Here is a 115,343-nt window from a genome sequence, read left to right on the forward strand (position 1 = left end):
GTACGCGCTCGTTTCGGCGGTCGTCCGTCTTCGCGGATACGGTCCGTCGATGCGCAGCGCGATGCAGTGCAGCGTGCTGTTCTACAACAGCGCAAACTACGGGATCCCGCTTAACCAGCTGGCGTTCCACAACAACCCGTATACGTTGTCCGTACAGGTGCTGATCATGATGATGCAGTCCCTCATTCCAAATACATACGGCGTTTACAGCGTCAATGCGCACAAGTCGGATTGGCGCCAGATTCGCCGGGTCATTCTGTCGATGCCGGTCATCTACGTGATTCCCGTGGCGCTGCTGATGCGCTACCTCTCGGTGCCGCTGCCGGACTCCGTCGTGACCTCCGTCGATTATTTATCCAATGCCTTCATCGGCACGGCGCTGATCACGCTCGGCGTGCAGCTGGGGAGCATGGCTTGGCGCATCAGCCGCCAGCTGTTGTCGGACATCGGGTTATCCCTGGTGCTGCGCTTGGCAGCCGGTCCGCTGCTTGCATGGGGCGCTTGCGAAATCATAGGCGCGCACGGCTTGCTGGCAAGCGCTTTGATCGTCTCGTCCGCCGTTCCCACCTCGCTAAGCAGCGTACTGCTCGCCGTCGAATTCGACAACGAACCCGAGTTTGCCTCGCAGACGGTTTTCGCCTCGACTGCGGTCAGCACCGTGACGGTGGCGGCGGTTATCGCGATACTGGGCGTGTAACGACTGTTTTGTACAGGTGCATGGTCATGGGGACTGGGCGCGGTGTACATAGGTTACCCCTGGTATATTGTGCGCCCCATGCAACTTCTCCTGATCTGGAAGCGTCTGGATGTTAGACGGATACAGATCGGGGGAATATGGATGAAAAAATATGCGGTATATTGGATCCTAGGCGCGCTGCTGATCTTGCAGGGCTGCGGAGCTCGCGAGGTTTTTACGGGAGCGGAGACCGGAGGAGAGCTGCCGAAGTCTCCTTCGGCACCCGCTTCGTCCGTGCAGTTGCCCGCGCCTTCCGCAGACTCTTATAAGATGCCGGATGTCGTGCCGCATCTTGAGGTGTCCGTTGGCGGCACGACCTTCGAGGCACAGACCGGCAGCTTCTGCTGGAGCGACAACAAAAAAGGCATCGGCGTGTGCGCGGATGCCGCAGCGATGCCGCCTAGCTTCGAGGACGTCAAGGTCAAGCCGTTCGCGAACGCAGGCGACGAGATCGCGCTTGCCTGGTCGGGGGATCCGCCGGACAGCGTTCACAGTATTGCGTACTTCCCCGGGACGGAGCGGCCCGTCGAGGCCATTGAGCTGCGGGATGGGAAGCTTCGAGTCGCAGCAGGCAAAGGCGATCAATTGTACGAGGTGACGGCAACCTGGCCGCAAGGTACGGTTCCTTTCTTTTTCGGTATTCGCGCCGACGCCGAAGAAAATGCAGCGAACGCAGAAGAAGCTGACTCCGCTCTGCGCAAGCTTGCCTGGGAGGCAATGCCTGAGAGCGACAGGGCATCCGTCGTCGGCGATTGGTGGGAGGCCGAGATTGACGTGCCGGGATTTCATCCGGCCGGCCTCTCTGCCGTCGATGGCGAGGGTGAGGTGATCGAACTTCCTTCGGCCGACCCCGAGCAGTTGAGAAAGGTGACCTTTCATACGAAAAATGAACCCAAGCTCGGACCGATGGTCGCGGTGATCGATCGCGAATCCCGCGATCTGCTCGGCTGGCTGCTCCGTGATTAAACTTAAAAATGGCTTGTGCGATCGGCCGTTCCCGCCGGATGACGGGGCGGCTTTTTTTAAATGTAAAGATAAATTACACAGTTGACAGCCGCCCGATATTACTCTATATTTAGGATATGTTACTTAACTTAATAAAGCATGTTCCTAAATGTTAGTTAATTATGAGGAGGAAAATAAAATGGCAAAATCCGCTTGGGGTATTGACGCATCGCACAGCTCGATCGATTTCTCGATCCGCCACTTGATGATCTCGAAGGTAAAGGGCACGTTCCACACGTTCGAAGCGAACGTAAACGCGGATGCAGACGACCTGACGACGGCCGACATCGAGCTGTCCATCGACCTGTCCAGCATCGACACGCGCAATGCCGACCGCGACGCGCACCTGCGCAACGCCGATTTCTTTGATGTCGAGAACCATCCGAAGCTGATCTTCAAGGCGACCAACATCGTCAAGACCGGCGCAGGCGAATACGACGTCACAGGCGACGTGACGCTGCATGGCGTTACGAAGCAAGAAACGTTCGAAGTGACGTACGAAGGCGCATCGAAGGATCCGTGGGGCAACCAGCGCGCGGGCTTCAGCGCGAAGGGCAAGATCAAGCGCAGCGACTATGGACTGACGTACAACGCAGCACTGGAAACGGGCGGCGTCATGCTGGGCGACGATGTGGCCATCTCGCTCGAACTGGAAGCCGTTAAGGCGTAAGCTGGCACTAATTATGGATAAGAAGGGCTGTTCCTCAGTCATGAAAATGACCGAGGGGCGGTCCTTCGTTTTTTTTGTTGCCGAACATCCCTGTCGCAGGTATATTAGCGCTAAAAGCGACGGGCCGCTATCGGCGCGATCGCAAGGAGAATCGAGATGCTCGAGATGTTCAGCTTCGACGCCGCAGTGCCGCTTCATCTGTTCGAATACAGCCTGAAAACGGAGCGTACAGAGCAGCATTGGCACTCCTTTTTCGAGATCGGCTACTGCCTCGAGGGTCGCGGCACTTTTTTTATCGGGGAGGAGACAGTGACTGTCGAGCCGGGCGCGCTGATGCTGTTCCCGCCTTACGAGCCTCACATCGCCATGGCCGAGGCAGCGGGTTGCCGGTTCGCGTTCGTATATTTCAGCGAGTCTTTATTTGCCCCCGAGGATCGGTATTTGCTGCGGCCGTTCGCGCGCGCGGCGACCTGGAACGAGCCTGAATGGCGCTTGCATCGGCCTGCGGCGTCCGAACAACCCGGGCCGTTGCTGGCTGCCATGCTGGGCGAGTATGAAGCGAAGCGGTCGTCGTACGGTCCGCTTCTGCGATCGTCGATGCTGACGCTCGCCGTCTGGCTGTACCGAGCCGAAGAAGCGCGATACGGACGCAGGGAATGGCGGGAGCGAAGCGATGCGCTCGAGCGTTTGCGCCCTGCGCTGGATGCGGTAGCCCAGAGATTCAGGGAGCCGTTCGGGCTGCGAGAGGCGGCGAAGACGCTGTCGCTGAGCGAGTCTCGTACGCGTCATCTTTTTGTCGAGGGCGTGGGCAAGCGGTTTAAGGAGTACCTGACGTTCGTGAGGGTGCAGGAGGCCAAGCGTTTGCTGGCGACGAGCGATTTGTCGGTGACGGACGTGTACCTTGCCTGCGGTTTTCAGAGCGCGGCTCCGTTTTACCGTTCGTTTCGGCAGTTGGTAGGATTGAATCCACAGCAATACCGCGAAAGATACACGGTCGGAGGATAGCCGTTTTTAAGAATGGAATCGGGTCAAAAAGAGATGAAAGCGCATCCCCTACAAGTTAAGGTGAGAGTAGGAAAATTACCGATACCGAAGGGGTGCGTGAACGATGGCTGGATGGGAAAAGTTGAGCGAGCTCATGCGCAGGGAAATCATTCAACGGAACGAGGAAGGTTGTGTCGTAGACGGATTCGAGAGCCGGCTGGCACAGTGCGGGGAAGACGAGGAGCAGCTTATGGCGTTGTACCGAGAGTTAAGCGCGCTCGAGCCGAGCCCGGACTTTCCGTTTGTGGAGCCGTCGGATCTGGCGGGTATTCGTGCGCTGCGTCCCGATGCGAGCCGCAGCCGGGGCGGCAGCGTCCCTGAGCTGAGCGAAGCGGCTTGGCGCGACAAGTTTCTCGGCGCCTGGTCGGGCAGGCTGAGCGGCTGCGCGCTCGGCAAACCGCTGGAGTCATGGCCGATGATGGGCGGCTCGAACGGCAACCCGGGCTGGCGCAACGTGCAGCTCTGGTTCGAGGGCGCCGATGCCTGGCCGATCCGCGGTTATACGCCTGAGCGGTCGCGCGCGGAGTCCGAACACATTTTCATTTCAGATTGGTGCATGAAGAGCACGCGCGAGCGGATCCGCTTCATGGAGAGCGACGACGACGTCCGGTACACGGTGCTCGGACTTCTGATGCTGGAAGAGAAAGGTCTGGACTGGGATGCGTGGGATATCGGCAAGCTCTGGCACAGCCGTTTGACCTACCAGCAGGTGTGTACGGCGGAGACGCAGGCATACTTAAACTTCGCGCAGGTAACCTCCCATATGAAACGGGATAAGCCGGCGGACTGGACGTTCAAGCAGGAATGGGTGCGCACGCACCTGAATCCGTATCGCGAATGGATTGGCGCGCAGATCCGGGCGGACGGCTTCGCTTACGGCGCTGCGGGCAATCCGGAGCTGGCGGCCGAGCTGGCTTGGCGGGACGCATCCTTTTCCCACGTAAAGAACGGCATCTACGGGGAAATGTTCGCGGCCGCGATGATTGCGGCAGCCTTTACGGAAACGGATCCGGAGCGGATCGTCGAAGCGGGCCTGCGCGAGATCCCTGGCACTTCCCGGCTCGCGTGCGACATCGCACAGGCGGTAGACATCGCGAAGGACGCGAAGGACCAGCTCGAGCTCGTGGATCGCATCTGGGAGGCGTTCAAACACTACGATGCGGTTCATACGAACAACAACGCGGCCTTGGTGGCGGCGGCGCTCATTTATTCGGGCGGCGACTTTGAAAAAGGAATCACGACCGCGGTGCTCGGCGGCTGGGATACGGACTGCAACGGCGCGACCGTCGGTTCGATTCTGGGGGCCTGCCTCGGCGCGTCGGCTTTGCCGACATCGTGGATCGAGCCGCTGAACGATACGTTTTACGCGGATCTGACCGGATTTGACCCGATTTCTATTTCCGCTTGCGCGGAACGCAGCTACCAGGTCTTTCTGCGAATTCGCGATCAAGCGGCCGCGTTGGCGGGAAGATAAGCGAACGCCGATCTATTTTGCGGCTTCCCGACATAAGCATGAAGAGAGTTCGTCCTGAATTCGGCATGCTTAGGGAAGGGATGTGAAGTCCCGGATGCGTAGAAAATGGGGACGCTGGCCGCCGGCCAGCAGAAGCTGGAGCCTGAGATTGCCTGCCTCGCGAGGCTGGAGGAACGCGAGAAGCGCGCCGTTCCGAGCGAGGGCGTCGTCGGGTTTTGGCAGAAGCAGGGGCTTCGTCGCCAGACCCGCCAGGAGCAAGCCTGCCGTATCGGCCCGCGCTTATTCCCACCGGCCCCGCATGGCCGGCAGCCGGGCGGGCAGGACGCCGCGCCTTCCGCGCAAATACTTTTTTTTCGCGCTGCTTGCGATCGCGCTTTTCGCCGCCGTTCAGTCCTTTATCTACTTGGACCGTTATCTGAGAGAGCCGCTCATGTTCCTTGCCAAGCAGCGAATTACCGAGATGGCCGTCCAGGCGATCAATTCGGCCATTACCGAGAATATCGCGGCAGGCGCGGACGGCAGCAAGATGGTGCAATGGAAAACGAACGCGGACGGGAAGACGGCCGGCATCGAGATCGATTACAAGGAACAAATGCGAATCACCGCGCAGACGATCACGGTCGTCGAGGCCGCGTTGAAGGAGCAGGAGGCGCTGCACGAGCGTATCCCGATCGGCCATGCCGTCGACAGTCCGTTCCTGTCGTCGCTCGGCCCGAGCGTGGCGGTCAGGCTGCATCCGATCAGCACGGTGCAGGCGGAGGTGCGGACCCGCCAGACGAGCGCGGGCATCAACAACGTTCTCGTCGAGGTGTACATTCACGTCGCGACCGAGATCGCGATCGTCATTCCGTTCGACCGGGAGCCGAATAGGATCGAGACGGACATCCCGCTCTCTTATGTGATGGTGGCGGGAGACACGCCGCTGTACTATTACGACGGCAGCGGCAATCCCGTCGGCAGCGGCGCTGCTCAGGCGCCGGTGCTGAGCCTGCCGGAGCCGGCGATGTCTGCAAGCCGCTGACCGCCGGCTTGTTCCCTTCGAAGCCGGACTGCTATAATACAGGCAGCTAGCATCGAGAATGGAGGGTCGGCGACATGGAGCTTCGCATATCGAAGGCCGCTGCGGCCTGCTTCCTGGAGGAATGGGAATACAGGCGGGGCGACAAGGTCCGCGTCTACGTCCGTTATATCAGCGGAGGCAGCGAGCCCTACGGCTTCGGCATCATGCTGGACGATCCGGTGGATCCTGCCGCAGAAGCGGATGCGGACGGTCTTCATTTTTATATGGAAAGCAAGGACGTCTGGTTCATCGAGCACGGCACGCTCACGATCGACCGCGACGAGGGCGGCATCGCCTTCAAGGTCGGTTAAAGCGGGAGTGAGGCTGCGTCAGGAGCAGTATGGGCCGTCACCGGGTCGTGCGATACGACGGCGGGACGGTCTTTTTTGCTGCAACTTCATTTGCCGGGAGAGCTGTTAGGCTGCCGCGCGCGCCGACAACGAATTGACAAACGGGCGGACGTCCGGGAAAATGACAAGCATACACTGATATCGCCGGGGGTTGAAGACTTGAGCAAGATCGCAGTCATTGGCAGCATTAATATGGATATCGTGAATCAGGTCGAACAATTCCCGCAGCCGGGCGAGACGATCCACGGTCGCGGAACCGCTTACCAGCCGGGCGGCAAAGGCGCTAATCAGGCCGTTGCGGCCGCATTGGCGGGAGACGGTGCGGTAATGATCGGCGCCGTGGGCGACGACGCGTTCGGCAGCGTGCTGACAGACTCGCTGCGGTCGCGCAGCGTAAATACCGCCTACGTATCGGTGAAGGCAGGCTCTTCGGGGCTCGCGTTCATCACCGTCTCCGAGAGCGGAGAAAATACGATCGTGTTGTCCGCGGGCAGCAACGGCAAGCTGACGGAGACGGACGTCTCGGGCAGCGCGTTGGCTGGCGTAGAGATCGCGCTGCTGCAGAACGAGATTCCGCCCGAGGTCAACCTGCATGCGCTGAAGCTGTGCGCGCAGCTGGGGATCAAGGCTTGCTACAATCCGGCGCCTGCGGCGAAGATTCCCGCGGAGGCGCTGCCGCTCATCGATACGATGGTCGTCAACGAGACCGAGGCGGAAGTCGTGAGCGGCTTGCCGGTGAACGGCCTGGAAGACGCCGAGCGAGCGGCGCGCGAGCTGCAGGCCGGAGGCGTCGGGCGAGTCATCGTGACGCTGGGCGGCAAAGGCGCGCTCGCGCTTGATCGGGACGGCGCTGCGCTGCGCGTGCCGGCCTTCAAGGTCGAGCCTGCGGACACGACCGCCGCGGGCGACACCTTTATCGGCGCCTACGCGGCGGCGACGGCGGCTGGCCTGGCGCTGAAGGAGGCGCTTCGCTACGCGGCGGCCGCGGCGGCGATCTCGGTTACGCGTCATGGCGCGCAGAGCTCGATTCCGGCGAAGGAAGAGATCGAGCGGTTTTTGCGGGAACGGGCGTAATGAAGCAGTGTCGCGCAGAGGAGGCCGCGTAGGAGGCCTAACTCTTGCGGATTAAACAAACAAACGGCGCATAGAGCGCCGTTTTTGTTTTTGCCGGAGATGCAGGAGAGCAAATGTGTTACAAGGACCTGAGCGGCAGGGAGCGCGAGCGTTGCACAGGTTTTCCGTGTAACTGTGCCGGGCCGAGCGCTGATAAGCCGGAGATGCATTGTTTTACCGTGTAACTGCCCCGGAAACACGGCGAAGTGCCGGAGATGCACGGTTTTACCGTGTAACTGTCCCGGAAACACGGCGGTGTGCCGGAGATGCATGGTTTTACCGTGTAACTGCCCCTCGGCCCCGCGATGTTGCGTTATCCGCCGCCTCCGCCACGGTTTTGAAGCGCCTTGCGCTCAGACCGCTCCCAGCTGTGAAGCATCGGATAAGGGTCGAATGCCCATTCCACCAATCCGCGGTCCCGGTAAACGCCATAATGCAGATGCGGCGGGAATTTACCCTGCGTGCCCGGTCTTCCGTAACCCGAGCTGCCGACCCATCCGATCACGCGGCCGGGCTCGACGACATCCCCGGTCCTGATGCTTTTATCGAATCCCGACAGGTGCGCGTAGTAATGATACAGGTTGTCGATATCCCTGATGCCGATGCGCCAACCGCCGAATTTGTTCCAGCCTTTAACCTCCACTACGCCGTAGCAGGTACTGCGTACAGGTACTCCCTGGCCGGCGAAAATGTCCGTCCCTTCGTGGATTCTCACGCCTCCCCATCCGCGCCTGTTGCCCCAGGTGCTACGGTAGGAATAGACGCTGTTCAGCGGCAGCGGAAATACGTGCTTGGACAAGTTCAGCGTACCGAACGACGAGTAGAGCTTGTCGAATTGCTGCACTCTTTGTACAGCTCTCGAGCTCTGGTAGTACTCCCACAGCCCGATCGCCATATTGTCGGCGCCCGGCCCCTGGAGCATGGTCTGCCGCACGACCGTATAGAGCCTGTCTACGTCGTTGTTCCTGTCGGCTTTGCCGTCGCCGGACCCATCGCGGCCGATGCCGCCGAACAAAGCGATCGAGAGCGGCGAGCGGTCCTCCGGGTCTGGATTGAGCGCGCCGGCCCATCGCTCGGGCGCGACGTAAGCCCCACTGACCGCATGCTCGCCGAGCGGGCGCTCCTTGGGCCGTAGACGCGACATCGAGCGCTCGTATTGATCGACGGCGGCCACCTTTTGCCAGGTCATTCCCGTGATCGCCGCGACATGGTCGTACAGCTCACGCCGCGCTTTGTCCTCGGCGCCCGGCTCCTGGCCGTGAACTTGAGATGCCAACGCAAAGCCCAAGGCAAATGCCGCCGCCACCCGTAGCGGACACCGGAGGCAGCTTGCCTGCCGTCTTAACCGTTCTAACATGATGCCACCTCGCATCGACTCCCCTTTCCCAAGTATCCGTAGCCTTTGCAGAACGTTGGTTTTTATGTGAATCATGCTATAATAAAGGACAGAAAGCGGGGGAATGGCATGAAGAACGGCGAGAAGACGCCCAAGCCCGACTGGCTGCGCATCAAGCTGACGACAGGCGACAATTACCAGGAAATCAAGCAGATGATGAGGACCAAGACGCTCCACACGGTCTGCGAAGAAGCACGTTGTCCCAATATATACGAATGCTGGGCGAACCGCACGGCAACCTTTATGATACTTGGCGATATTTGCACGAGAGCGTGCCGCTTCTGCGCGGTGAAGACGGGACTTCCGACGGAGCTCGACTTGCAGGAGCCGGAGCGTGTGGCCGAGGCCGCAGAGCAGATGAATCTGCAGCACTGCGTCGTCACCTCGGTGGCGCGGGACGACCTCAAGGACGGCGGGGCATCCATATTTGCGGCTACGATCAAGGCGATTCGGCGCAAGCTGCCGCTTTGCAGCGTCGAGGTGTTGATCCCTGACTTCCAGGGGGACCTCGAGTCTCTGCGTATCGTCATGGACGCGAAGCCGGACATTCTGAACCATAACATCGAGACGGTAGCGCGGATGTCGAACCGCGTGCGCGCGAAGGCCAAGTATCCGCGCTCGCTCGAGCTGCTGCGCAGAGCCAAGGAACTCGCGCCGAATATTCCGACCAAGTCGAGCATCATGCTCGGCGTCGGCGAGACCTACGAGGAAGTGCTGGCCGCGATGGACGATCTTCGCGCGAACGACGTGGACATTCTGACGCTCGGTCAGTATCTCCAGCCGAGTCCGGCGCATATGGCGATCGCGCGCTACGTCCATCCGGACGAATTCAAGCAGCTCAAGGCCGAAGGCCTGGCGCGCGGATTCTCGCACGTGGAGTCCGCGCCGCTCGTGCGCAGCTCCTATCATGCGCACTCGCAGGTGAAGTCCGCGGCGGCGACCGCGTCCGCCGTTCAAGCGACGCCCGAGACTGTACCGGCCACGGCGGCATCGGGCGGCTGACGGCTATCGCGCCGGCGGCCATGAATACCTTATTCGAGCGCGGCCCCTGCGGCCGGTGCACGGGAGACGGAAGGAGAGCCTTGCGTGATCTATCTGACCGGGAACAACGCCTATTCGGTTGTTCACGACCATAAGAACGGGTGGAATCCCGAAGCGTTCCGGGAAAGATTCAGCGAAGTGCTGGAGCGATACGATTATGTCGTGGGCGATTGGGGCTACAGCCAGCTGCGGCTGCGCGGCTTTTTCCGCGAGCCGCAGCCGAAGACGCCCAAAGAATCGGTCATTTCGCACCTGTATGAATATATACACGAGTACTGCAACTTCGGCTGCGCTTACTTCGTGATCGAGAAGCTCGATCCTGCCGCCGTGCCTGAAGGCGCAGGCGTCCGCCTGGAGGAGCTGCCGACCGGTGCGCCTGCCGAGGAGCAAGCCGCCGGCGACGTCGACGGCGGCCAAGAAGGCGAGCCGGCCGCTCAGGTTCCGGCAGCCGCAATCTCGCTGCCGACCGGCGGCATGCTTATGCGCTGGCCGCTCAAGGAACGGCCGGGCGGCCGGGTGCCTGGCACGAGCCCGTCCGCGGTCGCTCGCGCCGTGTCCGAGGGCGCGGAGCGCCGGGCCGCCGCAGCGCAGACTGCGGCAGCGAGCGCACGCGACGAGATGTACGGGCGCGGCAGCCCCTTCGACGGCGTCCGCCAGGATCGCGGCGGCGACGGCCGGGACCGCAAGCCGGGAGGCGGCGGTTACCGCGGCGCTTCGAGCGGCGGCGGATATGAGCGGCGGACCCAGGGCGGCGGCTACAACAAGCAGGAGCATCGCCAGCATCCGAGAGACGGGGGCGAGCGCGCGACGACTTCCGGCGCCGAGGGCGGCGGCGGTTATCGCGGCGGCGGACACAAATCCGGCGGTGCGCCGGACGGCGGTCATCGCAGCGGCGGCGCGCCCGGCAAGTGGCAGAATAAGAATCGGCGCCGAGGACCGCAAGGCGGCGGGCAGCCGGGAGTCCCGTTTCCGGGCGGCGGCTCGCAATCGCGGTATTCGTCAGGCGGGCAGCAGGGCCAGCCTCCCGGCAAGCCTCGGCATGACGGGGGCCAACGGCCCGAGCAAGGACAGCGGGGCGAACGGGCCGATCGGGCGGCCGATCACGGTCCCCGGGCGGACCACGGCCAGCGCGGCGAACGGCCGGGCGGCGGCGCCTCCAGATCGGGCGGCGCACCGCGTGGCGATGGCGGGGGCAGACCCGATCGGGGAGCGCCTGCGGGCGAATAAGCTTGACATGCAAGACCGGCAGTGCGGCGGAATGGAGGCCGCGTTGCCGGTCTTTTGTGCGCTTGGCAGCGCAACCGACTAACGGGTGAAAGTCCCGCGTACGCCGCGAGGTGGCGGAAGTACATAGCAGAGGCGTAGTGCCGGGGCCCGCAAGGGACGGTGCGGAGGATGCCAAGGCAAAACCCGGAACAGGCGGCATACACCAAGTTGGCTGACGGAGCCGGATAACCCTGCAAAAGAAGGGTAGTCCTATACCATCCATAGGCTCCGTAAGTTAAGAGGACTGGATTCGGGGGAAAGCCGGTTGACGTGACCCAAGGAGAGCCCATCGTCTCCGCGCAGAAAGTTTTTTTTGTAGCGGTATCAGAGTTCAAGATCGTGAGGATCAAGAAGGAAGGTACGGACGGTGGGCAGTCAGAAGAAGGGATAGTAGCGAGAAAGCCTGCCGGAAAGGCCGCAAAGGTAGGTGAATCGGCGTCAGGTCGCCGATGCGTGCCCCGACTCAAAAGGCGGGGACACGTGTGAAGCCCGGAACCGTGAAAGAAGCGTGAATGAGGGAAACCATGCGCCAGGCAGGAGCCGGGGAGCTAAGATGTGCGTAGATCCGGGGAATGAACAAAAGGAGAAGCCGTCTGGGGCGAGTACCGACCGGGACACGGAGATTGCCGCAAGGCTACGAGCCGAGGAACGGGAAGGGAAGGAGAACGAGCATGGAGGGACCAAGGCAAGACAAACACGCACACGTAGGAGCTGAAGTGCCAAGCAAACGCAAATGGTACAGCCTCATCGACAAGATTTGGGCGAAGCCAAACCTGGAGGAAGCGTTCCGGGAGGTCAAGCGAAACCGCGGAGCGGCAGGGATCGATCGCGTGACCGTAAAGGCATACGAATCGAAGCTGGAGCCTAATCTAGAGGGGCTTCAGCTGGCGCTGCGAAACAAGACTTACCGGTCTAAGCCGGTAAAACGCGTGTATATCCCGAAAGCTGACGGGACGCAAAGACCGCTGGGCATTCCTACCGTGGAAGACCGAGTCGTGCAAGCGGCGGCAAGGCGTATCATAGAACCCCTATTCGAAGCGCAGTTCAAGGACTGCAGCTATGGATTCCGGCCGGGAAGAAGCGCGCATATGGCGCTGGCCAACATCCGCAAGGATCTGGAAGCAGGCTACCGGTACGTGATCGACGCCGACCTGAAGTCATACTTTGACACCATCCCGCATGAGAAGCTCATTGAAAAGGTGAGAGAGACCATCGTGGACGGCAGTGTACTGCGGTTGCTGGAGAGCTTCCTGAAGGCCGGGATCATGGAAGGCGGCAGCTTCCACCTGAACGAGACGGGGACGCCGCAGGGCGGGGTGATTAGTCCGCTTTTAGCGAACATCTATCTGCATCCGCTGGACGAAGCGATGACGGCGCGCGGACACCGAATGACGCGATATGCAGACGACTTCGTCATCTGTTGCAAAACGGCAAAAGGCGCTGAGCGTGTACTGAATTCGGTCGTGGGACTGCTGGAACGCGAGATGGGACTTATCATACACCCGGAGAAAACGAAAATCGTAAACAGCTACAAGGAAACATTCGTATTCCTGGGTCATGCGTTCAAGCCGGGAAAACGGATGGTGCCGTCGGAAAAAGCGATGAAGCGATTCAAAGAACGGGTGAAGGAGATCACGCGAAGAAACCAGACGGTGAAGGTCGAGCAGATCGTGAAGAAGCGACTAAACCCATACTTGCGGGGATGGGGGAACTACTTTGGGACGGGAGATGTGTTGAGCCGATTCCGAGGACTGGATGCCTGGATTCGAAGACGAATACGGGCCGTGCAACTAAGGAGTTGGAAGAAAATTCGCAAACTCCACCGGGAAATGAGGAGACGGGGATGGGACAATAAAGATATGCCCGGACTCCGAATGACGGCCTGGCGGAGCTCGCATTCCACCTATGCCCAATACGCAATGCCAAACGAATGGTTTGCCGAAATCGGACTATGCAGTTTGCTTGAGCGAAGCCAAGAACTGCGTCCCCAACGGGGATAAGCACGGAGGAGCCGGATGCGTCGACCCGCATGTCCGGATCTGTGAGAGGCCCATGCAATTGCGCATGGGCCTACTCGATTTGTGGTTTATTAGATGGACGCTTAAGGACTGCGGAGCTATTCGGATGTTTGGCGATTCGAAAAACCTGCGATTTTACATGTATTTTTTACCGACCAAAGGCTCTAAATGAAATACCTGCAATTATGCAGATAAATGAACAGCACAAGCCGGAAATCCGGCTGATGGTGGAAAATAACTGCGTTTTTGCATCTTTCCTGTCCATAACGGGCGACAGTGGCGAAAATAGATGTATATTTGCAGGCATTGCAGCGAACGCGCGGACGTACGACTATTAGCTGGCCCATGGGACCGGCTGCCTGGTAAGCGTCGATAGGCGTTCCGCAACAATCCAGCTTGAATATTTTTCTTTTTTTATCACGAAAAAGCCCGCTGCTTCCGCCGCCGCACCGTGGAGCGACAGAGAAGCGAGGGGGCTATGCGGCAGGTCGTTCAACCTATGCCGGGCTTATTTGTTTTCTTGCTCGTTCTTGTTTTCGTTTTCGTCCAGGCTGCTGAACTTTTTGCGAGGGAAATTTTGGCTCAAAATCTCCTTGGGCGATCCGATAAACGCGTTGCGTACCCGGTTCCAGAACGGATGCGGCCGATAGCGGGCGAAATGGATCTTCTCCTCCGCGACTCTGCAAATAATCGAACGAACGCCTTGGAAACGCAAGGTCAGGTGATCGACGAGCAGCGAAAGGTCATCGGACGGATCGGTCACGATGTCGCAATGATGATGCTTCGGAAGAATGACGGACGACCCGAGCGTACGGTATATCCGGTTGTTAATGGACGCCAGCTCCGCGATCTGCAGCGCCTCGAGCGACGGATGGAGGATGGCGCCGTGCACGCTCTTGTTATAACCCGTACTTCCCGAAGGCGTGGATACGACGATGCCGTCGCCGCGGAACATCTCGAAAGGCTCGTCGTTAATATTAAGCTGGGCGACGAGCGTGCCGCCCGGCCGTTTGAGCGTGAATTCGTTGAGGGCGAGATAGGACTTGGTCTCCGTATCCGTGACGACCTGAATGTTCAGCAGCGGATAGCTGACCTTCTGCGGCTCGGTGGACGCGATCAGCGTGACCAGCTCCTCGAGCTCGTTCTTTTTCCAATCCGCGTAAAATCCCAGGTGGCCCGTGTGCACGCCGACGAAGGCCACGTCCTCGATGTGGTCCGCAAAGGAATGAAAGGCTTGCAGCAGCGTACCGTCGCCTCCGATCGAGACGATCAGATCCGGACTGCCGGGGTTGGACGTCAGCCCGCGTTCGCGCGCAAGCTTGTGGAACGTCTCCGCAAGTTCGCGGGACAGCGAATCGCCCCGGTCGAGCAGCGCATATTTCAATGGAATGCTCCTTCCCAGCTTAAGCGCTCAATCGTTGTCTGACATAGATGATAAACAATATCCGCGCTTAAGACAATGCCGGCGCGGCGCTCAGCCTCCGTAAAGCCAGGGCCAGAGCAAGTAGACGAGCGCGACGCTCATTCCCGCGTGCAGCAGGCGCGAACGCGCGAACGGGCCGTACCGCCAGCCTGTGCGTCCCATCAGTCCGGCGACCTGCGCGTGTACGGACAGGCCGGCCCAGGAGAGGACAAACGCGGCGGCGGCAACGCGGTCGATCAAGGCGGCGGGGATGCCGTCCGGCGCAGCGCCGGCTGCCGCCGCTGCATTGCCCAGCGTCACCTCGAACGCGCCCTGCACGAAGGCGCCGGCGAGGCCGGGCTCGAGCCCGAACATTCGCAACACCAGGACGATGGCGTGCTTCAACGGCAGCAGCAATCCGCTGTGCAGGAGCAGCTGGAGCGTAGCCGAAAAGCAGACGACCAGTCCGCCGACGACGATCATGAGGGCAAGCGAGGACTTTACGGCCTGGTTGAGCACGATGCCGAACGGCCGTCCGTCCGCCATTCGCGCCCGGTGCATCGCCAGGATCGCCTGCTTGATTCTGCCTAGTCCGAGCTTTGAAGGCTGCGGCGGGTAGCCGTCGGCGGAAGGAGGCGTTTTCGGAACCTTCCGCGACCGTTCCTCCAGCGCCGGCTCAGGCTCGGGCACGTCCTTGCGCCACCGCAGCAGCAGTCCGAGCAGCATCGCTCCGCCGTAGTGCGCCGCGGCCAGCACCGGCACAATGTCGAGTCGTCCGAAAAATCCCAGACAGACCGCGCCGATGAGGAAAATCGGGTCGCTGGTCGTCGTCATCGCCACCAGTCGCTCGCCTTCGCCGCGGCTGAGCAGGTTTTGCTCCATGAGCTGAGAGGTCAGACGCGCGCCGATCGGGTAGCCGGCACCGAAGCTCAGCGCCAGCACGAAGCCGCCGGCTCCCGGGATGCGGAACAGCGGACGCATGAGCGGATCGAGCAGCGTGGCGGCCAGATGGACGATGCCGAAGCCGAGCAGTACTTCGGACAGGACGAAGAAGGGGAACAAAGCGGGAAACAGCACTTCCCACCAAACGGACAAGCCCTTGAGCGAAGCTTCGAGCGCGACGCCGGGCATGAGCAGCGCGAGCAGCCCGACGAGCAGGACGCAGGCGCCCGCCGCGGTCGCCGCCGCCAGTCGCAGCCCTCTACGGACGAACAAGCCGCCGCCTTTTCTCGACAAGATGAAGTCGGTCACGAGCGCACTTCCTTCCTGGACCAAGCTAACCTCTTGTCCGAGTATATGCGAGGCTCGACGGGAAAATTTCATGACGCGCAATTGCGTTTCTCCGGACCGAGGTTGCTTAATGGGAGCCGCTGCTATATATTGCAAGCGTAAGCCTATCGACGCGGCTTGCCGCACGGGCTTTTTTCGAAAACGATTCGAGAGTAAGGAGGCTGAGGCGATTGAGCGGCGAGAACGTGCAATCCAGACTTTACGGGGGCGAGTGTCCCGTTATCCCATACTTCGAGGCGTTGTCCGCCATACCGCGGAGCTCCGGCCACGAACAGGCTGCGAGCGACTATGTGGCAGCCTTTGCAAGGGCGCGGGGCTACGAAGCCGTGCAGGACGCCTCATGGAATCTGGTCATTCGCAAGCCTGCCTCTCAGGGCTACGAGCAAGCGCCGCCGGTCATCGTACAAGGCCATCTGGATATGGTCGGCGAAAAAAACGAGGGCGTCGCGCACGACTTTCTCAAGGATCCGATCCGGCTGAGGCTGGACGGCGACTTCATGACGGCCGAAGGCACCACGCTTGGCGGGGACAATGGTCTGGGCGTGGCCTACGCGATGGCGCTGCTCGACTCTCGCGAAGCCGAGCATCCCGCGCTCGAGATCGTGCTCACGACGGAGGAAGAGACGTCGATGAAAGGCGCGCGGAAGCTGGATACCGGTCTGCTGCGCGGTCGTATGCTGATCAACCTGGATTCCGACAGGGAAGGCATCCTTTACGTCAGCAGCGCCGGTGGCGCGCGGGCCTATCATACGGTGCCGGTCGCCCGGACGGTGGCGAGCGACGCGGGACGCCCGGCGCGGCTGCGCGTATCGGGACTCGTGGGCGGCCATTCGGGCGACGATATCGTGCACGAACGCGCCAACGCTTGCGAGCTGCTCGGACGGGTGCTGGACGGCTTGCGCAAGCGGCTGCCCTACGGCATTGCGGATGTGCGGGGCGGCTTGGCGTCCAATGCGATTCCGCGGGAAGCCGAAGCAGCCTTGTATGTGCCGGCGGAACAGTGGGCAGAGGCCGAAGTGACCGTGCGGGAGTGGGAGGCGCATTTCAAGGCGGAGTATGCGGTCTCCGACCCGGGCGTGAGCGTCTCCCTCGAAGCGGTCGCTTACGGCACCGTTGCGGCCGAAGGCAAGGCGCAGGTTTTTTCCGAAGCGTCCAAAAGCATGCTCGTCGATTCGCTGCTGCTTATCCCGAACGGCGTCCTCCGGATGGACAAGGCGATCCCGGGATTGCCGCGCACGTCGACCAACGTCGGAATCGTGAAAATGACGGCCGAAGGCGTGCGGTTCGAAAGTCTGTTGCGGAGCTCGCTCAGATCGGAGCTCGACGCGGCCATGAGCAGGATGGAGGCGCTCGCCCGCGTGATAGGCTGTGTTTTCGAGGCGGGCGATTATTATCCCGGCTGGCCTTATCGGATGGCGTCCCGGCTGCGCGAGGTATTTCTGGATGTCTATGAGCGCGAATACGGCAAACCGATGGAGGTCAAGGCCGTGCATGCCGGCATCGAATGCGGCATTCTCGCGGACCGGATACCCGATCTGGATGCCGTATCGTACGGACCGGATCTATTCGACATCCACACTCCCGAAGAGCGGTTCCGCATCTCCTCCGTCGAGCGGACCTGGCATTATTTGCTGAAGGTGCTGCGGGCGCTCAAGGAGTCGACCGTCTGAGAAGGCGAAGAGACCTGTCCGAACAAGGACGGTCTCTTTTTTCTTGTCGCAAGCCTACTGAGGCAGACTGCAAATAAAGAGCATGTTCCGCCCGCCAGCATTTTTGTAAGCGATTGCAAAAAAGTAATGTCGCTGTTACATTCGTGTGGTACAATAGAACCAAGCTTTCGAGATTGCTTCAGGGAGTGATGAACATGGCAGGAATCGTTGCAGGGCTCCTCATGTGCGCGTTCGTGTATGTCATTCGGGAGTCGCTCAGCGGTCCCGAGGAAGAGATTTAACTTCCGGGTTCACCGGTTTTCTTATCTTATTAGATCGCCCGACGAGGGCGATTTTTGTTTTGTGCAAAAACAGTAAAATTAGGATAGAAGTCTTAAATGTTTATGGTATAATCAAGGGACATCAGGAAGTAAGTCCCGATACCGGCAAGCGAATCGGGAGGAGATTGCAACCTATGAACTACGGAAGCGTGTACGAAGCGATCGGCGGAGCGGATACCGTCCGCAAAATGGTCGAAGGATTTTACCCGAAGGTGCTGCAGCATCCGCTGCTCGCACCGCTGTTTCCGGAAGACATCACGCCTGTCATGGACAAGCAGTACATGTTTCTTACGCAGTTCTTCGGGGGACCTACTTTATATTCAGACGCCTATGGGCATCCGATGATGCGGGGCAGGCATTTGCCTTTTCCGATCACGCCAGCGAGAGCCGAAGCATGGCTGGATTGCATGCGGAGATCGCTCGACGAGACCGAGTTGTCCGAGGAGCTCAAGGCCTTCGTGCTGGAACGGCTGTCAGGTCCGGCGCATCATTTTGTTAACACCGAAGAGTAACTGACCGTCTCGCGCGTTCGCCGGGACGCGTCCCACATGGAGGGATTGGGATGGAACCCCTGTACCAGACCAAGGTTGCATGCGTATGCTGCGAAGCCGAATTCGTGACCTCCCGGGTAAGGCCGAGCCTGAAGCGAGCGATTCGATCGGATACGGACTTTTGTTCTTATTTCAAATCGGTGAATCCCGATTATTATGTCGTGCGCGTGTGCCCGTATTGCGGGTATGCTTCGACGGAGAATTCAAGCCAGCGCCTTGTGGACTGGCAGCGGAGCGCCTATCTAGAGCGCATCGGCAAGCATTGGAAGATGCACGACTACGGCGGGGAGCGCAGCGCGGCGGACGCGTTGGCCTGCTACAAGCTCGCGCTTCTGACAGGACAGACGATCAAGGAAAAGGATCGCGTCGTGGCGGGCATTCTGCATCATATCGCGTGGCTGTACCGCTATGAGGGCAATGGCGAGCAAGAGCGCAGGTTCCTGCAGTACGCGCTTGAAGCTTATATCAAGACGTACCAGTCCGAGCGCGAGCTGATGAATAACGCCCGTCTGCTGTACCTAATCGGCGAACTAAACCGGAGGCTCGGCCATTTCCACGAGGCGGTCAGATGGTTCAGCCGGGTTATCCACGACAAGAGCATCCTGGATTCGGCGATGATACGCGCCTCGCGCGAAGGCTGGCAAGCTGTCCGCGACGAGATGTCGGGCAGGGGTGCCGAGCTGCCCGAAGAAATGCAGCGAATCGGCAGTTGAGCGCGGTTACGTACGAAGCGGCTTGTTCGCGAGCAAGTAGTCGCTGTCGGCGTCCACGAGCTGCAGCCTCGACCGGCAGCAGGGCATTACGACCATGCGCTTCATGAGGCCGCCGCGGAGTTGTTCAAGCTCCGCGGGCTTGAGCGGCAGTCTAACGTGGGATTGGCCGCAGAACGGGCATTCGGAGGCGTAAACCTCGTTCATCTGGATGTCGTAAGGCAGGCTGTTGCGAAATGGAATCATGATCTTCCCCGCTCCTCTCTGGCAAAACCGTGTCCATTAACGATACAATAGATGGGACGGGCTGACAATGTCCGGGTGCCATAGGCGATCGGTTCGCCGGTCGCCGGCAACGCAGGAGAGGACGGGATTGAATATGACGGACAGCTACTCCCTCATCTGGGATCTGGACAAAATTTTCTCCGGGGGTTCCGAATCCCCGGATTTTGCCGCGTTTGCGGAGGCGCTTGAAAAAGATACGGGCGCGCTGCTAGCGGAGCTTCAAGCCGCCGGCGAGGACGGGGGCGCGGGAGACGATGCGTTGAACGATTGGACATCCAGGCTTCAGGACCTAATGGCCAGACTGCGAGAGGCATTCTCCTATGTCGGTTGTCTGTCGGCGCAAAATATGGAGGACCGGAAGGCGACCGCCTGGACGGAGAAGCTCCAGACATTGTCAGCAAAGCTTGGCCAGTCGCTCGATCTGTACGATGCGGCGCTGGCGCTGGTGCCGGAGGGACGGCTTGAGGCTTGGATCGCCGGGGGATCCGTCTCCGAGATCGCATTCGTCATCCGCGAACGCAGGGACTTCGTCAAGGAAAAGCTGACGCCTGCGCTGGAGGCGCTCGCCGGCGAGTTGGCCGTCGACGGTTATCACGGCTGGGGCGAGAACTATCAGACGATCGTCAGCCGAATCGCGATTCCGTGGGAAGAAGAAGGAACGGTCAAGACGTTGTCGGCGGGGCAGGCCTTTAACAAGCTGTCGCACCCGAGCCAGCAGGTGCGCGACGAGATGGGTGCCAAGTGGGAATCGGCCTGGGCCGGGCAGGCGGATCTGGCGGCGGACGCGCTGAACCGCCTAGCGGGTTTCCGCCTCAAGCTGTACCAGGCGCGACGCTGGCAAGACCCACTTAAGGAGCCGCTGCTTATTAACCGGATGAGCCGGGATACGCTCGATGCGATGTGGGAAGGCGTCTCGGGCGGTATGGAGCCGCTTAAGCGCTATATGGCGGCCAAAGCCCGTCTGCTCGGCAAGGAACGGCTCGACTGGCACGACGTATCGGCGCCGGTGGGCGCGGAAGGCGGCGCGATCGGTTACGACGATGCGGCGGCATTGATCAAGAATGCATTCGGCAGCTTCTCGCCCGCGCAAGCCAAGCTGGCAGAGCGCGCCTTCAGCGGGCGCTGGATCGAGGCCGAGGATCGTGCGGGCAAGCGGCCGGGCGGCTTCTGCACGGACTTCCCGCTGACCGGGGAGACGCGCATTTTCATGACCTACTCCGGAACGCCCGACAACGTCTCGACGCTGGCGCACGAGCTTGGGCATGCTTATCACGACGTATGCGTCGACGGATTGCCGCAGTTCGGACGCAACTATGCGATGAACGTCGCCGAGACGGCATCCACGTTCGCCGAAGGCCTCGTTAGCGACGCATTGCTGCGGGCGGCAGGCAGCGACGCGGCGCGGCTGTCGCTGCTGGACGAGCGGTTGCAGCGGGCTTCGGCGTTCTGCAACAACATCAGGGCGAGGTTCCTGTTCGAGACGAGATTTTACGAAGCGCGCAAGAGCGGGATGCTCGACGTCGAGGCGCTGAACGAGCTGATGGTGGCGGCGCAGAAGGAAGCGTTCGGGGACGCGCTGTCGTCCTGGCATCCGCATTTCTGGGCGGCCAAGCTGCACTTTTATGCGACCGACGTGCCGTTTTACAATTTCCCGTACACGTTCGGGTACTTGTTCAGCACAGGTATCGCAGCCGTCGCCGAAGCCGAGGGCGCGGGCTTCCACGAACGTTACGACCGGCTGCTGCGCGATACCGGCCTGATGACGGTCGAGGAGCTCGGCCGGCGCCATCTGGGCGTCGAGCTCGACAAGCCGGCGTTCTGGCAGGCTGCCGTGCGCCGCGCGACGGCCGATGTCGATGCGTTTGAAGCGCTGTGCGCGCGTTGAACGGTCGAGAATGGTAGCGGATATAGGCGTTCGGCTGATATAATGGAGACATAGGCATTAACGGTAGGCATGATTTCGCTGGAGCTTCTGCGAATGATGCTGGAAAAAATGAGATGGTAGCGGAAGAACCGCACACATGAGGTGTGCGGTTCTTTGCGTTGTTCGGGATCTGCGTTGTTCGGGATCTGAGATGGCCGTGCGGCAGGCGGAAAAAGGGCTTATTGCCTGCTGAATAGAAGGCGATGGCAGGGCGGCAGGCAGGCTGGCGCGGCGCCTTGTTAAACGAACGCGTCGGCCGATTGGATAGGCCTTTAATCGACTTCTAAACTATATATATAATGTGATATAGCTTCATAAAAAGAAAAAAATGCATCTTTTAGTCGAATATTCTAAATTTTTTGTTGAAATATTTAAGGTGTATGCCCTATAATGATTCTTAAGTCGTAGGCAATACATGGCGACAATAGGTGGTATATCCCAAATCAGAGGAGGAGAATTATGGTTTATGAGTTTGAAGTCCCGCTCGCGAGGCAAGTGGATATGGCTTTTCGGCAGATGGAAGGCGAACTGAAGGGCATGACGGCCGGTACGATCGTTCTGCAAGTGCGCAACGATACGGTAGGAAAGTTCGGCATTCGTCATCTGCCGGTGGATCTGGCGGAACGCCGGACAACGGGAGATGCCAAGCCGGATGGGCTGACGGATGACTCGATCGGCGAGCTTCGCAATGCGGCAGTGGCGTCGATCAAGGGCAAGAAGAGCTGGACGCATGGCGAAGTTACATATGATTTTGTGATTAAACAAGGCAAGCTATACTTAAGCGTTATGTTCGAATCGAACTATAATATGGCAAATGTATTATTTCATGTAAATCATAAAAAATTGGGCAAGCGAGACCGGTCCGGCGAGCATTAAGCGGCGGCGTTCACGATAGAGGAGGCAAGCGCCGCGGCGCTTGCCTCCTCTTTGAATGCTTTTAATTCAACCACTGCAGCCGTTCCACCGCAACCGAGCCGACCAGTACGAGCGCGAAGACGAGCAGCGCGAAGCGGATTACGAACCCTTTTCGGAAGACGGACAGCATGACGGTTAATCCCTTGAGATCGATCATCGGTCCGAAAACGAGGAAGGCCAGAATGGCGCCGGGATGAAATAAACCGTCCAGCGGAGCTGCGACGAAGGCGTCGGACGTGGAGCAAAGAGAGAGCAGGAATGCGAAGCCCATCAGGAAAATATGGGACATCCAGCTATGACCCGCCGCTGCCTCCAACGTCTGCGCACGCAGCACGGTTTGAACGAGTGCGGTCAATGCGGCGCCGATCAACAAATACTTGCCCATATCGCGAAGGTCGAACATCGCATGGGAGAATATCGACGTAACGGCGCCTGTCACGCGTGTCCGTAAACCGGCTCCCTCGAGCCCCTCGTGTCCGTGCCCGTGCCCGTGCCCATGCCCATGCCCATGCCCATGCCCATGCCCGTGCCCATGCCCATGCCCGTGCCCATGCCCATGATCGTGCCCGTGCACATGCTCATGCTTATGCCCATGCTTATGCCCATGCTCATGCTCATGCCCGTGTCCATGCTCGTGCCCGTGCCCATGGTCGTGCGAGCGCCTCTCAGCGCTGTCGTCTTCTCTGAGCGGGTTGCGCCGCAGGAAGAGCAGCAGGGCCGTTCCGGCGGCTAGCGCGACGGCCAGGGCGAGCAGCACGCGCGCGAAAGCCATCGACGGGTCGCCTTCGAAGGCGGCGACGGTGGACGCGAAGACGATCGGATTGACGACGGGACCTGCGATGATGTAGACGATGCCGACATAAGCGGGCAGTCCTTTGCGGATCAGGCGGCGGGCGACGGGAATCATTCCGCATTCGCAGAGCGGGAGCGCGAGGCCGAGCAGGCTGCCGAACAGCACGCCGCCCAATCGGCTTTTGGGCGCCGCAGCGCGGACGAGCTTGTCGCTGACGAAGGTTTCGAGCGCAGCGGAGACAAGCGCGCCCAGCAGGAGAAAGGGAAACGCGTCGAGCAGAACGGAAAAGAAGGAACGAAAAAAGACCGACGACCAATTCGGATTTAATTTCCAAACGACATATAAGCATCCTGCGGCAGCCGCCCAGGTCGCGCCTCGCAGTGCGGTTAAGGTCATGGCCGTGCACGCTCCTTTCCGTTCGGACGTGAGCGCGATATCGTCTCTTGCAAAGCCGGAGAGCTGCGCCAGCGCCAACGATTACAAATATGCGCGTCTTGTCCCGTTCCAGAACCGCAAATTGACAAGCCCTTCGCAAACGCGGCCCCGCCGAGCTATAAAATAAACCCTCACGGCTGCCCGGTTGACATCTATCGCACCTCGCGTATAATGGACGATAACATACGAGGCGATGATGAGAACAAGTAAGCGTGGCAAGGAACTTCAGAGAGCCGGTGGCTGCTGCGAACCGGCGTTCCTCCAAGCCGAATGGATCTCGGAGCCGACTGGGAAACGAACCATTGCTTTACTCGGGCCAGCTTGCGGGCTTGATGTGCAGGGCTTCCCATCCAGTCCGTCCGTTCCCCGTTACCGGAACCAAAGGCTCACGTACGGCACGCCGTTTTCCATCGGCGCTGCGATCGGCGCGAGCGAATTAAGGGTGGCACCACGACCTCTTCGTCCCTTTGACGAAAGAGGTCTTTTTGCGTTCGACGCGAGCTTGCAAGGCAGGCTCCGAATCCTGCGAATCGAAGGAGCAATGGACAATGAGCGAAGCAAACGGTAAAAAGCGCGTCCTTTCGGGCATTCAGCCGAGCGGCCAGCTGACGCTCGGCAATTACATCGGCGCAATGAAAAATTATGTCTCGCTGCAGCACGAATGCGACAGCTACTTTATGATCGTCGATTTGCACGCGATCACTGTACCGCAAGAACCGGCGGCGCTGCGCGAAAATACCGAGTCGGTAGCCGCGCTATACCTTGCCGCGGGCATCGATCCTGCCAAGGCTGCGATTTTTGTGCAGTCCCACGTGCACGAGCATGCCGAGCTGGGCTGGATGATGACGACGCTCTCTTACATGGGCGAGCTGGAGCGGATGACGCAATTCAAGGACAAATCGGCTGGCAAAGAAGCGGTCGGCGCGGGATTGTTCGTCTATCCGCCGCTGATGAGCGCGGACATTCTGCTCTACAAAGCGGATCTGGTGCCGGTCGGCGACGATCAGAAGCAGCATTTGGAGCTCACGCGCGATCTCGCCGGCCGCTTCAATCACCGTTTCGGCGAGACGCTTGTCGTGCCGGAGCCGTTTATCCCGAAGGTGGGGGCGCGCATCATGTCGCTTGACGACGCCTCCAAGAAGATGAGCAAGAGCAACCCGAATGCGGGCAGCTACATCGCGCTGCTCGATCCCCCGGACGTGATCCGGAAAAAGCTGTCCCGCGCGAAAACCGACCTTGGCCGAGAGGTCGTCTACGATCCGCAGAACAAGCCGGAGATCAGCAATCTGCTCAGCGTCTACGCGAACTGCTCGGGAGAGTCGATCGAAGACATTCAAGCCAGGTACGAAGGCAGAGGCTACGGGGATTTCAAAAAAGATCTGGCTGAGCAGGTCGTCGGCGTGCTCGAGCCGCTGCAGCGCCGTTACGCCGAGATCCGATCCTCCGGCGAGATTCACCGCATCCTCCGGCAGGGCGCCGAGCAGGCGAGCGCCGTCGCCGCGAATACGCTGTCGGAGGTCAAAGCGGCGATGGGCTTCCTGCCTCCGCTAAAATAAATCAAAAAGCCTGCAAAGCACTCCGAAGAGGCTTGCAGGCTTTTTTCGTACGATTAACGCTGCTGAATCTCCTGGCGCTTCGCGATCTTCGCCTTGAGCGTGAAGCCCCAGCCGATGAAGGCAAACGCCAGCACGGCAAGGCCTGACGCGAGCCATCCGCTATAGTCGATCGATATCGCCGTACCCAGCAATAGCAGCATCGAGACGACCGCAAACAAAAGTCCCAAAGGTTTGTTCAAAATGTGTTCACCTCCGAGTATAGTTTTCTTCAAGCATAGCATAATAACAACGCAAGCTTGCAACCAACACCACTCTAAGCAGGACGAAAGGAGAAATATCAATCATGGCAAGCAATAGCTCCGGTTCCCGTAATCAAGTTCTGGTCCCGCAAGCCCGCCAAGCCCTGGAAAACATGAAGATGGAGGCCGCTCAATCCCTGGGCGTGCAAATCCCTTCCGACGGCTACTATGGCAACGTAACGTCCCGCGACGCAGGCTCCCTTGGCGGTTACATCACCAAGAAGCTGGTTCAAATCGCTGAGCAACAACTTTCCGGTGGCAGCCGCTAACATCCGTTAGCTCACCGAAAGCCCGAGGCAACCCCTCGGGCTTTTATTGTGCGCTTATCCGGCGCCGAGGTCAACCGTTGCACGCAAAAAATTGAGCTTAAACATAAAAAAAGACGGCGTCCAGCCGTCTCCTTTGCGTTCGAGCGTGCTATATTTTTTGGTCAATAAGCGTTCATGCGCAGCCTCTTCTCCAGGCGATCGTCGCTTAGCCAACCGACATAGGATTGAAAAACCTTATAGGAAGCATCCATCATAACCGTCGCGACGAAAGGATATTGCTTGCGGTGGCGATACCGGATATCGATCCAGCGTACCTCGTAGCCCCATGGCTGCTCCCGGACCTGCGCGCATGGGAAGGGCGTGACATTCAGCAGCGCTTGCACGTCTTTGTTCTTTTTAGAGGCTTCGACAGCCGGGTGGATGTCGCACTTCGTATGATCGATCCATTGCACGGCGCCTTTGTCCCACTCGCCGATGGCGAACGTGCAGTCCGTGGACTGGCGCACCAGATTCCACCGGTGCAAATTCAGCGTGGGCAGCAGCGTATACTGATCGCCTTCGCGCCGTTCCGGATCTAACTCGGGGATGCGTGCCGACAAACGGCGATGAACGACGCTGCGCCAGCCATAATAAACGGCCAGCAAGGCGTACAGCACGGGAAAGACGACGGTGGGACGCGCCAAGCCGGTCAGCCAGAGCAGAATGGCGACCAGATGCGCGCCGAAGATGAACGGGTCGAAAATATGGATGATATTCCAGGCGATCCATTTGCGCGTCACGGGCCGAAACGCTTGCGTGCCATAAGAGTTGAACAGGTCGCTCAGCACATGGACCATGACGGCGAGCAGTACCCACAGGCCGATATGCCACCACGATACGCTGCGGAAAATAAGGGAGAGTACCAGCGTGATCAGCACGGTCCAACCGGCGATGGCGGGAAAAGAGTGGGACATGCCCCTGTGGTTTTTGATATAATCGGCATTGCTCTTGAAGCGCAGCACGGTGTCGAAATCTGGGGCCTGGGAGCCAACGATGGTGCCGATCAGCACGGCGACGGGGCCGTACGGCTCTGAGGCGACGACGGGATCGATCAAGGCGAGTCCGCCCAGTCCGAGCCCGAATACAAGATGCGTCCCGGAATCCATGAGAATGATCTCCTTTGCCGGCGAATTGGCCGCTTGGCGCGGCATCGGTTTATTATGGGCGCCGCACGATTGAAATATGAGGGGAGAGATGCCGAATGTCCATAATCCTGTTTTGCGAATACAGCATTCCTGACGCGCATCGGGACCGTTTCCTGACCTGGGTGCGCGAGGCGCCGTCAAGATGGATAGGAGCGGAGCTCGCCGAAAACCGGGAGCAGCCCGGCGTATTTGTGGAGCTGCGCAGGCCTGCGGACGAGAGGGAAGCGTCCGAAATGAAAAAAGAACGCCTCGAAGGGCGTTCCTGGACGGAAATGGAGAACTGGGTCAAAGGCGGACGCGGCGGTCTGCGCGTATGGACCTTCGTCCCGTTGCTGCCTTAACGGAAGATTAACGGCGGGTGACCGGATTGCCCGCAGTGCCGAAGGGCAAATTATAATTAAGCGGTTCGTCGAACGTAATGTAATCGAGGTTCAGCGTGAGCAGCAGGTAGCGCATGCCGGTCGCGGGGTCGCTGATGATGATATGATCGCGCCCTGCAGCCTCGAGTACGCCCTTGAAGATTTTGGCGTTCCACTCGCTGTTGTTCTCGTAAGTCATGTAAAGAGTGGCCACTTTGCCGAGGTTCATCCGCAGGATATTCTCGACGTAGGATTCCTCGCGGCCGGAGGTCGGGAGGAACGTGGTGACCGGCAGCGCGGCCGGCGGAGTCATATTCATCGGCATCATGTTCGCCGGCATCGTACCGTTCGGAACGGAGACCATGCCGGAAGGCATTGCGGGCATTGCGCCCATGTTCGGCTGGACGCCGGTCGTTGCGTTCATGGGCATTTGCTGCATGCTGCCTTGGGGCCAAGCCATACGATTGTACAATGGATATCCTCCTTTAATTAGGGGCGCCTTAGCGCGGGTTAATAAACGAGCGGGCAATCGGACCGGAGCGGGACGTAGAATCCTTGTGTTTTGAACCGCGGCGTTCCGCTGCGAATTCTCTCCTGCCCGGTCGCCTGGGCGAATGTCTCCATACAATGTATTGCACCCCTGGGCAAAGTGTGACAGAAGGCGACAGTACTTTTTGACGCTTTGAGGGCGGACGAATGTCAGGCGGATGGCGCGCAGGTGGCGATTTGATGAACAGCCCCGCGCGAACATTGTCAAGGTGTGCAGATTTGGTTATCATCTAATAGAAGGAAATAGATAAACGTTTCGGCCGTTCGCGGCTTTTTATGTTTGAAGGAGGCTCATCGTGTTCAAAGATCTTGTGGCCCTGACCAAGCCGCGCATCATTCGTCTTAACCTCGTCGCGGCATTTGGCGGGTTCTGGGTCGCATCAAGGTGGCAAGTCCAGAGCTGGGACTTCTGGCTGGACCTGATCTGGATGCTGATCGGCACCACGCTGACGATGGCCGCGGCTTGCGTCTTCAACAATTATTGGGACCGGGACTTCGACACCAAGATGTCCCGCACGAGCGATCGCGCGCTCCCGCAGGGACGATTATCCCCAGGCTTCGTTCTGGGCTATTCGATCGTGCTGGGCGTGCTTGGAATCGCAATGCTCTTTCTCCTCGTCAATCCGCTCTGCGGCTGGCTGGGACTGCTTGGCATGTTTGTTTACGGCATCGTCTACACGATCTGGCTGAAGCGCACCTCCACCTGGAGTACGTCGATCGGCGGAATCTCCGGCGCGATGCCGCCCGTGATCGGGTACTGCGCGGTGACCGGCGAAGTGGACGCAGGCGCATGGATTTTGTTCGCGCTCCTGTTCCTCTGGCAGCCGCCGCACTTCTGGTCGCTGACGATCCGCCGCGTGGAGGAGTACAGAGCCGCAGGCTTCCCCGTACTGCCGGTCGTGAAGGGCATTCTTCGCACCAAGTGGCAGATGATTCCGTATATCCTGCTGCTGCTGGTTGCTTCGATTTTGCTGTATACGTACGATTATGTCGGCATTTATTATCTCGTCCTGTCGGTCGTCATCGTCGGTGCCTGGCTCATCCACGCCATATCCGGACTTGTGGCGAAGGATACCGAGAAGTGGGCGAAAATGGACTTTCTGTTTTCCGTCAATTACCTGATGATTATGTTTCTTGTGATGATACTCGATACGAACGGAGTGTAGCTTAATCATGTCCCAAGAGTTCGAAGGACCCGGCGTATCCGGGAATCAAGATCGGCCCGGCGCGGGTCCGGGAGCCGTGAACGTCAATCCGAACGGTACCGTTCAGGTCAAGCCGGCGAAGCCTTGGTATGTGCGCTACGGTTTCTCGCTGGCGCTGTTCGCGCTCCTGCTTGTGCTGATCGCCTGGCTACTGATCCGTCAGCAGCAGGCGGACAAGCTTCCCGACCTTGGTGCCGCACCCGACTTTACTTACCAGGATATCGACGGCAAGGACGTCAGCATGAGCTCGCTCGACGGCAAGGTTCGCCTGGTGTACTTCTTCTTCACCAACTGCCCGGACGTGTGCCCGCCGACGACGTTCATGCTCTCGCAGGTGCAGAAGAAGTTCCAGGTCGAAGGCGAATTCGGCAAGAGCGTCGACATCGTCTCGGTCACCATCGACCCGGTCCGCGATACGCCCGAGGCGCTCCGCAAGTTCGGGGACAAGTTCGAAGCCGACTATACAGGCTGGAAGTTCTTGCGCGGCGACGAAGCCGAGACCGCGGATCTGGCGTACAAGTACGGCTTGCTTGCGGTCAAAGATGCGGACGGATTTTTCTCCCACGCCAACCTGATCGTCCTCGTCGACAAGAAGGGACGCATGCGCGAGCAGATCTTGCCCGAATCTTCGCAGGTTCCGAATTCGGCGACGGCCGACGATGTGTACGCAAAGGTCAAAAAGCTGTTATAAAACCGAAAAGGCACCCCTTAGCGCGTCGTTCGCGGCGCTGAGGGGTGCTTTGTTTTTGCCAAGGCTGTCTGTTATGGCCTGCAAGCTGTCACTATGGGCTATTCCCGCCACTTGTCCGTCTCGGGGGGCGGATACAGGATAAAGTCTTCGAGCCCCGCTTTTTCCAATTGCTGAATCAAATACTCTTCGGGCGTGCCCTCTACGCCGGCATAACCACGTCTGGTATAGATATGGTCTGCATCGGGAAAGACGTCGCGGAGGACGCCACGGATGCGCCGGCCGGAAGAATCGTTGTCCATGTAGAGGTACACATGCCGGCGGCCGATTGCCTTGCGCAGCGCTTCGATGCGACTCGTGCTGAGCGTGCCGAACGTGCAGTGAATCGGCACTTCCGGGTCCAGAACGCGCGCGAGCCGGCTTCGGTCGTTTTTGCCTTCGACGATGATAGCGATGTCCAAACGCGCTGGTGCCTCCTCGTGCTGCGAAGAACCGTGTCCGCATCGGTTCCCGCCGTCAGTATTGGTTTTATTGTACCACAGGGACCGGGTATTCTAAGCGTAGGGTGGGACAGACGTGTTTGAGACCGCTGTCAAAAAGTTTTAGAATAGGGCCTATACGAAAGGACCATCTCTCACCGGGAAGTGATGCAGGTTGAAGCCCAAGCGAATGCTCAGGGATTATATCAAGTCGAAATGGCATGTATACGGCTTCGCGATCCTGCTCATCGCGGCGGGCAATGCGATCCAATCTTACTATCCGAGACTGCTCGGAAGCTTCACGGACCGGCTGCAGCAGGGAAGCCTGTCGCATGGGACGATCGTCGACTACAGCCTGCGGCTGCTGGCCGTCGGCGTCGCGTTCGGCGTGTTGGCCGGGGCAGGCCAATATGTCGTCATGCGGCTGGGCAGATTGTACGAGTTCGACATGCGCAAAAAGCTATTCGCCCACTTCACCACGCTGAGCGAGCGCTTTTATTCGAAGAACGGCGTGGGCAAGCTGCTCAGCTACGTGATGAACGACGTGACCGCCGTCCGGGAATCGATCTCTATGGGCATCAACCAGACGACCAACGCGACGATCCTGATCCTGTCGGCGATCGTCATGATGACGCTCAGCGACATCCCGCTGTATCTCGTATTCGTCTGCGTGCTGCCGCTGCTGTTGATTCCCTGGATCGTCACGCGGTTCGGTCCGGTCATCCGCAAGCGTTCCCTAAGCGTCCAGGACTCACTCGGCAAAATGACCGAGTCGGCTGAGGAACAGTTCGGCGGTATTCGCGTGACCAAAAAATTCGCGGCCGAGGAGACGATGAACCGACGCTTCGGGGAGGCGGTCGATCGTATTCGCGACAGCCAGCTGCGGCTCGTTCGCGTCTCCTCGCTGTTTCAGGCGATTATACCTTTTCTTGGCGCGCTATCCATGATCGTGACGATCGCCTACGGCGGCTATCTGACGATCCGGCATACGATCACGCTGGGGAACTTTGTCGAGCTCACGCTGTATATCCGCCTGATGGTCGCGCCACTGCAGCAGATCGGCAACGTTATCAATACGATGCAGCGTTCGCGCGCTTCGCTGGAGCGGATCGGCGACCTGATGGCGGTTGAGCCGGATATCCGGGAGTCGGACGGGGCTCGCCATCGCAGTCTCGATCAGGCTGCGGTCAGCATCCGGCATCTCAGCTTCGCATATCCCGACGCCGAGCGGTCTTCGCTGCGCGATATCAGCCTCGACATCCCTCCGGGCCGGACGCTCGGCATCCTGGGCAAGACGGGCAGCGGCAAGACGACGCTCGTCAAGCTGCTGCTGCGCGCGTACGATCCGCCGCCGGGAACGATCCGCCTCGCAGGTGCGGACATTCGGGATCTCACGCTCGAGAGCCTGCGGGATCAGATCGCGTACGTTCCTCAGGAAGGTTTCCTTTTCAGCACGACGATTCGCGACAATATCGCTTTTTACAAACGGGATACGGCGCTGCCCACGGTCGAAAAAGCCGCCAAGCAGGCGCAGATCTACGGTTCGATCGCCGAGCTGCCGGAGAGCTTCGACACGAGATTGGGCGAACGGGGCGTCACGCTCTCCGGCGGACAGCGGCAGCGGACCGGACTCGCCCGCGGCCTGATCAAGGACGCGCCGGTGCTCATCATGGACGACAGCGTCAGCGCCGTCGACGCGGTCACGGAGAAGCGGATCATCGACGGCATCCGCAAGGCCCGCAAGGGCAAGACGACGATTATTATCGCGCACCGGATCAGCGCGCTCAAGCATGCGGACGAAATCGTCGTGATGGACGAAGGACGCATCGTGCAGCGTGGCACGCACCTGGAGCTGCTGGCGCAAACGGGCTTGTACGCGACCTTGCATGCCATTCAGGAGGAGGGAGGACGCGAAGATGCAGAGCCGACCGCCCGCTGACAAGAGACCGTCTGCCGATCGGGGACAGTTTGCGGACCAGAGACAGTCGACAGACCAGAGACATTCCACAGACCAGTCCGCAGATAAAAGACCGCCCGCTGACCGGAAGCTGCCCGCTGACAGGAAGGCCCCTGTAGACCAGAAGGCCGCATTCCGCGCTTTTTTCGGTTACGTTCGCCCGCACCGGTTTTCGTTTCTACTCGTTTTCTGCTGTACGGTACTGGCCATTGCGGCCGATCTGGCACAGCCGTATCTCGTCAAAATCGCCATCGACGACAACATTTTGAAGGGACGCGACGACTTCGGGACGCTGCTCGTGATCTGCGCGATCTACCTGGGACTTGCGCTGTCCGGCTTCCTGTTTACGTATTTGCAGAACAATCTGCTGCAGTATCTCGGGCAGAACATCATAGGGCGCATCCGCAAGGATCTGTTCGCGCATATCGGCAAGCAGTCGATGTCGTTTTTTGACCGAATGCCCGCAGGCAGCCTGATTACGAACGTGTCGAGCGACACGGAGACGCTGAATCAGTTTTTCTCGCAGGTGCTGCTCTCTCTCGTGCGCGACGGACTGACGCTTATTTTTATTATCGCGATCATGTTCCGGCTCGACGTCACGCTCACGCTCTATTGTCTCATCCTGCTGCCCGTCATCGCGTGTATCGCGATCGGCTTCCGGACTTATATGAGAAAAACGTATCAGATCTCCCGTGCGGCGCTGTCGCGTCTGATCGCCTTCGCGGCGGAAAATCTGGCGGGGATGAACCTCATCCAGGCGTTCCACCAGGAGAGGGAGCAGCAGAATCGGTTTACCGACAACAATCGGACGTACCTGCGGGCCAATTTGCGCGAGATTCGCACCAACGTGCTGTTCAACCGGTCGTTCGACATCCTGGGCAGCCTGTCCATCGCGCTTGTGACCTGGCTGGGCGGCGTGGCGGTATTTAACAGCGCGATCGAGTTTGGCGTGCTGTACGCGTTTATCACGTATATCCGCCAGTTTTTCCAACCGATCAGTACGATTACGTCGCAGTGGAACACGCTGCAGTCGACTACCGTCTCCGTCGGCCGAATCTGGAGTCTGTTCGCCGTCAAGCCGGAGATCGAGGATGCGGAGGAGGCGCGGGCGCTGGCGCACGATCAGGTGACCGGGCGAATCGACTTTAATCATGTCAGGTTCGGCTATCAAACGGGCACGCCCGTCCTTCACGATCTCGATCTGCACATCGCGCCCGGCGAGATGATCGGCATCGTCGGTACGACCGGCGCGGGCAAGAGTTCGCTCATCAGTCTGTTGTGCCGCTTCTATGACGTGTGGGAAGGCGACATTCGCATCGACGGCACGGACATCCGGGCGCTCCCGCAATCGTCGCTGCACCGGCTGGTCGGGCTCGTGCAGCAGGAGCCGTACTTGTATTCGGGCAGCATCGTCGACAACATCCGCATGTTCGACGAGGAGATCGAGCGCGAGGAAGTCATCCGCGCTTGCCGGTTCGTCGGCGCGGACGATCTGATCGGCAGGCTCAAGGACGGCTACGACACGATGCTGTCGGAGCGCGGGAGCGGGCTGTCCGCGGGCGAGCGGCAGATGATCTCGTTTGCGCGGATCATCGTGTTCAAGCCGAAGATCCTCATCCTCGACGAAGCGACGGCGAACCTGGATTCGTACACCGAGCACCTGATCCAGCGCGCGCTGCGTGTCGTGTCGCGGGAGCGGACCACGCTCGTCATCGCGCATCGGCTGTCGACGGTCATGCGGGCGAACCGCATCATCGTCATGAGCGGCGGCCGGATCGTAGAATCGGGCAGTCACGCGGAGCTGCTTGAGCAGCATGGGTACTACGAAGAGTTATATTTGCATTCGCAGGGCAAGGAGGAGCGGGGGACGGGGTAAACGGCGTGCGATGGATGATGTCTGATGGCAGGCTGGCGCAGACGGAGGAGAATAAGGATGCGGCACATCGCTATATCGAGGTCGCGCCCCGTATGATGTGAAATAAAGATGCGGCACATCGCTATATCGCGGTCGCGCCCCTACTCAAACCGACTGCCGCACCCGTATCGGATGCGGCAGTCGGTTTTTCGGCTTCAAGCGTGAGGCACCGCAGGCTGCGGATGCCAGCCTTCTCGGTAGGCAGGCTTTGGAGCCAGCGCGAGCAGCGCGATCATGAGAATGGCGAAGGACAGGAAAAAAGGCGACAAATGTCCGCGGAAGGCGCCCGCCGCCACCGGGCCGAGGAAGGCGCCGATGGAAGAGGCGATCGCCATCATCGAAAATGTCCGGCCGTACCGCGCGGGTCCGCTGAGCTGCAGCAGGAACGATGTCATTGCCGGAAATACGACGCCTTTGGCCATGCCGACGACGAACAGGAGCGCCATCATGGGAACCGGCCAATCCGAGGCAAGCCCGTAATAAGCGAGCGCGAGCAGCAGCACGCCGATGATGCAGCGCGAATAGGGCAGGTACCGCTGCAAAAACAGCAGGCCAAGCGTGGCAAGCGCGCCAAGGCTGACGACGGAAAAAAGGATGCCCGTCTTCAGGACGCCGCCGTCCTCTGCGGAGATCGCCCTCAGCGGCAGCTCGAAGGATAGGATGCCTTGCGCGAATGCCATGGCCACGGGCAACAAGAATACCGCCCAGGGAAACCTGCGCGGCGCAGCCCCGGGCGAGGCCCCTTCCGCTTCTTCGGCCGGCACAGGCGCGCCGACCGAAGCCTGCTCCGCCAGCGCGGCTTCGCTTGCGACCGCAGCTGCGCCATCGGCAGTCGCGTCAGCCGTAGGCACGTCTGCATCTGCGTCTCGCTTCGGATCCCGCACGAACCAAAGCGACAGCAAGCCGGTCGCGAGCAGCCCCCAACCAAGAAGCGCGAACGACTGGGCGAAGCCGACCTTGGCTGCGAGATAGGCGCCTGCGGCGGGAGACACGACGGATGCGATCGTATGGACGAGCCCGTTGCCTGCCATCAGTTTGCCGCGCTTAATATGGTCCCTCGTAAGCTTCGCCAGCAGCGACAGGCATGCCGGGGACAAGAAAGCGAGCACGAAGCCGCTCACTGAGCGGACGTAGAGCAGATGCCAGGGATCGGTGACCCTGGATTGCAGCAGGAGCAGCACGCCGGCGCCGACGAGGCTGGCCGAGATAAAAAATCGGCTTCCGTACCGGTCCACGCCGTAGCCGGCGAGCAGATTGCCCGGCAGGTGCGTGAGCGAGTACATCCCCATCACCAGTCCGATGAACGAGGGCGCTGCGCCAAGCGATACGGCGAACGGCGTGAGCATCGGGTACTGGGCGTGAAGATCGAAGAACGCGACGAATAGAAACAAATACAGCCATACGGCCATTCTCACCGGCGTTCGCCTCCATTTGCAAAGACGCAGGACGGGCGTCTTAAACGTTATTTCTACTTGTACGCCCAGTGGGACGAGGATATGACCTTTTCGCGGGAAAGCGTGACTTGAAGTGTATGGCGGTGCGTGGTACACTATGCTCAAAGTGTATGGTGTGTAACCAAACACTTCATACAATGGAAGCGGGGTGTGACCATGCCGCCGATCCGCCTATGGAAGCCGGAGGATTTCCGACTCGATCCCTCCAGACCGCTGTACGAACAGTTCGTGGAGCAGATACGCGCGATGATCGCCAGAGGCGAGCTCGAGCCCGGTACGCGTCTGCCATCCGTCCGCGAGGCGGCGTCCAGCCTGCGCGTCAATCCGACGACAATCATGAAGACGTACCAGGAGCTGGAGCGCCCGGGATTAATCGTGACTTACAGGGGGCAGGGGACGTTCGTGACGGAGGATGAAGCGGCGATAGGGATCTCGCGCAGAGAGCTGGCTCGGGAAGCAGTCGCGAGGCTCGAGGAGACGGCCCGCTCGATCGGATTGACTCTCGATCAATTATTGGCGTTAGCCCGTGAAAAGGAGTGATCTTCATGACGGATACGCGTTATTCGGAGTCGAAGTTCTCTGTGCCCGCCGGAGCCAAGGCGCCGGCCATTCGCTGCGTGGATGTATCGCTTCGCGTGAAAAAGAAAATCGTGCTCGACGGCGTATCCTTCGAGATACCGGCTGGCAGCCTGGCAGGACTGCTCGGTCCGAACGGCGCGGGCAAGTCGTCGCTCATGCGAATTCTGACGGGCATGTTCCCGCCGGACAGTGGGCGGGCGGAGCTTTTCGGCGCCCCTGCCGGGCCCGAGCGGCTCGGCGTCCTGTCTTTCCTGCCGGACCGGGGACAGCTGCCGCCGTATCTCGGCGCGGGAGAGTGGCTGCGGCTCGCGGCCGGGCTTTATCCGGATTGGAGTCAAGCGCGGATGGAGGATCTGGCCGTGAAGCTGGACGTGAATCGCGGTCAGCGGATCGGAGCGATGTCCCGCGGCCAGGAAGCGCGGCTTCAACTGCTCACCTGCCTGTCGCGGCAGGCCCCGATCATTATTCTCGACGAGCCGTTCGCGGGCGTCGACATGGTCTCGCGCGAGTCGATCGCCCAGGCGGTGGTCGGAGAGTTGGCGGACGGAGAGCGCACATTCCTGATCGCTACGCACGATATCCGCGAGATGGAAAACCTTTTTGACCGGATCGTGCTCATCGGCGAAGGGCGCATGCTCGGCTGCCATGACGTGGAGGCGCTCCGTGCCGGCGGACGCTCTGTCGAATCGTGTTATCGGGACGTGTTCGCATGAGCGCGCGCGATCGGATCCGCAATCGGTTCCTTCCGGAGCCGCAAGAAGTTACGCTGCTGACGCTCGAATGGCGGGCTTATCGTTCGATGCTGCCGAGGGACGCCGCATCGCTGGCTTACTGGGCATTGGCCCTGGCCGCGCTGCTCGTCGCTTCGCTCCTTTTTTTCGGAGACGGTTTTTCGGCCGAATCGGTCTTCGCGCTTGGCGCGCTGCTTGTCTTGCTGATCTCGTTATACACGGGGGGCGGCATGGCCATGACGGTATGGGAAAACGGATTTCGAGAATGGTGGCTAAGTGTGCCCGTCTCGCGGCACAGTCTGGTCAAGGCCAAGCTGATTGCCGCTTGCGGAATTCAGTACGTCTCGGCTGCCGGCATTTGGCTCGTATGCTTAGGCCACGGCGCTGTCGGATTCGCGGGACAAGCGGAGGCCGGGACGACGCTCGCCGGAGACGAATTCGCAAGCCTCGCGCTCGCTCACGCGCTGTTGTATGCCGCGCTCGTTCCGATTGGCACATTCGCCGGGTACAGCTTGCTCGGTATGTATTACGGCTGGCGAAGATGGCTCCTCATTCCATGGATCGCGATATTGATCCTGCCGTTCAGCTTGTTCGGACTCGTCTCCAATCTCCAAACGGACGCGACGCCATACCTGGGCGCCGGTCCTGTCGTCTTGTACGCGATCGTCGGCCTTATGCTTGCCGCGCTGGCCTATCGCGCCTGCTTATGGCTCGCAGTCCATTATGGAATGCGCGATCTCGCCCGTCATCGCCCTGGCAGCTTCGCGGGCATGGGCGGGAAGCGGGGGCGGCAGGATGCCGCCGTCAAGAGCGGGCGCGTCGGTACCGGGTTCTCCGCGCTATACGCACTGGAGCGTTCGCGGTATGCCTATTGGTCTTCGATCAAGCCCGTGCGGCTGATTTACGCAGGGTTCCTCCTGCTGGCAGGCGTCGGCGGCTATTTCGGGGCCAGGGATCCCATGGGTCTGTTGAGCGCTCTGCGGGCAATGCTGGTCATCCCTTGCATCTTTCCGTTGCTGGCGATTACGATTCAGATGTCCCACGAGGGGAACAAGCGCAGGCTGGAGTGGTGGCTTGGGCTCCCATATCCGCGGCATCGCCTGCTGCTGGCCAGATTTATCGCCTTATGGGCGTTCGTGCTGCGAGCCGCGGGAGGCTTGCTGGCCATCTTGTTCGCGGGCGTCGCGCTGAGCGGAAGAGAGGGGCTTGCCTACTTTTCGCATGTCGATCGGATCGGGAGCATATTTTATTTACTGACCGCTTATTTACTATGCGGGCTGATCGTCAGCGCGCTTGCGTTCGTGCAGGCTAGCACGCTGCGCAGTTCTATTTTCGGATGGCTGTACATGCCTGTTTGGCTTACGATCTATTTTTTGCCGGGGACATTGATGCTCTGGGCCGTTCCGGAGACGCTGCTGGCCGCAAGGATCGGTCTCATTTATTGGATTCGGTTGGGCGCGGGGGCTGCGCTGATGCTGGCCGTCGTCCCGCTGGCGATCCGGATCGGTGCCAAGTGGACCCATCTTTACGTCTACAATACGATCGAAGACCGCCAGCGCCGGCGGGGCGAGCAAGCGTTCAAATTCCGGTCCTAAGTCCGGGGTTTTACGCGGGGCAAATCTGTAAAGTATAATAGAGTACAGATTTATAGCTATGGAGGAGATCCTATGAGCTTCGAACCCGAGGCCTGGAAGCAGTTCGTCACCGATCATTGGGTGTTGATCCTGATCGCGGTCGTCGCGCTGCTGGTCATATTGAACGTGGTCAAAACCGTGTTAAAGTGGGTGCTGGCCGCTGCGATCATCGTGGGTGTTGTCGTTTATGGCGGCTATACGGTGAACGATCTGAAGGAGATCGGCGGGCAGGTCGTGGAGACCGCTACGTCCGCCGTCAAGGACGAGGCAGCCAAGGCGATGGCCGACGAGGCCAAAAAAGCGACTTATACGTTGAACCCGGACGGCACCTATCTCGTCAAATCTCCGAATCTGGAATTGACGGGCACCCCCAACTCCGGCGAGGTGGACGTGAAGTTCCGGAGCGTATCGCTGGGCACGTGGAAAATGGAAGGGCCCGTTCGCGACTTCGTGACGACGGCGCTGCAAGCATCGAAATGAGTTGGCTGGACGGGAACTTCGTCACTATCGCGCTGCTCGCGCTCGTAGCGGTGTCCCTGCTCCAAGGCATGAGGCGGGGCGCCAAAGGCTCCGCCAAGCAGTTGTTTCTGTTTCTGTCCGGCGCGATCTTGACGCTGCTCGCGATGGGAGCCGCCGCCTGGTGCGCGTCGGCGGCGTCGCCCGCGGTCCAGCGCTGGCTCGCGGATCGCGAATGGGCGCAGCCCGCCGCGGACGCGTCGACGTGGCGCCAGCTTGGCTACACCGCCTATTCAGGCGTGCGGGATCTCCCGCTGCTGCGTTTTGCCGTTTTGTTCTTGATCGCCTACTTGCTGCTCCGGTATGTGCTTGGCACGGTCTCCTCGCTGCTCATTCGCGTGGGCGCCGCGCCTTTTGTTCTTGTACCGGGCGGCGGGCCGGTCAGCCGGACCGTCGGTGGCCTCATCGGCGCGGCGCTGGGCGGCGGACGGGCGATCCTCGTGACCGCCGTCCTGTTCGCTTATTGCGCGCTGTCGCCGCAGAGCGTTTTCGCCCAGTATATCGAGCAGTCCGCGCTTTATCGCGAGGCGGCTGCGCAGATTATCCGGCCTGCTGCCGGCGACTTGCTGACCGAGCGGCTGCCGGTGCTCGCCGCTTCGATGCAGGGCGAGATGGATAAGCTATGGCAGAAGCGCTACGACATCATCGACGCCGACCTGCCGACGGATATCGTGAGCGCGGCGAAGGAAGTGACGGCGCAATCCGACGGCGACGAGGCGAAGGCGAGGGCGCTGTACGATTGGGTCGGCACGCGCGTCGCCTACGACAACGGAAAAGCCGAGGCGTACGAGCAGCGCGGGGAGTGGCGCGAGCAGTCGCCGGAGGATACGTTCCGCACGCGCGAGGGCGTGTGCATCGACTATGCTCGATTGTACGCGGCGATGGCGCGTTCGGTCGGTCTCAACGTGCGCGTCGTGACCGGCCAGGGCTACAACGGGCAGGGCGGCTACGGCCCGCATGCCTGGAACGAGGTGCTGCTCGGCGACCGGGGCGAGTGGATTCCGCTCGATTCGACGTGGGCGAAGACGGGGGACTGGTTCAACCCGCCGCGTTTCGACGACACGCACATTCGCTCGGCGTAGGCGGGCGCAGGAAAAAGTGCCGCTAATGGCAGATAACATGGGTTCAGCGCCTATAGCGGCAAAGACTGCCGCTATAGTGTCAAGCAGCACTTGTTTTGGGCCGATAGCGGCAAACGATGCCGTAATTCCATCTGACAACGTGTGCGGTGAAAGCGATAGCGGCAAACCGTGCCGCTAAGCGCCGCGAAGTGTGGGTTATGCGGCTGATAGCGGCAAACCGTGCCGCTATGCGCCGGAAGTGTGGGTTATGCAGCCGATAGCGGCAAATCGTGCCGCTAAGCGCCGGAAATTGTGGGGTATGCAGCCGATAGCGGCAAACCGTGCCGCTAAGCGCCGCGAAGTGTGGGTTATGCAGCCGATAGCGGCAAACCGTGCCGCTATGCGCCGGAAGTGTGGGTTATGCAGCCAATAGCGGCAAACCGTGCCGCTATTGCGCCAGGTAACTTTTGTTCTGCGCCGATAGGCATTGCCGCTATCGCAGCGCCGCCATTCAGACAGTGGCCCAAAGCACGGCCGCTTCGGCAAGATGGCTCGCTTGCGGGCCAAGCCTTTACAGGAGGAACTGACTTATGAGCGACAAGCTGACGGAAGAGGCGGAGCGGAGAGGGATACGCAACCGCCGTCACTTCAGCATTCGTCTGAACTTTTTCTTTTTTACCGTTTTCGGATTGTTTTCCGTTTTGATTATTCGTCTTGCTTATCTGCAATTCGTAGAAGGTCCCAGCCTGAAAGAGCAAGAGCATCAGATGGCGACCAAGGACGTGTCGATTCCGCCGATCCGCGGCAACATTTACGATTCGACGGGGTTTCCGATCGCGTATTCCACGTCGACGCAGTCGCTTTACTTCACGCTGGAGCCGGGCACCAAGAAGGCGGCAGGTCTCGCGCTGGCCGCAAACATTGAGGCGGTGTTCAAGCAGTACGGCGATAAGACGAAGGAACCGCTCACGGCGTCCGAGATTTACGACGATATGGACTTCGAGGGCAAAGTCCATTATCCGTTTCAGCAGCGCCGGATCAAGTCGGGGCTGACGAAGGAAGAGATCGCCTACTTCAGCGAGCACCGCGACGAGTTCAAGGGCATTGATATCGTCGAGGAAAGCATCCGCCAATACAGCACGGAGCGCGTCGCGACGCAGCTCGTCGGCTATATGAAGCAGCTGTCGGGCGCGACCTCGCTGGATTTTTACAAAAATATCAACAAGGATCAAGACGACCCTACGCTTAAATACCTGGACACGGAGGACGTCGGATTCGACGGTCTCGAGCTCATGTATCAGTCCGAGCTGCGCGGCCGCAACGGGCTGAAAACTTATCCGGTCAACAACCAGAGCCAGATTATCGGTCCTATGGAGCTGACCAAGCCGGTTAAGGGAGACAACCTGTATCTGACGATTAACAAGGATGTCCAGCTGGCCACCCAGAACGCGATTACCGAGCATCTGCAAAAAATTCGCACGTCAAACAACAAGCAGGAGCGCGCGCCGAACGCCAAGACCGGATACGCGGTGGCGATGGAGGTCAAGACGGGCAAGGTCGTCGCGATGGCGAGTATGCCCAATTACGACGCGAACGTATGGCAGGGCGGCATCAGCGCGAAAAATTACGAGCAGTTTCAGTTTTACCTAAGCAACGGCGCGATCCGCGAGGTTCAAGCGCCATACGAAGACGAGAAGGAACGCAAGAAGCACCCGTCCTCGCTCGTCAACCTGGGGTCTACGCAGAAGCCGCTCACCATCTTGCTCGGCCTGAACGAAGGTTTGATCAATACCGGCTCCCCGATGTCCGATCCGGGCTACTTCGAGTTCGGCGCCGAAGGCCACAAGACGAAGGTCCGCAACGCGGGCAGCGCCGCCAACGGCACGCTGACGCCGTCGTCGGCGATCGCCCACTCGTCCAACGCCTACATGGCCAAAATGGTCGGCAATGCGCTTTATTTGCGCGATGGAACCAAAGGACTGGACGTCTGGGACAGTTATATGAAGGAGTTCGGTCTCGGCGTCAAGACGGAGAGCGGACTGCCGGGCGAATCCAAAGGATCGGTCAACTATTATATCGAGTCCAAGCGGGGCAGCGCGCAGTCCGCGCTCATCTATTCCTCGTTCGGCCAACAGGGCCGTTATACGGCGCTGCAGCTGGCGCAGTACGCGACGACCCTCGCGAGCCGCGGCACGCGACTCAAACCGCAATTCGTCGACCGCATCGAAGATACGGACGGCAACGTCGTGCAAGACTACGAGGCTGAAGTGCTCAATAAGATCGAATTTCCGAAGAGCTACTGGCAGACGATCGAGAGCGGCATGTCGCAGGTCAAGGTGCAGGGCTTCGAGGACTTCAAGTACTCGTTTCGGCGCAAGACCGGTACGTCGGAGCAGGACGTCGGCGGCGGACGCGTCGAGAACGCGGTGTTCATCGCCTACGCGCCTGCCAACGATCCCAAGCTCGCGGTTGCGGTCGTCGTCCCTGAGGGCGGCTACGGCGGCTGGGGCGCGGCGCCGATCGCGCGCAAGATTTTCGACGCTTACGATGCAGCGGTCGGCTTGACGGATGCGGGACCTGCGAAGTCCGCGACGAACACGTCAGCAGGGCAGTGAGAAACAAATGAACCAGAGTGATTAGAAGTATCGATTATTGCTCCGTCTGCACGACCGTGTTCTCCCGCGAGAGCCGATCTGCGGGCGGGGCTTTTTTAAATGAAAGGAAATTGGGGAATTTATCCTTATCTTTTAATAACGGAGGACCCGCCCATGCACGAAAAAGTGATGGTGATCGAAGACGAGCGGAAAATTGCCGACGCCATCGCCTACGCCTTGAAGCGTGAAGGCTATGAGGTCGAGACGGTCTACGACGGCGGCAAGGCGTTGGCGAGACTGAGCGTCTACCAGCCGGAAGCCATTGTCCTGGACGTAATGCTGCCGGGCATGGACGGTTATGACATTCTCAAGAAGCTGCAGAACAAAGGACGTATCGGCGTCATTATGCTGACGGCCAAGGAGGATATCGTCAACAAAATTCTCGGGCTGGAGCTTGGCGCCGACGATTATATGACCAAGCCGTTCGATATGCGGGAGCTGCTGGCGCGTCTCCGGTCGCTGCTGCGGAGAATGCAGGCGGCCGGGGGTAAAGAGGAAGCGGCCGAGATCGAGTTGGAAGGCGTCTCGCTGCATATCGGCAAAAGGCGGGCGGAGGCGGGTGGGAGACAGCTTGACCTGACGCCCAAGGAGTTCGACCTGCTGGCGCAGCTGGCAGCACGGCCCGGCCTGGTATACACAAGGGAGCAGCTGCTGGACCTGGTGTGGGGTATGGATTTTGCAGGAGGTACGAGGACCGTTGATATCCATGTGCAGCGGCTGAGAAAAAAACTGGGCGAGCCGTACAGCGAGGTTATTCAGACCGTGCACGGGATCGGTTATAAAGCCGCGGGAGGCGGGCGCGTTGAGAATTAGCATCAAGCTCAAGACAAGCGCTTTTTTGGCCGCGCTTCTGCTGTTGACGGTTATCGTGCTGAGTCTGCTCGTGCTCCAGGGCATTCAGAAAAATCAGCGGGTGCAGGTCGAGCAGTTCTTGGCCCAGCAGGCTGCGACGGCGAATACGTACTTGCGCCAGTCGCTGACGGCCCAGTTGAACAAAGTACCCGAGACTTACCTCGCTTCCAAGGGAGCGGAATTCGGCAAGCAGCTGGAAATGATCAGCGGTCAGGCGATCGAATTGTACGACGCCGACGGGAAGGCTATCTATAAAAACAAATCCGGCGCCTTGTCTGCGGGCATCGGCCAGACGTTGACTTATGCCCTTCAGCAAAAAACGGCTTACCTGGTCGAAGGTGATTCTCTTTACTACCTTTCTCCCTTGAAAGTCGCCAACGAGCAGGTAGGCGTCGTGCAGTTTTATTACGACCTGGCTGCGAACGACGTTTTTTACCACGAGATCAGGCAGCTTTTCGTATATATCGGCGCCGGTACGTTTTTGCTCAGCTTTATTTTGGCTTATTTTTATTTTAACGCGCTCTCCGGCAGCATTATCAAGCTGAATCGGACGGTGAACCGGATCAGGGAAGGCAGCTACGAGACGGCCGGCGTGAAGCGCAGGGACGAGATCGGCGAGCTTGGCGAAGGCATTCGCATGATGAGCGAGCGCATCAGGCAGACGATCCGGGACAAGGACGACGAGCGGGAAAAGCTGAAGCTGGCGGTCGACAAGCTGTCCCAGCTGGATCAACAGCAGAAGGAGTTTATCGGCAATGTCACGCATGAATTCAAAACGCCCTTAACTTCGATTAAAGCCTATCTCGATCTCATGGATATGTATCCGGACGACGAGGAGCTGCTGCAGACGGCCAAGACGAACATCGCCGGCGACACGCAACGCTTGTACGAAATGGTCGAGAAGGTGCTGAGGCTATCCGCGCTGGAGAAATACGATTTTGAATTTTCCAAGGAAAAGGTGGATGTGCGTCAGACGACCGAGTCGGTGCTCGGCAGTCTGCAGGGCAAGATGGAGAAGTTCGGCCTCCGTCTGGAGACGAACCTGTCGGAAGCCAGCGCGGACGCGGACCGCGACAGCTTGACGATTGTGCTGATGAATCTGCTGGACAACGCGATCAAGTATAACAAGGCCAAAGGCAGCATCAGCGTCAGCTGCGCGGAGCGGGCCGGTCAAGTCGTCATCGAGATTGCCGATACGGGCATCGGCATTCCGCAAGCGGTCGTGCACAAAATTTTCGAGCCTTTTTATACGGTGGATAAGAACCGGTCGCGGGAAAACGGCGGCGCCGGCCTGGGACTTGCGTTGGCTAAAAAGTATGCGGAAATGCAAGGCGGCTCCATCGCGCTCCTGCGGTCGGATGCGGAGGGGACGACGTTCAGCGTCGCGTATCCGGCGTGGAGCGGCGGAGAATCCTCGTAATTGTGGCGTAAATTCGATATGTTTGTTTACATTTTCGAAACATTCGGTCGTACTTTATCAACATTCGGCTGTTAAATTGAAGGGCAAGGAGGGGATAACAATGAAAGCAAACGTATTGAAATTCGCAGTGGCCGTTCCGGCGCTGCTCATGACGCTCGCCGCATGCAGCGACAATCAGGCCGGCAACCGCGAGGTGATCAAGGAGCCCGGCAAAACGATAACGGTCATCGACGATGCCGGCAAGGAAGCGGGCACGCCCGATATAACACTGGGTAAAATCGAACCTCACGAGCATGTCGCGATTACCGGCTGGCTTGACGAAGAGACTACGGTCGCGATTAAAGCCAATGAAGCGCTGGGCAAGATGAGTCTGGAAGAGCTGGCCGATTCCTACCCGAGGAGTCTTTACCGCTACAATCTCGGAACCAAGAAGTTCGAACCGCTGAAGGAACAGAAAAACGTGAATTTGGGCGACGGGGAGCTGTCGCCTGATAAAAAGCATCTGCTCTACAGCGAGTTTTCGATGGGCGATCCAATCTACCGCGTGCTGGACCTTGCGACGATGGATTCGTTCCCGATTACCGGCGGACCGACGGCCGGCGCGATGAGCGCGCATTGGACGGACGACGGCAAGGTAATCGGCGCCGCATACAGCGGTGGAGCCTATACGGCGAGTACCGACGGCAAGATCGAGGCTGTCAAAGGGGTTCCGGCGGAAGGTCTGATCATCGTGAGGCAGATGAACGGCAAGATTTATTACAATAGCAATGCGGACGAGACGCTGCATATGGCAGACCCGGCCACAGGTACGCAGACCAATCTGAATCTGGCGCGCGTAGCCGATCTGGTGCCGTCCCCGGACGGTAAGCAGATGCTTGTGCTGCAGTACGCCGATTCCAAAAAGACGTTGACGATGTACGATGCCGACGGGAAAAATCCGAAAGTCATCGCGGAGGGCACGGAGCTTGACGGCGTTTCCTGGTCGCCGGATCAGCGGCTGATCGCATACGGTCTCAAAGGCGCCGCGTCGGGAACGAATGTGATGGGACTTTACGTGTACGATCTGCTGGCCGACAAGTCGACCAGCATCGCGGTGGACGTCGAGAATCCGCAGACCGTCTGGAGTCCTTCCGGGCAAGCCTTTGCTTATACCGTATGGGACGGCAAGGAATTTAACAGCAGCGTCGTTCATCTGACGTTGGGGATGAAATAACGCTTGGATACGAGGATCGTCACCATGCCCGAAGCACTTCGCGCCGGGCGGCTGACGATCTTTTTTTGTCGTTATGGCGCTTGCCGATGATGTTAAGCACCTGTTAAGCCCTCAATGATAATTTGGGCTAGATAGGTCAACGAATTAACGATGAACCTAACTTTCAGACAGAGGTGCAAGATGCGAACTCATCCGGCTATGCGTGTGCTTAACTTGATCGTATTAGGCATCCTCATTCTGACGGCCGCCAATCCGGGCGGCGCGGCTTATGCCAATATCGATCCGGAGAACCCGTCGACGGGTCTGATCTACAATCAGGACGGCTTCGGCTACAGCGGGCAGATCGCTCCCCATCCGCTTGGCTCGGTTGTTGAGATGAAGGCCTACAGCAATTGGCCTGCGGGATTAAACAAAGGGACGTTTGCGTTCTCGGGCGGCGTATTCGACGGGCAAAACGTATGGATGATTCCATACCAGGCCGACGGCGTCTTAAAGATCGACAAAGATTCTGCGGCGATGTCCGTATACAAGGACTGGCCGAGCGGTTTTGTTAAAACGCCGCCAACGGGCACGATCGCGTTTTCTTCGGGCGTATTCGACGGACAATCGATCTGGATGATTCCTTATAGCGCGGACCGGGTCATCAAAGTGGACAAGGATACGGGCGTTATGACGGGGTATAACAATTGGCCCGCCGGTACCACTTCGATCGGCATTACCGCGTTCAGCGGCGGCGTGTATGACGGGCATAACATTTGGCTCGTGCCCGCGGCCGTGAATAAGGTGGTCAAGCTGGACCCGACAACAGGCGCGATGACGGGATATGACTCATGGCCAACCGGTTTTAATGGCGCAGGCGGCTTTAGGGGCGGTCTTTTCGACGGCCGGTATGTGTGGCTGATTCCAAGCAGCGCCAATCAGGTCGTCAGGCTGGATCCCGCTACGGGCGCGATGGTCGGCTACAGCGTTTGGCCTGGAGGTTTTGATAAGTCGAAGAATAGCTTTAGCGGCGGCGTGCTGGCAGGGCAGTACCTGTGGATGTTCCCCGCTAGCGGAAACGGGACGAACGAAACGGTCAAGCTGAAGACGTCATCTGGCGAGATGACTGCATACAGCGACTGGCCGTCCGATCTGGCGTCAGCGTCATACTACCGAAGATTCAGCGGCGGCACATTCGATGGACAAAGCATCTGGATGGCGCCAAGTACCCAGCAAGGGAAAACTGTTCTGCGAATCGACAAGGACAGCGGCGCAATGACAGGCTATTCCGATTGGCCTTCAAGCTTCGTTCCTTCTGGAACCAATATGTTCAGCGGCGGCGTCTTCGACGGCAAGCGGATCTGGCTGGTGCCGATGCAGGCCACTCAGGTCATCGTGCTGCAGACGAAATCGTATGCCGTTACTTACGCGGCAGGGGCGCACGGCAGCATCTCCGGCGACGCCAATCAGTCGGTCGCGCACGGCGAGTCCAGCACATCGGTTACAGCCATTGCGGATGACGGATACCAATTCGTCGATTGGAGCGACGGCAATCCGCAGGCAACCCGGTCGGACGCGAATATAACGGCTGCACTGAGCGTGACGGCCAACTTCATCGAGCAGCAGGGCCCGACGCAGGTAACCCTAGAATCGGCGGTGGCCGACGGGGTGTCCAGGGCAGCGACTTCCACCAAAATCGCGTTTACGTTCGATAAAGATATCGCGGGACTGACGGCGAACGATATCTCGATCATTGACGACACAGGCTCCGTCGTAGCGGGATCGCTCACGGGTTCGGGACGGAATTGGAGCGTGGCGTTGTCATCCGTCGTTTCTGAAGGCAACGTGAAGCTGTCCGTGAATTCGCCCGAAGGTTATGTCGTCGAGGGATTGCCTGCGACCGTTGCGGTCTACAAGGCGGCCGTGCCTGCCGCGGGCCTGACAGTGACGTCGACCGATCCGACCGGCGCGGTCAACGATGGCAAAACCAAGCTTGAGGCCGCAGAAATTCAGCCGAGCGGCAACAAGCTGATGTATCGCAATTTCGCAACCGACGCGGTCGTCGTGCCGAACGTCGGCGACACCCTGACGGGCTACACGGACCTGCCGAGCGGCGGTCTGATCGCAGCCGCGAACGGCGACAAGATTGGCGTTGCGGAAGTCGATGCCGACGGCAAAGTCGCACGCTATGGCAGTACGACGGCCGTATCGGCGAACGAGCCGGTCGTTGAGACGCCGTACGTTAATCCGACGGCTCCGGTTGAATCGTCGGTCGAGGTGCTCGTCAACGGCAAGGTCGAGAACGCCGGCAAAGCAACGACAACGGAAGTAAACGGCGTTAAAACGATGAGCATTTCTATTGACGCCGCCAAGCTTCAGGCGAAACTGGATGCCGAAGGCAACGGGGCGATCGTCATGATTCCGGTCAAGTCGGAATCGAGCGTTATCGTCGGCGAGCTCACGGGCCAGATGGTCAAAAACATGGCGAACCGGGCGGCAACGCTAGAGCTGAAGACGGACAAGGCCATCTATACGCTGCCGGCGCAGCAAATCAATATCGATGCGATGTCCGCGCAGTTTGGTGCGGACGTGAAGCTTGAAGATATCAAGATTAAGATTACGATTGCACAGACGCCGGCTTCGACGTCGCAGGTCGTCGAGAATGCGGCAACGGAAGGCGGGTTCTCCCTCCTCGTGCCGTCGATCGACTTCACGGTGACCGGTACTTATAACGGTAAAACAATCGAAGTTTCCAAGTTCAACGCTTATGTGGCGCGCACGATTGCGCTGCCTGACGGTATCGATCCCGACAAGATCACGACGGGTATCGTGGTCGATCCGGACGGTACGCTTCGCCATGTGCCGACGAAAATTACCTTGATCGACGGCAAGTACTACGCCGAGATTCACAGCCTGACGAATAGCACGTATTCAATCGTCTGGCATCCGCAGACGTTCGCGGACGTGGAAACCCATTGGGCGAAGGATGCAGTGAACGACATGGGCTCTCGCTTCGTCATCAACGGCGTAAGCGATACGACGTTTAGTCCGAACATGAGTATCACGCGGGCGGAATTCGCTGCAATCGTCGTGCGCGGGCTGGGCCTGAAGCTTGGAGAAGTCGACAATACATTCGCCGACGTGGCGGCCGATGCCTGGTATGCGAGCGCGGTTCGGGCGGCCGTCGCAAACGGCTTGATCGCGGGCTTTGAGGACGGCACGTTCCGTCCGGACGCCAAGATCACGCGCGAGCAAGCGATGTCGGTCGTCGCCAAAGCGATGAAGCTGACGGGACTGGCCGACAAAGTAGGCACGGTCGACGTATCTGCGGCATTGGCCGAATTTCCGGACAGCGCGAGCGCAGGCGGCTGGGCGAAGGATAGCATCGCGCTGGCGGCCAAGGCCGGCTTAATCAGCGGTCGCAGCGGCGGCAAGCTGGAGCCCAAAGCAGACGTGACGCGTGCAGAGGTAGCGACGCTGATCGAGCGGCTGCTCAAACAATCGGATTTGATTTAAGATCTGCCACCGGTCCCGCTTTCAAAAGCGGAACCGGTTCTTTTTTAGTCATAATTGTATTCAGTTGTTAAGTGATTGTTTAGTTTTTAGTGATAAATTGGAAATATGTCGACAAAAGTCGAGTAATCGGATTTATTCTCGGGGGAGGATTCATCTTGTACAAACGTAAAACGCAAAGACTAATGGCAATGCTTTTATTTTTCGCGATCATAGCGGGATTGCTGCCTGTCGGAGCCGTCAACGCCGGCATGCCGGCAAGCGGCGATCCGGTTTATATCTACTACTTATCGTCCGACGGCAGCAGTTCAACTGCAGGCGCTAACGACGCGCTGGTTCGCATCGGTACCGATGGCTCGAACGAGACTACGATCGCGACCGAAGTTGCTTTTATTCCAAGCGATCTGACTTTGAATATTGCCGACGAGAAGGCTTACTACTTCGCGGGAAATACTGCATCCGGGGCTGAAAAGTCCATTCAAAGCACAAGCCTGACGGCAGATTTAAAAAGCAAGGTAAAGGTTCTGGCGCAAAACCCGGCGTATAACGGTATGTTCTACGACGCTGCTAACGGCTATCTCTACTATGTATCCAATGATGGCACGGTATCTACGCCAACGGGGGGCTCGCTTAGAAGAATGAGTCCGGATGGAACGAATGACACAGTCATTAAAGACGGACTCGCTACATCGCTGGGTGATCTGGCAATGGATGTCGTCGGCGGCGTAGTTTATTACTTCGATAACACCGCAAAGCAGATCAAGAGTATTGATATCGTCTCCGGGACGACCGGTACTGTAGGACCGACGTTGGCGTCCTCTCCGGCTTATTCCGGTATGGTGTTTAACCCGGTTGACGGCTACCTTTATTATTTAACGGCGGACAGTGATTCTAGTAACGTTGGCGTCGGTGATGCATTGTTGAAAATCAAGCCCGGCGAACTAACCGGTACAACCATCAAAACGGAAGTCGCCGCAAATCCGGGCGATTTGGCAATCGATTTTGCAAGCGGTACGGCTTATTTTTTTGATACAAAAACTACAGGGTCGGCTATCAAAAAGCTGGATCTGGCTAACGGCGAAATATCTACGTTTAAGTCGCAGACTACAATGTCATACGCCGGCATGTACGTCACCTCCGGACGGCAGATCGGCTTCGACCGGGCGGCGTCAAGCCCGGCGGACGATGCGACGGCCGTAGACCCGGCTGCCGATCTGTCGCTTAAATTCAGCGGTAAAGTTCTGAAGGGAATTGCCGGCAATTTCGTTATTAAGGACCTGACGAGCAATACCGTGCTGGAGACGATTGCGAACGGCAGCTCGCAAATCACCGGTTGGGGTTCGAACATGCTGACGGTTAATCCGTCGAGTGATCTGCCGGCAGGCCATGAGATCGCGGTCACTTGGCAGAAGGCGGTCGTACAGGACTACTACAACAGCTTTATTTCGGACAATAGTTCGGATTCGTATTATAACTTTACTGTTGCCGGAACTGCCGGCGGCGGCAGCACGTTCACCGTCGTCAACACGAACGACAGCGGTGAAGGCTCGCTGCGCTGGGCGATCGCGCAGGCGGGCGCCGTAGCCGACGGCAAGGTCGTATTCGATCCGGCGCTGGCAGGGCAGACGATCACGCTGGCGTCGGATCTGACAGGCTGGGACGAATTGGCTAGTGAAGGTACGACAATCGGAAACGATTCGACGAACTTTATGCTGACCGGTCTTAAGGATGCGTCCGGCTTGCCGGCCATCACGGTGGATGGCAACGGACACGCGGGTATTCGGGCTACGGGTTCCGGTACGTTCAGCCTGTCCGATATTCGGTTTACGGGCTTCGAGCTTAACGATTCGACTGGCGTCTACAATGGATCCGGGGCCGTGCTCGCGGTCTCCGGAAGCGACTATAGCAGCGTTACGATCAGCAATGTACGCTTCGACCACAACAGAATGACATCCGAGAATAACACTTCGATCGTTGCGCTTAGCAATGATGCGCATATCGATCGGGTCGTTTTTGCGGACAATGAACTGAACGCCTTCAGGGCGGACGGACCAGCTTATCAGGCAACTTTATTATTTATGGAAACACAGAACGGCGAGATCACAAACTCCCTGTTCTTTAATAACAGCACTAGCAGTCATACAAGCGGAGATGCATACGGCGGCACGATCGGCAATTTCATGGATTTTAATTTGAAAGTAGTAAACAACACTTTCTACGGCAACAGTGTGTCCAATACGGGGACGGGTCAGGCATTGGGACCGGTCGGCTATGCCATTGAGTCCAACGTCAGTTCCGTTGAATTCTATAACAACTTAATGATTGATAACATAGCGCAAGGTCAAACGGTTTCGGCATTCGGAACGGTCTTTTATGATGATGGCGGCAAAGTTACGACACCAAACGGAAATAATGTGTACGCAGGCTTCCCTTTTATTGACGCCATAGGGGGAGACTTCCGTCTGGCAAGCTCTGCGACGGGAGCGATCGATCAGGGCGACGACAGCAAGTCCGTCGGCAGCTTTGATCTGAGCGGCAAGGCGCGCAAGGTCGGCAGCGCTGTCGATATCGGCGCATTCGAGTACGTGCCGGGACCCGTGAGCAACGATGCGTCGCTGACGAGCATCCTCGGCAAAACGGACGCTGCGCCGGGAGGCGGAGCCGGGACATACAGTGATCCGATTACATGGTCGATCAACGTGGCGAACAACGTGACGAAGCTGGACAAGGCCGATATCGTACCTGCCGACAGCAACGCGATCGTCTGGTTCTACGACAATTCGGATTTTACAAGCGGCAGCGTTTATGGCGTTCGATCGTTGAATCTGCCGGCGGGCGGATCGGCGACCGCATACATTCAGATCGATAGCGGCAGCGCAACTCGATACTACGCCGTTACCGTTAACAGAGCTGCGGCCGCAGCACCCGCCTATACAATTAACGGTACCTCGCAGCCTTGGCAAGACGCCACGCTGGCTGCGGACGGCGACGTGCTGGAGATCACGACGGACGATTCTCCCGCTTCGGCGACGCGCATTCACGTGACCGCCCCTGCGGGCTCGACCGTTACGCTGAAGGGCAAAGCAGGCAAAATCTATGACAACGTGCATGTGCTGGTCGACGAGCCGATTACGTTGAAGCTTGAAAACTTCAATATCGCGGCGCCCGCCGGCGACACCTACAACGGCATAGGCTTCGTCAAGCATAACAGTCCCGGCGATATCGTGCTTGAAACGGCGGGGAGCAATACGATCGAGGGCTTCAACGGCATTTTTTCGGATTCCAACCATCAGCTTACGATTAACGGTACGGGCACGCTAACGGCGAAGGGACGCGCTGCCGCGGATCCTGCCGCAGATAGCGGCAACGGCATCTACCTGTTGTCGGACAACACTAGCGGCAATACGAATCCCGTGGCTTCGCTGACGGTGGACGGCAGCGTCATGGTCAAGGCATACGGCGGGGATTCGGTTGGTGCCTCGGGCGGCAACGGCATTGCGCTTAATTGGGGCAATCTGCTCATAAAGAGCGGCGACGTAGAGGCGTACGGCGGCAGGACAAACGGTGATCGTACCGACCTTCCGGCCGGTTCCAGCGTCACTCACCGGGGAGGGGCGGGCGTCTATCTGGAGGAGTTCGGCTCCCAGGGCGAGGCAGGCAAGCTGAGCGTCGAAGGCGGTTCGCTGAAGGCCGTCGGCGGCGAGGCGCTGGCGGACAATGTCCGGGGCGATTTTTACGAAGGCGGCAGAGGCATTCGGGCTTACCATAGCGTGGCCGTCAGCGGCGGCACGGTGCAGAGCACCGGCGGGACCAGCGTTACGGAAAAGGGCGGCGACGGCATTTTTACGCTGAAACTCGATATTACGGGCGCTGCAGCGTCGGTTACGGCAAACGGCGGAACGAGCTTGTCCGGCTTTGAAGCGGGCACCGGACTGTACGTGACTAACGACATCGTTATCGACGGCGGTCTTGTATCGGCATCGGGCGGCAATGGCATGGCGAGTGAATACGGCATTTATTCGCCGAGCGGCAGCCTGATGATCAAGGGCGGGGCGGACGTGACCGCTTCCGGCGGCAGCGGGGCTGCTGCTGGAGCCTCGGGTGGCCCGGCGGTTTACGTGCAAGGCAATATCGTCGTCACCGATTCGTCGCGGATCAGGGCGACCGGCGGCGCCGGGCAAGTCAATGGCTCTCACGGGTTGTTTACCTATACGGGTCAAATATCGATTGATGACAACTCGTTCGTTACGGCAAGAGGCGGTAACGGCGCTACCGGAGTTGGCGGCGTAGGTCTGCGTGCCTTTGGCAACGGCAGCGGCAGCACGGTCGTGATCGCTAACGACGCAGGAGACGTCTATGTGCGTGGCGGCCAAGGCGCGTCTGTGACGCGGCCTGCTGTCATCGCGAAGGATGTGCGGATCGCGGCCGGCAACGTGGGGCCGATCGCCATGGAGGGCACGGGCAATCCTCGCTTGATCAAAAATAAATCCGGCGGCGACGATGTCTACCTGGTGACTGTCACGACGAATCCGGCCGCGGCGACATCGGTATTTTCGCAAGTGAGCGGAACGCTGGCCGGCAATTATACGTATGAGGCGCCTACGCTGGCGGACGGTCTCGCTTATATGTGGCTCCCTTCGGGAACGCAGACGGTTGGGGCGGCAGGTTATCAAAATAAAACGCCGGACGTCGTGACAGACGATACGGCATCAACCGAATTAACGCCGCTTCCAGTCATCGCCCACCTGAAGCATGGCAGTACGACGACCGATTTTACAAGCATTCAGGCTGCGCTTGACGCATCCGTGGACGGCGATACGGTTACGATTGAGGCAGGCACATATCGGGACCAATTATCAGTGACGAAAAACATCACGCTGCAAGGCGCGGGAATCGGTCAGACGATCATTGAATCTCCGAATTCCAACGAATTGGTTGCAGCCAACTGGAAGACGCTTAAAAATCAAACCTTGTATCCTGTCATCGGCGTCAAGACCTCGACGACCGGAGAAGTCGTCATTAAGGACCTGACAATAGACGGGCGCAAACAGGGCTATATTGCCGCACATGCTGGAGACGCAAACGTCTATACGTTCAACGGCATCGCAGTTCGCGATACTTCGGCGACGATCGACCAGGTAAAGGTCATCGATGTGCGGGACGTTTATTCGGATTACAGCGGAAGCCCGGTCGCTCCGCTGCCAGTCGATTATTTGCCGCAAGATCAACCTTCCGGCGCGAACCATAACGAGAGCATTCTGCTAGAAGGCGCGGCCGGCACAGGCGCGCACAAGGTGACGGTACAGAACTCGGAAATTGTTCGTTTCCACAAGACAGGCATACTTGCATGGGGACCGGCGCTTGAGGTCGACATTCATGACAACAAGTTGCAGGGACACGGCAAGACGCTTTACAGCACGGGCAACGGTATCCAAATCTCATCCTCGGATTGGAGCGTGAACGGCGGAGGCGACCGCCGAGGCACGACCGGGATCGTGAAGGACAACGAGATCTATGACATCGGCCTGGTCATTCCGGAGCCTGGAGAGACTGGCTCTTACTTGAATCTCGGGCTGGGCGGACCGACGGGAATTCTGCTGTATCAAGCGGGTGACGGCTTTGTCATCGAAGGCAACACCATTACGGGCCCATCGGTTCCGTCTTGGCATAACAGCACGACGTCCAATGACGGCGGCTATTCGAACGACGGCATCGGATTCAGCAGCAGCAAAGACCTGACGATCAGAAACAATACGATTACGGGCTTCGGTACAGGGATCGCCGAAGGCGGAGCTGTGGCCGGCTCGACGATCGAAGACAACACGTTCAGCGCGAACGAGTTGGATATCTGGACGTTGTCGGGGAACGACACGATCACGCTTGGCGCCGGCGCCGAGACGATTGCTTACAACCAGACGGGCAACGGCATCGATACGATTGACGGCTTTGGCGCAGGCGACCGTCTGAACGTCATCGGCTTCGTAGACGGATCGGTGAACGGAGAGATCGGGACGCCCGTTAATGCGGAATACGTGACGGAGACAGGCGGTACGCTAGTAATTAACGGCTACACAGACGCGCTTCCGGTCGTCGATTTCACCGGCGGCAGCGTGACGGCCGGGGACGGCACGAACGTGGCGGCTCGCTCCGTGGAAGTCTCCGTAGCGGACGGCGTGACGACGCTGTATATCGACACGGAGGGAGACGACGACGCGGCGGAGCTTGTGATCAAGCTCGCTGGTGTGTATGCGCCTGGCAATTTCAAGTTGAATGGCGGATATATTTCTTATATAACGCTGGTTCAGGCAACGGGGCTGACGGTAACGTCGACGGATCCGGCCGGCTCGAGCAATGACGGCAAGACGAAGATTGAAGCGACGCCGATACCGGCAACCGGCCACAAGCTGGTGTACTTCAACTTCGGCACGGGCACGGTGACGATCCCGAACGTCGGCGATACGCTGCCAACTTACGAGAATCTGCCAAATGATGGTCTGGTGACCGCCGCAAACGGCGACAATATCGGTGTCGCCGAAGTGGACGCAAACGGCAAGGTCGTGCACTTTGGCCAGACGACGGCGAACGTGACGGCGGAGCCGACGCCGACGCAGGCCACAGGCCTGACGGTCACGTCGACGGACCCGACCGGCGCAAGCAACGACAACAAGACGAAGCTTGAAGCGACGCCGGCACCGGCAACCGGCCACAAGCTGGTGTACTTCAATTTCGGCACGGGCACGGTGACGATCCCGAACGTTGGCGATACGCTGCCAACTTACGAGAATCTGCCAAGCGACGGCCTCGTATCCGCAGCGAACGGCGACAACATCGGCGTGGCGGAAGTGGACGCAAACGGCAAGGTCGTGCACTTTGGCCAGACGACGGCGAACGTGACGGCGGAGCCGACGCCGACGCAGGCCACGGGCCTGACGGTAACGTCGACGGACCCAGCCGGCGCGAACAATGACGGCAAGACGAAGCTTGAAGCGACGCCGGCACCTGCAACAGGCCACAAGCTGGTGTACTACAACTTCAGCACGGGCACGGTGACGATTCCAAACGTTGGCGATACGCTGCCGACTTACGAGAACCTGCCAAGCGACGGCCTCGTATCCGCAGCGAACGGCGACAACATCGGCGTGGCGGAAGTGGACGAAGATGGCAAGGTCGTGCACTTCGGCCAGACGCCGGCGAGTGTATCGAATACACCGGGCACAACGCCGGAAGCGATACCGACTGCCGCGATCAGCTACAGTGATGAGGTACTGACGGGCCTGACGCCGGGAGCGGAATATCTCATCGGCGGCGTGACTAAGACGGCGGGTATCGACGGTAAAATTGCGATCGAAGCCGGCTGGCTCGGCACATCGCTCTCGATCGTGAAGGTCGGCAACGGCACGTCGACGACGAACTCGGCGCCACAGACGCTGGTTGTGCCATCGCGTCCAACCGCGCCGACCGGTGTCGGTAAGACGGACGAAACTTCGGCCGGGAATGACGGCACGATAACCGGCGTCAACAGCACACTGGAGTACAAGAAGGGCGCGGCAGGTGCGTGGACGCCAATCACTGGCGTGACGGTAACAGGCCTTGCACCGGATACCTACTATGTGCGTACGGCTGCGACTGCAACGGCGTTTGCGTCGGAAGCGACGTCGGTAACGGTAGGGGCGTTCACGTCTACGCCGGAGACGACGCCGAATGCGGCGATCAGCTACAGCGATGAGGTACTGACGGGCCTGACGCCGGGAGCGGAATATCTCATCGGCGGCGTGACTAAGACGGCGGGTAACGACGGTAAAATTGCGATCGAAGCCGGCTGGATCGGCTCATCGCTGTCGATCGAGAAGGTCGGCAACGGTACGTCAACGACGAACTCGGCACCGCAGACGCTGGTTGTGCCATCGCGTCCAACCACGCCGACCGGCGTAGGCAAGACGGACGAGACATCGGCCGGCGGAAACAACGGTACGATCACTGGCGTCAACAGCACACTGGAGTACAAGAAGGGCGCGTCAGGTGCGTGGACGCCAATCACTGGCGAGACGGTAACAGGCCTTGCACCGGACACCTACTATGTGCGAACGGCGGCAACGGCAACAACGTTTGCATCAGAGGCGACCTCGGTGACGGTAGGGGCGTTCACGGCGACGCCGGAAGCGATACCGACTGCCGCGATCAGCTACAGCGACGAAGTGCTGACCGGTCTGACGCCGGGCGCTACCTATCTGATCGGCGGCGTGAACAAGACAGCCGACGGCAGCGGCAAGCTCACAATCGAAGCCGGCTGGCTCGGCACATCGCTGTCGATCGTTAAGGTCGGCAACGGCGCATCGACGACCGACTCGGCGGCACAGTCGCTGAGCATTCCGTCCCGTCCGGTCGCGCCGGTCGTGACAGCCAACGATGCCGCCAACACCATTGCCGGACTCGCCCTCGGCATGGAGTACGCGGTCGACGGCGGCTCCTATGTGAAATACAACGGCACCAACGCACCTGACCTGTCCGGCACGAATACCGTTCAAGTTCGCACGTCAGCTACCGAAACCGCACTGGCTGGTACGGCGGCGACGCTGCAGTTCACGCCGAATGCGCCGGCGGCGCCAAATGTATCGGCGAACGACACATTAAATACGATTGTCGGCGCAGATGCGACGATGGAGTACGCGATCGACGAAGGCAGCTGGGTGACCTTCGATCCGGCGCATCCGCCGGTCTTGAGCGGCGATCACACGGTGAAGGTTCGCGTAAAAGCGAAAGGCAGCATCCCGGCGGGCGTTGAAAAGACGATCGTTTTCACAGCCAACGGCACGTATAGCGTCCTTGGCACAGTAGTGGACGACGCGCCGGACGCCAACTTCATTACCGGTGCGGCGGTCAAGGTGATGAAGGGCAACGTCCAGATCGGCTCCACCGCATTGACCGATGCGAACGGGCACTTCAAGGTCACCGGCGTGCCAAACGGTACCTACAACCTTGTCGTTACCAAGGAAGAACAGATCATTACGATCGCCGTTACGGTAAAAGATCAGGATTACGATTTCAGTCCGCGATTTATTGTGCTGCCGAGGGGCAATAAGAACAGCGCGCTGGAGATTAAAGGAGACACGCCAAGCGTCGTCGTAGACGGGCTGAACGATCTGTTCGCAGATACGCAGCACGCCTATACGGCGGACGACCAGCAGCTTGTCGCCGACGGCGGATCGGTCAAGATCACGCTAGGCGTGGAGAAGCAGGACGCAGCCGCAGCGACGGGCGCTTCCGATCTGCTGAATCTGGCAGGCGGACAAAGCATCGACCTGTATCTGGACATGACGCTGACTAAAACGAGGATCGATACGTCCAACCAGACGACCACGACCGCACTGTCTACGGTAGGCAGTCTGCTTAAGATTATCGTGCCGTACGATCTCTCGGGTAAAACCAACGTCACGCTTTATCGCTTCCATGACGGCGTGGCGCAAAAGATGACAAAGCTGGCTCTTTCCACTGAGACGCCATCTACGGAAGGCTATATGATCGACACAATAGCCAACCATATTATTATCTGGGCGCAGAACTTCTCGACCTATGCGGTCGCCTACGGCGAGATCGTCTCCACGCCAGGCACCGTATCCGTCGGAAGCCTGACGATCGCGGCGAGCGCGGACGCAGGCGGCAGCATCAGCCCGGCAGGCAATGTCGCGGTGTCCCGCGGAGGCAGCCAGACCTTTACGATCACGCCGGATGCGGGCTATGCGATCTCGGATGTGACGGTAGACGGCAAGAGCGTAGGCAAGGTCGGCAGCTATACGTTCGCTAATGTCACGGAGGCGCATACGATTAAGGCGGTATTTGCAAAAGCGAAAGTCTCGGGACTGCCGTTCTACTATAATGGAGACGCCAAGGTGTTCATCGGTTTCTCTAGCGAAGCTTCCGGAGAAATGAAGTATATCGCGCCTGCCGGCAAGACGATCGAGTTCCAGGCTAATCCCAAGGCGTTTGGCGACATCGCAAACCATTGGGGCAAGTCTTACATCGACTTCGTCGCCGAGCGCGAGCTCTTCGTCGGCGTTAGCGACCGCACCTTTGCGCCAAACACGGGCATGACCCGCGCCATGCTGGCGACCGTCATCGGCCGCCTGTACGAGAGAAGCTACGGCCCATTGGCCGCGACCGGACAGCATGCGTTCACGGACGTGAATTACGACAGCTGGTACGGCGCGTACTTGGATTGGGCTGCGAGCAGCGGCATCGTTCAGGGCGTCGGCGGCACACGGTTCGATCCGGACCGTCAGGTGACGCGGCAGGAGCTGGCCGCGATGCTCTATCGCTTTGCGCAGTTCCTCAAGGCGGATACGAGCGCTGCGGCAGGTACGAAACTAAACTATTCCGACGCATCGGCAATCGACGCTTGGGCTGAGCAAGCGGTATTGTACGGCCAGGACAACGGTTTGATTAACGGCAGAGAGAACGGCGCCTTCGCGCCGAAGGAATCGGCGACGAGAGCGGAAGTTTCGGCGATTCTGAAGCGATTTATCGAGACCATCGTTTAAATCCACCGATATGCACCGGCCACGCTCCCCAAGAGCGGCGGCCGGTGTTTTTTTCGGACAAGGCCTCAAGATGCCAAAGATACGGGCGCCTGCTCCGCAGCCTCATTTATGCTAGAATGATAGAGAGTCCGAGCCGGGAGGGAAGCTTCGCGATGAACGCCGAAGTCAAGACAGAAGAGCAGAAAAAAAAGGAAGTACGCAACCGCCGCCACTTCAGCATCCGGCTGAACGTTTTTTTCATGCTCACCTTTCTTCTATTTTCCATGCTGATCGTGCGGTTGGCGTATCTCCAGTTCGTTGAAGGCCCGAGCCTTAAGGAACGCCAGACGAGCTTGATCACCAAGGGCGTCTCCATTCCGCCGATCCGCGGCAATATTTACGATTCCAAAGGCCAGCCGATCGCCTATTCGATCTCCACGCAATCCCTTTACTTTACGCTCAAGACGGGCATGAAGCAGGAGACGGCGGAGGCGCTGGCAGCGAAGCTCGTCAAGCTGTTCGACGAAAAAGGCGACAAGAACGCCGAGCCGATTACGGCCGAGGACGTCGTCAAGGCTATGGATATCAAGGGACGAACGCATCTGCCCTTCCAGCAGCGGCGAATCAAATCGGGGCTGACGAAGGAAGAGATCGCCTACCTCAGCGAGCACCGCGACGAATATCCGGACGTGGAGATCGTAGAGGAGAGCATCCGCCAGTACAGTCAGGAACGGGTCGCCGCGCAACTCGTCGGGTATATGGCGAAGATGAAGGGCGCCAAGCAGAATCTCGATTTTTACAAAAAAATCAATGAAGACCAGTCGGATCCGGCACTCAAATATCTGGACACGGAGGACGTCGGCTATGACGGCATCGAGCTTATGTATCAGAAGGAACTGCGGGGCCTGAACGGGTATAAGTCCTACCAGATCGACAGCATGAGCCGGATCGTCGGCGATATGAAGCTGACCAAGCCGGTCAAGGGACAGAACCTGTATCTGACGATCAACCGCAAAGTCCAGCTCACCGCGCAGCAAGCGATCCTCGACCAGATCGCGACGACCCGCGCTTCTACGGCCAAGACGCTGAAGGACGCCCAGCCGACAACGGGCTATGCGGTCGCGATCGAGGTGGCGACGGGCAAAGTCGTGGCGATGGCGAGCATGCCGGACTACGACACGAATGTGTGGCAGGGCGGCATCAGTCAGGAGGAGCTTGACGCAATTACGCCAGCGATGGGCAACGGCGCGATCCGCGAGGTTTTCCCACCCTATGCCGACCCGAAGGAGCGATCGCAGCATCCGACGTCGCTCGTGCCGCTGGGCTCGACGCAGAAGCCGCTGACGATTCTGACCGGTTTGATGGAAAAGCTTATTACGCCTTCTTCCACTTGGAACGACCCCGGCTACTTCCAATTCGGCCGGGACGGACAGGCCGAGGTGCAGAACGCCGGTCGCGCCTACAACGGCTCGCTTACGCCGACGAAGGCGATCGCCAAGTCGTCTAACGCTTTTATGGCCAAAATGGTAGGCGACGCGCTCTACAAGCGCGAAGGCAAGAAAAGCGTCGATATTTGGGACCAGCATATGAAGCAGTTCGGTCTTGGCGTCAAAACCGGCAGCGGACTGCCGAAGGAATCGCCGGGCATCGTGGATTACTTCAACAGTGCGACGCGGGACAGCTATCAGTCCGCGATGATCTATGCCTCCTTCGGCCAGCAGGGCAAGTATACGGCGCTGCAGCTCGCCCAATATGCCGCGACGCTCGCCAGCCACGGCAAGCGCATGAAGCCACTCCTCGTCGACCATACGACCGATGCGGAGGGCAATGTCGTGACGACGATGAAACCCCAGGTTTTGAACGAGATCAAGCTGCCGGATTCATACTGGAGGACGATCGAGAACGGCATGGCGCAGGTCAAGGTGGAAGGCTTCGATAACGTGCGCTACGATTTTTACCGCAAGACCGGTACGTCGCAGCAGCAGGGCGTAGGCAAGCGCAAGTTCGTCGAGAACGCCGTCTTCATCTCCTTCGCTCCGCAGGACCATCCGAAGCTTGCCGTCGCGGTCATCGTGCCGGACGGCGGTTACGGCGGCTGGGGCGCGGCGCCGATCGCGCGCAAGATCTTCGATGCGTACGATGCCGAAGTCGGCCTTACGGACGCGGGTCCGAGGCCGCCGCTCGCAGCGAATGCGGCGATCGACATGACGCAGCAGCCATAATAGGCCGGCTTACACACTGCCGCCCGCTCCGCCCCCGTACCGCCGCTTGAACGCGGCGAGCCGGGGGCCTTGTCGTTTTTTACCCCCGGATTATGTTAGAATGACTAAGATTGCAAGCAGGCTGCGGCCGGCATCAGAAGGAGTGGTAGGCTAGGTGGTCAAGTACAAGCTGCTGGCGCTCGATCTGGACGGGACGCTGCTGAACGACCGGCAGGAAGTCAGCGACGAGAACAAAAAGTGGATTCAAAAAGCGAGCGAAGCCGGCGTGACCGTCATCGCATCGACGGGACGAGGCTTCCCGTCCGCGCTGCCGATCGTCGAGCAGCTCGGCTTGCAGACGCCCATGATTACGGTCAACGGCGGCGAGATCTGGACCAAGCCCAACAGCATCCATCGGCGCATCCCGATGGACACGGACAAGATTATGAAGCTGCATATGCTGGCGGAGCGGCACCCGGTCGCCTGGTTCTGGGCCTACGCAACGGACGGTATTTACAACAAGGAACAATGGGTGGACGACACGTACTCGCGGACATGGCTTAAGTTCGGCTATTACGACGAAGATGCATCGGTCATCGCCAAGCTGTGGGAAGAGCTGCTAACGTGGGAGGACCTGGAGCTGAGCAACTCGTCGCCCTTCAACATCGAAGTGAACCCGGCAGGCGTGAACAAGGCGGCCGCGATTCAAGAGGTGTGCCGAATGATCGGCTGCGACATCTCCGAAGCGGTAGCCGTCGGCGACAGCCTGAACGATCTGGCGGCCATCCGCGCAGCGGGCCTCGGCGTCGCGATGGGCAACGCGCAGGATGCCGTCAAGGCTGAAGCGGACGTCGTGACGGGCACGAACAACGAGCACGGCGTGGCGCAGGTGATTCAAAACTATATTTTAAAGGCGTGATGTCCGAATGGATATTTTGGGCTGGGTGCTCGTCATCGCGTTGTTCGCGATCGGCTTGGCAGGCGCTGTCTATCCGATTCTGCCGGGGGCGCTGGCAATCTACTTTGCCTTCTTCGTCTACGGCTGGTTTTTCTCGTTCGAGCCGTTCGGCTGGTGGTTCTGGAGCTTTCAGACGATTATCGTCATCATCCTGTTCATTGCGGACTACGTGGTGAACGCCTGGGGCGTGAAGCGCTTCGGCGGATCGAAGGCAAGCGTCTGGGGCAGCACCATCGGGGTTATCATCGGACCGTTCGTCATCCCGGCCTTCGGCCTGATCATCGGCCCGTTTGCGGGCGCCTTTCTGGGCGAGCTCGTGAGCGGTTCGAATTTGAAAAAGGCGATGCTCGTCGGCTGGGGCTCGCTCGTCGGGCTGTTCACCAGCACGGTGGCGAAGGTTGTCTTCCAGGTGGCGATGATCGTCATCTTCTTCATCTGGCTAATCTAGCGATAGGACTGATACCCGTAGATGGTTAAAAAGGATTCGCTTATCAAAGGCACGCTGATCCTGACGGCGGCGGCGCTCATCGCGCGCGTCATCGGGATCTTTCAGCGCGTGCCGCTTGCGCACGTAATGGATGAGGTCGGCATCAGCGCGTTCAGCATGTCGAACAATGTGTACTTGCTGCTGCTCGTCTTTGCGACCGCAGGTATCCCGAGCGCCGTGAGCAAGATGGTGTCCGAACGCGTGGAGCTTGGACGCGGGGACGAAGTCAAGCGCATATATCGGGCGGCACTCCGGTTCGGAGCGATAGCAGGCGTCACGCTCACAGTCCTTCTGCTGCTACTGGCACCCGTATACACATGGCTCGCCGGTACGCAACATGCTACGCTGGCGATTCAGGCGATCGCGCCATCGCTGCTGCTTTTTCCCATCATCGCGATGATGCGAGGTTATTTCCAAGGGCGTCAGCTTATGATGGCTGGCGGCGTATCCCAGGTAATTGAGCAGATCGCTCGGGTCGTTACGGCAATCGGCGTCGTGTTCGCCATGCACGGTTGGGGCTACGGTAACGAAAAGATGGCGGCGGGCGGCGCGCTGGGGAGTGTCGTCGGCAGTGTCGGCGCGTTTGCAGTCATGCTGTATTACGCCGTTAAGCTACGAAAGAGCGACGAGCAAACCGGCGAACTGAAGAGGAGCGGCCGGACGACGGACGCCGGGCGACGGACGGGCGGTTTGCCGATTCTTCGCACGAACAGGGACATTTACCGGGCGATATTCCGCATTTCCATCCCAATTCTTGTCACGGCTATGACTGTACAATCGATTTATATGATTGACCAGTCGCTCCTTACAAGGCTCAGCGAGTGGCGATTCGGCGAGGAAACGACCTTGAAGTGGCTCGCGGACCTCACCACCAATGCACAGTCGATCGCAGGCATTCCTCCAGTACTCGCCATTGCGCTTAGCCAGTCTATTCTTCCTGTGCTTTCCGCCGCTTTTGCGTCCGGCGACCGGGAACGGGTCACACGGCAGGCGACGCTGGCCCTGCGGATCGGCATTTTCTCGGGCATGCCGATCGTACTGTTAATGACGGTCGGCGCTCATGCGATCAACGGCCTGTTGTTCCCAAATCCGGATGCCAGCGTCATTGTCGGCATGCTGGCCGGCGGTACGATTTTTCAGATCACGATGATGACCTCGAACTCAATTTTGTACGGGCTCGGCCAGCAACGCCTCGCGATGAAGCACACACTTGTGGGCATCTTCGTCAAGTTGATCCTGACGCTGATCTTGACGCCAATCTTCGGCGTCTATGGTCTGGTATCCGCAACGACGCTGTGCTTCATGTTCGCCACCATGACCAACATGATGTCCATCCGCAAACGCGCCGGCGTGCGCGCGCTCGGCGACCGCTGGACAGGGTTTGTGGCAACCGTGCTGATCCTCTCCGCGGCGGGCGGCGCGCTTGTGTACGCCGTGCTTCACCTTGCGGCGCCGCTTGGCTGGAAATGGCCGTATCTGCTCGCGACCGGCGCGCTCGGCCTGCTCATCTGTGCCGTGTACCCGGTACTGCTCACGGCGCTCGGCGTACTTCGCGCGGACGATCTGGAGTCGTATCCGGCGCGCATCCGACGCGTACTGCGACCGTTCCTGCGCTTTGCGCGTGGCGGACAAAGGGTGAGTGACGCAAGGTAGATGCATACGTACAGGCCCCGTTCGTCCGAACGGGGCCATTTTTTGTCACCGGCAAAACATTCCGCAAACCAGGATACAATCCGCGCAACAAAAAAAGGCTGCTCCATTATGAATCGGGAGCGGGCCTTAATTTTGAACCTTTATTTTCAGCAGCTCGATGGATTCATCGGCCTTGGCGATCAGATTACGCTGCGCGTCCAAACGTTCGCTCAATGTCTTCAGTTCCGACTTAAGACCGGATACGTCTGATTTGAGTCCGGAAACATCCGATTTTAACAACGTTACATCTTCCGCAGTCTTGCCGACCTGTTCGAACGTTGCGTTTAATGTACGCTCCACGCGATCCAGACGCTCATTTACTTCTTTGAATCCTGCGGCTTGACTTTCGGCTAATCGTTGCTGACCTTCAGTCAATCGTTGTTGACCTTCGACCAACTTTTCTACAGCTGTCAGTACGCTCATCAACGTAGATGCCATTTCGTTATTCTCCATCAGACGACCGCCTTCCCTGTCTACTAATCCGATTATGCGTCCTCCCTGCGGCAAACGTCAACCCATCCTGGTCCCCCGTTTAGCGGCGCAAATTATGCTTGATTTTCCAACTGTTCCAATTGATAATTTAAGATTGCAGGATAAGGAGGGATTGTATGCAAATAACGTCGCTAAAGGCCGATGACGTCATTTTGCGGGGCAATTTCCAATGCGACGAGGTGCCTTACAATCTTGTTTATCGCGTGCTTGATTCGGACGATGCGCGGTGCTGGAAGTCGGCCGACGACGGTATCCTGTTCGTGCAGACTCCCGGTCTTAACGGCTGGCTCTGGATTTCCCCGGCATTGTCCGCCGCAAATCGGGACAGATCCATCCGTGCCTTAGTCGAGCGATTAAAGGACGACCCTCCGTTACCTGGCATCTCGGCAGAGCCGGAGACGGCCGTGGCGTTCGCGCAGGCCTATGCAGGCGACAGGGAGATGCGATTCCGCCTTCATATGGCGCTGGCATCCTATCACTGTCCTTCGGTCGTCCCGTCGAAAAGCGTAAGCGGCGGCAACGCGCGGCCGGCAGAAGAAAGGGACCTTCGCAAGATTGCGGCCTTTTTCGCGGGTTTTGCGCAGGAGGCCCACGGGGCATCCGTCGACGCGGACAGCCAATTGCAGGCTGCGTCCGCCGCCATCGCCTCGGGCAATCTGTTCGTCTGGGAAAGTGGGGGAACGGTCGTATCCATGGCAAACATCGCTCACCGCTCGCCTCGACATGGACGCATCAATGCGGTTTATACGCCGCCGGACAGCCGCAACCGCGGGTTCGCAGGCGCGTTGGTCGCCGAATTGAGCGCCATGCTGCTGCGGGAGGGGCTCACGCCGATGCTGTATACGGATGCCGCGAATCCGATTTCCAACCGGGCCTATCGCAATGTCGGCTTCATAGCAGTAGGATCGATTTCGGATATCAAATTCCAATTTGAAGACGGAGGAGATAGGCTTTGACAACATCCGCAGAGCATGGAGGAACCGCTTCATCAAGCCCGGTCCGGCAAAAGGTGGCAAGCGTATTCATCCCGGTCAGAAATATCGAGCGTTCGCGTGCATGGTATTGCCGGCTGCTCGGCTTCGAGGAGAGGGAACGCGACATTCTGTTCGGCCATCTCTGCGTGCTGCCGCTGGACGGTGCCGACGTCGTCCTCGATACGATGCCGAAGTGGGGCGGCAGCGAGCCCGGCGGCGCGGCGCCGATCGATACGCCCGTACTGATGCTGCCGACGCCGGATCTCGAGGCTTCGCTCGCTTTCGTCGATGCGCTCGGCGCGGAAAGAGTCACGGGTATCGAGGACGGCCATTGGTTTGTATTCAAAGATCCGGACGGCAACAAGCTAATGATCTGCAGGGAATGAGCGGACTGATGTCCCAATCGCCGCCCCTATCAAGTCGGGGACCGCGACGCCCGCTGCTTAAGACTCTCTAGCGCCAACGATGCGGCCTGGAGCTTGCGTTGGCCGAACGCATGCTCATGCGTCATGACGAAGACGATCGGCGCCCGCAGCGACCTGAAGTGCTTGAGCACATGCAGGTCGACCAGCCAATCCCCATCGCACACGCTGCCTAGCGGCCGGTCTGGCCAGGCGTCTTCGAGCTTTGGGCTGTACCAGGCCCGACCGGTTTCACCGCCCGATTCTCCCGCAAGCCCGACCGGATCATTCTGCGCCGTGAACCGTTCCGGCCAATAGTCGGCTCGCGAGCCTGTATGGCTGACCGTCTCCGCATAAGCCAGCGCGCCGCCCAGCACCTTGGGATAGGCGAACAGCATGGCATACAAGCTCTTGCCGAATGCGATGCGCTCGTCCACGTTGGTGAACGACTCGAGCACGCGCCCCGCCAGCACGGTGTCGGCGCGTTCCTCCTCGCTTCCTACTTCGCCTGCGTGCCGGGCAATCGAATTCCGAAGCCCTGTTTCAGCGACGCGCACGTCGCCTAGCGGCACAATCACTTGCTGCAACTGCAATGGACGCATTCCTTTGAAAGCCGTCGATCCGAGCACTGTATCCTTGTAAGCCGGATCCTGAACGACGCGGCGCTCGATCACCTGCTGCTCGTTCACGATGAGGGCGACCGTCAGCGCGGCGGCATCCCGTTCGATCCAGAAGCGCTCCCAGAACGGCCGCATGAAAGCCGATACGCCGAAGGCCGGCAGCAGCGAAAACCGGCTGCGTCCCGTCCGGCGGCTCTCCCCGTACAACCGCAGCTGCGGATAGGCGTCGCGAAAGATGAGCGCGTTGCATGATTCGAGCATGCCGAATAAAGTCGCTCTGTCCCGGTGCGTGAGCAGCTTCGGCAGCCAGGCCCCCTGAAGGTCGGTCATGTTCCATCCGCCGTTGCGCGACACCACATGTGCGAGCAGCGCCCAATGCAGCTCCGGGTACGCCTTGTACATTGCCATATAGGCAGCCGTGCGCGTTACGTTGTTGCGATTGTGCGCTTCCGTCTCTTCCCGGATGCAGGCAACGAGCGAGGCGTTGGAGGCGTCGAGGTGGGAGGAGGCGCCGCGCCATCCGCGATGGAGTCCTTCGCCGAGCTCCGACTCGGCCCAGGCGGCGATGCCTTTGGGCAGCCTCAGCGACATGCGCGGACGTGCGAGCCTGACGGATTCCAGCAGGGCAGCTCCTTTGATGGCCATACCTTTGACCAGCCCGCCGGTTACGTCGGTCCAAGCCGGCGCCGTAGGCTGTTCGCTTTTTTTCCGGAATGCGCCCGTCGTGTCTTCGATCGTCATCTCCCCCTCACGCGATGAATCGTTCTATATTGGAAGGATTTCCAAATGTCGCGTCGAACTATCCATAACCGGGTATCAAATAAATGGATATCATTGGATGGTTATATTTCGGAGGGGATGGGTTTCGTGGTTAAAATGAAGAAGCGTGGATTGTGGATGGCATTGATCGCCCTCCTGATTGTCGGGCTCGTCGGCTGTCAAGCCGTAGGCGGCGTGAATCTGAACGAGATGCTGACCAAACAGCTGGATGTTCGTTCGTCGGCAGGCAGCGGGTCCGTCGAGATTGAACTGAATTGGGACGAGGATGCGATCGCGGCCGAGGACGAGGAGACGCAGAAATTAGTCAAGCTTTTCAGCAAGATCAAACTGCAGCTCGATCAAGTGCGTTCCGATGAAAAAGGAAATATGAATGCGAGCGGCAGCTTGTCCCTGAACGAGCGGAAGGTTCCGTTTGCGCTGCAGGTCGATCAGACGACTGCCGTATTAACGGTCGAAGGCGCGAAGCGTCCGCTCGTACTGGATGCGGAAGAGCTGCAGGCGGGCGCGATTCCAGGGGAGGATCTGCTCCCGGGGATTAGCGATATGACAACCCAGGTGGCCGAGCAGGCTGTACGGGACGCGCTTAAGCAGGTTGCGTCCTTCGTGGTCGGGCATCTGCCGAATCCGCCGAAAATTGAAGCCGCAGCGGTTCAACTGCCGATCAACGGCACGCCGACCGATCTGATGAAGGTGCATGCCGAGTTGAACGGCAAGGAGCTGGGCGAGCTGATTCCGGTATTCCTGGATTCGGTGCTTGCCGACGGCCAAGGCGTGAAGAGCCTGATCGAGAAGCTCGCCGCCTGGGCGTCGGATCTGCCGCAGGATCTGAAGGACGCGCTCGGCATCGAATCCGAAGATACGGATTGGACGCCTGAGGAATTGACGGATGCCGCGCAGAGCGTGATGGACGGCGTAAAGGAGCTGCGCGACGACTACGAAGAAGCGAGCGCCGAGGAAGATTGGAAAGAGGCGTTTAACGAAGCGCTCACGTTCAAGGGCGATTTTTACGCCGACAAATCCCTGCACATCCGCAAGTCCGACATCGAGATCTCGCTTGACACGAGCTTGTTCGAGGAGGAAGACATCCCGCTTAAAAGCGTGGTCATCCGCACTTCCCAGGAGGCTTGGAACATCAACGAGGACCAAGGGCTTGGAGAAGTAGAAGTGCCTGCGAACGCCATGGACGTCGAGGAGCTGGCTGCCATGAAGCCGCGCAAGCTGCTTAACCAGCTGAGCGTGGATTCGGCCGTATACGGCTTGCTCAAAAACGACCTGCAGATCGACGACCAGTATTTCACGCTTAGCTCGGAGTGGGGCGTGCCGTTCGCGAGCGACGACGACGGCAACGTGTACTTGCCGATCAAGGAGACGATGCGCGAGCTGGGCAACCCGATTACGTTCGATGCGGCGCGCAAGCAAATCCGTTTCTACGACGAACCGACGATCCAGGAATTCGTGCTTACGCTCGGCTCGGATAAGGCGCTCGTCAACGGCGAGACCGTGCAGCTTCAGTCGCCGGTCGCAAGGCTAGGAGGCGTCTCGTACATGAGCGCCGACGACCTGCTCGGCCTGCTGCATGCGACTTATGAGCTGACCGACGGTTATGACGGCGAGCAGCTGCTCGAAGTGAAGCGGGACCTGTAACTTAGAGGCGTGCTTGCAGACGGGTTTACCTTTGCGAGCGACGGTTGTACGGCGACGGGAACGGGCGTATAATGACCGTTAACGACACGTTCGCCGAATCCGGCGCTCGTCCAAGGAGGTTATGCGGCATGGAAAAGATTACGAACGAGTCCGACTTCAGGGAGCGCGTAGGCGCGGAAGGTTTGACGGTAGCGGTATTCAAGACGACCTGGTGTCCGGATTGCCATTTCATCGATCCGTTCATGCCCGCGGTCGAGGAGGCCTATGCCGATCGGCTCCGGCTGATCGAGATCGACCGCGACGATCTGCCCGACCTTTGCAGCGAGCTCAACATTCTCGGCATCCCGAGCTTCATCGCTTTCCGCGAGGGACGCGAGTTGATCCGGTTCGTCAGCAAGCTTCGCAAGTCGCGCGAAGAGATCGAGCAGTTTCTCGACCGCGCGGTAGCGGTATCCGCCGAGATCTCGCCGCAGGCGTGAACGCTGTGCAGCCTTAGGTCGGTGATCTCGAGCGAGATAACCGGAAAAACCGGTTAACTGCGACCCGGAGGCAGGCGAACGAGCGAGATAACCGGTAGAACCGGTTAACTGCGATCTGCGAGTTGGAGGCCGTCATTTTCCGGAACAACTTCAACTTCAATCAAGGATGGGGCGAGGCAGGAAGTCAGCTGCTTCGTCCCGTCTTTTTTACTGCCGTTCGAGGCAAATTCGACGCCTTTGTGACACTCTTCACAAAGTTTGGGGGCGTTCACAGTTTGAACATAGCATTGACCGCAATCGCTCGGGTATAATGAAAACGGGCTGAAGCCGACTACTTCATTATAGAAATTAGGGATGGAATATGACTGCTAGAGCTTACAGGCTGCTGGCCTTGTGGAGCTGCATCGGCATGCTGCTCGTGCTCATCGCCGGCGTCGTCGTCACCAATACCGAATCGGGCCGCGGCTGCGGAACGGACTGGCCGCTTTGCAACGGGAAGTTTATTCCCGCCTACACGGTCGAATCGATCGTCGAATACACCCACCGCGCGGTTAGCGGTCTAGAAGGCTTCCTGGTTTTCGCCGTTTTCCTGCTCACGATGCGGCTGAAGCCGGTGAGCGGAGAGGCTCGCCTATACGCAGGCGCAGCGCTGCTATTTACGATACTTCAGGCGGTGCTCGGCATGCTGGCCGTCATCATGCCAACTTCGGACGCCGTGCTTGCCATTCATTTCGGCATCTCGATGGTCGCGTTCACAAGTACGTGGCTGCTGTATGCCTGGGCCAGACGTTGGGACCGCGCGCTTCGTACGGGCGATGCCGGGGCCTGGCCGATTATGAAGGGGAGCGTTCCTTCCCCAGCCTCGCTCGACGGTGGGCGTCAGAGCGGCCGCGCATCGCAGATTCGGCCTAACGCCACGAGTTTGCGCGCGTCTGCCGCCTCCGTTCCTGCAGGGCTGTTCGGCTGGATCTTGTCCGTCATTATTTATTGTTATGCGGTTGTCTACTTAGGCGCCTATGTGCGCCATACGGATTCGGCGGGCGGCTGCATCGGCTGGCCCCTCTGCAACGGCGAAGTCGTGCCGGAGCTGAGCGGCGCGACCGGGATCGTGTTCGCCCACAGGCTCGGCGCAATCTTGCTGTTCCTCTTCATCGGCGCGATTGTGCTGCTCGTCCGGCGGCGTACCGGCGGACACCGAGAGCTGACGCAGATCGGATACGCATCGCTAGCGCTCGTTATCCTGCAGAGCCTGAGCGGCTGGCTGCTCACCGCCACGCTCGAGCACCACGACGTATATGTCTTTACCAGTCTGCTGCACACGATTATCATAACTGTCTTGTTCAGCGCGTTGTGCCTCTGGGCGATCCGCGCCTGGCAGCTATCCCGTCGCTGACGTCATTGGAGGAATCATATGAGTTTTTCTTCGCTTCGTCCGTTTTTGGAAATGCTGAGGCAGGAGGGCGACCTGGCGGTCATCGAGACGCCGGTCGACCCTGTACTGGAGATTGCCGAGATACATCGCCGGGTCATCGATGCAGAGGGCCCGGCTTTGCTGTTCACAAATGTCAAAGGCGCCGCCTTCCCGGTCGTCACCAACTTGTTCGGGACAAGCCGGCGCGTCGATAAAGCGTTCGGACCACGCCCCGAGCAGCTAGTCAATCGGTTGATCGGCGCGATGGACACGCTGATGCCGCCGACGCTCCCTGCGCTCTGGCGGGAGAAGGATATGCTGCTGGATCTGATGAAGGTCGGCATGAAAAAGGTATCGCAGGACGCGGCGCCCGTGCTCGGCGTCGCGAAGCGCGAGCGGCCGCTGGCCGGATTGCCGGCGCTGACCTGCTGGCAGGAGGACGGCGGCCCGTTTATCACGCTGCCGCTCGTTTATACCGAATCTCCGGCGCACGGTAAAAAGCACAATCTCGGCATGTACCGAATGCAGGTGTACGACGATTCGACGACCGGCATGCACTGGCAGATTCACAAGGGCGGCGGCTTTCACTACCATGAAGCCGAGCAGATGAACCGCGCGCTGCCGGTATCCGTCTTTCTCGGCGGACCGCCGGCGCTCATCGCTTCGGCGATCGCGCCTGCGCCCGAGGGGCTGCCGGAGCTGCTGTTGACCTCGCTTATCCTGGGCGGCAAGCTGCCGATGGCGGAAGACCCGCTCGGCGGGCATCGCATCCCGGCGGAGGCCGAGTTCGCGATCAAGGGGAGCGTGCCGCCGCATCTGCGCCGCCCTGAGGGGCCGTTCGGCGATCATTTCGGCTATTACTCGCTGACGCATGACTTCCCGGTGTTTAACGTCGACCACGTCTGGCACCGCAAGGACGCGATCTACCCGGCGACCATCGTCGGCAAGCCGCGCCAGGAGGACTACTATCTGGGCGAGTTTTTGCAGCGGCTGCTGTCGCCGGCGTTTCCGATGGTCATGCCGGGCATCCGCAGTCTATGGACATATGCCGAAACGGGCTTCCACGCGCTCGCGTCCGCCGTCGTTCGCGAGAGCTACTCACGCGAGGCGCTAGGCACGGCGTTCAGCATTCTCGGGCAGGGTCAGCTGTCGCTGACCAAGTTCCTCATGCTGACGGACCGCCCGGTCGAACTGGAACACTTCTCGGCGCTGCTGACGACGGTGCTCGAGCGGTTCGACCCGCTTAAGGACCTGTTCGTGTTCGACCATACGTCGCACGACACGCTGGACTATACCGGCCGCAGGCTCAACCACGGCTCCAAGGCCGTCATGATGGGCGTCGGCGATCCGATCCGCGAGCTGCCGCGCGAATATACGGGCGGAGACCTTCCGGGCATCGCGGATATCCGCGTATTCGGCCCTGGCTGCCTCGTCGTTCGCGGCGACGTATTCGAGCGCGAGCCCGAACTGGCGGAGCGTCTTGCCGAGACGCTGTCCGCCCGCGAAGGCTGGCAATGGCCGCTCGTCGTACTGGCGGACGATGCAGGCATCGCCGCCTCCGAGCGACAATTCCTCTGGACCGTGTTCACGCGCTTCAATCCCGCGCATGACATGTACGCCAAGACGATCGCGAGCCGTCACCATATCGGTTACGGACTGCCGATCGTGATCGACGCCCGCATGAAGCCGGGCTATCCGGACGAGCTGTTCCCGCGCGAAGACATCGTGAAGCTCGTGGACGACAGATGGCGGGAATACGGAATCCGCAAAACATAATGGAGCATCGACGGGACGCAGCTTGCGTCCCGTTTTAATAAGCCTAGGAGGAATAGACTGATGGACATCGCGAGTCTTGGCGCGGCGATCGGCCTTCATCCTAAAGCAGCGGCGCTCGTACTGGAGTATGATCGAATCGAAGGCGGCGGCTATTCCGCGCATAAAGCTTCTTTTCTTCGCGATCGCGAAGCGATGCTTGCCTCGGTCAGACAGAGAGCGGATTACAGACCGTTTCTAATGTACTTTTTCGTGAGAATGGCCGTTGACGCTTATGACGAGTACAGGTTACGGGAGATTTCGGATGAGGTGTACATCGATACATTTTCGGATATCCGCATTTGGAGCGAGGTTTGCAAAACGACCTTCGGAGAGTACGGCATCGAGGAATCGGGCTGGTTGAAGGAGCATGTACGACTTGCCTTGTTCCGCCTCGGCCGGCTGCAGTTCCAGCCGATCGCACTCGATCGCGATCTAATCTTCGGAGAGCGGAAGTTTGCGCAAGGAGACCTCGTACTGAATGTCCATATCCCTGCGGGCGGGCCATTGGATCCGCAGGAGGCTTTGGCATCCTTCGCGCGTGCGCGCGCCTTTTTCCGAGGCGTACCGCCGGTATTCTTCTGCCATTCCTGGCTGCTGTACCCCGGCCTCGACCAGGTGCTCGACCCGAGCTCGAACATCATGCAGTTCCAGCGGTTGTTCCAGATCTACGAGCTGGACGAGGCCTCCAGGCAAGCTGAGGAACGGATCTTCGGCGCAAAGAAGGACGATCCCGCCGCGTATGACGCGAACACCGGCCTGCAGCGGCGCGCCAAAGCGTTCTTGGAAGCAGGAGGCAAGCTGGGCGCGGGATTAGGTATTATCGTAAGCCAATGACGGTGGCAAGGGGCGCTCCATACTTTGTCACAAACCATACAAACACAAAAAAGTCAGGGAGCTGCATCCCTGACTTTTTTACTCCCGCCTTTCGCCTACAGAATCGGCGACAGCAGCCTCGAGATCGATTCCTTGAACTTGATCCGCAGCGGCCGGCTGCGGTATTTCTCGATCGTGAGCAGCTCCGAGACCGCGATGTCCTGTTTGAACGCCTCGACAAGCTGCGACGAGAAGTTCGCGTCGTAAATAAATGCATTGACCTCGAAATTCAGCTTGAAGCTGCGTACGTCCGTGTTGGCGGTTCCGACGGAGGCGATCTCCTGGTCCACGACGAGCGTTTTCGCATGGATAAAGCCGTTTTTGTACAAATAAACGTTAGCGCCGGTCTCGAGCAGCTCTCCGATATTGTAGAGCGTCGCCCAATAAATGAACATATGGTCCGGCTTGTCCGGGATCATGACGTGGACGTGAACGCCGGACAGGACGGCGATCCGCAGCGCGTCGAGCATGCTTGTATCGGGGATGAAGTAGGGGCTCTGCAAGTAGATCGAGTGCTTCGCGGAGGCGATCATCTTGATGTAGCCCTGCTTGATGTGCTCCAGCCTGGAGTTGGGACCGCTCGCTACGATCTGCATGCCGACTTCACCGGCCGGTCCGTCCTCCGGGAACAGCTCGTTCCCATAGGTAATGTCGTGCTTGCGCGTCGCCTGGTTCCAATCGAGGATGAAACGCGTCTGAAGGCTGTGGACCGCCGAGCCGCGGATGCGAAGATGGGTGTCGCGCCAGTATCCGAACTTCGGGTCGAGTCCCAGGTACTCGTCGCCGACGTTGAAGCCGCCCACATAGCCGATTCGCCCGTCCACGATGACGAGCTTGCGGTGGTTGCGGTAATTCATCCGCAGGTTAAACACGCGGAAGCGGGAAGGGAAGAACGCAGCCGCTTCGCCGCCCGCCTCGATCAGCGGCCGCAGCATGCGCTTGCTCAATCTTCTCGAGCCGAGCTCGTCGTAGAGCAGGCGGACTTTGACGCCTTGCCTGGCCTTGACGGTCAGCGCGTTCAGTACCTCGCGGCCGAGGTTGTCGCAGCGGAAGATATACGTTTGAAAATGAATCGTCTCGGTAGCGGCGGCGATGTCCGCGAGCAGCTGGTCGAACTTGGCTCGCCCGTCCGTAAAGGTCTCCACCTCGTTGTCCCGGCTCCACAAAGCCCGGCTCCCCTTGAGATGGAGGTGAATCAGGTCCGCGTGCCGCGAGGCAATCTTGCCGAGAGAACGCATCGAATCGGGCGAGCCGAGCGAGTCGAGCTGCGCCTGAGACAGATTGCGGATGCCGATCTTGTCCAGGTCGCCCCACTTGAACAGCTTCACTCTTCGATAGTCCTGCGCCAGGAACAGGTACATGATGAAGCCCAGAATCGGGATAAAGTACAAGACGAGCAGCCATGCCCAGGTCGAGCCGATATCGCGCCGGCCCTGAAAGACGACGAAGACGGCGAAGATCATGTTCAGTACGAGAAATAACCCGAGAATAGTCGAAGTGGAGATCACAGGTTTTCCTCCTCACCGTTTCGTTTCTTTTCGGCAAACGCCCGGCTCAAATGACCTTCGTCGTCCAAGCTTCGCCGTTCCAGATATCCGTCGCGACCTCGCGGTAAAATTCGGGTTCGTGGCTGATGAGCAGGATGCTGCCCTTGTACGCCTTAAGCGCACGCTTCAGCTCTTCCTTAGCGTCGACGTCCAGGTGGTTCGTCGGTTCGTCGAGCACGAGCAGGTTGGACTCGCGGTTAATAAGCTTGCACAGCCTCACCTTGGCCTTCTCGCCGCCGCTCAGCACGGAGATGCGGCTCTCGATGTGCTTGGTCGTCAGGCCGCACTTGGCAAGCGCCGCCCGTACCTCGAACTGCGTCATCGAAGGAAACTCGCGCCATACCGACTCGATACAAGTGTCGTCCGCGCCGCCCTTGACCTCCTGCTCGAAATAGCCGGTGAACTGGTTGTCGCCGCGTTCGACGGCGCCCGCAAGCGCGGGAATCTCGCCTAGCAGGCTGCGCAGCAGCGTCGTCTTGCCGATGCCGTTGGCGCCGACGAGGGCGATCTTCTGGCCGCGCTCCATGAGCAGGTCGACCGGGCGGCTGAGCGGCTCGTCATAGCCGATGACGAGGCCCTTGGCTTCGAAGATGAGACGGCTCGAGGTCCGCGCTTCCTTGAAGTTGAACTCGGGCTTCGGCTTTTCCTTGGCGAGCTCGATGACGTCCATGGCGTCAAGCTTCTTCTGCCGCGACATCGCCATGTTCCGCGTGGACACGCGCGCCTTGTTCCGGGCGACGAAGTCCTTGAGGTCCGCGATCTCCTGCTGCTGCCGCTTGTAAGCCGACTCGAGCTGCGACTTTTTCGCTTCGTGCAGGGCCAGAAAGTTGTCGTAATCGCCGACGTAACGCGAGAGCTGCTGGTTTTCCATATGGTAAATGAGGTTGATGACGCTGTTAAGGAACGGAATATCGTGCGAGATGAGAATAAAGGCGTTCTCGTATTCCTGCAAATAGCGCTTCAGCCACTCGATGTGCTGTTCGTCCAGGTAGTTGGTGGGCTCGTCCAGCAGGAGGATGTCCGGCTTTTCCAGCAGCAGCTTCGCGAGCAGCACCTTCGTCCGCTGGCCGCCGCTCAGATCGTTGACGTCGCGTTCGAGGCCGATATCGGTCAAGCCCAGGCCACGCGCGATCTCCTCCACCTTGGCGTCGATCAGGTAGAAGTCGTTCGTGTTCAAAATGTCCTGAATCTCGCCGACCTCCTCGAGCAGACGCTCGAGCTCCTCGGGCTCCACGTCGCCCATCCGCTCGTACATGCCGTTCATCTCGGCTTCGAGATCGTTCAGATACTGGAAAGCTGTCTTCAGCGCATCGCGGATTGTCATGCCCTTTTGCAGCACCGAGTGCTGGTCGAGGTAGCCGACCCGCACCTTGCGCGCCCATTCGACCTTGCCGGCGTCGGGCTCGAGCTTGCCCATCACGATGTTCATAAAGGTCGACTTGCCTTCGCCGTTGGCGCCGACGAGGCCGACATGCTCGCCCTTCAAGAGACGGAAGGACACGTCGTTAAAGATGGCGCGGTCGCCGAAGCCGTGGCTCAAGTTTTGCACGTTCAATATGCTCATGGGAATTCCCCTTTTGTATCATGGTTGTATGGCGCTTTTGAGCACCAAGTACCATTATAGACGGCACAGGGGACATAGGGAAGAATTATTGATAGAAAAAAAGACAGCTTGGAAGGAGGCATCCAAGCGTTTAGCTTCATTTGCGACGCTGGCTTCGCGCGTTGTCCTCCAGCATGTTGGACACGCGCCGGAAAACAAGGGGCACCGCGGTGCTAAGACCGATTGCTATCCATTCGCCGCTGCCTTTATGCTTGGCGACGGCATAGATCAAGGCGCTCATCAAAATGTCGTAGATTACGAACGCGCGAATCCGTGATACGGGAATGACGATCATCACATAAGGCTTTGCCGTATGCCGGACGGGGGCGGAATCGAGCAAGCCGGTCACTCCTCTCCATCGCGCTTGCAACGATCCAGCTTATTCGCGCGGGATTGTCCGCTATGATTGGTCGGACACGATCGGAGTTGAGCGGGGATTCCCGGATGCGGTACAATGAGAAAATAGGCGATTGGCGCGATTCCTTTTTTGCTGACTCGATATATGCCGCGCCGATGGAGGCCTTTATGCTGCGAGCTTTATTCGGCGAACCCCCTTACGATTGGGGAGGTCCGCTTCGGAATACGATTGACGCGATGGAGCGCTTTGCGCTGCTGATGCAAGAGCAAGGAGAAGGGGATTCGGTCGAGGCGGCACGGATCCGCAAGTATCAGATCTGGACCGAGGGCCTGCTTCGCTCGCTGGACGAGCTGGAGTCGAGCCGATACGCGGCGCTTCGGTTCGCCAAGATGCTGAACGTGACCTCCTTCGAGGAGATGACGCCGGAGGACCGGCTCAATTATTATAATCACATCTATTTTGACAAAAATGCGTTCATTCGCCTTTTCTCGGTGCTGGACAAGCTCGGTACGCTGATGAATGAGTATTTGGAACTCGATACGGAGAATCGCGTGGAGAACCACTTCTCCTTCTTTTCAGTGCTGCGCAACATGCGTCACAACGGTCTGCACCCGGATCTGGCGGAGAAGCTTGAAGCCGTGTACGAGCCGCGGCGCGAGACGATGGGCCGGCTGCGCAGAAGGCGCAATATGGAGATTCATCAGATGAACGCCGAGCTCCAGGACGATCTGCTGCAGGTGCTGCACGTGAAGCGCGAACAGCCGCATCTCGAGAATATCGACGAGAACATGAACGATCTGAACGAGGGCTGGGAGCTTGTGTATCTGACGCTCGCGCTCGTTTTCAACCATATGTGCAAAAAGGCCAAGAAACAGGCGCATCACGCCTAAGGAGCGATCGCAAGTGGAGACGTTGAAGCTGGCAGGCAGAACGGCGCTCGTCACGGGCAGCGCCAAGGGGCTCGGCAGGCGGACCGCGCTCGAGCTGGCAAGTCTCGGCTGCGACGTGGCCGTTAACTACGTGAACAGCCGCGAAGAGGCGCTGCGCGTCTGCGAAGAGATCGAGGCGATGGGCAGACGCGCCGTCGCCGTCCAGGCCGACATCGCCAAGACTGAGGATGCGGAGCGCCTGGTGCGGACGGTCGAGGAGCGCCTCGGCGGCGTCGACATTCTCGTCAACAGCGCTGGGCCGTTCATCCGCAAGCGCAAGCTGTTCGCCGACTATACGGCCGAAGAGATCGACTTCCTGATGAACGGCAACCTGGTGGGGACGATGCATATGGATCTGCAAGTGCTGCCGGGCATGCGCGAGCGGGGCTGGGGACGCATCATCCACTTCGGCTTCGGGCATGCGGCCGAGGCGAGATCCTGGCCGCACCGGGCGGTCTACGCGGCAGCCAAGGTCGGGCTCGTCTCCTTCACCAAGACGCTTGCCGTCGAGGAGGCATCGAGCGGCATCACGGTTAATATGATCTGCCCGGGGGACATCCGCGGCAGCTTCAAGGAGAAGGGCATCGCGGACGCCGCAGGCGTGCTCGACGAGGAGTCTCCTCGCGGCCGTCCCGGCACCGGCGAGGACGTGGCGCGCGTCATCGGTTTCCTGTGCCTGCCTGAATCCGACTTCGTCACGGGCAACACGATCGACGTTTCCGGCGGCCTGGACCCGATCAAGAGCAACGTGCGGCGCGCCAAGGACGAATGAAAAAAAGAAGCCCCGCACCGCCGGCGCTAGGCCGGACGAGCAGGGCTTCGAACGTTCCCGTCAGGGAATATTAGAATACTTGTACGACTTCCTCGATGCCTTCGACTTCCTCGAGCAGCGCGCGCTCGATGCCGGCCTTCAGCGTGATCGTGGAGCTCGGGCAGCTGCCGCAAGCGCCCATGAGGCGAAGCTTGACGATGCCGTCCTCTACGTCGACGAGTTCGACGTCGCCGCCGTCGCGCTGCAGGAACGGGCGCAACTTGTCGAGCACTTCGAGCACCTCGTCGTACTTCGTTGCTTCTTGAACGTTGTCACTCACAATCATCCACTCCCTTCTTCACAATATTATAATACAAATTGCGCGCGATTAAAATGGGATGTCTCCGGGAAAGGAGAATGGCGATGAATATCGTTGAATTTTGCGTCAGCAACGCTCACCATGGCACCGACCGGCTCATCGACAAGCTGAACAAGCTGCCGGACCTGGAGACGATCGAATACGGTTGCCTGGGCAACTGCGGCGAATGTTACCTCTCTCCGTACGTGATGGTGAACGGCGCGACGGTCGTCGCCGAGACGGCTGAGGCGCTGTACGATGCAATCATGGAGGAGCTGGGCAGCCAGGACGAGCACCGCAGGGCGCTCGACAAGCTGCTGGACGATCTCTGATCAGCCGTCCGGTTTCCGATTTTAGCCGAAATGGCGGCGGCTCTTCCAGAGCACGCCGCTCTTCAGCATGCGCGGCACGCGCCCCATGATCGGCGTATGGCCCATAATGCCGAAGCCGGATTTTTTGCCGAGCGAACCCAACGTTCCGCGCAATCTGATCTTGGGCAAATGAATGCCCTTGCCGTGCACCCGCGCGGACAGCACGTGCGCGACCTGCTTGCCCTGGGCTTGCGCGAGCTGCGCGCTCGGCGAGAAGGGCTGGCTCGAGCAGTCGCCGATGACGAACACGTTCGGCGCGTCCGGCATTTCGTGGTACTCGTTGACGACGAGCCGGCCAGCCTTGTCCTTCGCATATTCGAGCCGCTGAATAAGCTCGACCGGCTGGATGCCCGCGGTCCACACAATGACGTCCGAGGCGATGTCGCCGGTCGCCGTATGGATGACGCCTTCGCCGATGCTCGTCGTCGTGATATGGGACAGCATCTCGACGTTGTGTTCGCGGAACCAGTCGGCGACGAACGATTGAAGCTTGCCCGGGAAGCCGGACATGACGCTTGGCCCGCGGTCCACGATCCGGATGTTGAGGTCCGGGCGGCTCTCGCGCAGCTCGGCTGCGACCTCGACGCCGCTAAGTCCGCCGCCGATGATCGAGATTTGTCCGTAAGGCGCCGTATTGTTCAGCATCTGATAAGTCTTGCGCGTGGCCGCAAGAGACTGGATGCTGCAGGCGAACTCCGCAGCGCCTTCGATGCCGTGGTAGCTGTCGGTACAGCCCAGCGCAAGCACCAGGTAATCGTACGTCAGCGGATCGCGCTCCGCGAAGTTAACGCGGCGATCTGCCGGCGAGATGTCCGTCACCTCGCCGTGCACGATCTCAAGCTGCGGGTGCTTCGGGTATTCGACGCGAATATCCAGGTCGGACGACGTACCTGCAGCGAGCGCGTAGTACTCGGTTTTTAACCCCTGGAATGGCATGCGATCGACCAGAAGGATCCGCACGTCAGAGGGGAGTTTATCCTCAATCAGCTCGTTCACGAGCGTCAAACCGCCGTAGCCGCCGCCGAGAATGACGATATTGCTCACATTAAACGACTCCTTCTATTCGTAGACCTTGACCTCGTTGTAAAGCGTATCGCGTTCTACCGGGATTCTACCCGCTCCCTTAATGAGCCAAACCAGGTCTTCCCGCGTGATTCCGGCCGGCGTGAGTGCACCGGCGGCATGGCTGATACGTTCCTTCACGATCGTCCCGTGTGCGTCGGAGGCGCCCATCGTGAGCGCCACTTGCGTAAGCTGCGTCCCGATATTAATGAAGTAGGCCTTGACGTGCTGGAAGTTGTCCAGCAGCAGACGGCCGATCGCGATCGCTTTGAGATCGTCGAACGCGGAGTTGCGGCGGCGGATGCCCGCCTTCGGGCTCGTCGGCTGCATGGACAGCGGGATGAACACCTGGAACCCGCCTGTCTCGTCCTGCAGCTCGCGCAGCTGCAGCATATGCTGCACGCGTTCCTCGACCGATTCGACGGGGCCGTACAGCATCGTCGTAGGCGTCCGCATGCCGAGCTGATGGGCGGTACGATGGACCTCGAGGTATTCCGATATGCCTGCCTTTTCGACACGCATCTTGTCCCGGTATTGATCAGACAGAATCTCCGCGCCGCCGCCGGTGAGCGACTCGAGGCCGACGTCCATCAGGCGCTTGAGCACGTCGCGGTAGGACAAACCCGAGATACGGGAATAAAAATCGATCTCCGCGGCCGTATAAGCCTTGATTGTCACCTGCGGGTAGCGCTCCTTGAGCGCGCGGATCGATTCTACGTAGTATTCGAAGGGGACATGCGGGTTATGACCGCCGACAATATGGAATTCTCTGGCCGTAGGCGTGATGTGCTGATCGACGTACGCGAACATTTCCTCAGGCGACAGCGTATAAGCGCCCTCTTCGCCCTGGTCCTTGCGGAAGCTGCAGAAGGCGCAGTGAGATTCGCATACGTTGGTGAAATAAAGGCTCATGGTCTCGGTAAAATAAACCTTCTTGCCGTTCTTCTTCAGGTTGACTTCGTTAGCGAGTTGGCCGATCGTGAGCAGATCTTCGGATCGATACAGGTGGATGCCGTCCTCGAGGGACAGCCTCGCGCCGGAACGAACTTTGTCGGCAATCTCCGCCATGCGCCGGTCGGGATGCGTCGTTATGAGTGTCATGGAGAACATGACCTCCTCCGGATGGAATAGGATAGACACGCCTGCCATGAATGGCACGGCGAGTTCGAGCAATAGTTTGTGAAAAAAGGAACATAAGAAAAAGATAAAAAACCTGTTTCAACACACTATTAGCATTATAAGCCTCCGCAGAGTACAGGGCAATACATAACAGGTAGGTATATTTCATCCGAAAAGTGGGAATGACCTTGAATAATAAACAAATTATGGTACTGTATTAGAAGATCAATCGAATAAAAGGGAGCCAATAAGAATGACGAAACCCGATGTTCTGCCGCTTCAGGAATTGGAGCAGCTTGAGCAATCCGACATGATCGCAACGCTGCAACAATACCGCGCAACCTACACGATCAAAGATCTGACGCAAGCTTGGGGGCTGAACAACCCGATTCAATATTATATGTGGCTTCGCAAGCATCAGATATATGAGCAGCTCGTGCGCCGGACCGATAAGTTCGAGCCGACCAAGGAGTGGAAGCGCACGCGGGATGCCGACGCCCAACATGGAGACGACAGGCGCGTCAAAGGTTTGCCGGCGGACCAGTTCCGCTACGGCATCGACACCGAGTCGACCGGGCCGGAGCTTGCGATGGTGTTCCGCAGACTTGCGGATTTTCTGGGCAACGAAGCGGGCAGCTTCCGCTGCAGGATCGAGCTCAAGGCGATCCAGATGCCGGCGGCCGCCCTGGCCGAGTGGAAGGACGAAGAACCGGGCGCGTGAGCGCCCGGTTTTTGATTGCATCGAGATGGGCTGGGCCCAGCCGACGAGTGCTTAAGTCGCGCTGAGGCACGCATCGTGCACCATCATGGTGCACGAAAGCAGGGCTGCCTTGCATAGTCGTGCTGAGGCACGCATCGTGCACCATAATGGTTGCACGAAAGCAAGGAGGCCCCGCCCTAGTCGCGCTGAGGCGCGTATCGTGCACCATAATGGTGCACGAAAGCAAGAAAGCCCCGCCCAGTCGCGCTGAGGCACGCATCGTGCACCATAATGGTGCACGAACGCAAGGAAGCTCGGCTCAAGTCGCGCTGAGGCACGCATCGTGCACCATAATGGTGCACGAACGCAAGGAAGCTCGGCTCAAGTCGCGCTGAGGCACGCATCGTGCACCATAATGGTGCACGAGCGCAAGGAAGCCCCGCCCCAGTCGCGCTGAGGCACGCATCGTGCACCATAATGGTGCACGAAAAATGGTGCACGAAAGCAAGGAACCCCGCTAAGTCGCGCTAAGGCATGCATCGTGCACCATTATGGTGCACGAAAGCAAGGAGGCCCCGCCCTAGTCGCGCTGAGGCGCGTATCGTGCACATAATATACAGTAACGCAACTCCACTCCAAAGGCTCACAGATAAGCCGAAGGTCGCGCTACGCTCAGTCCACAATCTCGATGTCCATGTTATAGAGCAGCGACGTAGCCTCCGGCAGCATAAACTTCGCCTTCTGGATGCGGTTCTGCGTCGGATTGATCGCGTAACCTGTGGCCCGCGAGAAGTCGGCGCCGGTCAGCGTCGTATCGCCGAACAGGCTCTCCGTGAGATCGGAGCCGGCAAAGCTCGTATCGGCGAGCTCGGCTTCCCTGAAGTCGGCGTTTTTAGCCATGCAATCGACGATCGCGCAGCCGGGCAGCTTCAGTCCGATAAAGGTAGAGTGGCTGATCGTACATTGGTTAAAACTAAGCATGCGCCGTCCTGCCGTTCTCGGCCAATCGGCCTCGGTCCAGTTGACGCCGACGACCTTGCATTTGACGAACGAGACGTCCGCGAACTCGCTATCCAATATCTTGATGAAGTTCAGATTGCAGCTCTCGAAGGTACAGCCGGAGAACTTGCACGCACTGAACGCAGCCTCGCTGAAGTCGCAGTTCCTGAAGGTGCAATCGTAGAAGCGTACGGACGAAAGCTCTTCATTTGCCAATTGAAGGTCGTTAAAGGTCTCGTCATAATACTCGTCTTCGGTAAACGCTATCATGCCGCATCCGCTCCGTTCCTAAGGACTTCCAGCTAAGTATAGCACAGTCGACCAACGCCCAAGCAGGTCCGATCCCCTTGAGAGAACCGGCGGAGAGGAGTATACTGTAGTCAGTTCGATTACTGTTTTTATACGTCAGGAGGGACCGTACATGATTCAGATCACTGAGGCGGCCGGTCAGAAAATACAAGAAATGCTCGCAGCGGAGGAAAACGAAGGATTGTTTCTGCGCGTCGGCGTGCAAGAGGGCGGTTGCACGGGCTTCTCATACGGAATGGGCTTTGACGACGAGCAGCACGAGGACGACCGCGTGCTCGATATTCGCGACCTGAAGGTCGTCGTCGACCAGGACAGCGCAAAGTACCTGAACGGCCTCGAGATCGACTGGAAAGAGTCGGGTCTTGGCGGCGGATTCACCATTTTTAACCCGAACGCGACCGCGACCTGCGGCTGCGGCTCCAGCTTCCGCACGGCGACCGACGCGGGCAAGCCTGCTGCGGCTGGCGAGTGCTGATTAGGGGATTTGGTATTTAATAAGCTGCCGAGGCAGCTTGATTTTGAAATACTGAATTTGCGGGCTGCAAATTTCGACCTTCCATGCTGGGTGTTGACGACAACATACAGTATGGAAGGTTTTTTTCTTTAGATATCCGTTCTATATGACTCAACGGCCTTTAATTTCAAGTTATCGATGTGGAGTCGTTTAGATTCAACGTTGAAATTGTTAAAGTCGAATGGTCCTAACCTCTTTTTTGTTTCGGTATCAAGTATCCAGTAGTAAACTTTTGATTGATCGGGAACCTGGTACGAACGATTGTCTCTTTCATATTTCAATCCAAGTTGCTTAGCTACGACATATTTGCTATTCCAAGCCAGTTCGACTACTTTTGCAGGTATGATTTCATTATCAATGCGCCACCCTTCAGATGGGGCGATGAATATTTCATGCGCAGAGTTCCTGTTCAATTTATAATCATTAGGAAGATCGTACTCATAATCCGCATATCCTGGACACCCTACTAATAAAAAGATACTGAAGAACACGATTAAACATTTCCGCATCCTCATCGTTTTCACCTCTAGCCTGTACGAACACTTTATGATGGGTAATCAAGCAATGGCATCAACTAAAATGAAATGAAGGGTAGCCTTCTACGTCTTCTATCGTTATTTGACCAGTTCCCTTCGCCAAACACTCGAAAGGCAAGCTCACGAAATATTTGAGCCGCCTCGTTTAAACCCTCATAACGATATTCGTAATATATCTCCCTGAATCTTGTGTTGCGGTGTCCGAAGTGAAGAAATAACCTGGTGTTCAACACCTGTTGATTATCATTGCTATATTGATTTACTGTGATCAAGTAATCTCGCTGAAAACATGTAACTCTTAATCGACAGTTCTCATTTTCAAATTTAATTTCCTTATCGATCAGGGCTGGTAGCAGAGGCTCATCTCCTTGATCTAGAGTGCTAAGCCTAATATTACCACATATTGTAACTGATTTGGGGGTTGAGATAAGCAGAGGATAAGAGGAGACTTCTTTATTACCGTCTGGTTTGTTGAGTAAATAATTCAAGTTGTGATGTAAAAATTTGAATGTCGTAGTTAGCATTCAGATTATTTTTTATTCTTAAGTCATTCACTTCGGATAGTTTGCGGATAAGCTCCTCGGCGACGAAGCGAATATTGTCACTTGTAAATAAATGCTTTTTATCGGTGGATTGCTCCGTAACCCAAGTTACGCTGTTTTTCTTATGATGGACATCGATATAAAACCCGCCGCAACCAAAAATGCCACAGGAGCACGTAAACATAGGGAATCTCCCGTCGGCCGCAAGAGAATTAAAAAACTCCGAGATCACGAATACTTCGTCGGAATCTTCATTGATCTTGGCTTCATTAACAAAAAGATAAACGCTTTCGTGTATTTCTGGTGCGAGCACGCGTTTGTGTTTGGACACATTCATATATTTTTTGCTTACATTCGCAACCACTGTAACAGTTAGTTTATCGTAATTCCGTTTTTTAAATAACATATCTATTCCCCCCCCCTTGAATGTACGGATAGGGCGTATAAAGTGTACTTACTCCGAATCACGCAGTTTTTATACTTCCTGGTGAAGTTTATAACCTGTTACGCTGGATGTCTGATGATCATGCACGTACACGCTCTGACATGACTTACACGACCAAACAGACCTTTCAGGCAGTGGAAATTCCTGGATGAAATCTCGATCAAGCGTGTCAAGCTCTTTATCTGTGTAAACAATGTATTGTTCAATATCCTCGCCTCCACATTTGCAAGTGCCGACTGGGAGGACCATATTATATTCGTCTACGACGTATTCCCTGGTACGTTTTACGCCCTCGAAAAGATAAAGTCGCTTGCATCGAGGACATCTCCACACCTCTTCTTCAGGCCAATCGAGTACCTGCACATTATCCTTGCATGCCGTTTTCCAATCTTTAAATTTAGTCACATGCATTTGAATATCATTTGGAACCGTACTGTTCGATAGTGTGTTGCCGCAGCTGCAACCGAATCTTGCCATATTGTCTCACCTTTCTCGTCCATGTTCGTGCCTCACGAAAACCAACTTAGTCAATCGCTGGCGCATACTCTTTTGGGGGATTGTCAAAGCCATTCCAGTACACCCAAAGCCTGCTACAGCTATCGCACTGAAAGAACATTTTCATCTTCAAGTAGAGTTCTTCAGCGTCAACTGCTCCTTGTAACTCGTCGAAATCAGTATCCGATATAAACATATACTGTATCTTGCATGGGATATCGCCCATACGAAGCATATTTCCGCAAGTGCATTGAATTTTGGGCATGGCTTTCTCTCCTAACATCTTAATAGAAGCTCTCAGTAGCCTGCAAATGAGCGCCAGCACGCTCGTCCCTGCCGGCGAAAGACCAGTCTAGTCCGTTCCGATCGACAACAGCTCCCGTATATCCGCCTCGCTGAGCGAGGACAGCGACTCCGTCCCCGGGCGGATGACCTCATCGATCAAGTGGCGCTTGCGCTGCTGCAGCTCGGCCATCTTGTCTTCCACGGTACCTTGGGCGACGAGACGGATGACTTGTACGGCGCGCTGCTGACCGATCCGGTGCACGCGGTCCGCTGCCTGCTGCTCTACTGCAGGGTTCCACCAGAGGTCGTACAGGATAACCGTATCTGCTCCGGTCAGATTCAACCCCGTGCCGCCCGCCTTGAGCGAAGCGAGGAACAGCTCGCGTTCCCCCGCGTTAAACCTGTCGCACAGCTCCACCCGCTCCGCTGCCGGCGTGTCGCCGTCCAGATAGAAATGGGTCATGCCTCGCGCCGCGAGCTCTCGCCGGATCATCGCCAGCATGGACGTAAACTGGGAAAAGACGAGCGCGCGTCTGCCGGCGCTGCGGCAATCGTCCAGCAGCTCGAGCAGCTGCTCAAGCTTGGCGGAGCCCCCGGCGTAGTCTTCGACGAACAGCGCCGGATGACAGCAGAGCTGGCGCAGCCGCGTGATGCCCGCCAGGATACGGATCCGGTTGCGGTCGAGCGTATCCTGATCCAGATGCTTGAGCGTCTCGGTCCGGAGCTTGGCCAGATAGGCCGCGTACAGCTTCTTCTGCGCCGGCAGCAGCTCCGAGGCGATGACCGACTCGATCTTGTCGGGCAGCTCGCGCAGCACGTCCGACTTGAGACGCCTCAGCACGAACGGACGGATGCGATCCGACACTTCCTCGCGGGACAGCTCGGAGAACGCGCGCCGCCCCGGGAACAAGCCCGGAAATACCGCGCCGGCAATGGAGCGAAGCTCGTCCAGCGCGTTCTCGATCGGCGTACCTGTCAGCGCGAAGCGCTGCTCTGCCACGATCCGCTTGACGGCTTGGGCCGTCTGTGTCGTCTCGTTTTTGACCGCCTGCGCCTCGTCGAGGATAAGCGTGTGGAACGTCAGGCCCGCATACAGCTGGATATCCTTGCGCAGCAGCGGATAGGAGACGACGATCGCGTCGAAACGGGATGGGTCCGCCAGCGCTTCCGCGCGCTCGCTTTTTCCGCCGTCGGCAATCCGGCACCGGATGTCCGGCGCGAACTTGCGCAGCTCGCTCTGCCAGTTGTACATGAGCGAGGCGGGGCAGACGATTAGCGCCGGCTGGCCGCGCTCGCGCATGACCGGCAGCATCGAGACGACGAAGGCGATGCTCTGCACCGTTTTGCCGAGGCCCATGTCGTCCGCCAGAATGCCGCCGAAGCGATAGTGGGCGAGCGTGCGCATCCACTGATAGCCGTACAATTGATAATCCCGCAGCGTACCGGCGAGCGCAGTCGGGGCTGAGGCTAACGCGGCTTGGTCCGGATGGCGCAGGTCGTCGAGCAATCCTCGCAGCGCGCGCCCGTGCTTGACGACAGCCCCGCCCTCCGGCTCGAGCAGATGGAGGCCGCGGACGAGCGGCAATCGCAGCTTCCCGTCCCTAAGCTCCGATGGCAGCATGCCGGTTGTGTCGAGCAGCCTGTTGACCTCCGCGAAGTCCTGGCCGTCCAGCGGCACAAGAGCGCCGCCGGTCATGCGGTAATAAGCGCGCTTCTCCACGAGCGCCTGCAGGAGCGACTTGATCTCGGCCTCCGGTATGCCCGCGATGTCGAATTTGAATTCGAGCCAGTCGGTTCGTTCGTCCGTATCGGCCGATACCTTGACGACGACCGGATCGGGCAGCAGGCGGATGCGGACCGCGGCCGTGGCGTAGACGCCGAGCAGCGGCTCGAGCAGCGGAAGCACCCGGTACAAAAATACGAACTCGCCTTCTTCGTCGCCGCTCATCACGTAGCCCGCTTCGGTGCGGACGAAGGCGCTGCCTTCCATGAGCTCGAGGATGCGCCGTTCGCGCTCGCCGTCCCTTACTAGGATCGGCCCGTCGTCCGAGCGCTTGGGACCGGCCGCCTCCAGCGGATTGATGACGACGGAGCCATAGTGGAACTCCAGTCCGGCCAGCAGCCGGTCGCGCACGCGATCCAGGTACAGCTTGGCCTTCAGCGGCTCGCGGACGATCTTGTCCGACACCGCTTCGGCGATCTTCACGCTGCCGAGCCGCATGAGCCCAGGCACGACGCGTTCCATAAAGCCGTCCGCCTGTTCGCGCGGAATGCGAACCTGCCTCACGTCGCTTACGTTCGGTGCCGCCGCCCGCCCTGTCGCTCCCGCGGCCGCCGCCGCCCGCTCGGTCCCCCGCTCTGTCGCAGACGCCGACGTCGCCGCCGGCAGCATGCGCTGGAGCTGCGCCAGCTGCGTGCAGGAGGCGCGAGGCAGCTTGACGAGCCCGTCCTCCGTCAGCACGAGCCCGTATGCCTCCAGTACGGTGACCGACTCGATGCCGCGGACATCCAACAGGCAGCCGCCGTCCGCGTCGAACGGATCGTAGTCGATCTCATAGCGCACGGGCAGCGGCCCCTCGGCCGACGGCAAGCCCGGCAGCAGGCGCTCGCCCGTCTGCAGAGAGACGTCCGAGGCACGGCAGAGCAGTGCGTAAAGCGCCTCCCAGTCCTCCGGCGGAATCCGGAGCGTCCGCTGGCTGCGCGCGCCGCCCAAGCCCGAAGGAGACCGCACGAAAGCGACGTCGCCTCGGTTGAGACGAACGAGCTCCCGAATGATGTCATCGTCGGTCTCCGAAAAGCAGTGCAGCTCCGGATCGTAAGCGAACGTCCTGGCGATCGGATACGATTCGCCGCGCTCGACGCTGTCGAGCCAGCCTCCGATCTGCTTGACCGCATGCATCCGCCCGGATTCGGAGCCAATGCGCGCTTCGAGGCCGAGCGCAGGCTCGCGGCCGTCGTCGAGCGAGACGCAGACGAAGGCGACCGACAGCTGCTCGCGCGTCTCGAACCGTTTGCGAGTGCCGCTGCGCGATACGGGCTTGGACGCGAACAGTCCGATCACTCTCGCGGCCAATCCGCCTTCAGCGTCGGCGTCTTCCGCGCCGGTCTTCTCCGCGCCGGTGCGATCGGCTTCCGAAACAGCCGCAGCTTCGGGGACGCTCCCAGCCAGCCGATGCTCGAGAATCCGCAGCAGGACGGCTGCGATATGATTGCAATATTTATCGTAGGAAGCCAGGGAGGGGCAGGTGCAGGAGGCTGCTACGTCTGCCGTTCGCGAGATCCGGATTCCCGTCTCGTAGACGGATTTCCCGCTTCCCTGGACGACCGCTTCGTATACGCCAGCTTCATCGTCGTAAGCGGTAAAGGTCACTTTGCCGGCTCGGGCATAGGCAAGACCACTCTCGTAGGCGATGCGGCCGCAGAGCGAACGAACGGTTTGGCGCGTGAAGGATGCGTTCATCGGACTAAACTCCTCTTCTCGTCGCTGCCTGGCGGCAGGCAATCCAATATGTCTTCCTATGATACCAGATGCGAACCGTTTGCGGAGTGGCCCGGGTGCGGCGGCGAATGCTGTGAATAAAGTTGTCCAGCTTTCCCACAGCGCCCGGCTTGAGGATTCGGGCTTTGTCCACAGAACATAGGTGTTTTATTCACAGTCAGTTGTGGGTAAAAGGGCAGGTTGGCCGCTATCTTTCGCCCGCCGACAAAAGGGCGGGTTGCCATGTCTATTCATCCAAGAGACTGCGCGGATGTCCGAGTATGCTGGTTATATACCGGCTAAAAGGAGGACTGGCGCATGCATCAGCAGAACGGGCGCATGCTGGCGAGCAAATGGCTCAAAACGACGGCGCTTATGACGAACGGCTATGTGGCGCGTCACATCCCGCCTACGAGAAGATACAGCACGGGGAATTTGAGTGCCATGCTGAACCTTTACGGCATGGTCGTCCTGAAGCCCGTCCGCGGCGCAGGAGGACACGGCTTGATCAAGGTAACGCGTGCCGGCGGAGGTTATCGGGTTCATGCGAAAAGCAGCGTTCGTTCTGTCGTCACGTTCGCGGGACTCTGCGCGCATATCGGCAGGCTCAAGGGAAGGCGCGCCTACCTGATCCAGCGCGGCATCCGGCTGGCCACGGTCGCCGGGAGGCCGATCGATTACCGGGTCAAGCATGTAAAGACCGCAGCAGGCTGGCAAATCAGGGCGATGGTCGGACGCGTGGCGCGCAGAGGGCTGTTTGTCACCAACCTCTGCAGGGGCGGCATGCGGGTTTCGGCCGGCCAAGGAATCGCCAGATCCCTGTCGGGGCGTCTCGTCGGGCCTAAGAAGAGCCAGATGCGCCATTTGACCCGTACGTCCACGGCACTGCTGGAGAGTCGCTTTCCGGGAATCGGGCAGTTGGGTTACGATTACGGCATCGACCGCAGCGGGCGAATCTGGATGCTCGAGGTCAATACGCGGCCGCAGTAACGGCTAGCGCAAGACGCATATCAATTATTGGCAGCTATCATCGCAAATTTCGCTATGAATTATTTTTATGGAAAAAACAGTATTTTGCCTGTGGATAAAACCATCCACATAATTCTCTACGGTCGAACACGGATAACGGGATTTTTCAACAAAATAATCACACCTTGTACACAGCTTGGTGTGGATAGCGAGATGCTTGTCCGTCAGTTGAAGAGCATGCTATGATGCATCACGAAGAGCTCGCCTGGCGGGTTCCTCGTCAGATTAGCCTGCTTAAGAAAGGGTGTAGGCCATGTTGCCGTTGTTGTCCGATGAGCTGCTCTTGGAAGCTTACCAACATGCCGTCCGCTTGAAGCTGGAAAGGGAATTCGTACATCTGCTGCACGCCGAGATCCGGCGCAGACAACTGCCTATCAAGGAAGAGCGGCTTGCGAAATAGTCGCGTGCATCCCCACCATATGGATGAAGGCATCCTCGCTTTTTCGGCCGTTCGAGCCGAGGGCAGGGATGCCTTCTTTATTATAAATGCGCCGTCCGATGCGTTTAGAACTTCGAATTCGCCCCCGGTCGGAGCATCTCCGAGGCGGACCTGGACGCGCTTTGGTTAGGTCCGGCGTCTCCGCGAACAGGCCTCGTCCGCAAGCGGGATGCGTTCAGGATAAAGCCAGGCGGAACAGGGTAAATTTGTGGAGAAGTCCAAACGATTTTGTAACAATGAACCTTGAAATAGAAGGGTAAAGCCGATATGATTCTTTTGAGGCAAAGAGACAAATATGCCTATCTTCATTGTGGATTTTTTCACATGTTGAACACCAAACTGGATTGGATGGGATCCCATGAGCAGTATACCCAAAATCGTCATCCTAGGCGCGGGGTACGGCGGCGTTCTGACGTCGCTGCGTCTCCAAAAAGAGCTTAATTATAATGAAGCTGACGTGACACTCGTCAATAAGCATGATTATCACTATATTACAACGCATCTCCATATGCCTGCAGCCGGGACGGACCATCCGGACAACGCGCGCGTGAGCATCTCCAAGCTCATCGACGAGTTCAAGATCGACTTCGTCAAGTCGACCGTCGTGCAGATTCGTCCGCAGGACCGCAAGGTCATCCTGGAGGACGGTACATTATCCTACGATTATCTGATTATCGCGCTGGGCGGCGAATCCGAGACGTTCGGCATTCCGGGCATGGCGGAGAATGCCTTCACGATCCGCAGCATCAACTCGGTCCGGCTTATTCGCGAGCATATCGAATATCAATTTGCCCGCTACAAGCGCGAGCCGCATCGCACGGACTATCTGACGTTCGTCGTAGGCGGCGCCGGCTTCACCGGGATCGAGTTCATCGGCGAGCTGGCCGACCGCGTGCCGGATCTGTGCAAGCAGTTCGACGTGGACCGCTCGCTCGTCAAGATCATCAACGTCGAGGCGGCGCCGACCGCGCTGCCGGGCTTCGATCCGGAGCTGGTCGAGTACGCGATGGAGGTGCTGCGCAAGAAGGGCGTCACCTTCCGCATCGGCACCGCCATCAAGGAATGCACCGCCGACGGCGTCATCGTCGGCGAAGGCGAAGAGATCAAGTCGCAGACGGTCATCTGGTCCGGTGGCGTCCGGGGCAACCGGCTGATCGAGGAAGCCGGCTTCGAGACGATGCGCGGACGCGTCAAGGTCGACGAGTATCTGCGCGCGCCGGGCCACGAGAATATCTACGTGCTCGGCGACAACTCGCTGATGTTCAACCCGGAAGGCCGTCCTTACCCGCCTACGGCCCAGATCGCGATGCAGCAGGGCGTCAACTGCGCGCACAATCTCGTCGCTTCGATCCGCAATCAGTCGCTGCGGCCGTTCGTGTTCAGCAACAAAGGCACGGTGGCTTCGCTGGGCAAGGGCGAGGCGATCGGGATGGCGTTCGGCAAAAAATACAAAGGCCGCACGGCAGCCTGGATCAAGAAGCTGATCGATCTTCGCTACCTGTTCATCATCGGCGGCATCCCGCTCGTGCTCCGCAAGGGCAAGTTTCTCTAATGCGGCACTGCAGCGTGCAGGTGCGCGGGCTGCTGACGCGGGACGAGCTTGACCGGTACAATGCGCTGATGGAAGTCGGCGGGTACCTCGAGTCGCAGCAGCGTTACGACCTGTCTGCAGTCGTGCAGGCGGAGGTGGACCTGCTTATCCAGCCGGGCATCGAGCGGCTCAAGGAAAAGGGACGCGAGCGCGACCGCATGTCGCAGGAATACCTGGAGGAACGCCGGCGCGCGGAGTGGGAAGCGCAAATGCGCGCGGCGATGGACGACGAGGACGACTAAGCGCGAGCGCGCGATTATAGGCAGGCCGGTTCCGATTCGATCGGAGCCGGCCTGCCTTTGCTTTGGCCGCCGGCTTGACGAAGGCGTGCCGCAGGCTGATAATAGGCCGTACTTGCAGTCATTCTAACGGTGAGGATGAAACCGCATGGCCTTCCTGAGAAGACTGTCGATCCGCTCGCAGCTGTTCATTCTGGCCGGATCGGCCATCCTCGTTATTTTGGTTATCATATTCCATACGTATACGACGATGTCCGGGATGATTACCCGCAACCACGAGACGTACGTCAAACAGACGGTCGCGGAGATCAAGAAGAACGTCGCCTCCAACCGGGACGTTCTTTTCCGCCTGATGCAGACGATTTCGTACAATGCCGACGTCCAGAGCTTCCTCGTGGAGAAAAACGAGCTGCGGCGCTACGAGATGTTCAAAGAAATCAGCCGGCTGCTCACCAGCCAGAGAGAGCTCAAGGACGGCATCCTCGACATCGTCGTGTCCGGCGACAATGGCGCCTCGATCGACATCAACGGCGGCAGCCGCTATGTAGCCGATTTGAACGCCCGGTTGCCCGACAAGTCGAACGCCTATTACGTGGACATGCGTCAGTTCGGCACGCTGTACGGGTCGGGACAAGGGCTTGTTTTCGCCACCACGATCTATTATGTGCAGCAAGGCGAGCTGTTCAATACGCGAGTGGGCACGCTGTATTTTATCGTCGATCCGGCGTCGCTCGCGGGCGAGCAGGATTATACGCTCAAGCAGACGAACACGCAAATTTACCTGCTCGACCGCTCGTACAAGATCATCGCCAGCAATACGGAGCGGGAGACGGGCAGCCGGCTCTCGGAGCTGACCGACAGACTGAAGCAGGACGGGATTCAATCGTTGAAATGGCAAGGCAAGCAATACGTCGTTCAGACCGAGAGCCTGCCGGGCGTCGACGCCGTTATTTTAAGCGCCGCGCCCAAGGACGCGCTGCTGCGGGAACTGCTCGATATCCGCAAGCAGGAGCTGATCATCCTGGCGATCGGGCTGCTCGTGCTGGCCGTGCCGTTTATGTTTATCGTCAACAACATTTTGCGGCCGCTCAAGAAAATGATTTTTTTCATGACGACCGCCGCGGGCGGCGACAGCCTGAAGTTCAGGAAGCGCATCTCGCTCAAGGGCTACATGGAGATCAGCATCATGGCGGCTGCGTTCAACGACATGCTGGACGAGATCGAGCACCTCACGCAGCGTCTGCTGGAGACGAACGCCAGGCTGTACGGAACCGAGCTGGAGCGCAAAAAGTCGGAGCTCGCCTTTCTTCGCAGCCAGATCAATCCTCATTTTCTGTACAATACGCTCGAGGCGATCACCGGCATCGCAGCCGTGAACGGACAGGGCAGCATCAAGACGATGACGCGCGCGCTGTCCAGCATCTTCCGCTACAGCGTGAAGGGCGCGGACGCCGTCCCGCTATCCGAGGAGATCCGGATCGTGGAGGCGTACGCGCGCATCCAGCAGATCAGGTTCGCGGACCGCTTCACGGTTCGCTATCGCATCTCGGAGGCGGCATCCGAACGTGTCGTGCCCAAGATGATCCTGCAGCCGCTCGTGGAAAACGCGATCTATCACGGCGTCGAGCCGACGCTGCGGCACTGCGTGCTGGAGATCGCGGGGGAGATCGACGCGTCGGGCGACCTGATCGTCGACGTGCGGGACGACGGTGTCGGAATGCCGCCGGCGCGGCTTGAGGAGCTGCGGCGCATGCTGCAGGATCCCGCTTCCGCACCGGGGGAGGCGGACGAGCCCCGCAGCATCGGGCTGGTCAACGTGAACAACCGTCTCGCGCTGACATTCGGTCAGCCGTCCGGCCTGTCGATCGACAGCTCGCCGGAATGGGGGACGCATATCAGGCTGCGGTTCGCACGCGAGAGGAGGGATTCGGATGCATAAGGCGCTGCTCGTCGACGACGAGAGCTGGGTTGTCGAGAGTCTGAAGGATCTGGTCGATTGGGAGCGCTACGGCTTTCGCGTGGTCGGACAGGCAGCCAGCGGGGAAGAGGCGCTCGCGGCCATCGGCAGGCTGCGTCCGGACGTCGTATTCACCGATATTCGGATGCCGGAAATGAATGGCTTGGAGCTGATCCGCAGAGGGAGAGAATTGCCGGAGCCGATCCAGTTCGTCGTCGTCAGCGGCTACGCGGAGTTCGCGTACGCCCAGAAGGCGCTTGCCTACGGCGCGGCGGCCTACTGCCTCAAGCCGTTCGACGAGATCGAGATCGCGGGCGTGCTCGTCAAGCTGGCGGCCAAGCTTGAAGCGCGCGGCGCGGATCCGGCCGAAACGCTGCTGCGGCTCCTCGACGAGCCCGATCCGGCGGTCGCGGAGCGGCTGCTCGGCGAGCTGCGGGAGCGCGGGCTCGCGGCGCGCATCGCCGCCGGCGTCGTGCCGGTCGTCGCGATCGGCGGGGGAGAGCCGCCGGGACTCGGGGGCGCGGTCTTTCGGCTCAAGACGGGGGCGTCCAAAACGGCCTACTTGGTCGGCGCCTCCGAGGTTCAGGCTGCCCGCGAAGGCTGGGAGGCCGAGATACCGGACGGCGTCACCGGCATCGGCATCGGACGCCAGGTCGCGGACTGGCAGGAGATCCGCGACGCCATCGCGGAGGCGGATCTCGCGGCGCACCAGCGCTTTGTCGCCGGGCGCAGCGGCGTCTTCGAACCGGTCCCCTGGCAGGAGGAAGCGTTGAATGCATGTATGCTGGACGTCGGCAATGCGGTCGAGGACAAGAACGGACCGGCGCTGTCGGACGCGTTCGCGCGTATCGGATCGCTGTTCCGGGAAGGCGGACTGTCTATCCGGCACGCTTTTCAAGTTTACAATATGACGAACTCCTTCCTGTTCAAGCTGGGCCGAACCGAGACCGCGCTGTACAGCTACGAGCAGTTGACGCATGTTTTCGCCGACGTGCATGCCATGCTGGCGGGTCTTGCGGCCGTGTCGTCCCGCTATCTCAAGCAAAGCGACGCGCCGTTGCCGGAGACGCGCAATCAGACTTTTAACGCGATCCTGCAGCACGTGACCCGGCATTACCGGGAGGATCTGTCGCTGCAGGGACTGTCCGAGCAGTTTTTCATGAACCCGAGCTATATCAGCCAGCTGTTCAAAAAGGAAACGGGCGAAACGTTCACTGCCTACGTGGCCAGACTGCGAATCGGTCAGGCTTGCGAGCTGCTGCGGGAGGGGGACGATTCCGTGCAGGACATCGCGGCCACAATCGGTTACCAGGACTACTTTTATTTCACCCGGCTGTTCAAGAAGCTCACGGGCAAGACGCCTTCGCAATATCGGGAGTCGCGGTAAGTAGCTGTAATTAGCTGTAAGTAGCAGTTGGGGGCGCTAAAACGGGCCGCGTCAAGCGCTTGCAGACCTGGCCGCATTTGCCTATGTTTTATTTTTAGAGAATCTATGGACGTATTTTAGAAAACCTTCGCCGAAGGTTTTTTCTTTTCTTGCGAACGCTTTCAAATTGCAGGCAAATCCATAAATCCCGTGCATACCCCGCGCGGCCGGCGAGAGGGATAATAAGTCCCAGAGCAATGGCAGCGCTTACGGGAGGTACGCAATGGAAAAAAGATTTGGGAAGGAAATCTACAAAAGCCGCTATTTGTACATCCTGCTCCTTCCGACCGTGTTGTTCTACGTGCTGTTTCAATACTTCCCGATGTACGGCGTTCTGCTGGCATTCAAGGAATACCACATCCGGGAAGGGATACTCCGCAGCCCGTGGATCGGCATGAACAACTTCGAGGAATTGGTCAAGCAAAGCGAGTTTTGGCGGGCGTTCCGCAATACCATCATCATCAGCGTCGGACGGATCGTGCTGGAGTTTCCGGCGGCCATCGCGCTCGCGCTGCTGATCAACGAGGTCGTCCGGCAGAAGCTGAAAAAGTTTTACCAGACCGTTTACACGTTCCCGCACTTTATCTCGTGGGTCATCGTAAGCGGCATCATGTTCAACTTTCTGAGCAACGACGGGGTACTGAACCAGATCATCGCGGCGCTGGGCTTCGGAAAGCAGACGTTTCTGACCGATCCCGGACTGTTCCGCCCGATCATCTTCCTGTCGAATATCTGGAAAGAGATCGGATGGAGCGCGATCATCTACCTGGCGGCCATCGCGGGCATCAATCCCGAGCTTTACGAAGCCGCGCGCGTCGACGGCGCCGGACGCTGGCAGCAGCTGCGGGCGATCACCTGGCCTTCGATCCGCGGCACGGCCGCGATCCTGCTCATTCTGGCCGTGGGCAACGCGATGAACGGCGGGTTCGATCAGATCTTCAATCTGTACAACCCCGGCGTCTACGCGACGGGAGATATTATCGACACCTACGTGTACCGGGCGGCCTTCTCGGACGGCTCGAGCTTCGGGGTGACGACGGCGGTCGGACTATTCAAGGCGGTGCTCAACTTCGCCCTCCTGTACGGCGCGAACTACATGGTCAAAAAACTCGGCGGAGAGGGGCTGGTCTAGATGGAGACGACGATCGAGAGAAAAGCGAACACCAAGCCGGCGCCGGCCGCTCTTCGCCGCAGAAAGCGAAGCTGGGCCGACATCGCCATCCACGCCGTTCTTATCCTGCTGACGATCGGCACGCTGTTCCCGTTTTACAACGTCTTGATCATGTCGTTCAGCGATTCGGCAGCAGTCTCCAAGCAGGTCGTCTACCTGATTCCCACGACGTTCAAGACGACGGCTTACAGCTACATCTTCCAGGAGCCGCGCTTCTTAAAGGCCTTCCTCGTCACGCTGTTTGTGACGGTCGTCGGCACGTCGGTCAACCTGATCGTCACGTTGACGGGCGCCTACGTGCTGGCGAAGAAGGGGTACCCGGGAAGAGGCATCGTCATGTCGGGCATCATCTTCACAATGTTTTTCAACGGCGGTCTCATCCCGTTCTACCTGACGATGAAAAACCTGCATCTCATCAACAACTTGTTCGTCATGGTGCTGCCGGTCGCGGTCAATACGTTTTATCTGATGATCTGCATCGCCTTTTTCCGCACGCTGCCGGCCGGTCTCGAGGAGTCCGCGAAGATCGACGGCGCGAACGATATCCAGGTGTTCTACAAGATCGCGCTTCCCGTCTCCAAGCCGATGATCGCCACGATCGCGCTCTTCTATGCGGTCGACCGCTGGAACGAGTGGTGGTACGGCGTCCTGTTCATGACCGACGTGAACCTGCTGCCGCTGCAAGCGCTGCTGCGGGAGCTGCTCACGAATTATGCGCAGGTGCTGTCCGGCATTACGACCAGCGTCCGCTTCCAGGATTCGGGCCTGTATCCAGAGATGCTCAAGATGGCGGTGCTCGTCGTCAGCGCGCTGCCGATCGTCTGCCTGTACCCGTTCATGCAGCGATATTTCGCCAAAGGCGTGCTGATCGGCTCGATCAAGGGATAGTAAGAGCGACAAGCTTTTATTATAAAAATATCGAAGGGGACTACACACATGAAAAAAGCGAAGCTTCTGGGTTCTGCTGGACTATCCGCCGTCATGCTGGCTACCGTGCTTGCGGGCTGCGGCAACGATTCGAACAAAGAACAGGCTTCGTCCTCCGCGCCGGCCGCCGCTTCTTCGCAAGCAGCGTCTTCCGCGTCGGCTTCCCCTGCGGGGGAGGCCAATCCGTACGCGGAGCACCTGGACCTGTCCGTCTCCTGGTGGGGCATCGGCGTCGGCTTCGAGAAGCATGACGAGATGCTGCAGAAGCTGGAGAAAGACTTCAACGTCACCTTGAAGCCGATGGACATCGGCTGGGACAACTACAAAGAAAAAGCGCAGGTGTGGGCCGCGGCCGGACAGCTGCCCGACATCATCACCAACAGCATCACGAACGACAATCCCGCCACGTATAACGAATGGGTCAAGCAAGGACTCGTGCATGCGCTGCCGGACGATCTGAGCGCTTATCCGAACGTCGAGAAGGTCGCCAAGGCGCCGGAGGTGCAAGGTATCTACCGCGAAGGCAAGCTGTACGCGATACCGCGCATGACGTATCCGAACACCGACCTGTGGGCCGTGGACCGCGCGATCTACGTCCGCAAGGACTGGATGGAGAAGCTGGGCATCCAGGATCCCAAGACATTCGACGAGTTCGAATCGATGCTGACCGCGTTCGCCACCAAGGACCCGGACGGCAACAACAAGCAGGACACCACCGGCATCGTCATGAATACACTGGGCTATTTCAAATCGGTGTTCGTCCCGACCTTCCCGCAATTCGGCAACCAAAGCTGGCTGAAGGAAGACGGCAAGTGGATCCCGTTCTACGCGTCCAAGCAAATGGACAACGTCGTCGTGCAAGCCCGCAAGATGTACGCGGACGGCGCGCTCGACAGGGACTTCGCGGTCGAGAAAGCCGGCGAGGCCAACCAGAAGTTCTATCAGAACAAAGCGGGCGCGCTGGCGTTTAACGTAGATTCGGCGAGCGGCTCGACGGGCATCCGGGCGGAGTGGGAGAAAAACAACCCCGGTCAGAACTTCTTCGACCACGTGAAGGTGCTTCACCTTTGGCCTGCGGCCGACGGTACGATCTATCGCCACACGACCAACTCCTGGTGGTCCGAAACGATGATCAACGCCGACGTCGACGACAAGAAGCTGGACCGCATTCTGCGTATCTACGACTGGCTGCTTTCTCCGGAAGGCAAGGAAATGTTCGACTACGGCATCGAAGACAAGGACTTCACCAAGAGCGGCGACCAGTACACGATCACGCGTCCGAAGGACGGCGATTCGTACATCGATCTGAAAAAGGAATATCCGTCGATGGACATTATCTCGCAGCTGGCGATGTGGCGCAACGTGAGCGCGATCGAGGATTCGCCGATCAACCGGGCCGCGAAGGGCGACGACGTGGTACAATTCGTCCAGGACGAGCTGAACTGGCAGATGCAGAACGCCAAGCCGATCCCGACGGCGTTCGAGATCTTCACGATGTCGACGCCGGCCAAGGATAAGCTGTCGGCCATCAACTTCGACGACGACTTTACCCGCATGATCCTGAGCAAGGACGATCCGGTCGCGATGTGGCACGACATCGTCAAGGGCTACGACGGCAAGGGGCTGCAGCAGGCGATCTCGGAAGTGACGGCGGAGATGGCGAAGCAGGGGAAGTAAGCGGTTGAAGTAGGGCTTACGGAATGCTGGCGTGCAAGAGGAAAGCTAGAGGAAGCTTGAAGGAAGCTTGAAGGAAGCTTGAAGGAAGCTTGAGGAAATGCCTGCCGGGTAGTCGGCCGGGCATTTCCTTGCTTGTGTGAAGAGCTTGAGGAGCAGGGGGAGAATCATGCGCGAAACGGATCAATTGGCGGGCGCGAAGCCGTCGATATGGCGGCTCGAAGACTTCGGCGCGCGGGCGGACTCCGGCGAGGATACGGTGTCCGCGATGCGGCGGGCGATCGCGGCGGCCGCAGGCGCCGGAGGACCGGCGTTGCTGACATGCGGGCCGGGACGATACGATTTTTATCCCGAGGAAGCCGCTCGCGTGCCTTATTTCATCACGAACACGGCCAGCGAGACAGAGAATCCGGATATCACGAAGACGATCGGCATCTATATGAAAGGCGTGCGCGATCTGACGCTGGACGGCCAGGGGGCGCTTTTCGTCTTTCACGGCAAGCAGACGATGCTCGTATTGGATGGTTGCGAACGGATCTCGATTCGTCATGTGCACATGGATTACGCGGAGCCGACGGTGACGGAGGCGATGGTGACGGGCGTCGGCGACGACTGGATCGAGCTGGAGATTCATCCGGATTCGCGATGTGTCGTTGAGGATGGCAAGCTCTATTGGATCGGAGAGGGCTGGCGCTTCCATGAAGGGCCGGTGCAGGCATACGATCCTGCGCGCGATACGACCTGGCGTATCGACAATCCGGTCGAAGCGGCGACGACGGCGGCGTTAATCGGGCCGCGAGGGGTGCGGCTGAATTTCGGAGAGGCAAGGTCTGCGGAGAAGGCATTGGCCGGGATTGAGGCAGGCTTTGTGCTGCAGTTCCGCGACGGCATTCGCGACCAGGTCGGCGCTTTCCTGCTGGACAGCCGCGATGTCGTCATGGATGGCGTTGGGATGCACTTCATGCACGGGCTCGGCATCGTGGGACAGTACAGCAAGAACTTAACTTTTGTACGGATGGCGATTGAGCCGCGTCCGGAGACGGGCAGAACCGTCGCGGCTTTTGCGGACTGCATTCATCTGATGGGCTGCCGGGGGCGGATCGAGATCGCGGACTCCAGGTTCGCCGGTGCGCACGACGATGCGATCAACGTTCACGGCACGTATTTGCAGATCGTGGGCCGGCCTGCGCCGGACACGGTCGAGGTGCGGTTTATGCATCCGCAGAGCTACGGCTTCGAGGCGTTTCGGACCGGCGACGAGATCGAGTTCGCGAGAAGCCGCTCGCTCGTGGCGTTCGGGATTGGCCGTGTCCGCTCGGTAGAGCGGGTGGACGACCGTACGCTGCGTTTGACGTTAGAGGAGCCAGCGCCGGCAGCGGCGGACGTTGAACCGGGGGATGTCGTCGAGAACGTGACCTGGACGCCGGAGGTGCGCATCGCGGGCAACCGCTTCGCCCGCATTCCGACGCGCGGCATCCTGATCACGACGCGACGCAAGGTGACGATCGAAGACAATACGTTCGAACGGATGCGGATGAGCGCCATCCTGATCGAGGGGGATGCGTCGTCCTGGTTCGAATCGGGCCCGGTGCGCGACCTGACGATCCGGAACAATCGGTTCGTCGAATGCGGCGACGCCGAATTCCCGGTGATCGCCATCACGCCGGCGGTCGACGAGCCGGACGCGGCGCGGCCGGTGCATCGCGATATTCGTATCGAAGGCAATCGTTTCGAGACGCGGGAGGCTTTGGCGCTAAAGGCGAAGGGAGCGGCAGGCGTTTCTTTTACGGACAATGAGATTCGGGCGTCGGCGGTAACCGGCGATGGCTTCGGCGCGTCGAGCGTGTCCGGCGCGTTATGTTCGTTCAGTGAGTTAAGTTCGTTCAGCGGGATCGAGGAGACGATTCGGTTGAGCGCGTGCGCGGACACGGACGTTCGGGACAACCGGTTTATCTTTTCGGAGGAGTAGATGGCAATTGCGCGGGGAAGCGCCATGCTCAAAGCGATAGTTGTCAGAAGGCATTTATTTTTGGTCGAATCCGGTATTTGGAGAGATATAGTTGTCAAATGGCATCTAATTCTTTCAAAATCCGCTTTGTGCATCATCTGCATTGAAAATAACTGCTCTTTGACACTTATCGAGAAACATCGCCTCTATATCTGAGAAATAAATGCTGAAATGCAGGTATTTCTGGGGCGGTGGGTGTGAAGGTAGAACAGGTGGTCACGATTGGGCGGCGGAAGTTAAGGTGGAGCGGATGACCACGACTTGGCGCATTTGAGAGTAGAGCAGACGGTCAATGTCGATGTGGTGGTTGTGCAGGGCGAGGGACGCTGAATGCGCGAGAGCTTCGGCATCGATTGCAATGAAGGCTCCGACATCGGATAATAGCCCTAATGCGCGTTGCGCGCTTTCTGATTCGATTGAAGTGGGGCTGCGTCTATGAAACCGACTACGATATACGATGTCGCCAGAGAGGCGGGCGTATCGATCGCCTCCGTCTCCAACGCCATCAACGGCAAAGGCAAGATCGGCAAGAAGAAACGCGAGGAAATTTTGAAGGTGATGGAACGGCTGAACTACCAGCCGAGCGTCATCGCGTCGGCGCTGACCGGCAAGAAGACGTACACGCTGGGTCTGCTCATTCCAGACGTCGCCAACCCGTTTTTCGCGGAGATCGCGCGGGCGGTCGAGGATATCGCCCATTCGGCGGGGTACAGCGTCATTACGTGCAGCACGGACAATCAGGACGAACGCGTGCTGGCGTATATCCGGTTATTGGAGCAAAAAAGCGTCGACGGCATTCTGATCGGCACCGGCGGCGGAGCGGATATTTTGGCGCAGCTCGCGGAGAAGCCGCTGCCGACGGTCACGATCGCCCGCGAGGTGCAGGGCTTGCCGGTCAGCGGCGTAGCCACCGACGACTTCCGGGGAGCGTCGCTCGCCGCCGCGCATCTGCTCGCGCTCGGCCACCGCAGGATGGCGGTGCTTGCAGAAGATTTAAAGGTGAGCAGCAGCCAGGAGCGGGTGCGGGGCTTCCGCTTCTCGTTATTCGAGGCCGGCATCCGGCTCGAAGACGGCGACATCCTCCCCTGTGCCTCCAGCATCGAAGGCGGCAAGCGAGCCACGATCGAGCTTCTGCGGCGCTCCGATCGGCCGACGGCGCTGTTCTGCAGCAATGAACTGCTTGCGGTCGGCGCGCTGCAAGCGGCCAGGGAAGCCGGTATCGCCGTACCTACCGGGCTGTCCGTCGTCGGCTACGACAACACGCTGCTCTCGACGGCGACCAACCCGCTGCTGACGACGATCGCCCAGCCGATCGAGCAGATGGTGAAGCTGGCTTTCGAGCTGCTGATCGGGAACGGGCAAGAGAGCGCCGGCCTCGTTCCCCAGCGGATCGTCATGCAGCCGGAGCTCGTCGTGCGCGAGTCGACGGCCATGCCGCAAAGGGCGGATCGCGAATAGTCATGGGCGCGGAAGATGGCCCGACCTCCCGCTTAAGGCGGCCGGCCGACTCGCCCATGCGGACGCTGCGATTGACAGTTCGACTGCCCGCTCAAGGCATCCGAAGCCATGTCGCTAATTTAGAGTTGATAACGGCGGCACTCTTTTTTTAATATTGGGTTAAGCGCTTTACCCTTTTGGCGTTTTCGTTTAAAGTAAAGGAAGTCATCTTGCGGTTGCAGGGGGAATGCGGCGGTGGCGCCAATCGAACGCGTGCATGTCATTTTTAAAACGCATCTGGATATCGGCTTCACCCACTTGGCGGAGCAAGTCATCCAGCAGTACATGGACGACTATATACCGAAGGCGATCGAACTTGCTGAACAGTTGGAAGCGGCGGGAGGCGCCGAGCGCTTCGTGTGGACGACCGGCTCCTGGCTGATCCGTCGCTTTCTGGACGAGGCGCGGCCTGAGGACAAGGCGCGCATGGAGCGCGCCATCGCGGCGGGACATATCGCCTGGCACGGCCTGCCTTTTACAACGCATACGGAACTGATGGATGCCGCGCTGTTCGACGCCGGTCTTGCGATCGGCCGCGAGCTGGACGTACGGTTCGGCAAGCGGACCGTCGCGGCCAAAATGACGGACGTCCCCGGCCATACGCTTGGCATGGTGCCGCTTATGGCGCGGTCCGGGCTGCGCTACCTGCACCTGGGCGTCAATCCGGCGTCCAAGCGGCCGGACGTGCCGCGCCTGTTCCGCTGGCAGGCCGACGACGGCTCGGAGATCATCGTCAACTACGCCGGCAATTACGGCGAAGCGGTGGAGGTCGAGGGACTCGGCGACGCGCTGCTGTTCGCCCATACCGGCGACAACTGCGGACCGCCGGATGCGGAGGAGATTCGCGCGCAGTTCAGCGATATTCAGCATCGCTATCCGGGCGCGCAGGTGCTGGCTTCGACGATGGACGCCTTCGCGCTGCAGCTTGAGACCGTACGCGACAAGCTGCCTGTCGTTCGCGAGGAGATCGGGGACACCTGGATTCACGGCGCGGGCACCGATCCGCTGAAGCTCGCCAGGCTGCGCACGCTGCAGCGGCTGCGGAGCGAGTGGCTGGCGGCCGGCCTGCTGGGCGCGGACGAGGATGCGTGCCGCACGTTGGACGATGCGCTGCTGCTCACCGCGGAGCATACGTGGGGGCTCGACGTGAAGAAGTGGCTGCCGGATTTCCGGAATTATACGAAGGCCGACTTCATGGAGGCGCGCCGCCGGGACATCGTCGATCCGCACAACCAGCCCGCGAAGTTCGCCTACATCGGCGCGTTCGCCATGGACGAATTCGACAAGCATTCGGCGGGGCTGTTCGAAGGGGAGGAGAGCGTGCGGTCGTACGCCATGATCGAGCGCTCGTGGGCGGAGCAGCGCGCGTATGCGGAGAAGGCGGCCCGGGCGCTGCCTCCGACGCTGCGGGCAGAGGCCGAGAGGGCGTTCGCCGAGCTGGCGCCGCGCCGTACGGATACGGCAGCCGGCTTCGCCGAACGACGCCCGCACGAGCGCTACAAAAGCGGCGGATTCGAGCTCTCTTTTGCGGACGACGGATCGCTCTCGCACCTGGCGGATCGCGCCGGAAAGCAGTGGATCGCCGAAGGCGAGGGCGGCGGAATCGGCGGCTACGTGTACGAGACGTTCGGCACGGACAGCTACGGTCATTATTTTCGTACGTACATGCAGAATCTGCCGGTCACCCATCCGTGGGCCGACGCCGACTTCGGCAAACCCGGCTTCGAGTTCGTCCGTCCGCTGCCGAGCTACCGGGCCTATCGGCCGACGCTGGTCGACATCAAGCATGCGGCGGATGCGTCGGGAGAACGTTACGTGCTGCGCCTGCGCATGTCCGAGGAATCGTGGACGCTGTACGGCGCGCCGCGCGAGCTGGAGCTGACATATGTTTTCGGCAGGGGCGACGGGGACGAGATCGGCCTGACGCTGCAATGGTTCGGCAAGGACGCGAACCGGCTGCCCGAGGCGAGCTGGCTCGGCTGCGGCCTCCAGGTCGGCAATCCGAACCGCTGGACGATGGATAAAATGGGCAGCGCCGTGTCGCCGCTGCAGGTCGTGCAAGGCGGCAACCGCAATCTGCATGCCGTAGGGACCGGCGTGAGCTACCGGGGCGCGGACGGCGAAGCGGACATCGTGACGCTGGACGCCGCGCTGGCGGCCCCGGGCGAGCGGCGTTTGCTCCGCTTCGATGGCACGTTCGCGCCGCTGGACGGCGGCTGGCATTTTAACCTGCACAACAACATCTGGGGCACGAACTTCCCGATGTGGTACGGGGAAGACGGGAAGTTCCGCTTCCGGCTGAAGCTGCGTTCCAATTCGATCTAATCGAACCGGGCCGGTCGAGGCTGGCATTCGAGGTTAACAGGGATTTGAGTTGGAACTAGAATTTGAGGTTGAATTAGAATTTGAGTTCGAATTAGATTTTGAGGTCGAATTAGAATCTGGAGTCGAATAGAAGATAGATGGTTGCGGAATGGCGGCGCAGCGGGATCGGATCCGATTGCGCGAGCCGTTTTTACCGCCGAAAGGATTAAGCGCTTAATCCCATTAATCGATTGGAGGACCTGGCAAATGGAAACGATCCGACTAACGATGGCGCAGGCGCTGCTCCGGTTTCTGGACGCGCAGTACATGAGCGAGGACGGCGTCGAGACGAAGTTCGTGGCGGGTGTCATGGGAATCTTCGGGCATGGCAACGTAACGGGCATCGGCGAAGCGCTCGAGCGGAGTCCGGGCAGCCTGACCTACGTGCAGGGCAAAAACGAACAGGGCATGGCCCATGCCGCGACCGCATACGCCAAGCAGAAAAACCGCAAGCAAATCTACGCCTGTACGTCCTCGATCGGACCGGGCGCGCTCAACATGGTGACGGCGGCCGGCACCGCCACCGTCAACCGGATTCCGCTGCTGCTGCTGCCGGGCGACAACTTCGCGTCCCGCCAGCCCGATCCGGTGCTGCAGCAGATCGAGGCGCCGGGCGACTACACCTTGTCCGCCACGGACTGCTTCAAGCCTGTCAGCCGCTACTGGGACCGGATCGTCCGGCCGGAGCAGCTCATGAGCGCGGCGCTGAACGCGATGCGCGTATTGACGGACCCGGCGGAGACGGGCGCCGTGACGCTCGCGCTGCCGCAGGACGTGCAGGCCGAGGCGTACGATTACCCGGCCTCCTTTTTCGCCAAGCGCGTCCATTACCGCGACCGCACCCTGCCTGCCGCCGAGGCGATCGAGCGCTGCGTTCGCCTCGCTGCCGCGGCCAAGCGGCCGCTCATCGTGGCCGGCGGCGGCGTCCGCTATTCCGGCGCGTCCGAAGCGCTCGCGGCCTTCGCGGATGCCTTCGGCATTCCGGTCGCCGAGACGCAGGCGGGACGCGGCGCCCTGCACTGGAGCCATCCGCTGAACGTTGGCGGCATCGGCGTGACGGGCGGGCTCGCGGCGAACCGGCTGGCGAAGGAGGCGGACCTGATCATCGGCATCGGCACCCGTTACTCCGACTTTACGACCGCTTCAAAGTCCGCGTTCGCCCGCGAAGGCGCAGTCTTCCTCAATATCAACGTCAGCGGCATGGACGCCGCCAAGCTGGAGGGCACGGCCTGGATCGGCGACGCGAAGGCGGCGCTCGAGGCGCTGCACGAGCGTCTGTTCGCGCTCGGCTACCGCACGGCGTACGGGGCGAATGAGATCGCCGATATCCGCGCGCTATGGAACGCCGAGATCGACCGTCTGTACGCGCTCGAGCGCGAGGACGGCCTGGCGCAGACGCGCGCGCTCGGCGTAGTTAACGAGACGATCGGCGACGAAGCCGTCATCGTCTGTGCGGCCGGCAGCCTGCCCGGCGACCTGCAGCGGCTGTGGCGGACCGGCACGCCGGACGGCTACCACCTCGAATACGGCTTTTCGTGCATGGGCTACGAGGTGAGCGGCGCCTTCGGCGCGGCGCTCGCCGCGCCGGACCGCGACGTTTACGCGTTTGTCGGCGACGGCAGCTACCTGATGCTGCACTCCGAGCTCGTCACCAGCCTGCAGGAGGGCCGCAAGTTCACGATCCTGCTGTTCGACAACCACGGCTTCCAATGTATCCACAATCTGCAGCGCGGACACGGCAGCGACGGCTTCGGCAACGAATTCCGTTACCGCGAGCCGTCTTCTTCCCGCTACACCGGCGCCTATATGCCGATGGACTTCGCGGCGCACGCCCGCAGCCTGGGGGCGGCGGCTTACAAGGCCGACTCGGCCGAGACGCTCCGCGAAGCGCTCCTTCGCGCCCGGGAAGAGTCGGTCACGACGCTCATCGAGATCGCGGTGCTGCCCGGCACGAACACGGACGGGTACGAGTCGTGGTGGAACGTAGGCGTGCCGGAGGTTTCGGCGGGCGAGCGCGTCGTCGAGGCACATGCCGCCATGAAGCGGAAGATCGGCGAAGCCAGACCTTATTAGGAGGGACTTTCAGTGAGCGATTTTCCTTGGAAAACGGGCATTCATCCGATCAACTGGGTCGGCGAGGACGTACGGGAGCATGGCGAAGATACGACCTGCGAGCAAATTTTGGACGATATCGCGGCATTGGGGCTGACCGGCACCGAGATGGGCCGCAAGTTCCCGGAGGACCGCGCGGGGCTGCGCAAGCTGCTGGACGCGCGGGGCATCCGCCTCGTCTCCCGCTGGAAATCGGTGCTGCTTAGCGATCCCGCATACCGCGAGCAAGAGCTGGCCGATTACCGGAAGCACGCCGCGTTTTTGCGCGATATGGGCAGTACGGTCATCAGCACCTGCGAAGTCGGGGGTTCGCTGCATTTCGATCCGCGGCGCACGCCGAACGAGCGCGAAGTGATCCGACTTGACGAGGACGGCTGGCGCCATCTGGCCGAAGGACTGAACGAGGCCGGACGGATCGCGCGCGAGCTCGGACTCAAGCTGACCTATCATCATCACGGCGGCACCGCGGTCGAGACGCCCGGGGAGATCGACCGGTTGATGGAAATGACCGACCCGGAAGCCGTGTTTCTGCTCTACGATACGGGGCACGCGTTATACGGCGGAGCGGACCCGCTGGCGCTGCTGCGCAAGCATTTCGACCGCATCGCCTACGTTCATCTGAAAGACGTGCGTCTGAGCGAGCTTGAGAGGGCGCGCGCGGACGGCGTCGACTTCGTCACCTGCATCCGCAGAGGCGTATTCACCGTGCCGGGCGACGGGGACATCGACTTCGGCCCGATCGTGCGGGAGCTGCGGACGCGCGGCTACGACGGCTGGGCGATGCTCGAGGGCGAGCAGGATCCGGCGGCGCATCCGCCGCGCGAGTACGCGGCAAGGGCGCTTGCTTACCTGACGGCGCTGAAGGACGAACAGGAGAAGGAGGAGCGGAGATGAGCATGGAAAACGGCCGCAGCATAAACGTAAAAACGGGCCAGGCGAGCGGGGGATTGACCTTGCCGGAAGGCCGCGACTTCGATCTGATAGCGCTCGGCCGCCTGTGCATCGATCTGAACGCGAACGAAATCAACCGTCCGATGGAGGAGACGCTCACCTTTACCAAGTATGTCGGCGGCTCTCCGGCCAATATCGCGATCGGCGCGAGCCGGCTCGGACTCCGGACGGCGTTCATCGGCAAGCTGGCGGACGACCAGATGGGCCGCTTCATCGAGGGTTATCTGCGCCGCGACGGCATCGATACGCGGGGCGTGTCGACCGACCGGACGGGCGCGGTGACCGGACTCGCTTTTACCGAGATCAAGAGCCCTTCCGACTGCAGCATCCTGATGTACCGGGACAACGTCGCGGACCTTCTGCTCTCGCCGTCCGAAGTGAGCGAGGAGCTGATCGCGCGCAGCCGGCTGCTGCTCCTGTCGGGCACGGCACTGGCCGCAAGTCCGTCCCGCGAGGCGGCGCTGCTCGCGCTGACCTATGCGCGCAGGCATGGCACCGCCGTCGCTTTCGATATCGATTACCGCCCTTATACGTGGAAGTCTCCGGAAGAGACGGCCGTTTATTACAATCTTGCCGCCGAGAAAAGCGACATCATCGTCGGCACGCGCGAGGAATTCGACAGCATGGAGCGCTTCGAGCATAACCCGGACCGCAGCGACGCGTTTACGGCGTCCAAATGGTTCGGCCATGCGGCGGGCCTCGTCATCGTCAAGCACGGCAAAGCGGGCTCCGTCGCTTATACCCGGGACGGCGGCGAGCACCGGGCCGTCTCTTATCCCGCGAATGTCATCAAGACGTTCGGCGCCGGAGATTCTTACGCAGCGGGCTTCCTGTACGGCCTGCTGTCCGGCTGGGCGGTCGACCGCAGCATGTCGTTCGGCAGCGCCGCCGCCAGCATCGTCGTCTCCAGCCACAGCTGCTCCGACGCGATGCCGACGGTGCGGCAGGTCGAGGAATATATCGCGCGCTGCGAGCGCGGAGAGATCGTCGCGAATTGACCGTCCAATCCAAATGACGCAGAAAAGAGGAATCGCATATGGCAAACACGCTAAAAAACTGGATCGCGGGCGAATGGGTCGAGGCACTGGGCGAAGGAACGGAGACGGTCGTCAATCCCGCGAACGGCGAGGTGCTGGCGCATGTCCCGCTGTCTTCGCGCGAGGACGTGGACCGCGCGGTCGCCGCAGCGGAAGCCGCCTTCAAGGAATGGAGCCGGACGCCTGTGCCGAAGCGCGCGCGCATCCTTTTCAAATACCAGCAGCTGCTGGTCGAAAACTGGGAGGAGCTCGCACGGCTCGTGACGCTCGAAAACGGCAAAAGTTACGCCGAAGCGCACGGCGAGGTGCTGCGCGGCATCGAATGCGTCGAATTCGCGGCAGGCGCGCCTTCACTCATGATGGGCAAGCAGCTGCCCGACATCGCGACAAATCTTGAATCGGGCATGTACCGTTACCCGATCGGCGTCGTAGGGGGCATCACGCCGTTCAACTTTCCGATGATGGTGCCCTGCTGGATGTTCCCGCTGGCCATCGCTTGCGGCAATGCCTTCGTGCTCAAGCCGTCGGAGCGCACGCCGCTGCTCGCGAACCGGCTCGCCGAATTGTTCCATGAGGCCGGCCTGCCGGCTGGCGTCCTGAACCTCGTGCATGGCGCGCGCGACGTGGTGAACGGCATTTTGGAGCACCCGGGCATCCGCGCGATCTCCTTCGTCGGCTCACAGCCGGTCGCCGAGTACGTATACAAGACCGGCGCCGCGCACGGCAAACGGGTCCAGGCGCTCGCGGGCGCCAAAAACCATTCGATCGTCCTGCCCGACGCCGACCTGGACCTCGCGATCAAGGAGATCGTAAGCGCGGCCTTCGGCTCGGCCGGCGAGCGCTGCATGGCCTGCGCGGTCGTCGTCGCGGTCGGCGGCATCGGCGACGAGCTCGTGCGGCGCCTGCGCGAGGCGGCCGATAAGTTGAATATTGGCGACGGCTCGAAGCCTGGCGTGTTCCTGGGACCGGTCATCCGCGATTCGCACAAGGCGCGCACGGTCGGCTATATCGAGTCCGGCGAGCGCGAGGGCGCGGAGCTGGTGCGCGACGGCCGCCAAGACGAAGCGGCCCGTGGCGAAGGCTATTTCGTCGGCCCGACGATCTTCGACCGGGTGGGCACGGACATGGCGATCTGGCGGGACGAGATTTTCGCGCCGGTGCTGTCCGTCATGCGGGCCGATACGTTGGAAGCGGCGATCGACATCGCCAATGCATCCGAGCTAGCGAACGGCGCGTGCCTGTTTACCGCGAGCGGATCGAGCGTGCGGCAATTCCGCGAAACGATCGATGCGGGCATGCTCGGCATCAATCTGGGCGTGCCGGCGCCGATGGCGTTTTTCCCCTTCTCCGGCTTCAAGAAGTCGTTCTACGGCGATCTGCATGCCAATGGCGGCGACGGCGTCGAGTTCTATACGCGCAAAAAGATGGTTACGGCGCGCTGGTAATCCATATCTACTGACGAAAGGCGATGCGGCATGAGAAAAATCAACATCGGCATCATCGGCATGGGCCGGATCGGCCGGATTCACGCGGACAACCTGCTGCGCGACCCGCAGGCGGCGCTCGTCGCGATCAGCGATCCGTACGCGGGCGAAGAGCTGCGCGAATGGGCTGCGGCCCGGGGCATCGCGATCGCGGACAGCGACGCGCTTCTCGACGACCCGGCGATCGACGCGGTATTCATCTGCTCCTCCACGGACACGCATGTCCCGTTCATCAAGCGGGCGGCGGCGAACGGCAAGCACATTTTCTGCGAAAAGCCCGTCAGCATGGATCTGTCCGCGACGGAGGAGGCGCTCGAAGCCGTCCGTATCGCGGGCGTTCAGCTGCAGGTGGGCTTCAATCGCCGGTTCGACCACAACTTCAAGCGCGTCCGCGATCATGTGCTGGAGGGATCGGCGGGCGAGCCGCACATGATCCGGATCACCTCCCGGGACCCTGCGCCGCCTCCTGCCGATTACATCAAAGTGTCGGGCGGCATCTACATGGATATGATGATCCACGACTTCGACATGGCGCGTTATCTGTCGGGCCGCGAGGTCGAGGAAGTGTTCGCGCAGGGCGCCGTGCTGGTCGATCCGGTATTCGCGGCGCACGGCGACGTAGATACCGCGATCGTCACGCTGCGCTTCGAGGGCGGCGCGCTCGGCGTCATCGACTGCAGCCGGCGGGCGGCTTACGGCTACGACCAGCGCGCGGAAGTGTTCGGTTCCGGCGGCAGCGTCGCGGCGGCCAACGACTATCCGAACACCGCGGTGGTGGCGACGAAGGAGGGAGTGCGGAGCGACAAGCCGCTCCATTTTTTCCTCGAACGCTACAATGGCGCCTATATCGAAGAAACGCGGCAATTCATCGACTGTCTGCTGAACGGAACGCCGGTGCCGGTGAGCGGCGAAGACGCCTACCGGGCCGAACGGATCGCGCTGGCGTCCAAGTTGTCGGCCAAGTATAAACGCATCGTGAAGCTGTCCGACCTGGACAGCTTGCGGGAAGGAATGTGAGCATATGTCCGAATTAATCGTGCGTCCGGCGCCCGTGCCGGATAAGGACGGACGCCTGCTGTCGGTAACGCCGGCCTCCGCGGGCTGGGACTATGTCGGTTTCGAGGCTTACAGATTGGAGCCGGGGGCGACGCTGAGTCTAGAAACCGGGGACCGGGAGTACTGCCTGGTGCTGCTGTCGGGAAAAGCGCATATCGCGACGGCGGACGGCGAGTGGAGGGACGTCGGCGGGCGAATGGACGTGTTCGAAGGCACGCCGCCCTATTCGGTCTATGTGCCGGCGGGCAACCGATTCGCCGTCGAGGCGCTGACGCCGCTCGAGCTGGCGGTGTGCGCCGCCCCCGGCGGGGAAGGCCGCGCCTCGCGCCTCATCGCGCCGGCAGACGTCGGCGCGGAGGTCCGGGGCAGTGGGTCGACGCAGCGCTATATCCACAACATTTTACCCGAATCGGAACCGGCCGACAGTCTCCTCGTCGTCGAAGTATTCACGCCGGCCGGCCACTGGTCCAGCTATCCGCCGCACAAGCACGACCGCGACGCGCTGCCGGACGAATCGCTGCTCGAGGAAACGTACTACTTCCGCGTCAAACCGGAGCAGGGCTTTGCCGTCCAGCGCGTCTACACGGACGACCGCTCGCTCGACGAGACGCTGGCCGTCGGAGACGGGCAGACGGTGCTGGTGCCGAAGGGCTATCATCCGGTGTCCGCGCCGCCCGGCTACGAGGTGTACTATCTTAACGTGATGGCGGGGCCGGAGCGCGTATGGCGGTTCCACAACGACCCGGACCATGCCTGGATCGCAAAGAAAAGCTGACGAGGTGCAGGGATGAAACTCCAATACGACAAGCCTGCGGCCGTCTGGACGGAGGCGCTGCCGCTCGGCAACGGGCGGCTCGGCGCGATGCAGTTCGGCGGTGCGGAGCGCGAGCGGATCGGGCTCAACGAAGACACGCTATGGTCCGGCTATCCGAGGGAAGTGAACAATCCGGCGGCGCTGCAGGCGCTCCCGCGGGTGCGCGAGCTCGTCCGGCAGGGCCGGTATGCAGACGCCGATCTCGCCTGCAAGGAGATGATGGGGGCGTACACGCAGTCGTACTTGCCGCTCGGCGATCTTCAACTGCGAATGGGACACGGAGATGTTTGC

Annotated in this window: 93 protein-coding genes (2 of these 93 cut by a window edge); 69 read left to right on the plus strand and 24 right to left on the minus strand. The window is 59.6% G+C overall.

The window, feature by feature from the left end:
* The 8 genes from KB449_RS04520 to rbsK form a co-directional block, all read left to right on the plus strand.
* Positions 1 to 697: the 3' portion of an AEC family transporter gene (locus tag KB449_RS04520; RefSeq protein WP_282907228.1), read on the plus strand. It extends 230 nt beyond the left edge of the window; 697 of the gene's 927 nt are visible here — the last part of the coding sequence; its start codon lies off the left edge, out of view; its stop codon occupies positions 695 to 697.
* Between the two features lie 141 nt (positions 698 to 838).
* Positions 839 to 1,702, plus strand: coding sequence for a hypothetical protein (locus KB449_RS04525; protein ID WP_282907229.1), 864 nt, complete (start codon positions 839 to 841; stop codon positions 1,700 to 1,702).
* Positions 1,703 to 1,880: 178 nt separating this feature from the next.
* The gene (locus tag KB449_RS04530) at positions 1,881 to 2,411 is read left to right on the plus strand and encodes a YceI family protein (protein WP_282907230.1); all 531 of its coding nucleotides are present in this window, start codon (positions 1,881 to 1,883) and stop codon (positions 2,409 to 2,411) included.
* 156 nt (positions 2,412 to 2,567) lie between these two features.
* A complete protein-coding gene (locus KB449_RS04535) occupies positions 2,568 to 3,416 on the plus strand; it encodes an AraC family transcriptional regulator (protein ID WP_282907231.1) in 849 nt (282 codons plus the stop codon).
* Between the two features lie 103 nt (positions 3,417 to 3,519).
* Positions 3,520 to 4,929 (plus strand): ADP-ribosylglycohydrolase family protein, encoded by a 1,410-nt coding sequence (locus KB449_RS04540; protein WP_282907232.1) that lies wholly within the window; start codon positions 3,520 to 3,522, stop codon positions 4,927 to 4,929.
* 94 nt (positions 4,930 to 5,023) lie between these two features.
* Entirely contained in the window at positions 5,024 to 5,950 is a 927-nt protein-coding gene (yunB, locus tag KB449_RS04545; protein ID WP_282907233.1) for a sporulation protein YunB, read from the plus strand.
* Between the two features lie 74 nt (positions 5,951 to 6,024).
* A complete protein-coding gene (locus KB449_RS04550) occupies positions 6,025 to 6,300 on the plus strand; it encodes a Fe-S cluster assembly protein HesB (protein ID WP_277564527.1) in 276 nt (91 codons plus the stop codon).
* Between the two features lie 198 nt (positions 6,301 to 6,498).
* Positions 6,499 to 7,413, plus strand: coding sequence for a ribokinase (rbsK, locus tag KB449_RS04555; protein WP_282907234.1), 915 nt, complete (start codon positions 6,499 to 6,501; stop codon positions 7,411 to 7,413).
* Between the two features lie 352 nt (positions 7,414 to 7,765).
* Here rbsK and KB449_RS04560 read toward each other — a convergent pair whose 3' ends face one another.
* On the minus strand, positions 7,766 to 8,809 hold the full coding sequence (locus KB449_RS04560) for a M23 family metallopeptidase (RefSeq protein WP_434082486.1): 1,044 nt from the start codon (positions 8,807 to 8,809) through the stop codon (positions 7,766 to 7,768).
* A gap of 108 nt (positions 8,810 to 8,917) precedes the next feature.
* On the opposite strand from KB449_RS04560, the gene lipA reads away from it, so the two are divergent.
* The 3 genes from lipA (at position 8,918) to ltrA (ending at position 13,155) form a co-directional block, all read left to right on the plus strand.
* Complete coding sequence (lipA, locus tag KB449_RS04565; protein WP_282907236.1) at positions 8,918 to 9,850, plus strand: lipoyl synthase; 933 nt, start codon at positions 8,918 to 8,920, stop codon at positions 9,848 to 9,850.
* An 84-nt stretch (positions 9,851 to 9,934) separates the two neighbouring features.
* On the plus strand, positions 9,935 to 11,116 hold the full coding sequence (locus KB449_RS04570; RefSeq protein WP_282907237.1) for a YutD family protein: 1,182 nt from the start codon (positions 9,935 to 9,937) through the stop codon (positions 11,114 to 11,116).
* A gap of 755 nt (positions 11,117 to 11,871) precedes the next feature.
* Positions 11,872 to 13,155, plus strand: a complete 1,284-nt coding sequence (gene ltrA / locus KB449_RS04575) for a group II intron reverse transcriptase/maturase (RefSeq protein ID WP_282907093.1) — start codon at positions 11,872 to 11,874, stop codon at positions 13,153 to 13,155.
* Positions 13,156 to 13,681: 526 nt separating this feature from the next.
* Here the strand turns inward: ltrA and KB449_RS04580 are convergent.
* Together KB449_RS04580 and KB449_RS04585 are read right to left on the minus strand one after the other, a co-directional pair.
* Entirely contained in the window at positions 13,682 to 14,557 is an 876-nt protein-coding gene (locus KB449_RS04580) for an NAD kinase (RefSeq protein ID WP_282907238.1), read from the minus strand.
* A gap of 90 nt (positions 14,558 to 14,647) precedes the next feature.
* On the minus strand, positions 14,648 to 15,826 hold the full coding sequence (locus tag KB449_RS04585) for a nucleoside recognition domain-containing protein (protein WP_282907239.1): 1,179 nt from the start codon (positions 15,824 to 15,826) through the stop codon (positions 14,648 to 14,650).
* Between the two features lie 209 nt (positions 15,827 to 16,035).
* Between KB449_RS04585 and KB449_RS04590 the strand changes: the two genes are divergently transcribed.
* From KB449_RS04590 to KB449_RS04600, 3 genes are all read left to right on the plus strand, one after another.
* On the plus strand, positions 16,036 to 17,535 hold the full coding sequence (locus tag KB449_RS04590; protein WP_282907240.1) for an aminoacyl-histidine dipeptidase: 1,500 nt from the start codon (positions 16,036 to 16,038) through the stop codon (positions 17,533 to 17,535).
* A gap of 454 nt (positions 17,536 to 17,989) precedes the next feature.
* On the plus strand, positions 17,990 to 18,367 hold the full coding sequence (locus tag KB449_RS04595; protein WP_282907241.1) for a globin domain-containing protein: 378 nt from the start codon (positions 17,990 to 17,992) through the stop codon (positions 18,365 to 18,367).
* 50 nt (positions 18,368 to 18,417) lie between these two features.
* Positions 18,418 to 19,119, plus strand: coding sequence for a DUF2225 domain-containing protein (locus KB449_RS04600; protein WP_286672186.1), 702 nt, complete (start codon positions 18,418 to 18,420; stop codon positions 19,117 to 19,119).
* A 6-nt stretch (positions 19,120 to 19,125) separates the two neighbouring features.
* Here the strand turns inward: KB449_RS04600 and KB449_RS04605 are convergent, their stop codons facing one another.
* Positions 19,126 to 19,362: a hypothetical protein gene (locus KB449_RS04605; protein WP_282907242.1), complete on the minus strand. Its 237-nt coding sequence runs from the start codon at positions 19,360 to 19,362 to the stop codon at positions 19,126 to 19,128.
* A gap of 133 nt (positions 19,363 to 19,495) precedes the next feature.
* On the opposite strand from KB449_RS04605, the gene KB449_RS04610 reads away from it, so the two are divergent.
* The gene (locus KB449_RS04610) at positions 19,496 to 21,286 is read left to right on the plus strand and encodes a M3 family oligoendopeptidase (RefSeq protein ID WP_282912738.1); all 1,791 of its coding nucleotides are present in this window, start codon (positions 19,496 to 19,498) and stop codon (positions 21,284 to 21,286) included.
* A gap of 498 nt (positions 21,287 to 21,784) precedes the next feature.
* Positions 21,785 to 22,201 (plus strand): O-methyltransferase, encoded by a 417-nt coding sequence (locus KB449_RS04615; protein WP_282907243.1) that lies wholly within the window; start codon positions 21,785 to 21,787, stop codon positions 22,199 to 22,201.
* A gap of 61 nt (positions 22,202 to 22,262) precedes the next feature.
* Here KB449_RS04615 and KB449_RS04620 read toward each other — a convergent pair whose 3' ends face one another.
* The gene (locus KB449_RS04620; protein WP_282907244.1) at positions 22,263 to 23,429 is read right to left on the minus strand and encodes a permease; all 1,167 of its coding nucleotides are present in this window, start codon (positions 23,427 to 23,429) and stop codon (positions 22,263 to 22,265) included.
* A 587-nt stretch (positions 23,430 to 24,016) separates the two neighbouring features.
* Between KB449_RS04620 and trpS the strand changes: the two genes are divergently transcribed.
* On the plus strand, positions 24,017 to 25,024 hold the full coding sequence (trpS, locus tag KB449_RS04625) for a tryptophan--tRNA ligase (protein WP_282907245.1): 1,008 nt from the start codon (positions 24,017 to 24,019) through the stop codon (positions 25,022 to 25,024).
* A gap of 53 nt (positions 25,025 to 25,077) precedes the next feature.
* Here the strand turns inward: trpS and KB449_RS04630 are convergent, their stop codons facing one another.
* A complete protein-coding gene (locus tag KB449_RS04630) occupies positions 25,078 to 25,263 on the minus strand; it encodes a hypothetical protein (protein ID WP_282907246.1) in 186 nt (61 codons plus the stop codon).
* A 104-nt stretch (positions 25,264 to 25,367) separates the two neighbouring features.
* Here KB449_RS04630 and KB449_RS04635 point away from each other — a divergent pair, with 104 nt between their 5' ends.
* Positions 25,368 to 25,592 (plus strand): alpha/beta-type small acid-soluble spore protein, encoded by a 225-nt coding sequence (locus KB449_RS04635; RefSeq protein ID WP_282907247.1) that lies wholly within the window; start codon positions 25,368 to 25,370, stop codon positions 25,590 to 25,592.
* Between the two features lie 161 nt (positions 25,593 to 25,753).
* On the opposite strand, the gene KB449_RS04640 is transcribed toward KB449_RS04635, so the two are convergent.
* Positions 25,754 to 26,737, minus strand: a complete 984-nt coding sequence (locus KB449_RS04640) for a metal-dependent hydrolase (protein WP_282907248.1) — start codon at positions 26,735 to 26,737, stop codon at positions 25,754 to 25,756.
* Between the two features lie 95 nt (positions 26,738 to 26,832).
* Here KB449_RS04640 and KB449_RS04645 point away from each other — a divergent pair, with 95 nt between their 5' ends.
* Complete coding sequence (locus tag KB449_RS04645) at positions 26,833 to 27,117, plus strand: hypothetical protein (protein WP_282907249.1); 285 nt, start codon at positions 26,833 to 26,835, stop codon at positions 27,115 to 27,117.
* Positions 27,118 to 27,124: 7 nt separating this feature from the next.
* Here KB449_RS04645 and gerQ read toward each other — a convergent pair whose 3' ends face one another.
* Positions 27,125 to 27,607: a spore coat protein GerQ gene (gene gerQ, locus KB449_RS04650; RefSeq protein ID WP_282907250.1), complete on the minus strand. Its 483-nt coding sequence runs from the start codon at positions 27,605 to 27,607 to the stop codon at positions 27,125 to 27,127.
* Between the two features lie 373 nt (positions 27,608 to 27,980).
* On the opposite strand from gerQ, the gene cyoE reads away from it, so the two are divergent.
* Both cyoE and KB449_RS04660 read left to right on the plus strand, forming a co-directional pair.
* On the plus strand, positions 27,981 to 28,850 hold the full coding sequence (gene cyoE / locus KB449_RS04655) for a heme o synthase (RefSeq protein WP_282907251.1): 870 nt from the start codon (positions 27,981 to 27,983) through the stop codon (positions 28,848 to 28,850).
* 7 nt (positions 28,851 to 28,857) lie between these two features.
* On the plus strand, positions 28,858 to 29,580 hold the full coding sequence (locus KB449_RS04660) for an SCO family protein (RefSeq protein WP_282907252.1): 723 nt from the start codon (positions 28,858 to 28,860) through the stop codon (positions 29,578 to 29,580).
* Between the two features lie 98 nt (positions 29,581 to 29,678).
* On the opposite strand, the gene KB449_RS04665 is transcribed toward KB449_RS04660, so the two are convergent.
* Entirely contained in the window at positions 29,679 to 30,038 is a 360-nt protein-coding gene (locus tag KB449_RS04665) for a DNA primase (protein ID WP_282907253.1), read from the minus strand.
* Positions 30,039 to 30,231: 193 nt separating this feature from the next.
* On the opposite strand from KB449_RS04665, the gene KB449_RS04670 reads away from it, so the two are divergent.
* Entirely contained in the window at positions 30,232 to 31,995 is a 1,764-nt protein-coding gene (locus tag KB449_RS04670) for an ABC transporter ATP-binding protein (RefSeq protein WP_282907254.1), read from the plus strand.
* The gene (locus KB449_RS04675; RefSeq protein WP_282907255.1) at positions 31,973 to 33,889 is read left to right on the plus strand and encodes an ABC transporter ATP-binding protein; all 1,917 of its coding nucleotides are present in this window, start codon (positions 31,973 to 31,975) and stop codon (positions 33,887 to 33,889) included. Before KB449_RS04670 ends, KB449_RS04675 begins: the two co-directional genes overlap by 23 nt.
* A gap of 194 nt (positions 33,890 to 34,083) precedes the next feature.
* On the opposite strand, the gene KB449_RS04680 is transcribed toward KB449_RS04675, so the two are convergent.
* Positions 34,084 to 35,343, minus strand: a complete 1,260-nt coding sequence (locus KB449_RS04680) for an MFS transporter (RefSeq protein ID WP_282907256.1) — start codon at positions 35,341 to 35,343, stop codon at positions 34,084 to 34,086.
* A 195-nt stretch (positions 35,344 to 35,538) separates the two neighbouring features.
* Between KB449_RS04680 and KB449_RS04685 the strand changes: the two genes are divergently transcribed.
* The 15 genes from KB449_RS04685 (at position 35,539) to KB449_RS04755 (ending at position 65,347) form a co-directional block, all read left to right on the plus strand.
* The gene (locus KB449_RS04685; protein ID WP_282907257.1) at positions 35,539 to 35,922 is read left to right on the plus strand and encodes a GntR family transcriptional regulator; all 384 of its coding nucleotides are present in this window, start codon (positions 35,539 to 35,541) and stop codon (positions 35,920 to 35,922) included.
* Positions 35,923 to 35,927: 5 nt separating this feature from the next.
* Positions 35,928 to 36,674, plus strand: a complete 747-nt coding sequence (locus KB449_RS04690) for an ABC transporter ATP-binding protein (RefSeq protein WP_282907258.1) — start codon at positions 35,928 to 35,930, stop codon at positions 36,672 to 36,674.
* Positions 36,671 to 38,287: a hypothetical protein gene (locus KB449_RS04695; protein ID WP_282907259.1), complete on the plus strand. Its 1,617-nt coding sequence runs from the start codon at positions 36,671 to 36,673 to the stop codon at positions 38,285 to 38,287. Before KB449_RS04690 ends, KB449_RS04695 begins: the two co-directional genes overlap by 4 nt.
* A gap of 72 nt (positions 38,288 to 38,359) precedes the next feature.
* Positions 38,360 to 38,806: a hypothetical protein gene (locus tag KB449_RS04700; RefSeq protein ID WP_282907260.1), complete on the plus strand. Its 447-nt coding sequence runs from the start codon at positions 38,360 to 38,362 to the stop codon at positions 38,804 to 38,806.
* The gene (locus KB449_RS04705; RefSeq protein WP_282907261.1) at positions 38,803 to 39,924 is read left to right on the plus strand and encodes a transglutaminase domain-containing protein; all 1,122 of its coding nucleotides are present in this window, start codon (positions 38,803 to 38,805) and stop codon (positions 39,922 to 39,924) included. The genes KB449_RS04700 and KB449_RS04705 overlap by 4 nt, the downstream gene beginning before the upstream one ends.
* 569 nt (positions 39,925 to 40,493) lie before the next feature.
* The gene (locus KB449_RS04710; protein ID WP_282907262.1) at positions 40,494 to 42,518 is read left to right on the plus strand and encodes a peptidoglycan D,D-transpeptidase FtsI family protein; all 2,025 of its coding nucleotides are present in this window, start codon (positions 40,494 to 40,496) and stop codon (positions 42,516 to 42,518) included.
* 153 nt (positions 42,519 to 42,671) lie between these two features.
* Positions 42,672 to 43,370 (plus strand): response regulator transcription factor, encoded by a 699-nt coding sequence (locus KB449_RS04715; protein ID WP_282907263.1) that lies wholly within the window; start codon positions 42,672 to 42,674, stop codon positions 43,368 to 43,370.
* Entirely contained in the window at positions 43,360 to 44,829 is a 1,470-nt protein-coding gene (locus KB449_RS04720) for a sensor histidine kinase (protein WP_282907264.1), read from the plus strand. The genes KB449_RS04715 and KB449_RS04720 overlap by 11 nt, the downstream gene beginning before the upstream one ends.
* Positions 44,830 to 44,929: 100 nt before the next feature.
* Positions 44,930 to 46,042 carry a TolB family protein gene (locus KB449_RS04725; RefSeq protein ID WP_282907265.1) on the plus strand — a complete coding sequence of 371 codons (1,113 nt, stop codon included), beginning with the start codon at positions 44,930 to 44,932 and terminating at the stop codon, positions 46,040 to 46,042.
* A gap of 180 nt (positions 46,043 to 46,222) precedes the next feature.
* The gene (locus KB449_RS04730) at positions 46,223 to 49,537 is read left to right on the plus strand and encodes an S-layer homology domain-containing protein (RefSeq protein WP_282907266.1); all 3,315 of its coding nucleotides are present in this window, start codon (positions 46,223 to 46,225) and stop codon (positions 49,535 to 49,537) included.
* Between the two features lie 155 nt (positions 49,538 to 49,692).
* Complete coding sequence (locus KB449_RS04735; RefSeq protein WP_282907267.1) at positions 49,693 to 60,069, plus strand: DUF4073 domain-containing protein; 10,377 nt, start codon at positions 49,693 to 49,695, stop codon at positions 60,067 to 60,069.
* Between the two features lie 152 nt (positions 60,070 to 60,221).
* Positions 60,222 to 62,270, plus strand: coding sequence for a peptidoglycan D,D-transpeptidase FtsI family protein (locus KB449_RS04740; protein WP_282907268.1), 2,049 nt, complete (start codon positions 60,222 to 60,224; stop codon positions 62,268 to 62,270).
* Positions 62,271 to 62,424: 154 nt separating this feature from the next.
* Complete coding sequence (locus tag KB449_RS04745) at positions 62,425 to 63,168, plus strand: Cof-type HAD-IIB family hydrolase (protein ID WP_282907269.1); 744 nt, start codon at positions 62,425 to 62,427, stop codon at positions 63,166 to 63,168.
* Between the two features lie 7 nt (positions 63,169 to 63,175).
* The gene (locus KB449_RS04750) at positions 63,176 to 63,655 is read left to right on the plus strand and encodes a DUF456 domain-containing protein (RefSeq protein WP_282907270.1); all 480 of its coding nucleotides are present in this window, start codon (positions 63,176 to 63,178) and stop codon (positions 63,653 to 63,655) included.
* 21 nt (positions 63,656 to 63,676) lie between these two features.
* The gene (locus tag KB449_RS04755; protein WP_282907271.1) at positions 63,677 to 65,347 is read left to right on the plus strand and encodes a putative polysaccharide biosynthesis protein; all 1,671 of its coding nucleotides are present in this window, start codon (positions 63,677 to 63,679) and stop codon (positions 65,345 to 65,347) included.
* A 126-nt stretch (positions 65,348 to 65,473) separates the two neighbouring features.
* Here the strand turns inward: KB449_RS04755 and KB449_RS04760 are convergent, their stop codons facing one another.
* Positions 65,474 to 65,839 (minus strand): hypothetical protein, encoded by a 366-nt coding sequence (locus tag KB449_RS04760; RefSeq protein ID WP_282907272.1) that lies wholly within the window; start codon positions 65,837 to 65,839, stop codon positions 65,474 to 65,476.
* Positions 65,840 to 65,994: 155 nt separating this feature from the next.
* Between KB449_RS04760 and KB449_RS04765 the strand changes: the two genes are divergently transcribed.
* Together KB449_RS04765 and KB449_RS04770 are read left to right on the plus strand one after the other, a co-directional pair.
* On the plus strand, positions 65,995 to 66,834 hold the full coding sequence (locus KB449_RS04765) for a GNAT family N-acetyltransferase (protein WP_282907273.1): 840 nt from the start codon (positions 65,995 to 65,997) through the stop codon (positions 66,832 to 66,834).
* Positions 66,831 to 67,238, plus strand: a complete 408-nt coding sequence (locus KB449_RS04770) for a VOC family protein (RefSeq protein WP_282907274.1) — start codon at positions 66,831 to 66,833, stop codon at positions 67,236 to 67,238. The genes KB449_RS04765 and KB449_RS04770 overlap by 4 nt, the downstream gene beginning before the upstream one ends.
* 29 nt (positions 67,239 to 67,267) lie before the next feature.
* Here KB449_RS04770 and KB449_RS04775 read toward each other — a convergent pair whose 3' ends face one another.
* The gene (locus KB449_RS04775) at positions 67,268 to 68,614 is read right to left on the minus strand and encodes a DUF2515 family protein (protein WP_282907275.1); all 1,347 of its coding nucleotides are present in this window, start codon (positions 68,612 to 68,614) and stop codon (positions 67,268 to 67,270) included.
* A 135-nt stretch (positions 68,615 to 68,749) separates the two neighbouring features.
* Here KB449_RS04775 and KB449_RS04780 point away from each other — a divergent pair, with 135 nt between their 5' ends.
* The 5 genes from KB449_RS04780 to KB449_RS04800 all read left to right on the plus strand — a co-directional run bounded on the left by KB449_RS04780 (position 68,750) and on the right by KB449_RS04800 (position 74,836).
* Complete coding sequence (locus KB449_RS04780) at positions 68,750 to 70,297, plus strand: stalk domain-containing protein (RefSeq protein ID WP_282912739.1); 1,548 nt, start codon at positions 68,750 to 68,752, stop codon at positions 70,295 to 70,297.
* 128 nt (positions 70,298 to 70,425) lie between these two features.
* Complete coding sequence (locus KB449_RS04785; RefSeq protein WP_282907276.1) at positions 70,426 to 70,776, plus strand: thioredoxin family protein; 351 nt, start codon at positions 70,426 to 70,428, stop codon at positions 70,774 to 70,776.
* Between the two features lie 361 nt (positions 70,777 to 71,137).
* Positions 71,138 to 72,169, plus strand: a complete 1,032-nt coding sequence (locus KB449_RS04790; protein WP_282907277.1) for a COX15/CtaA family protein — start codon at positions 71,138 to 71,140, stop codon at positions 72,167 to 72,169.
* 18 nt (positions 72,170 to 72,187) lie between these two features.
* The gene (locus tag KB449_RS04795; protein ID WP_282907278.1) at positions 72,188 to 73,963 is read left to right on the plus strand and encodes a UbiD family decarboxylase; all 1,776 of its coding nucleotides are present in this window, start codon (positions 72,188 to 72,190) and stop codon (positions 73,961 to 73,963) included.
* Between the two features lie 60 nt (positions 73,964 to 74,023).
* Positions 74,024 to 74,836, plus strand: a complete 813-nt coding sequence (locus KB449_RS04800; protein WP_282907279.1) for an acyltransferase domain-containing protein — start codon at positions 74,024 to 74,026, stop codon at positions 74,834 to 74,836.
* Between the two features lie 95 nt (positions 74,837 to 74,931).
* Here KB449_RS04800 and cls read toward each other — a convergent pair whose 3' ends face one another.
* The 3 genes from cls to KB449_RS04815 form a co-directional block, all read right to left on the minus strand.
* Positions 74,932 to 76,383 carry a cardiolipin synthase gene (cls, locus tag KB449_RS04805; RefSeq protein WP_282907280.1) on the minus strand — a complete coding sequence of 484 codons (1,452 nt, stop codon included), beginning with the start codon at positions 76,381 to 76,383 and terminating at the stop codon, positions 74,932 to 74,934.
* 46 nt (positions 76,384 to 76,429) lie between these two features.
* A complete protein-coding gene (locus KB449_RS04810) occupies positions 76,430 to 77,986 on the minus strand; it encodes an ABC-F family ATP-binding cassette domain-containing protein (protein WP_282907281.1) in 1,557 nt (518 codons plus the stop codon).
* Positions 77,987 to 78,122: 136 nt separating this feature from the next.
* Positions 78,123 to 78,365, minus strand: a complete 243-nt coding sequence (locus tag KB449_RS04815; protein ID WP_282907282.1) for a hypothetical protein — start codon at positions 78,363 to 78,365, stop codon at positions 78,123 to 78,125.
* 185 nt (positions 78,366 to 78,550) lie between these two features.
* Here KB449_RS04815 and KB449_RS04820 point away from each other — a divergent pair, with 185 nt between their 5' ends.
* Positions 78,551 to 79,273, plus strand: coding sequence for a Cthe_2314 family HEPN domain-containing protein (locus KB449_RS04820; protein WP_282907283.1), 723 nt, complete (start codon positions 78,551 to 78,553; stop codon positions 79,271 to 79,273).
* A 28-nt stretch (positions 79,274 to 79,301) separates the two neighbouring features.
* Positions 79,302 to 80,084, plus strand: a complete 783-nt coding sequence (locus KB449_RS04825; RefSeq protein WP_282912740.1) for an SDR family oxidoreductase — start codon at positions 79,302 to 79,304, stop codon at positions 80,082 to 80,084.
* Between the two features lie 70 nt (positions 80,085 to 80,154).
* Here the strand turns inward: KB449_RS04825 and KB449_RS04830 are convergent, their stop codons facing one another.
* Positions 80,155 to 80,403 (minus strand): NifU family protein, encoded by a 249-nt coding sequence (locus KB449_RS04830; protein ID WP_090111072.1) that lies wholly within the window; start codon positions 80,401 to 80,403, stop codon positions 80,155 to 80,157.
* 83 nt (positions 80,404 to 80,486) lie between these two features.
* On the opposite strand from KB449_RS04830, the gene KB449_RS04835 reads away from it, so the two are divergent.
* The gene (locus KB449_RS04835; protein WP_282907284.1) at positions 80,487 to 80,753 is read left to right on the plus strand and encodes a YuzB family protein; all 267 of its coding nucleotides are present in this window, start codon (positions 80,487 to 80,489) and stop codon (positions 80,751 to 80,753) included.
* Positions 80,754 to 80,774: 21 nt separating this feature from the next.
* Here the strand turns inward: KB449_RS04835 and KB449_RS04840 are convergent, their stop codons facing one another.
* Both KB449_RS04840 and mqnE read right to left on the minus strand, forming a co-directional pair.
* On the minus strand, positions 80,775 to 81,836 hold the full coding sequence (locus KB449_RS04840; protein WP_282907285.1) for an NAD(P)/FAD-dependent oxidoreductase: 1,062 nt from the start codon (positions 81,834 to 81,836) through the stop codon (positions 80,775 to 80,777).
* A 15-nt stretch (positions 81,837 to 81,851) separates the two neighbouring features.
* Positions 81,852 to 82,955, minus strand: coding sequence for an aminofutalosine synthase MqnE (gene mqnE / locus KB449_RS04845; RefSeq protein WP_282907286.1), 1,104 nt, complete (start codon positions 82,953 to 82,955; stop codon positions 81,852 to 81,854).
* 271 nt (positions 82,956 to 83,226) lie between these two features.
* Here mqnE and KB449_RS04850 point away from each other — a divergent pair, with 271 nt between their 5' ends.
* Positions 83,227 to 83,694: a hypothetical protein gene (locus KB449_RS04850; protein WP_282907287.1), complete on the plus strand. Its 468-nt coding sequence runs from the start codon at positions 83,227 to 83,229 to the stop codon at positions 83,692 to 83,694.
* A 651-nt stretch (positions 83,695 to 84,345) separates the two neighbouring features.
* Here the strand turns inward: KB449_RS04850 and KB449_RS04855 are convergent.
* Positions 84,346 to 84,942, minus strand: a complete 597-nt coding sequence (locus KB449_RS04855; protein ID WP_282907288.1) for a pentapeptide repeat-containing protein — start codon at positions 84,940 to 84,942, stop codon at positions 84,346 to 84,348.
* 151 nt (positions 84,943 to 85,093) lie between these two features.
* On the opposite strand from KB449_RS04855, the gene KB449_RS04860 reads away from it, so the two are divergent.
* The gene (locus tag KB449_RS04860) at positions 85,094 to 85,456 is read left to right on the plus strand and encodes a HesB/IscA family protein (protein WP_090110616.1); all 363 of its coding nucleotides are present in this window, start codon (positions 85,094 to 85,096) and stop codon (positions 85,454 to 85,456) included.
* Between the two features lie 128 nt (positions 85,457 to 85,584).
* Here the strand turns inward: KB449_RS04860 and KB449_RS36410 are convergent, their stop codons facing one another.
* The 5 genes from KB449_RS36410 to KB449_RS04875 form a co-directional block, all read right to left on the minus strand.
* Positions 85,585 to 86,010, minus strand: coding sequence for a DUF3997 domain-containing protein (locus KB449_RS36410; RefSeq protein ID WP_350356209.1), 426 nt, complete (start codon positions 86,008 to 86,010; stop codon positions 85,585 to 85,587).
* A 477-nt stretch (positions 86,011 to 86,487) separates the two neighbouring features.
* The gene (locus tag KB449_RS04865; protein WP_282907289.1) at positions 86,488 to 86,979 is read right to left on the minus strand and encodes a hypothetical protein; all 492 of its coding nucleotides are present in this window, start codon (positions 86,977 to 86,979) and stop codon (positions 86,488 to 86,490) included.
* Between the two features lie 69 nt (positions 86,980 to 87,048).
* On the minus strand, positions 87,049 to 87,495 hold the full coding sequence (locus tag KB449_RS36745) for a hypothetical protein (protein WP_488192479.1): 447 nt from the start codon (positions 87,493 to 87,495) through the stop codon (positions 87,049 to 87,051).
* Positions 87,496 to 87,541: 46 nt separating this feature from the next.
* The gene (locus KB449_RS04870) at positions 87,542 to 87,778 is read right to left on the minus strand and encodes a hypothetical protein (protein ID WP_282907290.1); all 237 of its coding nucleotides are present in this window, start codon (positions 87,776 to 87,778) and stop codon (positions 87,542 to 87,544) included.
* Positions 87,779 to 87,865: 87 nt separating this feature from the next.
* Positions 87,866 to 91,258: a DEAD/DEAH box helicase gene (locus tag KB449_RS04875; RefSeq protein WP_282907291.1), complete on the minus strand. Its 3,393-nt coding sequence runs from the start codon at positions 91,256 to 91,258 to the stop codon at positions 87,866 to 87,868.
* Positions 91,259 to 91,594: 336 nt separating this feature from the next.
* On the opposite strand from KB449_RS04875, the gene KB449_RS04880 reads away from it, so the two are divergent.
* From KB449_RS04880 to KB449_RS04970, 19 genes are all read left to right on the plus strand, one after another.
* Complete coding sequence (locus tag KB449_RS04880; protein ID WP_282907292.1) at positions 91,595 to 92,266, plus strand: YheC/YheD family protein; 672 nt, start codon at positions 91,595 to 91,597, stop codon at positions 92,264 to 92,266.
* 292 nt (positions 92,267 to 92,558) lie between these two features.
* On the plus strand, positions 92,559 to 92,705 hold the full coding sequence (gene sda / locus KB449_RS04885) for a sporulation histidine kinase inhibitor Sda (RefSeq protein ID WP_090110608.1): 147 nt from the start codon (positions 92,559 to 92,561) through the stop codon (positions 92,703 to 92,705).
* A gap of 397 nt (positions 92,706 to 93,102) precedes the next feature.
* Entirely contained in the window at positions 93,103 to 94,296 is a 1,194-nt protein-coding gene (locus KB449_RS04890; protein WP_282907293.1) for an NAD(P)/FAD-dependent oxidoreductase, read from the plus strand.
* On the plus strand, positions 94,296 to 94,577 hold the full coding sequence (locus KB449_RS04895) for a hypothetical protein (protein ID WP_282907294.1): 282 nt from the start codon (positions 94,296 to 94,298) through the stop codon (positions 94,575 to 94,577). The genes KB449_RS04890 and KB449_RS04895 overlap by 1 nt, the downstream gene beginning before the upstream one ends.
* A gap of 145 nt (positions 94,578 to 94,722) precedes the next feature.
* Positions 94,723 to 96,513, plus strand: coding sequence for a sensor histidine kinase (locus KB449_RS04900; protein WP_282907295.1), 1,791 nt, complete (start codon positions 94,723 to 94,725; stop codon positions 96,511 to 96,513).
* Complete coding sequence (locus KB449_RS04905) at positions 96,506 to 97,918, plus strand: response regulator transcription factor (protein ID WP_282907296.1); 1,413 nt, start codon at positions 96,506 to 96,508, stop codon at positions 97,916 to 97,918. The genes KB449_RS04900 and KB449_RS04905 overlap by 8 nt, the downstream gene beginning before the upstream one ends.
* Before the next feature lie 262 nt (positions 97,919 to 98,180).
* Positions 98,181 to 99,089: an ABC transporter permease gene (locus KB449_RS04910; protein ID WP_282907297.1), complete on the plus strand. Its 909-nt coding sequence runs from the start codon at positions 98,181 to 98,183 to the stop codon at positions 99,087 to 99,089.
* A complete protein-coding gene (locus KB449_RS04915) occupies positions 99,090 to 100,016 on the plus strand; it encodes a carbohydrate ABC transporter permease (RefSeq protein ID WP_282907298.1) in 927 nt (308 codons plus the stop codon).
* Positions 100,017 to 100,064: 48 nt separating this feature from the next.
* Positions 100,065 to 101,732 (plus strand): extracellular solute-binding protein, encoded by a 1,668-nt coding sequence (locus KB449_RS04920; RefSeq protein ID WP_282907299.1) that lies wholly within the window; start codon positions 100,065 to 100,067, stop codon positions 101,730 to 101,732.
* 166 nt (positions 101,733 to 101,898) lie between these two features.
* Positions 101,899 to 103,698 (plus strand): right-handed parallel beta-helix repeat-containing protein, encoded by a 1,800-nt coding sequence (locus tag KB449_RS04925; RefSeq protein WP_282907300.1) that lies wholly within the window; start codon positions 101,899 to 101,901, stop codon positions 103,696 to 103,698.
* 474 nt (positions 103,699 to 104,172) lie between these two features.
* A complete protein-coding gene (locus tag KB449_RS04930; RefSeq protein ID WP_282907301.1) occupies positions 104,173 to 105,195 on the plus strand; it encodes a LacI family DNA-binding transcriptional regulator in 1,023 nt (340 codons plus the stop codon).
* Between the two features lie 234 nt (positions 105,196 to 105,429).
* Complete coding sequence (locus KB449_RS04935) at positions 105,430 to 107,559, plus strand: DUF5054 domain-containing protein (RefSeq protein WP_282907302.1); 2,130 nt, start codon at positions 105,430 to 105,432, stop codon at positions 107,557 to 107,559.
* 246 nt (positions 107,560 to 107,805) lie between these two features.
* Positions 107,806 to 109,671, plus strand: a complete 1,866-nt coding sequence (iolD, locus tag KB449_RS04940; protein ID WP_282907303.1) for a 3D-(3,5/4)-trihydroxycyclohexane-1,2-dione acylhydrolase (decyclizing) — start codon at positions 107,806 to 107,808, stop codon at positions 109,669 to 109,671.
* Between the two features lie 12 nt (positions 109,672 to 109,683).
* The gene (gene iolE, locus KB449_RS04945; RefSeq protein WP_282907304.1) at positions 109,684 to 110,604 is read left to right on the plus strand and encodes a myo-inosose-2 dehydratase; all 921 of its coding nucleotides are present in this window, start codon (positions 109,684 to 109,686) and stop codon (positions 110,602 to 110,604) included.
* A 2-nt stretch (positions 110,605 to 110,606) separates the two neighbouring features.
* Positions 110,607 to 111,659: a 5-dehydro-2-deoxygluconokinase gene (gene iolC / locus KB449_RS04950; protein ID WP_282912741.1), complete on the plus strand. Its 1,053-nt coding sequence runs from the start codon at positions 110,607 to 110,609 to the stop codon at positions 111,657 to 111,659.
* 38 nt (positions 111,660 to 111,697) lie between these two features.
* Positions 111,698 to 113,143, plus strand: a complete 1,446-nt coding sequence (locus tag KB449_RS04955) for a CoA-acylating methylmalonate-semialdehyde dehydrogenase (RefSeq protein ID WP_282907305.1) — start codon at positions 111,698 to 111,700, stop codon at positions 113,141 to 113,143.
* Between the two features lie 30 nt (positions 113,144 to 113,173).
* Positions 113,174 to 114,199, plus strand: coding sequence for an inositol 2-dehydrogenase (iolG, locus tag KB449_RS04960; RefSeq protein WP_282907306.1), 1,026 nt, complete (start codon positions 113,174 to 113,176; stop codon positions 114,197 to 114,199).
* 4 nt (positions 114,200 to 114,203) lie between these two features.
* Complete coding sequence (iolB, locus tag KB449_RS04965) at positions 114,204 to 115,013, plus strand: 5-deoxy-glucuronate isomerase (RefSeq protein WP_282907307.1); 810 nt, start codon at positions 114,204 to 114,206, stop codon at positions 115,011 to 115,013.
* Positions 115,014 to 115,025: 12 nt separating this feature from the next.
* Positions 115,026 to 115,343, plus strand: partial view of a glycoside hydrolase family 95 protein gene (locus KB449_RS04970; RefSeq protein ID WP_282907308.1) — the beginning only. Its footprint extends 2,214 nt past the window's final position; 318 of the gene's 2,532 nt are visible here — the first part of the coding sequence; its start codon is at positions 115,026 to 115,028; the stop codon falls past the right edge of the window.

Source organism: Cohnella hashimotonis, assembly GCF_030014955.1.
In the GTDB taxonomy this organism is placed as follows: Bacteria; Bacillota; Bacilli; order Paenibacillales; family Paenibacillaceae; genus Cohnella; species Cohnella hashimotonis.

What these genes read in the sequence shown, in the direction of transcription:
- KB449_RS04525 (WP_282907229.1), top strand. Translation starts at nt 839, where the DNA reads ATGAAAAAATATGCGGTATATTGGATCCTAGGCGCGCTGCTGATCTTG.
- KB449_RS04530 (WP_282907230.1), top strand. Translation starts at nt 1,881, where the DNA reads ATGGCAAAATCCGCTTGGGGTATTGACGCATCGCACAGCTCGATCGAT.
- KB449_RS04535 (WP_282907231.1), top strand. Translation starts at nt 2,568, where the DNA reads ATGCTCGAGATGTTCAGCTTCGACGCCGCAGTGCCGCTTCATCTGTTC.
- KB449_RS04540 (WP_282907232.1), top strand. Translation starts at nt 3,520, where the DNA reads ATGGCTGGATGGGAAAAGTTGAGCGAGCTCATGCGCAGGGAAATCATT.
- yunB (WP_282907233.1), top strand. Translation starts at nt 5,024, where the DNA reads ATGCGTAGAAAATGGGGACGCTGGCCGCCGGCCAGCAGAAGCTGGAGC.
- KB449_RS04550 (WP_277564527.1), top strand. Translation starts at nt 6,025, where the DNA reads ATGGAGCTTCGCATATCGAAGGCCGCTGCGGCCTGCTTCCTGGAGGAA.
- KB449_RS04560 (WP_434082486.1), bottom strand. Translation starts at nt 8,809, where the DNA reads ATGTTAGAACGGTTAAGACGGCAGGCAAGCTGCCTCCGGTGTCCGCTA.
- lipA (WP_282907236.1), top strand. Translation starts at nt 8,918, where the DNA reads ATGAAGAACGGCGAGAAGACGCCCAAGCCCGACTGGCTGCGCATCAAG.
- KB449_RS04595 (WP_282907241.1), top strand. Translation starts at nt 17,990, where the DNA reads ATGAACTACGGAAGCGTGTACGAAGCGATCGGCGGAGCGGATACCGTC.
- KB449_RS04600 (WP_286672186.1), top strand. Translation starts at nt 18,418, where the DNA reads ATGGAACCCCTGTACCAGACCAAGGTTGCATGCGTATGCTGCGAAGCC.
- KB449_RS04605 (WP_282907242.1), bottom strand. Translation starts at nt 19,362, where the DNA reads ATGATTCCATTTCGCAACAGCCTGCCTTACGACATCCAGATGAACGAG.
- KB449_RS04610 (WP_282912738.1), top strand. Translation starts at nt 19,496, where the DNA reads ATGACGGACAGCTACTCCCTCATCTGGGATCTGGACAAAATTTTCTCC.
- KB449_RS04615 (WP_282907243.1), top strand. Translation starts at nt 21,785, where the DNA reads ATGGTTTATGAGTTTGAAGTCCCGCTCGCGAGGCAAGTGGATATGGCT.
- KB449_RS04620 (WP_282907244.1), bottom strand. Translation starts at nt 23,429, where the DNA reads ATGACCTTAACCGCACTGCGAGGCGCGACCTGGGCGGCTGCCGCAGGA.
- trpS (WP_282907245.1), top strand. Translation starts at nt 24,017, where the DNA reads ATGAGCGAAGCAAACGGTAAAAAGCGCGTCCTTTCGGGCATTCAGCCG.
- KB449_RS04635 (WP_282907247.1), top strand. Translation starts at nt 25,368, where the DNA reads ATGGCAAGCAATAGCTCCGGTTCCCGTAATCAAGTTCTGGTCCCGCAA.
- KB449_RS04640 (WP_282907248.1), bottom strand. Translation starts at nt 26,737, where the DNA reads ATGGATTCCGGGACGCATCTTGTATTCGGGCTCGGACTGGGCGGACTC.
- KB449_RS04645 (WP_282907249.1), top strand. Translation starts at nt 26,833, where the DNA reads ATGTCCATAATCCTGTTTTGCGAATACAGCATTCCTGACGCGCATCGG.
- KB449_RS04660 (WP_282907252.1), top strand. Translation starts at nt 28,858, where the DNA reads ATGTCCCAAGAGTTCGAAGGACCCGGCGTATCCGGGAATCAAGATCGG.
- KB449_RS04675 (WP_282907255.1), top strand. Translation starts at nt 31,973, where the DNA reads ATGCAGAGCCGACCGCCCGCTGACAAGAGACCGTCTGCCGATCGGGGA.
- KB449_RS04685 (WP_282907257.1), top strand. Translation starts at nt 35,539, where the DNA reads ATGCCGCCGATCCGCCTATGGAAGCCGGAGGATTTCCGACTCGATCCC.
- KB449_RS04690 (WP_282907258.1), top strand. Translation starts at nt 35,928, where the DNA reads ATGACGGATACGCGTTATTCGGAGTCGAAGTTCTCTGTGCCCGCCGGA.
- KB449_RS04695 (WP_282907259.1), top strand. Translation starts at nt 36,671, where the DNA reads ATGAGCGCGCGCGATCGGATCCGCAATCGGTTCCTTCCGGAGCCGCAA.
- KB449_RS04700 (WP_282907260.1), top strand. Translation starts at nt 38,360, where the DNA reads ATGAGCTTCGAACCCGAGGCCTGGAAGCAGTTCGTCACCGATCATTGG.
- KB449_RS04705 (WP_282907261.1), top strand. Translation starts at nt 38,803, where the DNA reads ATGAGTTGGCTGGACGGGAACTTCGTCACTATCGCGCTGCTCGCGCTC.
- KB449_RS04710 (WP_282907262.1), top strand. Translation starts at nt 40,494, where the DNA reads ATGAGCGACAAGCTGACGGAAGAGGCGGAGCGGAGAGGGATACGCAAC.
- KB449_RS04715 (WP_282907263.1), top strand. Translation starts at nt 42,672, where the DNA reads ATGCACGAAAAAGTGATGGTGATCGAAGACGAGCGGAAAATTGCCGAC.
- KB449_RS04725 (WP_282907265.1), top strand. Translation starts at nt 44,930, where the DNA reads ATGAAAGCAAACGTATTGAAATTCGCAGTGGCCGTTCCGGCGCTGCTC.
- KB449_RS04730 (WP_282907266.1), top strand. Translation starts at nt 46,223, where the DNA reads ATGCGAACTCATCCGGCTATGCGTGTGCTTAACTTGATCGTATTAGGC.
- KB449_RS04740 (WP_282907268.1), top strand. Translation starts at nt 60,222, where the DNA reads ATGAACGCCGAAGTCAAGACAGAAGAGCAGAAAAAAAAGGAAGTACGC.
- KB449_RS04750 (WP_282907270.1), top strand. Translation starts at nt 63,176, where the DNA reads ATGGATATTTTGGGCTGGGTGCTCGTCATCGCGTTGTTCGCGATCGGC.
- KB449_RS04755 (WP_282907271.1), top strand. Translation starts at nt 63,677, where the DNA reads ATGGTTAAAAAGGATTCGCTTATCAAAGGCACGCTGATCCTGACGGCG.
- KB449_RS04760 (WP_282907272.1), bottom strand. Translation starts at nt 65,839, where the DNA reads ATGGAGAATAACGAAATGGCATCTACGTTGATGAGCGTACTGACAGCT.
- KB449_RS04765 (WP_282907273.1), top strand. Translation starts at nt 65,995, where the DNA reads ATGCAAATAACGTCGCTAAAGGCCGATGACGTCATTTTGCGGGGCAAT.
- KB449_RS04775 (WP_282907275.1), bottom strand. Translation starts at nt 68,614, where the DNA reads ATGACGATCGAAGACACGACGGGCGCATTCCGGAAAAAAAGCGAACAG.
- KB449_RS04780 (WP_282912739.1), top strand. Translation starts at nt 68,750, where the DNA reads ATGAAGAAGCGTGGATTGTGGATGGCATTGATCGCCCTCCTGATTGTC.
- KB449_RS04785 (WP_282907276.1), top strand. Translation starts at nt 70,426, where the DNA reads ATGGAAAAGATTACGAACGAGTCCGACTTCAGGGAGCGCGTAGGCGCG.
- KB449_RS04790 (WP_282907277.1), top strand. Translation starts at nt 71,138, where the DNA reads ATGACTGCTAGAGCTTACAGGCTGCTGGCCTTGTGGAGCTGCATCGGC.
- KB449_RS04795 (WP_282907278.1), top strand. Translation starts at nt 72,188, where the DNA reads ATGAGTTTTTCTTCGCTTCGTCCGTTTTTGGAAATGCTGAGGCAGGAG.
- KB449_RS04800 (WP_282907279.1), top strand. Translation starts at nt 74,024, where the DNA reads ATGGACATCGCGAGTCTTGGCGCGGCGATCGGCCTTCATCCTAAAGCA.
- KB449_RS04810 (WP_282907281.1), bottom strand. Translation starts at nt 77,986, where the DNA reads ATGAGCATATTGAACGTGCAAAACTTGAGCCACGGCTTCGGCGACCGC.
- KB449_RS04820 (WP_282907283.1), top strand. Translation starts at nt 78,551, where the DNA reads ATGCTGCGAGCTTTATTCGGCGAACCCCCTTACGATTGGGGAGGTCCG.
- KB449_RS04835 (WP_282907284.1), top strand. Translation starts at nt 80,487, where the DNA reads ATGAATATCGTTGAATTTTGCGTCAGCAACGCTCACCATGGCACCGAC.
- mqnE (WP_282907286.1), bottom strand. Translation starts at nt 82,955, where the DNA reads ATGACACTCATAACGACGCATCCCGACCGGCGCATGGCGGAGATTGCC.
- KB449_RS04850 (WP_282907287.1), top strand. Translation starts at nt 83,227, where the DNA reads ATGACGAAACCCGATGTTCTGCCGCTTCAGGAATTGGAGCAGCTTGAG.
- KB449_RS04855 (WP_282907288.1), bottom strand. Translation starts at nt 84,942, where the DNA reads ATGATAGCGTTTACCGAAGACGAGTATTATGACGAGACCTTTAACGAC.
- KB449_RS04860 (WP_090110616.1), top strand. Translation starts at nt 85,094, where the DNA reads ATGATTCAGATCACTGAGGCGGCCGGTCAGAAAATACAAGAAATGCTC.
- KB449_RS36410 (WP_350356209.1), bottom strand. Translation starts at nt 86,010, where the DNA reads ATGAGGATGCGGAAATGTTTAATCGTGTTCTTCAGTATCTTTTTATTA.
- KB449_RS04865 (WP_282907289.1), bottom strand. Translation starts at nt 86,979, where the DNA reads ATGTTATTTAAAAAACGGAATTACGATAAACTAACTGTTACAGTGGTT.
- KB449_RS36745 (WP_488192479.1), bottom strand. Translation starts at nt 87,495, where the DNA reads ATGGCAAGATTCGGTTGCAGCTGCGGCAACACACTATCGAACAGTACG.
- KB449_RS04870 (WP_282907290.1), bottom strand. Translation starts at nt 87,778, where the DNA reads ATGCCCAAAATTCAATGCACTTGCGGAAATATGCTTCGTATGGGCGAT.
- KB449_RS04875 (WP_282907291.1), bottom strand. Translation starts at nt 91,258, where the DNA reads ATGAACGCATCCTTCACGCGCCAAACCGTTCGTTCGCTCTGCGGCCGC.
- KB449_RS04880 (WP_282907292.1), top strand. Translation starts at nt 91,595, where the DNA reads ATGCATCAGCAGAACGGGCGCATGCTGGCGAGCAAATGGCTCAAAACG.
- sda (WP_090110608.1), top strand. Translation starts at nt 92,559, where the DNA reads ATGTTGCCGTTGTTGTCCGATGAGCTGCTCTTGGAAGCTTACCAACAT.
- KB449_RS04890 (WP_282907293.1), top strand. Translation starts at nt 93,103, where the DNA reads ATGAGCAGTATACCCAAAATCGTCATCCTAGGCGCGGGGTACGGCGGC.
- KB449_RS04895 (WP_282907294.1), top strand. Translation starts at nt 94,296, where the DNA reads ATGCGGCACTGCAGCGTGCAGGTGCGCGGGCTGCTGACGCGGGACGAG.
- KB449_RS04900 (WP_282907295.1), top strand. Translation starts at nt 94,723, where the DNA reads ATGGCCTTCCTGAGAAGACTGTCGATCCGCTCGCAGCTGTTCATTCTG.
- KB449_RS04905 (WP_282907296.1), top strand. Translation starts at nt 96,506, where the DNA reads ATGCATAAGGCGCTGCTCGTCGACGACGAGAGCTGGGTTGTCGAGAGT.
- KB449_RS04910 (WP_282907297.1), top strand. Translation starts at nt 98,181, where the DNA reads ATGGAAAAAAGATTTGGGAAGGAAATCTACAAAAGCCGCTATTTGTAC.
- KB449_RS04915 (WP_282907298.1), top strand. Translation starts at nt 99,090, where the DNA reads ATGGAGACGACGATCGAGAGAAAAGCGAACACCAAGCCGGCGCCGGCC.
- KB449_RS04920 (WP_282907299.1), top strand. Translation starts at nt 100,065, where the DNA reads ATGAAAAAAGCGAAGCTTCTGGGTTCTGCTGGACTATCCGCCGTCATG.
- KB449_RS04925 (WP_282907300.1), top strand. Translation starts at nt 101,899, where the DNA reads ATGCGCGAAACGGATCAATTGGCGGGCGCGAAGCCGTCGATATGGCGG.
- KB449_RS04930 (WP_282907301.1), top strand. Translation starts at nt 104,173, where the DNA reads ATGAAACCGACTACGATATACGATGTCGCCAGAGAGGCGGGCGTATCG.
- iolD (WP_282907303.1), top strand. Translation starts at nt 107,806, where the DNA reads ATGGAAACGATCCGACTAACGATGGCGCAGGCGCTGCTCCGGTTTCTG.
- iolC (WP_282912741.1), top strand. Translation starts at nt 110,607, where the DNA reads ATGGAAAACGGCCGCAGCATAAACGTAAAAACGGGCCAGGCGAGCGGG.
- KB449_RS04955 (WP_282907305.1), top strand. Translation starts at nt 111,698, where the DNA reads ATGGCAAACACGCTAAAAAACTGGATCGCGGGCGAATGGGTCGAGGCA.
- iolG (WP_282907306.1), top strand. Translation starts at nt 113,174, where the DNA reads ATGAGAAAAATCAACATCGGCATCATCGGCATGGGCCGGATCGGCCGG.
- iolB (WP_282907307.1), top strand. Translation starts at nt 114,204, where the DNA reads ATGTCCGAATTAATCGTGCGTCCGGCGCCCGTGCCGGATAAGGACGGA.